101 protein-coding genes (1 of these 101 running past the window's edge) are annotated in these 113,361 nt (G+C 65.8%); 42 read left to right on the top strand and 59 right to left on the bottom strand.

The window, feature by feature from the left end:
* The 6 genes from ACVW1B_RS32270 to ACVW1B_RS32245 form a co-directional block, all read right to left on the bottom strand.
* Positions 1-1,420 carry the 5' portion of a sugar ABC transporter ATP-binding protein gene (locus ACVW1B_RS32270; protein ID WP_212054233.1) on the bottom strand. It extends 77 nt beyond the left edge of the window, so 1,420 of the gene's 1,497 nt are visible here — the first part of the coding sequence; the start codon lies at positions 1,418-1,420; its stop codon lies beyond the left edge, outside the window.
* Positions 1,417-2,514, bottom strand: a complete 1,098-nt coding sequence (locus ACVW1B_RS32265) for a hypothetical protein (RefSeq protein ID WP_456822720.1) — start codon at positions 2,512-2,514, stop codon at positions 1,417-1,419. Before ACVW1B_RS32265 ends, ACVW1B_RS32270 begins: the two co-directional genes overlap by 4 nt.
* On the bottom strand, positions 2,511-4,634 hold the full coding sequence (locus tag ACVW1B_RS32260; protein WP_253606279.1) for an ABC transporter permease: 2,124 nt from the start codon (positions 4,632-4,634) through the stop codon (positions 2,511-2,513). The genes ACVW1B_RS32265 and ACVW1B_RS32260 overlap by 4 nt, the downstream gene beginning before the upstream one ends.
* 76 nt (positions 4,635-4,710) lie before the next feature.
* Positions 4,711-5,727, bottom strand: coding sequence for a sugar ABC transporter substrate-binding protein (locus tag ACVW1B_RS32255; RefSeq protein ID WP_028340412.1), 1,017 nt, complete (start codon positions 5,725-5,727; stop codon positions 4,711-4,713).
* Between the two features lie 42 nt (positions 5,728-5,769).
* Complete coding sequence (locus ACVW1B_RS32250) at positions 5,770-6,741, bottom strand: ABC transporter permease (protein ID WP_253588656.1); 972 nt, start codon at positions 6,739-6,741, stop codon at positions 5,770-5,772.
* A gap of 19 nt (positions 6,742-6,760) precedes the next feature.
* A complete protein-coding gene (locus ACVW1B_RS32245; RefSeq protein WP_253609865.1) occupies positions 6,761-7,468 on the bottom strand; it encodes a TetR/AcrR family transcriptional regulator in 708 nt (235 codons plus the stop codon).
* A 392-nt stretch (positions 7,469-7,860) separates the two neighbouring features.
* Here ACVW1B_RS32245 and ACVW1B_RS32240 point away from each other — a divergent pair, with 392 nt between their 5' ends.
* Positions 7,861-8,037 carry an MJ0042-type zinc finger domain-containing protein gene (locus tag ACVW1B_RS32240; protein WP_253606281.1) on the top strand — a complete coding sequence of 59 codons (177 nt, stop codon included), beginning with the start codon at positions 7,861-7,863 and terminating at the stop codon, positions 8,035-8,037.
* A 67-nt stretch (positions 8,038-8,104) separates the two neighbouring features.
* On the opposite strand, the gene ACVW1B_RS32235 is transcribed toward ACVW1B_RS32240, so the two are convergent.
* The 5 genes from ACVW1B_RS32235 to ACVW1B_RS32215 all read right to left on the bottom strand — a co-directional run bounded on the left by ACVW1B_RS32235 (position 8,105) and on the right by ACVW1B_RS32215 (position 11,302).
* The gene (locus ACVW1B_RS32235) at positions 8,105-9,367 is read right to left on the bottom strand and encodes an MFS transporter (protein WP_253606283.1); all 1,263 of its coding nucleotides are present in this window, start codon (positions 9,365-9,367) and stop codon (positions 8,105-8,107) included.
* Entirely contained in the window at positions 9,364-9,693 is a 330-nt protein-coding gene (locus tag ACVW1B_RS32230; RefSeq protein ID WP_253588658.1) for a hypothetical protein, read from the bottom strand. Before ACVW1B_RS32230 ends, ACVW1B_RS32235 begins: the two co-directional genes overlap by 4 nt.
* Positions 9,680-10,282: an isochorismatase family protein gene (locus tag ACVW1B_RS32225; protein ID WP_253606285.1), complete on the bottom strand. Its 603-nt coding sequence runs from the start codon at positions 10,280-10,282 to the stop codon at positions 9,680-9,682. The genes ACVW1B_RS32230 and ACVW1B_RS32225 overlap by 14 nt, the downstream gene beginning before the upstream one ends.
* A 40-nt stretch (positions 10,283-10,322) precedes the next feature.
* Positions 10,323-10,775: a MarR family winged helix-turn-helix transcriptional regulator gene (locus tag ACVW1B_RS32220; protein WP_253606287.1), complete on the bottom strand. Its 453-nt coding sequence runs from the start codon at positions 10,773-10,775 to the stop codon at positions 10,323-10,325.
* 212 nt (positions 10,776-10,987) lie between these two features.
* Positions 10,988-11,302 carry a hypothetical protein gene (locus ACVW1B_RS32215; protein ID WP_225161524.1) on the bottom strand — a complete coding sequence of 105 codons (315 nt, stop codon included), beginning with the start codon at positions 11,300-11,302 and terminating at the stop codon, positions 10,988-10,990.
* A gap of 248 nt (positions 11,303-11,550) precedes the next feature.
* Here ACVW1B_RS32215 and ACVW1B_RS32210 point away from each other — a divergent pair, with 248 nt between their 5' ends.
* The 9 genes from ACVW1B_RS32210 (at position 11,551) to ACVW1B_RS32170 (ending at position 17,879) form a co-directional block, all read left to right on the top strand.
* Positions 11,551-12,621: a sensor histidine kinase gene (locus ACVW1B_RS32210; RefSeq protein ID WP_253606289.1), complete on the top strand. Its 1,071-nt coding sequence runs from the start codon at positions 11,551-11,553 to the stop codon at positions 12,619-12,621.
* A gap of 49 nt (positions 12,622-12,670) precedes the next feature.
* Positions 12,671-13,327, top strand: a complete 657-nt coding sequence (locus ACVW1B_RS32205) for a response regulator transcription factor (RefSeq protein ID WP_028335911.1) — start codon at positions 12,671-12,673, stop codon at positions 13,325-13,327.
* A gap of 160 nt (positions 13,328-13,487) precedes the next feature.
* The gene (locus ACVW1B_RS32200; protein ID WP_233442850.1) at positions 13,488-13,853 is read left to right on the top strand and encodes a hypothetical protein; all 366 of its coding nucleotides are present in this window, start codon (positions 13,488-13,490) and stop codon (positions 13,851-13,853) included.
* A gap of 1 nt (position 13,854) precedes the next feature.
* Positions 13,855-15,606, top strand: a complete 1,752-nt coding sequence (locus ACVW1B_RS32195; protein WP_253606291.1) for an OmpA family protein — start codon at positions 13,855-13,857, stop codon at positions 15,604-15,606.
* Positions 15,606-16,106 (top strand): GTP-binding protein, encoded by a 501-nt coding sequence (locus ACVW1B_RS32190; RefSeq protein WP_253606293.1) that lies wholly within the window; start codon positions 15,606-15,608, stop codon positions 16,104-16,106. Before ACVW1B_RS32195 ends, ACVW1B_RS32190 begins: the two co-directional genes overlap by 1 nt.
* 283 nt (positions 16,107-16,389) lie before the next feature.
* Positions 16,390-16,800, top strand: a complete 411-nt coding sequence (locus tag ACVW1B_RS32185) for a DUF3597 domain-containing protein (protein WP_253606295.1) — start codon at positions 16,390-16,392, stop codon at positions 16,798-16,800.
* A gap of 77 nt (positions 16,801-16,877) precedes the next feature.
* Entirely contained in the window at positions 16,878-17,162 is a 285-nt protein-coding gene (locus ACVW1B_RS32180; protein WP_253606297.1) for a hypothetical protein, read from the top strand.
* Positions 17,163-17,241: 79 nt separating this feature from the next.
* Positions 17,242-17,661: a large conductance mechanosensitive channel protein MscL gene (gene mscL, locus ACVW1B_RS32175; protein WP_057018930.1), complete on the top strand. Its 420-nt coding sequence runs from the start codon at positions 17,242-17,244 to the stop codon at positions 17,659-17,661.
* Positions 17,662-17,711: 50 nt separating this feature from the next.
* Positions 17,712-17,879, top strand: a complete 168-nt coding sequence (locus tag ACVW1B_RS32170; RefSeq protein WP_168857300.1) for a hypothetical protein — start codon at positions 17,712-17,714, stop codon at positions 17,877-17,879.
* 40 nt (positions 17,880-17,919) lie between these two features.
* Here ACVW1B_RS32170 and ACVW1B_RS32165 read toward each other — a convergent pair whose 3' ends face one another.
* Together ACVW1B_RS32165 and ACVW1B_RS32160 are read right to left on the bottom strand one after the other, a co-directional pair.
* Positions 17,920-18,738 (bottom strand): class I SAM-dependent methyltransferase, encoded by an 819-nt coding sequence (locus ACVW1B_RS32165; protein WP_253606299.1) that lies wholly within the window; start codon positions 18,736-18,738, stop codon positions 17,920-17,922.
* Complete coding sequence (locus ACVW1B_RS32160) at positions 18,725-19,189, bottom strand: Rrf2 family transcriptional regulator (RefSeq protein ID WP_253606301.1); 465 nt, start codon at positions 19,187-19,189, stop codon at positions 18,725-18,727. The genes ACVW1B_RS32165 and ACVW1B_RS32160 overlap by 14 nt, the downstream gene beginning before the upstream one ends.
* Positions 19,190-19,521: 332 nt before the next feature.
* On the opposite strand from ACVW1B_RS32160, the gene ACVW1B_RS32155 reads away from it, so the two are divergent.
* A complete protein-coding gene (locus tag ACVW1B_RS32155) occupies positions 19,522-21,612 on the top strand; it encodes a tetratricopeptide repeat protein (RefSeq protein ID WP_253609866.1) in 2,091 nt (696 codons plus the stop codon).
* Between the two features lie 7 nt (positions 21,613-21,619).
* Here the strand turns inward: ACVW1B_RS32155 and ACVW1B_RS32150 are convergent, their stop codons facing one another.
* Entirely contained in the window at positions 21,620-23,350 is a 1,731-nt protein-coding gene (locus tag ACVW1B_RS32150) for an ATP-dependent Clp protease adaptor ClpS (protein ID WP_253606307.1), read from the bottom strand.
* Positions 23,351-23,663: 313 nt separating this feature from the next.
* Here ACVW1B_RS32150 and ACVW1B_RS32145 point away from each other — a divergent pair, with 313 nt between their 5' ends.
* The 3 genes from ACVW1B_RS32145 (at position 23,664) to ACVW1B_RS32135 (ending at position 28,126) form a co-directional block, all read left to right on the top strand.
* Positions 23,664-26,006: a mechanosensitive ion channel family protein gene (locus ACVW1B_RS32145; RefSeq protein ID WP_253606309.1), complete on the top strand. Its 2,343-nt coding sequence runs from the start codon at positions 23,664-23,666 to the stop codon at positions 26,004-26,006.
* Between the two features lie 355 nt (positions 26,007-26,361).
* Positions 26,362-27,462, top strand: a complete 1,101-nt coding sequence (locus ACVW1B_RS32140) for an LLM class flavin-dependent oxidoreductase (RefSeq protein ID WP_456822719.1) — start codon at positions 26,362-26,364, stop codon at positions 27,460-27,462.
* A gap of 109 nt (positions 27,463-27,571) precedes the next feature.
* Positions 27,572-28,126 carry a flavin reductase family protein gene (locus ACVW1B_RS32135; RefSeq protein ID WP_016847112.1) on the top strand — a complete coding sequence of 185 codons (555 nt, stop codon included), beginning with the start codon at positions 27,572-27,574 and terminating at the stop codon, positions 28,124-28,126.
* Between the two features lie 104 nt (positions 28,127-28,230).
* Here the strand turns inward: ACVW1B_RS32135 and ACVW1B_RS32130 are convergent, their stop codons facing one another.
* The gene (locus tag ACVW1B_RS32130; protein WP_456822718.1) at positions 28,231-28,806 is read right to left on the bottom strand and encodes a LysR substrate-binding domain-containing protein; all 576 of its coding nucleotides are present in this window, start codon (positions 28,804-28,806) and stop codon (positions 28,231-28,233) included.
* A 6-nt stretch (positions 28,807-28,812) separates the two neighbouring features.
* Here ACVW1B_RS32130 and ACVW1B_RS32125 point away from each other — a divergent pair, with 6 nt between their 5' ends.
* A complete protein-coding gene (locus ACVW1B_RS32125) occupies positions 28,813-29,916 on the top strand; it encodes an IS4 family transposase (RefSeq protein ID WP_076824845.1) in 1,104 nt (367 codons plus the stop codon).
* Positions 29,917-30,075: 159 nt separating this feature from the next.
* Here ACVW1B_RS32125 and ACVW1B_RS32120 read toward each other — a convergent pair whose 3' ends face one another.
* The gene (locus tag ACVW1B_RS32120; RefSeq protein ID WP_456822717.1) at positions 30,076-30,468 is read right to left on the bottom strand and encodes a LysR family transcriptional regulator; all 393 of its coding nucleotides are present in this window, start codon (positions 30,466-30,468) and stop codon (positions 30,076-30,078) included.
* A gap of 73 nt (positions 30,469-30,541) precedes the next feature.
* On the opposite strand from ACVW1B_RS32120, the gene ACVW1B_RS32115 reads away from it, so the two are divergent.
* A complete protein-coding gene (locus ACVW1B_RS32115) occupies positions 30,542-31,315 on the top strand; it encodes an MBL fold metallo-hydrolase (RefSeq protein ID WP_253606314.1) in 774 nt (257 codons plus the stop codon).
* Positions 31,316-31,459: 144 nt separating this feature from the next.
* Here ACVW1B_RS32115 and ACVW1B_RS32110 read toward each other — a convergent pair whose 3' ends face one another.
* Entirely contained in the window at positions 31,460-31,936 is a 477-nt protein-coding gene (locus ACVW1B_RS32110) for a hypothetical protein (RefSeq protein WP_253606316.1), read from the bottom strand.
* A gap of 447 nt (positions 31,937-32,383) precedes the next feature.
* Between ACVW1B_RS32110 and ACVW1B_RS32105 the strand changes: the two genes are divergently transcribed.
* On the top strand, positions 32,384-33,139 hold the full coding sequence (locus tag ACVW1B_RS32105) for an SDR family oxidoreductase (RefSeq protein ID WP_253606318.1): 756 nt from the start codon (positions 32,384-32,386) through the stop codon (positions 33,137-33,139).
* A gap of 9 nt (positions 33,140-33,148) precedes the next feature.
* Here the strand turns inward: ACVW1B_RS32105 and ACVW1B_RS32100 are convergent, their stop codons facing one another.
* From ACVW1B_RS32100 to radC, 5 genes are all read right to left on the bottom strand, one after another.
* Positions 33,149-33,550 (bottom strand): hypothetical protein, encoded by a 402-nt coding sequence (locus ACVW1B_RS32100; RefSeq protein ID WP_253606320.1) that lies wholly within the window; start codon positions 33,548-33,550, stop codon positions 33,149-33,151.
* Positions 33,550-35,133, bottom strand: a complete 1,584-nt coding sequence (locus ACVW1B_RS32095; protein WP_253606322.1) for a tetratricopeptide repeat protein — start codon at positions 35,131-35,133, stop codon at positions 33,550-33,552. Before ACVW1B_RS32095 ends, ACVW1B_RS32100 begins: the two co-directional genes overlap by 1 nt.
* 82 nt (positions 35,134-35,215) lie before the next feature.
* A complete protein-coding gene (locus tag ACVW1B_RS32090; protein ID WP_456822716.1) occupies positions 35,216-37,081 on the bottom strand; it encodes a sigma-54-dependent Fis family transcriptional regulator in 1,866 nt (621 codons plus the stop codon).
* A gap of 301 nt (positions 37,082-37,382) precedes the next feature.
* Positions 37,383-39,506, bottom strand: a complete 2,124-nt coding sequence (gene glgX / locus ACVW1B_RS32085; RefSeq protein ID WP_253606326.1) for a glycogen debranching protein GlgX — start codon at positions 39,504-39,506, stop codon at positions 37,383-37,385.
* Between the two features lie 363 nt (positions 39,507-39,869).
* A complete protein-coding gene (gene radC / locus ACVW1B_RS32080; protein ID WP_253606328.1) occupies positions 39,870-40,583 on the bottom strand; it encodes a RadC family protein in 714 nt (237 codons plus the stop codon).
* 137 nt (positions 40,584-40,720) lie between these two features.
* Between radC and ACVW1B_RS32075 the strand changes: the two genes are divergently transcribed.
* Entirely contained in the window at positions 40,721-41,440 is a 720-nt protein-coding gene (locus tag ACVW1B_RS32075) for a DNA-3-methyladenine glycosylase I (protein ID WP_168858339.1), read from the top strand.
* A gap of 25 nt (positions 41,441-41,465) precedes the next feature.
* On the opposite strand, the gene map is transcribed toward ACVW1B_RS32075, so the two are convergent.
* Positions 41,466-42,290: a type I methionyl aminopeptidase gene (gene map / locus ACVW1B_RS32070; protein ID WP_028340441.1), complete on the bottom strand. Its 825-nt coding sequence runs from the start codon at positions 42,288-42,290 to the stop codon at positions 41,466-41,468.
* Positions 42,291-42,457: 167 nt separating this feature from the next.
* Positions 42,458-43,774: a mechanosensitive ion channel family protein gene (locus ACVW1B_RS32065; RefSeq protein WP_057019519.1), complete on the bottom strand. Its 1,317-nt coding sequence runs from the start codon at positions 43,772-43,774 to the stop codon at positions 42,458-42,460.
* 221 nt (positions 43,775-43,995) lie between these two features.
* Here ACVW1B_RS32065 and ACVW1B_RS32060 point away from each other — a divergent pair, with 221 nt between their 5' ends.
* Positions 43,996-45,789 (top strand): potassium/proton antiporter, encoded by a 1,794-nt coding sequence (locus ACVW1B_RS32060; protein WP_057019518.1) that lies wholly within the window; start codon positions 43,996-43,998, stop codon positions 45,787-45,789.
* Positions 45,790-45,798: 9 nt separating this feature from the next.
* Here ACVW1B_RS32060 and ACVW1B_RS32055 read toward each other — a convergent pair whose 3' ends face one another.
* The 6 genes from ACVW1B_RS32055 to mepA all read right to left on the bottom strand — a co-directional run bounded on the left by ACVW1B_RS32055 (position 45,799) and on the right by mepA (position 51,255).
* Positions 45,799-47,073 (bottom strand): hypothetical protein, encoded by a 1,275-nt coding sequence (locus ACVW1B_RS32055; RefSeq protein WP_253606330.1) that lies wholly within the window; start codon positions 47,071-47,073, stop codon positions 45,799-45,801.
* A 113-nt stretch (positions 47,074-47,186) separates the two neighbouring features.
* Positions 47,187-47,858 carry a molybdenum ABC transporter ATP-binding protein gene (modC, locus tag ACVW1B_RS32050; protein ID WP_253606332.1) on the bottom strand — a complete coding sequence of 224 codons (672 nt, stop codon included), beginning with the start codon at positions 47,856-47,858 and terminating at the stop codon, positions 47,187-47,189.
* Positions 47,859-47,961: 103 nt separating this feature from the next.
* Entirely contained in the window at positions 47,962-48,657 is a 696-nt protein-coding gene (gene modB / locus ACVW1B_RS32045) for a molybdate ABC transporter permease subunit (protein WP_057019516.1), read from the bottom strand.
* Positions 48,658-48,661: 4 nt separating this feature from the next.
* Complete coding sequence (gene modA, locus ACVW1B_RS32040) at positions 48,662-49,462, bottom strand: molybdate ABC transporter substrate-binding protein (RefSeq protein WP_253606334.1); 801 nt, start codon at positions 49,460-49,462, stop codon at positions 48,662-48,664.
* 190 nt (positions 49,463-49,652) lie between these two features.
* Positions 49,653-50,162, bottom strand: a complete 510-nt coding sequence (locus ACVW1B_RS32035; protein WP_253606336.1) for a hypothetical protein — start codon at positions 50,160-50,162, stop codon at positions 49,653-49,655.
* A 130-nt stretch (positions 50,163-50,292) separates the two neighbouring features.
* Positions 50,293-51,255 (bottom strand): penicillin-insensitive murein endopeptidase, encoded by a 963-nt coding sequence (mepA, locus tag ACVW1B_RS32030; protein ID WP_253606338.1) that lies wholly within the window; start codon positions 51,253-51,255, stop codon positions 50,293-50,295.
* Positions 51,256-51,450: 195 nt separating this feature from the next.
* Between mepA and ACVW1B_RS32025 the strand changes: the two genes are divergently transcribed.
* Positions 51,451-51,888, top strand: a complete 438-nt coding sequence (locus ACVW1B_RS32025) for a L,D-transpeptidase (RefSeq protein ID WP_253606340.1) — start codon at positions 51,451-51,453, stop codon at positions 51,886-51,888.
* 357 nt (positions 51,889-52,245) lie between these two features.
* Positions 52,246-54,444 (top strand): putative bifunctional diguanylate cyclase/phosphodiesterase, encoded by a 2,199-nt coding sequence (locus ACVW1B_RS32020; protein ID WP_375167046.1) that lies wholly within the window; start codon positions 52,246-52,248, stop codon positions 54,442-54,444.
* Positions 54,445-54,663: 219 nt separating this feature from the next.
* Here the strand turns inward: ACVW1B_RS32020 and ACVW1B_RS32015 are convergent, their stop codons facing one another.
* The 3 genes from ACVW1B_RS32015 to ACVW1B_RS32005 are packed head-to-tail and all read right to left on the bottom strand — an operon-like array spanning position 54,664 to position 56,545.
* Entirely contained in the window at positions 54,664-55,110 is a 447-nt protein-coding gene (locus tag ACVW1B_RS32015; protein WP_253606344.1) for a DUF1801 domain-containing protein, read from the bottom strand.
* A 35-nt stretch (positions 55,111-55,145) separates the two neighbouring features.
* The gene (locus tag ACVW1B_RS32010; RefSeq protein WP_253606346.1) at positions 55,146-55,928 is read right to left on the bottom strand and encodes a sulfite exporter TauE/SafE family protein; all 783 of its coding nucleotides are present in this window, start codon (positions 55,926-55,928) and stop codon (positions 55,146-55,148) included.
* A gap of 11 nt (positions 55,929-55,939) precedes the next feature.
* Positions 55,940-56,545 (bottom strand): TetR/AcrR family transcriptional regulator, encoded by a 606-nt coding sequence (locus tag ACVW1B_RS32005; protein WP_253606348.1) that lies wholly within the window; start codon positions 56,543-56,545, stop codon positions 55,940-55,942.
* Positions 56,546-56,654: 109 nt separating this feature from the next.
* Here ACVW1B_RS32005 and ACVW1B_RS32000 point away from each other — a divergent pair, with 109 nt between their 5' ends.
* Entirely contained in the window at positions 56,655-57,566 is a 912-nt protein-coding gene (locus ACVW1B_RS32000) for a sterol desaturase family protein (protein WP_253606351.1), read from the top strand.
* 21 nt (positions 57,567-57,587) lie between these two features.
* Here the strand turns inward: ACVW1B_RS32000 and ACVW1B_RS31995 are convergent, their stop codons facing one another.
* The 6 genes from ACVW1B_RS31995 to lepA form a co-directional block, all read right to left on the bottom strand.
* Positions 57,588-59,555, bottom strand: coding sequence for a methyl-accepting chemotaxis protein (locus ACVW1B_RS31995; RefSeq protein ID WP_310883147.1), 1,968 nt, complete (start codon positions 59,553-59,555; stop codon positions 57,588-57,590).
* A 179-nt stretch (positions 59,556-59,734) separates the two neighbouring features.
* A complete protein-coding gene (locus ACVW1B_RS31990; protein ID WP_253606354.1) occupies positions 59,735-60,652 on the bottom strand; it encodes an NADP-dependent oxidoreductase in 918 nt (305 codons plus the stop codon).
* 404 nt (positions 60,653-61,056) lie between these two features.
* Positions 61,057-62,229 (bottom strand): acyl-CoA dehydrogenase family protein, encoded by a 1,173-nt coding sequence (locus ACVW1B_RS31985; RefSeq protein WP_253606356.1) that lies wholly within the window; start codon positions 62,227-62,229, stop codon positions 61,057-61,059.
* Between the two features lie 157 nt (positions 62,230-62,386).
* Positions 62,387-63,613 carry an MFS transporter gene (locus ACVW1B_RS31980; RefSeq protein ID WP_253606357.1) on the bottom strand — a complete coding sequence of 409 codons (1,227 nt, stop codon included), beginning with the start codon at positions 63,611-63,613 and terminating at the stop codon, positions 62,387-62,389.
* Positions 63,614-63,866: 253 nt separating this feature from the next.
* On the bottom strand, positions 63,867-64,199 hold the full coding sequence (locus ACVW1B_RS31975; RefSeq protein WP_172648920.1) for a hypothetical protein: 333 nt from the start codon (positions 64,197-64,199) through the stop codon (positions 63,867-63,869).
* Between the two features lie 100 nt (positions 64,200-64,299).
* Positions 64,300-66,111, bottom strand: a complete 1,812-nt coding sequence (lepA, locus tag ACVW1B_RS31970; RefSeq protein ID WP_057019506.1) for a translation elongation factor 4 — start codon at positions 66,109-66,111, stop codon at positions 64,300-64,302.
* 277 nt (positions 66,112-66,388) lie between these two features.
* Between lepA and ACVW1B_RS31965 the strand changes: the two genes are divergently transcribed.
* Both ACVW1B_RS31965 and ACVW1B_RS31960 read left to right on the top strand, forming a co-directional pair.
* Positions 66,389-66,562 (top strand): M15 family metallopeptidase, encoded by a 174-nt coding sequence (locus ACVW1B_RS31965; RefSeq protein WP_253606359.1) that lies wholly within the window; start codon positions 66,389-66,391, stop codon positions 66,560-66,562.
* A gap of 108 nt (positions 66,563-66,670) precedes the next feature.
* Positions 66,671-68,284, top strand: coding sequence for a glycosyltransferase family 39 protein (locus ACVW1B_RS31960; RefSeq protein ID WP_253606360.1), 1,614 nt, complete (start codon positions 66,671-66,673; stop codon positions 68,282-68,284).
* Positions 68,285-68,445: 161 nt separating this feature from the next.
* On the opposite strand, the gene ACVW1B_RS31955 is transcribed toward ACVW1B_RS31960, so the two are convergent.
* The 5 genes from ACVW1B_RS31955 to ACVW1B_RS31935 form a co-directional block, all read right to left on the bottom strand.
* The gene (locus ACVW1B_RS31955) at positions 68,446-68,772 is read right to left on the bottom strand and encodes an HPr family phosphocarrier protein (protein ID WP_028335869.1); all 327 of its coding nucleotides are present in this window, start codon (positions 68,770-68,772) and stop codon (positions 68,446-68,448) included.
* Positions 68,769-69,170 carry a PTS sugar transporter subunit IIA gene (locus ACVW1B_RS31950; RefSeq protein WP_021076632.1) on the bottom strand — a complete coding sequence of 134 codons (402 nt, stop codon included), beginning with the start codon at positions 69,168-69,170 and terminating at the stop codon, positions 68,769-68,771. Before ACVW1B_RS31950 ends, ACVW1B_RS31955 begins: the two co-directional genes overlap by 4 nt.
* A 214-nt stretch (positions 69,171-69,384) precedes the next feature.
* Complete coding sequence (locus ACVW1B_RS31945) at positions 69,385-69,825, bottom strand: HPr kinase/phosphorylase (RefSeq protein ID WP_225163650.1); 441 nt, start codon at positions 69,823-69,825, stop codon at positions 69,385-69,387.
* Positions 69,822-71,630 (bottom strand): sensor histidine kinase, encoded by a 1,809-nt coding sequence (locus tag ACVW1B_RS31940; protein WP_309145006.1) that lies wholly within the window; start codon positions 71,628-71,630, stop codon positions 69,822-69,824. Before ACVW1B_RS31940 ends, ACVW1B_RS31945 begins: the two co-directional genes overlap by 4 nt.
* Before the next feature lie 111 nt (positions 71,631-71,741).
* Positions 71,742-72,443, bottom strand: a complete 702-nt coding sequence (locus tag ACVW1B_RS31935) for a response regulator transcription factor (protein WP_016843287.1) — start codon at positions 72,441-72,443, stop codon at positions 71,742-71,744.
* A 241-nt stretch (positions 72,444-72,684) separates the two neighbouring features.
* Between ACVW1B_RS31935 and ACVW1B_RS31930 the strand changes: the two genes are divergently transcribed.
* From ACVW1B_RS31930 to ACVW1B_RS31920, 3 genes are all read left to right on the top strand, one after another.
* The gene (locus ACVW1B_RS31930; protein ID WP_253606362.1) at positions 72,685-73,419 is read left to right on the top strand and encodes a HugZ family pyridoxamine 5'-phosphate oxidase; all 735 of its coding nucleotides are present in this window, start codon (positions 72,685-72,687) and stop codon (positions 73,417-73,419) included.
* 53 nt (positions 73,420-73,472) lie between these two features.
* A complete protein-coding gene (locus tag ACVW1B_RS31925) occupies positions 73,473-73,754 on the top strand; it encodes a hypothetical protein (protein ID WP_253606364.1) in 282 nt (93 codons plus the stop codon).
* Positions 73,755-74,310: 556 nt separating this feature from the next.
* Positions 74,311-75,927: a phosphoenolpyruvate carboxykinase gene (locus ACVW1B_RS31920; RefSeq protein WP_253606366.1), complete on the top strand. Its 1,617-nt coding sequence runs from the start codon at positions 74,311-74,313 to the stop codon at positions 75,925-75,927.
* Between the two features lie 342 nt (positions 75,928-76,269).
* Here the strand turns inward: ACVW1B_RS31920 and rocF are convergent, their stop codons facing one another.
* The 3 genes from rocF to ACVW1B_RS31905 all read right to left on the bottom strand — a co-directional run bounded on the left by rocF (position 76,270) and on the right by ACVW1B_RS31905 (position 80,826).
* On the bottom strand, positions 76,270-77,247 hold the full coding sequence (gene rocF / locus ACVW1B_RS31915) for an arginase (RefSeq protein WP_076831116.1): 978 nt from the start codon (positions 77,245-77,247) through the stop codon (positions 76,270-76,272).
* A 102-nt stretch (positions 77,248-77,349) separates the two neighbouring features.
* Positions 77,350-78,171 carry an acyl-CoA thioesterase gene (locus ACVW1B_RS31910; protein ID WP_253606368.1) on the bottom strand — a complete coding sequence of 274 codons (822 nt, stop codon included), beginning with the start codon at positions 78,169-78,171 and terminating at the stop codon, positions 77,350-77,352.
* A 135-nt stretch (positions 78,172-78,306) separates the two neighbouring features.
* Complete coding sequence (locus ACVW1B_RS31905) at positions 78,307-80,826, bottom strand: glycogen/starch/alpha-glucan phosphorylase (protein WP_375167128.1); 2,520 nt, start codon at positions 80,824-80,826, stop codon at positions 78,307-78,309.
* Between the two features lie 294 nt (positions 80,827-81,120).
* Here ACVW1B_RS31905 and ACVW1B_RS31900 point away from each other — a divergent pair, with 294 nt between their 5' ends.
* Positions 81,121-81,354 carry a hypothetical protein gene (locus tag ACVW1B_RS31900; protein ID WP_253606371.1) on the top strand — a complete coding sequence of 78 codons (234 nt, stop codon included), beginning with the start codon at positions 81,121-81,123 and terminating at the stop codon, positions 81,352-81,354.
* 299 nt (positions 81,355-81,653) lie between these two features.
* On the opposite strand, the gene ACVW1B_RS31895 is transcribed toward ACVW1B_RS31900, so the two are convergent.
* Positions 81,654-81,809 carry an RNA polymerase sigma factor region1.1 domain-containing protein gene (locus ACVW1B_RS31895; protein ID WP_253606372.1) on the bottom strand — a complete coding sequence of 52 codons (156 nt, stop codon included), beginning with the start codon at positions 81,807-81,809 and terminating at the stop codon, positions 81,654-81,656.
* Between the two features lie 193 nt (positions 81,810-82,002).
* On the opposite strand from ACVW1B_RS31895, the gene ACVW1B_RS31890 reads away from it, so the two are divergent.
* On the top strand, positions 82,003-82,434 hold the full coding sequence (locus ACVW1B_RS31890; RefSeq protein ID WP_016843277.1) for a hypothetical protein: 432 nt from the start codon (positions 82,003-82,005) through the stop codon (positions 82,432-82,434).
* A 107-nt stretch (positions 82,435-82,541) separates the two neighbouring features.
* On the opposite strand, the gene ACVW1B_RS31885 is transcribed toward ACVW1B_RS31890, so the two are convergent.
* On the bottom strand, positions 82,542-83,339 hold the full coding sequence (locus ACVW1B_RS31885) for a DUF2865 domain-containing protein (protein WP_456785535.1): 798 nt from the start codon (positions 83,337-83,339) through the stop codon (positions 82,542-82,544).
* A gap of 336 nt (positions 83,340-83,675) precedes the next feature.
* Positions 83,676-84,239 carry an orotate phosphoribosyltransferase gene (pyrE, locus tag ACVW1B_RS31880; RefSeq protein ID WP_057019495.1) on the bottom strand — a complete coding sequence of 188 codons (564 nt, stop codon included), beginning with the start codon at positions 84,237-84,239 and terminating at the stop codon, positions 83,676-83,678.
* Between the two features lie 214 nt (positions 84,240-84,453).
* Here pyrE and ACVW1B_RS31875 point away from each other — a divergent pair, with 214 nt between their 5' ends.
* Positions 84,454-85,080 (top strand): glutathione S-transferase family protein, encoded by a 627-nt coding sequence (locus ACVW1B_RS31875; RefSeq protein ID WP_253606373.1) that lies wholly within the window; start codon positions 84,454-84,456, stop codon positions 85,078-85,080.
* A 148-nt stretch (positions 85,081-85,228) separates the two neighbouring features.
* Here ACVW1B_RS31875 and ACVW1B_RS31870 read toward each other — a convergent pair whose 3' ends face one another.
* From ACVW1B_RS31870 to ACVW1B_RS31845, 6 genes are all read right to left on the bottom strand, one after another.
* A complete protein-coding gene (locus ACVW1B_RS31870; RefSeq protein WP_253606374.1) occupies positions 85,229-85,864 on the bottom strand; it encodes a LysE family translocator in 636 nt (211 codons plus the stop codon).
* A 299-nt stretch (positions 85,865-86,163) separates the two neighbouring features.
* Entirely contained in the window at positions 86,164-89,202 is a 3,039-nt protein-coding gene (gene polA / locus ACVW1B_RS31865; protein ID WP_253606375.1) for a DNA polymerase I, read from the bottom strand.
* Positions 89,203-89,435: 233 nt separating this feature from the next.
* Entirely contained in the window at positions 89,436-90,173 is a 738-nt protein-coding gene (locus ACVW1B_RS31860; protein ID WP_076831064.1) for a response regulator, read from the bottom strand.
* The gene (locus ACVW1B_RS31855) at positions 90,170-91,918 is read right to left on the bottom strand and encodes an ATP-binding response regulator (protein ID WP_092078609.1); all 1,749 of its coding nucleotides are present in this window, start codon (positions 91,916-91,918) and stop codon (positions 90,170-90,172) included. The genes ACVW1B_RS31860 and ACVW1B_RS31855 overlap by 4 nt, the downstream gene beginning before the upstream one ends.
* On the bottom strand, positions 91,888-93,954 hold the full coding sequence (locus ACVW1B_RS31850) for a sensor histidine kinase (RefSeq protein WP_253606376.1): 2,067 nt from the start codon (positions 93,952-93,954) through the stop codon (positions 91,888-91,890). Before ACVW1B_RS31850 ends, ACVW1B_RS31855 begins: the two co-directional genes overlap by 31 nt.
* A 34-nt stretch (positions 93,955-93,988) precedes the next feature.
* The gene (locus ACVW1B_RS31845) at positions 93,989-94,945 is read right to left on the bottom strand and encodes a TRAP transporter substrate-binding protein (protein ID WP_253606378.1); all 957 of its coding nucleotides are present in this window, start codon (positions 94,943-94,945) and stop codon (positions 93,989-93,991) included.
* A 216-nt stretch (positions 94,946-95,161) separates the two neighbouring features.
* Between ACVW1B_RS31845 and ugpB the strand changes: the two genes are divergently transcribed.
* The 10 genes from ugpB (at position 95,162) to ACVW1B_RS31795 (ending at position 106,321) form a co-directional block, all read left to right on the top strand.
* Positions 95,162-96,481, top strand: coding sequence for a sn-glycerol-3-phosphate ABC transporter substrate-binding protein UgpB (gene ugpB, locus ACVW1B_RS31840; protein ID WP_309145007.1), 1,320 nt, complete (start codon positions 95,162-95,164; stop codon positions 96,479-96,481).
* A gap of 163 nt (positions 96,482-96,644) precedes the next feature.
* A complete protein-coding gene (locus tag ACVW1B_RS31835; protein WP_253606379.1) occupies positions 96,645-97,595 on the top strand; it encodes an aminoglycoside phosphotransferase family protein in 951 nt (316 codons plus the stop codon).
* Between the two features lie 245 nt (positions 97,596-97,840).
* Positions 97,841-99,463 carry an ABC transporter substrate-binding protein gene (locus ACVW1B_RS31830; RefSeq protein WP_253606380.1) on the top strand — a complete coding sequence of 541 codons (1,623 nt, stop codon included), beginning with the start codon at positions 97,841-97,843 and terminating at the stop codon, positions 99,461-99,463.
* Between the two features lie 7 nt (positions 99,464-99,470).
* Positions 99,471-100,484 carry an ABC transporter permease gene (locus ACVW1B_RS31825; RefSeq protein WP_253606381.1) on the top strand — a complete coding sequence of 338 codons (1,014 nt, stop codon included), beginning with the start codon at positions 99,471-99,473 and terminating at the stop codon, positions 100,482-100,484.
* Between the two features lie 3 nt (positions 100,485-100,487).
* The gene (locus tag ACVW1B_RS31820; protein ID WP_253588692.1) at positions 100,488-101,387 is read left to right on the top strand and encodes an ABC transporter permease; all 900 of its coding nucleotides are present in this window, start codon (positions 100,488-100,490) and stop codon (positions 101,385-101,387) included.
* 300 nt (positions 101,388-101,687) lie between these two features.
* Positions 101,688-103,514 (top strand): dipeptide ABC transporter ATP-binding protein, encoded by a 1,827-nt coding sequence (locus tag ACVW1B_RS31815; RefSeq protein WP_253606382.1) that lies wholly within the window; start codon positions 101,688-101,690, stop codon positions 103,512-103,514.
* Between the two features lie 94 nt (positions 103,515-103,608).
* On the top strand, positions 103,609-103,788 hold the full coding sequence (locus tag ACVW1B_RS31810; RefSeq protein WP_018269566.1) for a DUF4089 domain-containing protein: 180 nt from the start codon (positions 103,609-103,611) through the stop codon (positions 103,786-103,788).
* Between the two features lie 8 nt (positions 103,789-103,796).
* A complete protein-coding gene (locus ACVW1B_RS31805; protein WP_253606383.1) occupies positions 103,797-105,194 on the top strand; it encodes an AtzE family amidohydrolase in 1,398 nt (465 codons plus the stop codon).
* A gap of 1 nt (position 105,195) precedes the next feature.
* Positions 105,196-105,588 carry an oxalurate catabolism protein HpxZ gene (gene hpxZ, locus ACVW1B_RS31800; protein WP_016845830.1) on the top strand — a complete coding sequence of 131 codons (393 nt, stop codon included), beginning with the start codon at positions 105,196-105,198 and terminating at the stop codon, positions 105,586-105,588.
* 13 nt (positions 105,589-105,601) lie between these two features.
* Positions 105,602-106,321, top strand: coding sequence for a GntR family transcriptional regulator (locus tag ACVW1B_RS31795; protein WP_225649401.1), 720 nt, complete (start codon positions 105,602-105,604; stop codon positions 106,319-106,321).
* A 165-nt stretch (positions 106,322-106,486) separates the two neighbouring features.
* Here the strand turns inward: ACVW1B_RS31795 and atzF are convergent, their stop codons facing one another.
* Together atzF and ACVW1B_RS31785 are read right to left on the bottom strand one after the other, a co-directional pair.
* Complete coding sequence (gene atzF, locus ACVW1B_RS31790) at positions 106,487-108,319, bottom strand: allophanate hydrolase (RefSeq protein ID WP_253609870.1); 1,833 nt, start codon at positions 108,317-108,319, stop codon at positions 106,487-106,489.
* Between the two features lie 194 nt (positions 108,320-108,513).
* A complete protein-coding gene (locus ACVW1B_RS31785) occupies positions 108,514-109,032 on the bottom strand; it encodes a MarR family winged helix-turn-helix transcriptional regulator (protein WP_253606384.1) in 519 nt (172 codons plus the stop codon).
* 183 nt (positions 109,033-109,215) lie between these two features.
* Between ACVW1B_RS31785 and ACVW1B_RS31780 the strand changes: the two genes are divergently transcribed.
* A complete protein-coding gene (locus ACVW1B_RS31780) occupies positions 109,216-111,081 on the top strand; it encodes a feruloyl-CoA synthase (RefSeq protein ID WP_375167047.1) in 1,866 nt (621 codons plus the stop codon).
* Positions 111,082-111,517: 436 nt separating this feature from the next.
* Here the strand turns inward: ACVW1B_RS31780 and ACVW1B_RS31775 are convergent, their stop codons facing one another.
* Positions 111,518-112,042 (bottom strand): MarR family winged helix-turn-helix transcriptional regulator, encoded by a 525-nt coding sequence (locus ACVW1B_RS31775; protein ID WP_076831045.1) that lies wholly within the window; start codon positions 112,040-112,042, stop codon positions 111,518-111,520.
* 82 nt (positions 112,043-112,124) lie between these two features.
* Between ACVW1B_RS31775 and ACVW1B_RS31770 the strand changes: the two genes are divergently transcribed.
* On the top strand, positions 112,125-113,327 hold the full coding sequence (locus tag ACVW1B_RS31770; RefSeq protein ID WP_456822715.1) for a cytochrome P450: 1,203 nt from the start codon (positions 112,125-112,127) through the stop codon (positions 113,325-113,327).
* Positions 113,328-113,361 lie beyond the last annotated feature (34 nt).

The raw sequence follows: 113,361 nt of genomic DNA, 5'->3' as shown, positions 1-113,361 counted from the left end.
GCGAGACCAGGATGCGGTCGGATAGCGCCATGATCTCGGGCAGATAGGACGAGATCACCACCACCGCCTTGCCTTCGTCGGCGAGCTGGTTGATCAGCTCGTGGATCTCGACGATGGCGCCGACGTCGACACCACGGGTCGGTTCGTCGAAGATGATCAGCTCGGGCTCCTGCACCAGCGATTTGGCGATCACCACCTTCTGCTGGTTGCCGCCTGACAGCTCGACCACCTTGGCCTCGTCGCCGATGGCGCGAACCTTCAAACGCTGGGTCCAGGTCTTGCCGACCGAATTGGTCTCGCGCCGCGACAACATCATGCGGCCCCCGGGAAACTTCGAAAGCAGGCCGAGATAGATGTTGCGGGCGATCGAGGCGGTTTCGAAGAAGCCCTCGACCTTGCGATCCTCGGTCACATAGGCGATGCCGGCCTTGACCGCCGGCGCCGGAACCCGGTAGCGCACCGGCTTGTCGTGCAGCATGATTTCGCCGCCGTGGAAGAAGTCGCGCTTCAACACGCCGGAGACGATCTTGAAGGTCTCGGTGCGGCCCGCGCCGACCAGGCCGAACACGCCGGTGATCTGCCCGGCGAACACCGACAGCGAATTGTTCTTCACCATCGGCGCCATCTTGAGGTTCTGCACCGTGAGCACGCGCGCGCCGGCCGGCCGGACGCTGGTCTTCCGCGCGCCATACAGCGTGTTGGAGAGGTCGCGCCCGACCATCGCCTGCACGATCGCCGCCCGGTCGAATTTCGCCGCGTCGTCGGTGATGACATGCTTGCCGTCGCGCAGCACGGTGATGCGGTCGGCGAGCAGTAGCGCCTCTTCCAGCGCGTGCGAGATGAAGATGATCGAGACGCCGCGCTTCTTGAGGTCACGGACCAGGTCGAAGAAGTATTTCTTCTCTTCCGGCGTCAGCGACGCGGTCGGCTCGTCGAAGATGATGACCTTGGCCTTGTGCAGAACCGCACGCGCGATCTCCACCATCTGCTTCTTGGCGGCGCCGAGCCCGCTCACGGTGGCGGTCGGCGTCACGTCGAAATTCAGCGATTGCAGGAACTGCTGGGCGGCGATGTAGATGCCGCGCAGCCGGTTGTAGAATTTCTCCTGCCCGAGGAACAGGTTTTGCGCGACCGTCATGGTCGGCACCAGGCTGTTCTCCTGGAACACCATGGCGATGCCGAGATTGCGCGCCTCCAGAGGCGTCCGCGGCGCGACCTCCGCGCCATCGACACTCATGCCGCCCGAGGTCAATGTCACGACGCCGGCCATCACCTTGGTCAGCGTCGACTTGCCGGCGCCGTTCTCGCCGACCAGCGCGTGAATCTCGCCGCGGCGCAGATCGAAATCGACGCCCTCGATGGCGGGCACGCCGGCGTAGAGCTTGGTGGCCTTGCGCAGGGACAACACGGTGTCGCTCATGAGCCTGTCTCCTCGGCGAGCCCGGCGAGGGGCAGTTTCAGCACGCGGCTCGGTCCCTTGGCGATCAGCACAAGATCGCCGCCCAGCTCGAGCGCGGCGACGACGCCGTGATTGACGCCGTCGACCCGGCTGTGCAGCGAATACAGCGGCTTGCCGTCCTCGCTCAGCCGGATGACGAGGCCATAGGAGCGCGGCGGCGCCCACGGCTTGATGACGCCCATCGTCTTGATGTGGGCGCCCTGCATCGGTTCCTTGAACGAGAACCCCGAGCGCAGCCGCGGCGTCACCCAATAGGCCGGGTCGATCTCGGCCATCATGCGGCGCCGGTAGGCCGGCTCGCGCAGCACGAACTCGATCAGCTGGGTGCGTGCGGTGAATGCGGTGAGCCAATAGCCGCCGCCCGCGGCCTTCGACAGCCGCGACGGATAGACGGGTAAATGGCCGAGCACGACCTGCAGCGGCCGTCCGTTCGAGACGAGGACGAGGCGATGCCGCCAGCTCTCGCTGACCAGCACGCCGTCGCCGCGTGCGCAGGCGCCGAAGGCGTAGCCGAGCTTCGAGGCCAGCGGCTGCGCCGATTTGTTCTTGGGGTCGAGCCGGAACACGCGGCCGCTCCGGTTGAGCTCCATCAGGTCGCGCGCCCAATCATCGATGCCGCAGGTCGCCGAGCCGTCGGTTGCGATCAGGGTGCCGTCGCCGGCCTGCGTCAGCGCGTTGATCGCGTTGAAGGCGGCGTCGTTGAACGTCACGCTCGGCTCGCCCGACGAGGGATCGGCGTAGAGCCGCACCTCGCGGCCGCCGAGCGCGACCGCGATGCCGCCGCCGGTGAGCGCGCAGAGCGCCGAAATCGGCTGCTCGAAGCTGCGCAGCTCGGCCGCGCCGCCGCCGTCGAGGCGCAGCAGGCGCCGGCCGTCGGCGACATAGAGGTTGCGGCCGTCGGTTGCGAGATCCTCTAGCGCCTCGCATTCCAGCAAGGTCGTCGCCGCCTCCAGTTTTTGATTCGGCTTGAGCGCGCCGTCGAACGACGGCACGGTGATGGTGGCCTCGCCACGGCCGAGAAAGCGGTTGGCGAATTCCCTGACGGCCGCGATCACGACAGCTTCCCCCAGCGCTTGTCATACTGCACGAAGTTCGGGTCGGCGTTCTCCAGCTTGTAGCGGCCGATCCGGTTGTTCATGATGCCGCCGAGATAGAGATAACCGCGATGCTCACGCATCGAGGTGATCATCGGATGGTTCTCGCCGCGCAGGTCCCAGAACGATTCGAGGATCTTGCCCTGCTCGTTGAACTTGACGACGCAGCCGGTGTTGATGTTCGGGAACAACCATTCATCGACCGGGACGCGCTTGGCCATGCGGCGGCGGAAGCCCGGCATCTTCCAGGCAAGGTCGAGCGAGGGACTGCGCATGCCGACCAGCGCCAGCCAGTAATTGCCGTCGGAGGCGAGATTGATGTTGTCGGGGTAACCCGGCAGATTGTCCATCACCACCTCGACCTGACCCTTCTTCGGCCCCGCGAACCACAGCCGCTTGATCGAGCAGCCGAAGGTCTCGGCAAACAGGATCGACTGGCCGTCGCTGGCGACGCAGATGCCGTTGGGGAATTTGAGGCCGCGCAGCGCCGTATGCGTGGCGCCGGTCTTGGTGTCGTAGCAGATGATGCGGCCGTTGCCGCGCGCCTCGAGGCCGTCGATCGGCCATTCGTCCATCTCGTAGCGCACGGTGGCTTCCGAGAAGAAGATCAGGCCGTCGTCGGTGATGTCGAGGTCGTCGGCCAGCCGCAGGCGGCTGTCGTCGTTCACCGAATGCATGCTGCGGTTGGTCTCGTCGGTCGCCTTCTCCACGGTGCCGTCGGGCGTGATGCGGTAAAGGCCCATGCCGCCGATGCAGACATAGAGATTGTCCTGCCGGTCGAACGCCATGCCGAGCGGCTGACCGCCGATATGGGCGAACACCTCCATCCGCTGATAATCGGGCGCATGGAAGCGGATGATGTCGCCGTGGCGCGAGCCGGCGTAGAGATTGTTGTTGCGATCGAGGATCACGTCCTCCGGCGCCTCGATGCGGCCGAGGCCGATCAGTTCGACGTCGCGCAGCTTGTCGTTCTGCTCGAACGGGCCGCCCTGGCCGATCTCGGTGGCCGGCGGCGGCGGCAGCGCATGATAGGTCGGCGCGACATAGACCTTGCTGATGATGCGGGTGCGGTTCTTCTGCCAGCGGATGTCGACCATCGCCGCAACCAGCAGGATGCCCGCCAGCGCCATGCGGTTGATGCCGCCACGCGCATTGAGCGTGGTCAGGCCGTTGGTGATCAAGAGCACGATCAGCACGCCGACCAGCGATTTTGCGACCGAGCCCTTGCCGCCGCCGAGCGTGATGCCGCCCAGCACGGTCGCGGTCAGCACGATCACCTCGAGGCCGACGCCGATATCGCCGCCGACGGTGCCGAGCCGGGCCGCGAAGAACAGCGCGGCGATGCTGGTCAGCACGCCGCTTGCGACATAGCAGAGCGCGATGGTGCGGCGGACCGGAATGCCGGAGTTGTAGGCGGAACGGCGCGAGCCGCCGATCGCGGTGATGTGCCAGCCCGGGCGCAGCCGTGTCATGAAGATATGGCCGAAGATCGCGATCGCGATGTAGACCAAGGCGACGCTTGGAATGCCGAACACGTCGCCACCGCCGATGAAATTCCAGGACGGGATGTCGGGGAAGGCCGCGGCGATCGAATTGGAATAGCGCTGGATCAAGAGATCGAACGCCGAGCGGTAGATGATCAGGGTGATCAGCGTGGTGATGAAGGCGCGTAGCCGCAAGTAGCCGATCAGGACGCCGTTGACGGCGCCGAGCAGTGCACCGCAGGCGAGGGTGGCGACCACTACCGCGGGAACCGGCCAGTTCAGCACGTCGAGCAGATAGAGCGCGCAGAAATCCGTCAGCGCGAAGATCGAGCCGACCGACAGATCGATGCCGCCGACAATGACGACCAGCGCCATGCCGAGGCCGATGAAGCCGATCTCGCCGGCCTGCCGCGCGGTGTCGGCAAGGCTCGACGGCGACAGGAAGTGATCGATGGAACGGCTGAGCGCGAAGCCGACGATCAAAAGCAGGATCACCGGTATTGCGGTCTCGGTCCAACGCTTGGACAGGATCTCGCCGAGGAGATGATCCGGCCAGTAGCGGTAACGCAGGCTCGTCAGGGTGTCGCGCATCGGCATTCCAGCAAGGCGTTCGATTTGGGAAGATCGACGTCCCGGGCGGGGCCGCCCGGGACGTCGAGCGGGAATGGTTCGACTATTTTTTCAGGTCACTGAGATTCCAGCACGCCGTCTGGCTGTCCGCGTTCTCCTTGGTGATCGGAATCAGCGTCGTGTATTCCGAACCCTTGATCGAGCCGGCCTTGGCGCCCGACGACAGCAGCCATTTGATCGTGCCGGCCATCTGCGCGGCCTGGGTCGGCACGTCGTAGCTCATGTTGAGATCGAACGCGCCGGACTTCACCAGTTCGCAGGCGCCCTTGCGCTCGCCGCCGCCGGAGGTCGCAACGAATACCTTGCCGGTCAGGCCGGCTTCCTTCACCGCGGCGGCGGTGCCGATGTCCATACCGTCCCAGAAGCCGACGATGCCGCAAAGATCAGGATTCTGCTTCAGCACCGTTTGGGTGATCGCCTTGGCCTTCGCGGCATCCCAGTCGGCCGCCTGGCTCGAGACCACCTTGATCTCCGGATGCTTGGCGAGCACGTTCTCGACGCCCTTGAGCGTGTAGGCGCTGGCGGCCGCCGAGAGCGCGCCCTGCACGATCGCGATCTTGTTCGACTTGCCCTGGCAGGCCTTCACCACGGCTTCGGTGTCGCGCTCGCCGATCTCGATCCAGTTGGCGCCGACAAAGGCCGACGAGCGATAGGCCGATCCCATGTTGATCTGGATGACGTAGATGCCTTCGTTCTCGGCGCGCTGCAGCAACTTGGCGTAGGTCTGCACGTCCGGATTGTGGATCACCATCACGGCGGGCTTCTCCGAGATCAGCGAGGTCACTGCCTGCGCGCCGGCATTGGTGTTCCAGTTGGGATCGCGGATCTCGAACTTCACGCCGAAGGGCTCGAGCTCCTTCTTCATGCCGGCGTACCAGCCTTCGGTGAGGTCGAAGTTCATGGCGACCGGAACGTAGGCCACCGTCTTGCCGGCGAGGGCTTCCCTGAACGGCTTCTGGAACGGCTCGTCCAGGCCCTGCTGGGCCAGAGCCGGGGCGGCGATGGCGGCAAGCCCAAGCGCCGCGGCGATCACCTTTGCAGTCCTGACAGCGTATTTCATTGCTTCCTCCTTGGTCGTGATTGAATGTTCTTGTGGCTTGGTTCAGATGTCGCCCTGCTGTGCCGTTTCTTCGTTGCGCGGATTCAGGAATGAATCCGTGATGACGGCGAGCAGCAGGACGACACCCTTGACGAGATTTTGTCCGGCGTAGGAAATGTCCATGATGGTCATGCCGTTCAGCATGGTGCCGATCAGCAGCGTGCCGATGATGACGTTGAGCACGCCGCCGCGGCCGCCCGACAGGCCGATGCCGCCGAGCACGACGACGAGGATGACGTCGTAGATCAGGGTCGAATTGAAGATGCGGGTCGGCATCGAGTTGACCGATGCCGCCATCACGAGGCCCGCGAAGCAGCCGATCAGCGCCGCGACGACGTATTGCAGCACGATGATCGGGCGCGAGGGGATGCCGGTGACGCGGGCGGCGTAGGGATTATCGCCGATCGCGTAGATATAGGCGCCCCAGCGCGTCTGGCGCAGCAGGAACGCGACCACGACGCAGGCGATCGCGAACATCACGATCGAGGTCGGAATGCCGAGGATGGTGCCTTGTCCGAGTCGCTCGAAGCCCTTCATGCCGTCGCTCCACTGCACGACGTCGAGCTGAAACAGCGCGGCCTGCCCGAGGCCGGCGAGCAGCAGGCCGGTCGCCAGCGTCGCAAACAGCGAAGGGACCTCGGCATAGGCGATCAGCCAGCCATTGACCAGGCCGAACGCGATCGTGAGCAGCACGGCCGTCACCAGCGCGGTCGGCAGCGAGTGGCCGTTCTGCACCATCTGCAGCACGAGCCCCGGCGGCACCGCGAGCGCTGCGATCAGGGAGATGTCGATGCCGCGCCCGATCACGACGATCGCCATCGCAAGCCCGAGGATGCCGAGCACCGCGACGTTCTGCAGCAGCGTCAGCATGTTCTCCGGCGTCAGGAAGCCGCGCAGGAAGATCGAGAACGCCAGGAACAGCACGGCAAAGACGGCGAAGACGATCTCCTGTTGATTGAACCGCAATCGCTTCATTGCCTCGTCCTTCCTGCGGCTATGGGTGCGCCGTCTGCCTGGATCTCGTGCGGGAGCCGGTCGCGACGCGGCCGGGCCGCGTCCTGGCTGCGACCGCAGCGTCGACGAATGCGCCGACGGTGTTGATGTAGGCCTCGATCGAGGTGCCGCGTCTGCGGTACTTGGCGCGTTTGACGTACCAGTCCTGCAGCAGCGGTTTGATCAGCGAGGCCGTCAGCGTGACCTGGTCGATCGCGAAGACACCGCTGGCGACGCCCTGCTTGAGGACGCCGGCGATGATCTTCTCGGTCATCACCTCCATCTCGATGGCGCGCTGGCGCTCCGCCGGAGGAAACGATTTCGCTTCCATGAAGCAGAACACGAACCAGGGCTGCATCGCCTCGCTCATCCGGACATGGGTCGCGATGATCCAGTGCAGATGCTTGCGCGCATCATGCTTCACGTCCGCGGGCGGCGAGTTCAGGACCTCCGCCACCGTTTCGGCGACCTCGCCGAGGATCATCGACAGCAGCGTCGGCTTGCTGTCGAAATACGTATAAAGGCCGCCCATGCTGAGGCCGGAGGCCTCCGCGAGCTGGCGCAGCGTGGTGGCGTGAAAGCCGTGCTTGTTGGAAAGCGTGAGCGTGGCGCCGATGATGCGCGTGAGATTCGGAACGGCGAGATGGGTTTTCTGGACCCGGATGGAATCCCGATGACGTTCGAGGATGCGTGCGCAAAGCACGTCCATCGCGAACGCATTCGCCGTCCCCGGTCGCTGACGCGCGAGACCCACGTTGCCTCCCTGGCTATGCTCCCGGACCATTTCATTTTGTTGCTGGTCCGGGCTGGGGCTTTACGCCCTTGCGTAATTCCTAGCCCACGAAATGGCGCCCGGAAAAGGGGGATGATGAAATTTTCTGAGAGAGCGCTCGCTCGTTTTTTGGTCCGCAGCCGTGTTGCCCGGCCTGGGCGCGTCGTCGTTCCGGCCATCGTCGGGAACTTTTCGCGCTGAAAGCACAGCACAAATTCCAGGTAGTCTGGTCGGCCAGCACGCCGGTTAGACGGGCGTCACATTCCGATGATGGGCGTGTGGGAAGCTCAAGAGCGCAACGGCTTGCTGATTCGATGCGAAAATCTCACGTGACGTGCCCCCATTGCCAGGCCGGCTATCGCCGGATCGAACTGACGTCGAAAGGCGGCGCCGCGGGTGAGTTTCGCTGCCTGGTGTGCGACCACATCATCGAGCTGATGGATGGTTCGACCGACGTCGCCTTTCGGCTGACCGTGCAGCCGGGCAAGACGTCCTACGCCTACTAGCGTTTTCGGTTCGCGTGAAGGACACGTCTCAAACACAGGGTAGCAGCGCCGGTCGGTGGCGCCATGCTCAACGCTGCTGCGGCAGGTTGACCTCGCTCCTTCGCGCCTCCTGGCTGCGGCGCTCGGCTTCGCCGCCCGATCGGGACAGCATGCCGATCGCCACGATCGCTGCGGCAAAGCCGGCGGCGGCGCCGACGCCGAGGGCCCAGCGCGGGCCGAGGTGATCGGCGACCCAGCCGACGATCGGTGCGCCGATCGGCGTGCCGCCGAGCGCAACGCCGAGCCGCAGCGCCATCACCCGTCCGCGCATCGCCGGCTCGGTCGAGAGCTGCATCAGCGCGTTCGAGGTGTTGGTGACGGTCAGCGCGGCGACGCCGATCACGACCAGCGCCGCGGCAAACAGCCAATAGCTCGGCGCCAATGCGGCGAGCGTGCAGCCCAGCCCGAAGATCGCGGCACCCAGCATCAGCGAGCCGAAGCGCGGCTCCTCGCGGCTCGCTGCCAGCAGCGCGCCCGACATCGTTCCGAGCGCCATTATCGACGACAGCAGGCCGAAGCCGCGCGCATCGGTGTGGAACACGCCAACCGCCATGGTGGAGATGAAGATCGGAAAGTTCAGTCCGAAGGTCCCGATCAGGAACAGCATGATCAGCGTCGCCCTGAGATCGGGCCGCGACCAGACATAGTGGAAGCCCTGCATCACGCTGCCCTTGGTGCGATGGGCGCGCGCGTTCGGGCGCAGCTCGGAGGTGCGCAGCAGGGTCAGCGAGGTCAGCACCGCCAGGAACGATGCGCCGTTGAACAGGAATGCCCAGCCGGTGCCGACGGAGGCGATAATCAGGCCGGCGACGGCGGGGCCGATCATGCGCGCGGCGTTGAACGAGGTCGAGTTCAGCGCGATCGCATTCGACAGATTGGTATCGCTGACCAGCTCGGCGACGAAGGTCTGCCGCACCGGGGCGTCGAGCGCCGCCGCGCAGCCGAACAGGAACGCGAAGGTGTAGACGTGCCAGAGCTGCACCAGCCCGGTGACGGTGAGAATGCCGAGGATGAGTGCGAGCGTACCCATCGTCGCCTGGGTCGCCATCAGCAGCTTGCGTTGGTTGAAATGATCGGCGGCAAAGCCGGTCCACGGCATCAATAATAGTTGTGGCCCGAATTGCAGCGCCATCACGATGCCGACGGCGGACGCGCTGTGATTTGTCAGCTGGGTGAGAACCAGCCAGTCCTGCGCCGCGCGCTGCAGCCAGGTGCCGATGTTGGATACCAGCGCGCCGGCCGCCCAGACCCGGTAGTTGAAGTTCGCGAGCGATCGAAATACGCGTCTCATGTTCTCTGAGGTTCATTCCCGCCGTGAAACCGCCCGAACCGCCGCGCCAGGAACAGGCCGATCAGAAGACCGCCGAGCCCGAGCGCTGCAACGTCGCTGGTGGTTCGCAAGCCAAAGTCGCCGACGCGGCAGACCAGAAGATATCCGACCGCGAGGTTGAAGAAGCCCCACACGATGTTGACGGTCGATGAGGACAGGCCTTCGCCGGGCGGTTTGGCGAACGGGCTCTGGAACGCTTCGCCCATCATGCCGGCGACGACGTGGGGGATCGCATTGGTGAGAAAGACGCCGCCGAAGAAATAGGCGACGAGATCAAGCCAGTTCATGCGCGTTGGTCCTTTCAACGAGATCGATGATCGCCTGCGTCGAGCCGGTTTCGCCAAGCCGCGGGAACACGTGCTCGATGCTGTATTCATGTGCGTGCGACCGCGCATCGGTCATGGCGTCGATTGCGAGCGTGACGTTGAAGCCCGCCTCATAGGCCTGTCTCGCCGTCGATTCGACGCCGCCCGCGGTGGCGACGCCGGCGATCACGACTTGCGTGACGCCGCGCGCTCTCAGCAGGCCTTCGAGGTCGGTGCTGGCAAATGCGCCTCGCGTTCGCTTGGTCACGACAATGTCGCCGGGCTGTCGGTCGAGCTCCGGAATGAGATCGGTCCATCCATCGGGAAGCGGGCCGCCAAATGGATTTCCAATTAGATTTCCATGGCGCGGCGCCTGCTCGGTTCGTCCCGGCGAGCTGCCGTCGACATTGACCAGCGCGACCGGCAGACCGTGCCGTCGGAACGCAGCGCCAAGCGCGGCGGCGCGAGCCACGATGTCGCCGATCGGGTGGGCGAAGGGCCAGCCCATGAGGCCGCTTTGTAGATCGATGACGATCAATGCGGTGATCGGATCGAGCGTCGTCAGGGCCATGGTCGTTACCTTTCTCGCAAGCTGTCGCAGTGCAGCCGGCTCAATCCTCGACCAGCCGCTTCAGCAAGCCGACGGCGGCGGCGAGTTCGTCCTGCTCCCGCGCCGACAGCCGCGCGGCGATGGTGCGCGACAGCCAGTCCTGCCGTGCGGCGCGGCCGGTGCGCAGCCGCTCGCGGCAGCTATCGGTGAGCGACATGATGGTCTGCCGGCCGTCGTCCGGATCCGGCACGCCGCGGACCAGGCCGGCGGCCTCGAGCGCCGATATCGCCGAACTCATCGACTGCGGACGCATGCCCTCTGATCGCGCCAGGCTGGACACGGTCGCGGGGCCGTCCTTTTCGAGGCGAAGCAGCACCGCGACCTGGGAGGGCGGGAGGTCCTCGCGCTGACCCTGCTCGCGAAGCCGCCGCTTCAGCGTTCCAATCAACAGGCGAAGATCTTCGGCCAGCGCGGATGTGCGCGCCGAGCCGGGACGGGCCGGTACATTGCTCATGCCGGATCGGATAGCATATATGAAGGTAAACTGTAAAGATTATCTTCGCAGTTTATCTGCATACGTGTCCTGCTGCAGCCAGCCGACTGGTCTGACGCTGCTCGCGGCCGGATCGGCGCGGCACGCGGGGCGTCCGCGCGTGTGACGCCGGCCTCAGCGCGGAATGAAATGGATGGTGAGGGCTTCGAGCGCCTCAGCGCAATGGCGCGCGCTTACTCGGGCGCAGCGTCGCTGCTTGCCGCGGCCTCGTACATCTCGCGCGCGCGCCTGGTCACGGCCGCATAGCGCGCCGTCGCGCTGAGGCTCATCAGGCCGGCGCGCACCAGTCCGAGAATGGCGCGTCGGGAGTGGAACGGTCCGGTCTTGCTCGCGGCATATCCGCGCGGATAGAGCTGCAGGCGACCGGCGAGCGCTTCCTGCAACGCCATCTTCTGGGTTGCGCTCAGGCGCCGGCGCCGCGCGGGCTTGCTTGCTTCCGCCAGCATGCGCAGCTCGATGCCCGACGGTTTCCGTGGTGCGCCCTTCATTGTCAGCTCACATTCCGGCCGACTGGCGCGACCTTTCGCGAGGCCCGGCGCCCGGCCGGCATCGCCATGGACGCCGGCATGTGGCACATCATGGCTTGCGCTGTTGCTCATTCGTGAGACAGAACCGCATTTCGAGCAGCCGCGGCATCTGACGAAGGTCAGGACCGGTTGTGACGAAAGTCATATTCGTTTGCGACCGCTGCCGGCTTACGCCAGAGTGGGCTGCTCGCTGAGCTGATGGGCAACGCATGATCGATCTGAGCGCGGATTTGCTTGCGGCCGCAGAAGCCGACGTCATCGGTCTCGCCGTCATCGGCGCCGATCGAAGCATGCAGCGGAAGATCGGCCGGCTGGTCGAGTGGCTTCCCGCAACCGGCGTCGATTGCTGCGAGTGTGTGTTGCTGGTCGGCATGGAAGCCGAGCTGGCGGCACTTGCCAGCGGCCAGCGGGACATGATCGCGCTGGCCGGTGTGCGTGGCGCGTCGCCTGACATCACGCAGCCGATGACGGCGGTCGTGCTGTGGAACGGCGCGGGGGCGCATTACTTCGTCATCGCCATGCCGGATTTTGCCGGCCGTCAGGTCGAAACGCTGCTCGGCAGCGAGCGCCGCGCCCGGCGCCTGATGGAGCAGCAGCTCGAGGCGGCGAGCGCGGAGGTGCGCTTTGCCTCGCTGGCGCGGACGCGGCTGCGGCTGGCGCGCGATCTGCACGATACGCTGGTGCACTCGATCGTGGCGCTGCTGACCCAGATCCGGCTGATCCGGCATTATTTGTCGGCCGATCCCGCCCGTGTGGCGGACAGCCTCGCGACCGCTGAAGATGCGGCCGCGAGCGGCCTGAACCGCGCCCGCGAAGCCATCGACCGCCTGCGCACGCCCGACGACCTGAAGCTTGATCCCGATGTCGAGGGGCTGCTCAGCGACTTCGCCGCGCGCAGCGGTGTCAGGGTGTCGATCCAGATCGACGAAGCGGCGCGCTCCGGCCTGCGCGATTGCGGCCTGACGGTTCAGCGTATCCTCAGCGAGGCACTGCGCAACGTTCAGACGCATGCGCAGGCGCGCCGCGTCTCCTTTCACGCCTTCGACGAGCCGGCCGCGGTCGGCCGCAAGCTGATTGTCGAGATCCGCGATGACGGCCGCGGCTTCGATCCCGCGATCCCGACTCCAGGACATTTCGGATTGATTGGCATGGCCGAATTTGCTGAACTTGTCGGCGGCAGCTGCACGGTGGAGAGCGCGCCCGGGCAGGGAACGCTGGTCCGGATCTCGCTCCCCGTGGCGGTGCCGCCGGCAGCGTCCGCCGGCGTGCTGGCCGATTGAATTCGTTGCCGCGCATGCAACGCGTTTTCGAGAGGATGACGGAAAGCCCGTGAGCAGAATTGAGAAGATACGGGTGCTGATCGCCGAGGATCAGACGCTGATCAGGGAAGGTATCGCGACGCTGCTCGCCCAGCAGAACGACGATTTCGAGATCCTTCCCGGCGCGGCCGATGGCGAGCAGGCCATCGAATTCGCGCGGCGCTATCGGCCGGACGTCATCCTGATGGATCTGCAGATGCCGCGGGTCGACGGCATCGCCGCGACCCAGCGGATTCTCCGTGAATTGCCGCAGACCCATATCGTGGTGCTGACGACGTTCGAGACCAACGACCTGATCTTCGAGGCGGTGAGCGCAGGCGCCAAGGCGTATCTCTTGAAGGACGCCAGGATGGAGGAGATCGCCTCGACCATCCGCGCGGTCATCAACGGCCAGTCCGGGCTTTCGCCCGGCGTCGCCGCGCGCATCCTCGATGAGTTCAAGCGGCTGCGCGGCCCGCGCGTCTCGGCGAAGCTGCCGGTTCGCGATGGGCTGACGGCGCGGGAGAATGAAATTCTTACGCTGATCGTCGAGGGCAAGAGCAACACCGAGATCGGCGAGCAGCTGCATTTGGCCGAAGGAACCGTGAAGAACTATGTCAGCACGATTCTGGAGAAATGCCAGGTCAAGAACCGTACAGAACTCGCAATAAAGGCAATAACTTACTAGAAATAATTGGCCGTGATCGCACAACCACGCGGTTGATCCGGCTGAGATTGCTCGCCTTTCTCTGGGCCGCGCCCGCAAAATTGGCTATAGGGTTGTTTCGGATTTGCTTTTTGACACCGCAGGTCCGGATTGCGCGGCTACGAGTAAGCGGGAAATGACCATGAAGGGTATCGAGCGCCAGACCAAAGGTACGGACGGACCGGCGGACGCTGCGGCGGCCGGCAACGGCGTGGATCCGGCGGCGCATGGCATGGCGGCGATCGATCAGGTTCGTGACCTGCTGTTCGGCGGCGCGCAACGTTCGCTCGAGACCAACCTCTCGGGTCTGCGCGAGGAGATGCAGGCATCGCTCAAGCAGATGCAGGCGGACTTCACTAACGAGCTCACCGCGCTTTCTGCGCGGCTCTCCGACCTCGAGCGGGATACCGAGCAGAAGCGGCTCGACTCGCTGAAGGATGTCGGCGCGGCGATCACCCAGCTCGGCTCGGTCATCAGCGGATTGGGATCCGGCCGCACGGGCAAATAGCATGGCAGCTGCTGCCGGCCAGAACCGCGAGATCGAGCAGCTCAAGACATTGCTGTTTCAGCCCGAGGCGACGCGCCTGACGTCGCTGGAGGCCGACCTCGACTCGCTGCAGCGCTATGTCGGCAACGCCGACCGCCTGGAGACGGCAACCGCGGGCATCCTGGTCGAGGCGCTGGAGCGCGCCGAGGTCAACCGGCCGCGCGAGCTCGCCAGCGCGATTGCGCCGGTCGTGGTCTCGGCGATCCGCAGCGAGATCAAGAACTCGCGCGAGCAGATGATCGAGGCGCTCTATCCGATCGTCGGCCGTCTGGTCAGCGCCGCGGTGGCAAATTCGTTCAGGGAGCTGGTTGCCTCGCTCGAGCAGCGCATCAATGCGTTGACCTCGGCGCAATTGTGGGTCGGCCGCGTCAAGTCGCTGGTGACGGGACGCCCGATCAGCGAATTCGTGCTCGCCGATCAGCCGCCGCAGATCAACCGGCTCCTGATCATCGAACGCGGCAATGGCCGCCTGATCGCGGACTGGAAGCGCGATGCGACCGCCGACGAACGCGCCGACCTGCTCAGCGCGATGGTCGCGGCGATCCTGGAATTCTCCGTGCAGGCGCTCGCCGGCGAAGGCAATCTGCAGACGCTCGATTTCGGCGGACGGCAGCTCGCGCTGCGCGCCTCGCCCCGCTTCATCCTGGCGGCGGAGTGCCTGGGACCGCTGCGGCCCGCCGACAACGCCAGGATCAACTCGTTGTTCTTCGATGCGATCGAGCGCATCGACCGCGGTGCGGATTGCGACGGGCCGATGCTGGCGTCGCTGGCAGCCGCGATCGAGACCGACGATACGCCACGGCGAATCGCGAGCCGGCGCGGCAAGGTGATCCTTTTCGCCTTGCTCGCGGCATTGGCCGCGCTGCTGCTCTGGCTTGCCGCGACATCGGTGACGCGCGGCCTGTTGGAGCGGCGGACCCAGGCGGCGCTGGAACAGCTCGCCGCAAAGCAGCCGTTGCTGGCCTCGTTCCCGCTGCGGCTCGACTTCGATCACGGCAGCCGAAGCGTGGCCGTTTCAGGCATCGAGCCGAGCCAGCTGGAAACCGCGCCGTTGATCGATGCGCTCGCCGCGGCCGCGGCACCGTACAAGATCGTCAACCACATCGGTCTGGTGTCCGCACCGGAACAAGTCGCGGCATCGCAGGCCGGCATCGCGGGCCTGCAGCAGAGCCTGACGCGCCTGCAGGCGAGCCTCGACCAGATGCGCGAGGCGATCGGTGCGCAGGCGAAGTCGGGCGACCAGAAATATGCCGCCCTGACCGAGCAATATGACAGGCTCGGCGAGCAGTATGCCAAATTGGCCGAGCAATATTCGAAGCTGCAAGCCGTCGCCGACGGTCCGGCGGCGCGGCTCGACCGCTTCATCGCCACCACCGCGATCTTCTTCGCGAACAATTCAGACGAAGTCCTCGACAACGACCAGGCCGAGCAGCAGCTGCGCGAACTCGCCGGACTAATGGCGAACAACGATCTCAGGCTGCGCATCGTCGGCTATGCCGATCAGAGCGGCACGGAAGGCACCAACCGGACGCTGGCGCGCAAGCGGGCCGAGCAGGTCCAGCGCAGGCTGACCGCGCTGGGGATCGATCCGTCGCGGCTGATTTTGGTTTCGCGCGCGGCGACGATGCCGATCACCGACCGGGTCGACGCCACCGTCGGCGGCAACCGCCGCGTGGCGTTCGAGACGGTCTATCGAGGCGAAGTGGCCCGCTGATGCTCACCGCGAAAGTCATGCTGCTCGGCGATATGGGGGTCGGCAAGACGTCGATCCTCTATCGGCTGATCTACAACCGGTTCGAGGGCCAGTACAAATCGACGCTGGGCGTCGAGATCCTGAGCCACGACGTGGCGTCGGCGGATGGCAGCGATCCGATGCGCCTCGTGCTGTGGGACACCGACGGCGATTTCGGCACGCAGATCTTCGACACGGTCTATGTCACCGGCGCATCCGCCGCCATCATCGTGTCCGACGTCACGCGGCCGCAGACGGTGACCCGCATGGTCGAACTGGTCCGCGGCTTCGAGGAGCGCTTCCCCGGCCGGCCCTACCGGGCGCTGCTGAACAAGATCGACTTGCCGGAAGCCGCGGGCAGCGCGGGCGCGATTGCCGGGCTTGCGAAGTCGAGCGTCAAGTCGGTCAGCGCCAAGACCGGCGTCGGCATTGCCGAGAGCTTTATCGAACTCGCCCAGACCATCCGCCGCCGCCAGCTCTAGTTAGCGACAACGCGCACACGTCTGTGTCAGCCGTCCCGACTTCTCGGGGCTGGCGAATCGGGCCGGGACGGCTGACTTCATCGCACGTGGGGCGTACGATGAAAGGCTCTCGCGCGGCCCGCAGAAAGCCGCACGCTTTCCCCGCCGACAGCACCACGCCGTCCCACACTCCGATAGTGACGATGGTCATCTTCCGCTCGGCCAATGGCCTGCCTATCGTCCGCCCCGTCACTGGAAACAGCCACGGGACGAACGGTGTCTCGGGCGCACGGAGCGAGAGATCATGAGCATTTTTGGCAGCATCATGGGGGCAATCTTCGGCCACGGCGCCCAGGCCAAAACCGCTGAGAGCACGACGACGGCCGCGCCCGGCGCAGCGCCATCGACATCGACATCGACGTCTGCATCTGCTGCGCCCGGCACGGCGGCGCCACAAACCGTCGACGTCGCCGCGATCGTCGACAAGGCGGCCGCGGCGACCGGCGAGAAGCTCGACTGGCGCAGCTCGATCGTCGACCTGATGAAGGCGCTCGGCCTCGACAGCAGTCTTGCGGCGCGCAAGGAGCTCGCGAAGGAGCTGCACTACACCGGCGATACCAGCAACACCGCCACCATGAATGTCTGGCTGCATCAGCAGGTGATGGCCAAGCTCGCCGCCAATGGCGGCAAGCTGCCGGACGACATCAAGACCTGACGTCCCGCCTCGAGCCGTGCGCGGCGCTCGCGCCCGCACGGCTCCGAACGATGTGTATTGCGTGAGGAGCAGTTGCGATGACCTCATCTCATCCTGCCATCCTGAACAGGCCGCGCGCTGGTGTGGTGCGGTCCGCCGTATTGGTCGGCGCGGCACTCGGATCCGTCGCGCTGGCGCTCGGCATCGATATCGCCATCGCCCGCGCGGATTATTCCGGCGACGAACCGCGGCCGGAAAATGCGAATGTGCAGCGCGCTACGCAGAACCCGCCGCCGGCGCGGGTCATCCTGCCGGCGCCGTGGGAGCAGGCCGCGCCTGCGCAGCCGGTCGCGGCACCCGCGAAGCCGGCCGATCGCAAATAATCCTTCGCCCCCCTTGGAGCGGTCGGCGACCCGGTCGCCGGGCCGTGCCACGGCATTCATTTGGAAAACAGGAGATCACATGCTGAAGGAATTCAGGGAATTCGCCATGAAGGGCAACGTCGTCGATCTCGCCGTCGGCGTGATCATCGGCGCGGCATTCGGCGCGATCGTCTCGTCGATGGTGGCCGATGTCATCATGCCGATCATCGGCGCGGTCAGCGGCGGGCTCGACTTCTCCAACTATTTCACCGCGCTGTCGAAATCGGTGACGGCGACCAACTTGGCCGATGCCAAGAAGCAGGGCGCCGTGCTGGCCTGGGGCAACTTCCTGACGCTGACGCTCAACTTCCTGATCGTCGCCTTCGTGCTGTTCATCGTGGTCCGCCTCATGAACCAGCTCAAGCGCGAAGCGCCCGCGGCGCCGGCCGAACCGCCGAAGCCGACCAAGGATCAGGAGCTGCTCACCGAGATCCGCGATCTCCTCAAGTCGCGCGCGTAGCAATCGCTGCGAATGCCACTGCGTACAGCCCCCAGCTCTGGAGCCTAGCCATGCCAGATCAGGTCAAGCTGCCCCGAAAATTGTCGCAAGAGCCCGGCGGTGCAGAGCCGCTACGGCCGAGCCACCGGCGGGTCATCGAGGAACTCGATCGCTGGGCCAACAGTCCCGGCCTGCAGCCGCCGAGCGATGAAGAAAAGCCGGACGACGACAAGCGCTAGACGGCCGTGACCTCGCATGGCCGGATCGCGGCCGTTTCGGTCAAGCCCGCCGGGCCGTCGCGATCAGCGCGGTCGACGGAATCGCGAAGCTGTCGCCGACCCGCCTGCGCTCGATCTCGGCGCGGAAGGCGCGCGCGACTGCGGCGCTCTGGTCTGTATCGAGCCCGCTCCAATGCGGCATGAACTCGAACAATTTGTCGACGTCACCGGGATTGGCGACATTGAGTTTGAAGTCGTGGGTGATCTCGGTGACGACAGGATCGGAGAAGCCGGCGGCGACGAGCGCAGCGGCGAGGCGGCCGGGGTCGGCGAGCTCGGCGAGGCCCGTGCAGGGCATCGGCGTGACATTGTCGGGATAGAGCCGCCGGATGATCTGCGAGAGCAAGAGATGCACGGCGGCACCGTCGGCGCTCTTCCAGACCGCAATCGCCGCCGATCCGCCCGGTCGCGTCACCCGTGCCATCTCGCACAGGCCGGCGCGCCAGTCCGGAAACAGCATCACGCCGAACACCGACACTGCCGCGTCGAAGGCGGCATCCGGCAGGTCGAGCGCCTGGCCGTCCATCTGGCGCGCCTCGATATTTGGAAGCCCATGCGCACGGACCCGTGCCACCATGCCGGCGGAAAAGTCGACCGCGGTGACGTCAGCGCCGGTGCGGGCGGCGGCAAGTGCCGCGGCGCCCGTGCCGGTGGCGACGTCGATCACCCTGGATGACGGGTCGATCGGAAGCGTTGCGACCGCGGCGTCGGCGAACAGCGTCGTGAACGGCTGCGACTGCGCCTCATAGGCGGCGACCATTTTGTCCCAGTGCGCGGGATCGTTGTACGGCAGAGGTTTCGCCTGCTCACTTGACTGCATGAATCTGGTCCTCGAGATTTTGTTTGTGTTTGGCGAGCCGGCGCTTGAAATCCTTCGCGAGCGCATCGAGCGTCACCGCGCCGAGCCGCTTCAGGAACAGCGCCTCGACCTCGCGAAACGTGTCTCCGAGCGCGTCGTTGACGGCCTGTTCGACCAGGCAGCCGGGATTTTCCGAGCGATGGCCCATCGCAACGATCGTGGGCGCGCCGACCGCGCGATAGATGTCCGCGAGCGTGATGTCGGCCGGATCGCGCGCCAGCGTCCAGCCGCCGCCATGGCCCTTCTCCGAATGCACCAGACCCTGCTCGCGCAGCCCCGCCATCACGCGGCGTACCACCACCGGGTTGGTGGCCATCGCCTGCGCAAGTTGCTCCGACGTCACCGGCTCGCCTGCCCCGATCATGTGGAGCAGGCCATGCAGGACACTGGACAGGCGGCTATCGCGGATCATGTAACGTCATATGTTACATGAAGCGGCGGCCGTCAAGGGGGCGATGGCGGGCTCCTGGTCGCCCTCCTACCTCCCCTTGAAAAGGGGAGGTAGCTTTGCTCGTCAGAGCAAAGCGGGTGGGGATCAGCTCGCTCCACTTGCAGCGTCGTCTGCGGCTGACCCCCATCCCGACCTTCCCCCTTTCAGGGGGAAGGAGAAGTGATCAAGGACCTGCACGTTGGCTTTGATTGTTTAACCGGGATTCGCGTGCCGGATTTCGCGGCGGCGCCCGTTTAATCCGCATCGGGGACTTTGGCAGGGGCGGTATCGTGGGCAGCGTGGCGGTCGATCGGATGTTGCGGGATGCGGTGGCGCATTATGGCGCGGGCCGCGCGGCGGAGGCCGGCACGCTGTGCGGCGACATCCTCACCGCCGATCCCGACCATGTTCCGGCGCTGCATCTGTCCGCCGTCATCGCTTTCGTGACCGATCGTGTCGCGGAAGGTGCTATGCTGCTGAACCGGGTCTTCAACCTCGATCCGGATCATGCACCGGCCTTCGCCACGCTCGGCGATGCGCTCGCCGTGAAGGGCGAGCACGAAGGCGCGGTGGCGGCGTTCGAGCGCGGCGTGACGCTGCGGCCGCAGGATGCCGGCCTGCACATCAAGCTCGGCGTCGCATTGTGCGATCTGTCGCGCTTCGATGAGGCCGAGACCGCGTTCCGCCGCGCGATCGCACTCGATGGCGGCCTGACGCGGGCGCGGTTCAACCTCGCCGTCGCGCTGGCCGGGCAGCAGCGGCCGGCCGAGGCGGAGCAGGCCTATCGCGAGGTGATCGCGCGCGATCCGGTCTACCGCGGCGTCTGGCTGAACCTCGGCAATGTGCTGAGCGATCAGAGAAGGCACGAAGCGGCCGCCACGGCCTATCGCCGCGGACTTGCCGCGGATCCCGACAATGCCGGACTGCATTGCGGCCTTGGCGCGGCGCTCTGTCGCCAGGGCTTGCTGGAGGACGCAATCCTGCACTACCGCCGCGCGATTGCACTCGATCCCGACAACATCGCGCCGCAGCGCCTGCTGGCGATGGTGCTGCACGAAGCGGGCGAGCGCGCGGAGGCCGTCCGCATCTATCGCCAGGTCTCGGCCCGCGACCCGTCCGATCACGTCATCCTCAACAATCTCGGCGCCTGCCTGTTCGAGCTCGGACAGCTCGACGACGCCATCGCCTGCGCCGAGCTCGCGCTGGCGCTGAAGCCGGACTACGCCGCCGCGCACACCAATCTCGGGATCATCTTCGAGGCGCAGAACCTGGTCGAGGCCGCGGTCGCCGCGCATCGGCGCGCCGTCGAGCTCGAGCCGCTCTATGCCAAGGGCCACGCCAACCTCGCGGTCGCGCTGCGCAATGCCGGCGAGATCGATGCGGCGCTGGTGGCCTCGCGCCGGGCGATTGCACTCGATCCCGAGCAGCCGCTCGCGCACTACAACCACGCGCATTTCCTCCTGATGAACGGCGAGTTCGAGGAGGGCTTCGAGGAGTATCAATGGCGCCGCAAGACCAAGATGCTCAGCGACGGCGATCCCGTGTTCGACGAGCCGGAATGGCAGGGCGAGCCGCTCGCCGGACGCACGCTGCTGCTGTTTGCCGAATATGGACTCGGCGACGCCATCAATTTCGTCCGCTACGTGCCGATGCTGGCGGGCAGGGGCGGCCGGATCATTCTGCAGGTGCAGCCGGCGCTGGTCGCGCTGCTGCGGCCGATGCTGCCTGATGTCGCGGTGTTCGCGCGCGGCGAGCCGCTGCCGCCGTTCGATCTGCAACTGCCGCTGCTCAGTCTGCCGCGGATCTTCCGCACCACCGTCGAGACCATTCCCGCACCGATATCCTATCTGCGGGCGGATGCCGGCAAGCTCGCGCGCTGGCGCGAGGCGCTCGCCGGCGTGACCGCGCTGAAGGTCGGCGTGGTCTGGGCCGGCAATCCCAAGCACAAGGGCGACCGCCAGCGCTCGCTGCCGGCGGACGCCGTGCTGCCGCGGCTGGTCACATCGGGCGTGCAGCTCTACGGTCTGCAGAAGGAGCCGCGGCCGGACGATGCGCCGGTGCTGCGGCGTCTTGGCGCAGGTATCGTCGACCTCGCGCCGACGCTCGGCGATTTCGCCGACACCGCGGCGGCCGTCTGCGCGCTCGATCTCGTCATCGCCGTCGACACATCGGTGGCGCATCTCGCCGGCGCGCTTGGCCGCCCGGTCTGGATGTTGTGTCCCTATGCGCTCGACTGGCGCTGGCTGCGCGATCGCGCCGACACACCCTGGTATCCGACCATGCGGCTGTTCCGCCAGGACAGACCGCAGGCCTGGGATCGCGCGCTGGCGCGCGTGACGGACGAACTCGCGCGGCTCGCCGGCGGCGAGCGCGAGTTGCTGTTGCCGGCACGTTTAGCGCGTTGACCGGCCATCACCCCGCACTCATCCCCTGCGCGCCGCCGAGCAGCTTCACGTTGAGCCGGCCGCCGTCGAACAGCATCTCGTTCAGCGCTGCGTCGATGTCGTCAGCAGTGACATCCCGGCCTCCCCCGCGGGCGATGCTGGCCTGAGCGATGCGGCGCATCAGCTCCTTGATGAATGCGGCGCTGACCCCGGCGGTGCGCTGCACCGCTGCGTCAACCACGGGCGGTTCGAGCGGCAGGCCCTTGCCGTACAGTCGGATCAGCTTGCCGCGCCCGGTCTCGTCGGGCACCGGCACCTCGATGGCCTGGTCGATGCGGCCGGGCCGGCCGGCCAGCGCGCCTTCCAGCTCCTCGGGCCGGTTGGTGGTCAGGACGAACAGGATGTCGCAGTCCTCCTTCAGGCCGTCCATCTCGTTGAGCAGCTTGTTGAGCAGCGATTCCTCGCACGGTCCGCCCATGTCCTCGCGGTCGCGTGCGATCAGGTCGACGTCCTCGATCACGACCATGGTCGGCTGCAGCAGTCGCGCGAGGCTCATATAGGCGCCGAGCAGGCCGACCTGCTCGGCGGTGATGATCAGTGTGGTGTGATCCGGCAGGTTGGTGGCGAGATAGCGAATGGTGTGGGTCTTGCCGGTTCCGGGCGGGCCGTAGAGCAGGATGCCCTTGCGGGTCGACTGCCCGAGCTTGCGCAACAGATCGCGGCTTTCGACGAAGTCGAGCACGTTGCGGTCGAGCAGCCGCAGCGTCCGGTCCGGCAGGATCACGTCATCGCGCGCGACCGTCGGCAGGCGATGCACGGTCACGCCGCGCGCGCGGCCGCGATAGTCGGCGGCATCCTCCAGCGACAGGATCTTGCCGCGATAGGATCGTGCCGCGTGCACGGCCGCTTCCAGCTCGGCAAAGGTCCGCTGCACCAAGGCGTTTCCGGCGACGCCTGCGGGCACCGCGAGCTCGATCCGCAAGCCCGGCTCGGTCTGATAATCACGATGGTAGCTGAGCAGCACCGCGTAGCGCAGCTCTCCGGTTTGGCATAGCCACAAGCCATTGGTCAGGCATTTCACCGACTCAGGCTCGCCAACGTCGACGTCGTGATACTGCGGCGGCGCGATCGGCGGCGCGTTGCGGCTGTTCTCCATCAGCGAGGCAATCGCGAGGGTCTCATAGCGGTGTTGCTCATGAATGCCGAAGAAATGGATCGGCACATCGAACAACTTGTCGATCGCGATCTGGACGTCCGCTCGCATGTGACCGGGAAATTGTCGCGACCGGGTCATGATCTGATTGCGCGGCGTCCCGGCAAAATGCCAATCGAGCGCCATGAAGGCATATCTGAACTCCTCGCTCGGTAGATTTTCTGAGCTTGCCCGCGCGGCGATCAGGCAGTTGCCGCACAGGCAGACTGTCCGGCGGATGAGAAACACGTCGGTGACGGGCTCCAGCGCGCCACAGAGATCGCACGGCCGGGCCGCGTCGGCGGCCGATGCGGTGATCAGCAATGGATGCCCGTTGTTGCGGATCAGCTGTTGGGCGGACTCCAGCAGTGCCTTGGCCACCGTCGCGGGATAGGGGCCGCATGCGAATCCGTTCTGGGCCTCGATTCGCGCAGTGACGGCAACAGCCTCTTTCCGGGACTTGCCGAATACCGTGCGCAGCAGGTTGCGCATGAATTCTATCGGTGTCTCGTCGTCATCATGGATGAAGAGCCTGACCGGGCCGTTCTCGGCAAAAACGTCGTGCATGAGACCCCCGAACGCAATTGGGAACAAAAGAACAAAATAAGAACATCACGGCGGCTACTGCGCGTCAAGCGAAAGATTCTGCGGTCTCATCCCTGACGTGTAGTGAGCCGATCGGCCGGGAACGCGCACTGGAAGTGTAAACGCGGCTCAACGCCTGTGACGATTGTGTTGCGGCAAATGCCAAGAGATGGCCGTCACAGCGGCAAACTTCCGACACACCATCGGGGCGAAAAGGAGTATCCGACATGGCGCGAGCGCGAGAGCAGATTCCTCCCAAGGGTTTGCGGTCGCGCAGTTATTTTATGAGGCCCTCGTGTCGCACAAACTTCGCCTTGCGCTGCTTCTCGTCTTCACCTTGTTCGTCTCTCCCGCGCTTGCGCAGCCGGCCGCCAAGCCGGCGCCGCCGCAACCCGTTACCGGTAACGCGCTGACGCCCGAGCAGGCGAAACGTGCGCTCGACACGCTGCAGGACGACAAGAAGCGCGGCGAGATCATCAACACGCTGCGCGCCATCGCCAATGTCTCGCCGCAGGCGGCCGCCGCGGAGCCGGCGCCGGAGCAGCATTCGCCGATCCCGCTCACTGCCGACAGCCTCGGCGCACAGCTGTTGCTGATGGTGTCCGAGCAGGTCGGCGAGATGTCGCGCGAGGTCGCCGACGTCGCGCGCACGCTGACGCATTTCCCGGCGTTCTACTACTGGTTCGTGCGTACCGCCAACGATCCGGTCGCCTATGGCCTCTTGATCGATATCGCCTGGAAGCTGGCGCTGGTGTTCGGCTGCGCGCTGGCCGCCGAATGGGTGGTGTTCCGCCTGATCAAGCGGCCGGTCGCGTTCCTGGAAGCGCGGCTGCCGCAGACCGCGCGCATGCCGGTGCAGACGCTCGCCATCGTCGATCCGCCGTCGTCGGTTGCCGACGTCACGCCGGCGCCCGAGTTGCAGCGGCGCCGGCTCAGCCTGGCGCGGGCCTGGCAGTCGCTGGTCCGGCTGCCCTTCGTGCTTGGGCGCCTTTTGCTCGAATTGCTGCCGGTCGTCGTGTTCGGCGGCATCGCCACCGCGCTGCTCGGCACCGAGATCGGCGATCAATCGACCACGCGGCTCGTGATCCTTGCCGTCGTCAACGCCTATGTGTTCTCGCGCGTCTTGATCTGCGCGGTGCGCGCGCTGGCAGGGCCGTTCGGCCTGTTCCGCGTCCGTGCCGAGACTGCGGCCTATATCGAGATCTGGGCCCGGCGCATCGTCGCCGTCGGCGTCTCCGGCATCGCCTTTGCCAATGTCGCGCTGCTGCTCGGGCTGCATCGCGCCGGCTATGCCGCGCTGATCCGGCTCGTGATGTTGGTCGTGCATCTGTTCGTCGTCGTCATCATCCTGCAGTGCCGCCGCCAGGTCGCCGACGCCATCCGCGCGCCGGCCGATCGCACCGGGCTTGCGGCGCGGACGCGCAACCGGCTCGCGGCGCTCTGGCATGTGCTGGCGATCGCGCTCGACCTCGCGCTGTGGGCAGTGTGGGCGCTCAACATCCGCAACGGCTATTCGCTGCTGCTGCAATATTTCGTCGGCACCGTCGCGGTGCTCCTGGTTACCCGCCTCGTCACCATGGTGGTGCTGAGCCTGATCGATCGCGGCTTCCGCATCAGCCCGGAGCTGATCCAGCGCTTCCCGGGGCTGGAGACGCGCGCCAACCGCTATCTGCCGCTGCTGCGCAAGGTGGTCACGGCAGTGATCGCCTTCATTGGCTTCGTCGCGCTGCTCGAGGTCTGGGGCGTCGATGCCATCGTCTGGTTCTATGGCGGCCAGATCGGAAGCCGCCTGATCTCGGCGCTGGTGACGATCGGCATTGCCGCGCTGGCCGCGGCCGTGATCTGGGAAGTCGCCAATGCGCTGATGGACCGGCAGATCGACACCCTGTCGCGCGACGGGCATTACGCCCGCGCCGCGCGCTTGCGCACCTTTCAGCCGATGCTGCGAACCGCGCTGTTCTGCATGATCGTCGCGGTGGTCGGCCTCACGGCGCTCAGCGAGATCGGCGTCAATGTCGCGCCGCTGCTGGCCGGCGCCGGCATCGTCGGCATCGCGATCGGCTTCGGTTCGCAGAAGCTGGTGCAGGATCTGATCACCGGGCTGTTCCTCCTGATCGAGAACACCGTGCAGGTCGGCGACAACGTCACGGTGTCGGGCCTCTCGGGCGTGGTCGAGAACGTCTCGATCCGCACCATGCGGCTGCGCGCCGGCGACGGTTCGGTGCACGTGGTGCCGTTCAGCGCGGTGACCACGATCACCAACTCCAGCCGCGGCGCCGGCAATGCCGCAGTCAGCGTCAACGTGTCCTACAAGGAGGACACCGACCGCGCCGGCGAGGTGCTGAAGGACATCGTCGCCCAGATGCGCCAGGAGACGGCGTATCGCGCATTCATTCGAGGCGACCTCGAATTGTGGGGCGTCGACAAGGTCGACGGCTCGGTCGTGACCATCGTCGGCCAGATCCGCTGCACCGATAGCGGCCGCTGGGCGGTGCAACGCGAGTTCAACCGCCGCATGAAACGGCGCTTCCAGGAGGAGGGCATCGAGATCGCCTCGATGGGCCAGACCATCCTGATGCAGCTTCCTCCACCCTCCGAGCCCGATACCAACGCCCAGCCGCGCCGCGCGGCGGGCTGATCCGGCGCTCCGCTTCACCTCGCCCCGCTTGCGGGGAGAGGTCGAATTCGAGCGAAGCTCGAATTCGGGTGAGGGGAAGTCTCCGCGAGAGTATCTGCTTCCGTGTGTGCGAAGGCAGCCCGAGCCAACCAGCGGGAATGCTTGCCGGCGCGTCTCACGATTGCGACACGTCTCGCGACGGTGAGACGCCGCCAGCCTTGCCAAGCCCGCTGACCGGCGCGCAGCCGGCCGAAATCCGGCCGTTCTCACCCATTCCCTGCGACTTCCTCCGCTGGCACAGCGCTTGCTGATCGTCATGCAATGCGCGGCAAGACGCATTGCACAACTGAACCCAACGCGAAGGAAGGAAACGCACATGGAGCTTGGCTACTTCACCATGCCCTCGCACCCGCCGGAGTGCGGATTGAAGGAGGGCCACGACTGGGACCTGCAGACGCTGCGCTGGCTCGACGAGCTCGGCTATCAGGAAGCCTGGATCGGCGAGCACCATACCGCACCCTGGGAGCCGCACCCGTCGCCTGATCTGCTGGTGGCGCAGGCGCTGCTGCAGACCAAGAATCTGCGCATCGGGCCCGGCGGCTTCCTGCTGCCGTATCATCATCCCGCCGAACTCGCGAACCGCGTTGCGATGCTCGATCATCTCTCGAACGGGCGCCTCAACTTCGGCGTCGCGGCCTCGGGCCTGCCCAGCGACTGGGCGATGTTCAACGTCGACGGCATGTCGGGCCAGAACCGCGACATGACCCGCGAGGCGCTCGAGATCATCCTGAAGATGTGGTCCGAGCCGGGACCCTGGACGCACAAGGGCAAGTACTGGACGGTGAGCAAGCCGGACACGATGTTCGACTTCCTCAAGCCGCACATCAAGCCGTTGCAAGGGCCGCACCCGCCGATCGGCGTCGCCGGCCTGTCGAAGAATTCGGACACCTTGAAGCTCGCCGGCGAGCGCGGCTTCATTCCGATGAGCCTCAACCTCAACCCGGCCTATGTCGGCAGCCACTGGGATTCGGTCGAGGCCGGCGCCGCCAAGACCGGCCGCAAGCCGAGCCGCAAGGACTGGCGGCTGGTGCGCGAGGTGTTCGTGGCGGATACCGATGAGGAGGCGTGGAAGCTGTCGACCGGCGACATGATGGGCCGGATGATGAGCGAGTACTTCCTGCCGCTGCTCGGCCATTTCGGCTTCAAGGACTATCTGAAGCACGCGCCCGACGTGCCCGACCGCGACGTCACTGTCGAATATTGCGCGCGCCGGAATTGGATCGTCGGCTCGCCCGCGACGGTCACCGAGAAGATCGAGAAGATCTACCGGGAGGTCGGCGGCTTCGGTGTCCTCTGTGTGTTCGGCTTCGACTACAAGCACAAACCGGAAGCCTGGCGGCACTCGCTGGACCTGCTCAAGAACGAGGTGATGCCGCGGCTCAAGCATCTCGGCGCCGAGTTCGAGAAGGCTGCATGACAGCTGCGCGGGGTGCGGGGCTTGCCTCGCACCCCGCCTCGCATATCTTGAACGAAGTGTTTTTACCGAAGCATGATCCGGAGGATCATGCTCAAACAGGGTTTGCGGCATGACGGTCGACGCACAGAGTTTCAAGCAGGCGATGCGCCATTGCGCGGGCGCCGTCGCGCTGGTGACGGTCGGCTCCGAGACCGGGCAGCGCACCGGCCTGACCGTAACCTCGGCCTGCTCGCTGTCGGACAATCCGCCCTCGGTGCTGGTCTGCGTTAACCGTAACGCCAGCGCGCATCAGCGCATCCGCGAGGAGCGCCATTTCGTCATCAACTTCCTGAACGAGGACCACGCGCTGCTGGCGCTGACCTTCTCCGGCCAGAAGGGCGTCAACGGCGACGACCGTTTTGCGTTTGGGCGCTGGACCACCGGCGCCACCGGCGCCCCGGTGCTGGAGGATGCCGTCGCGGCGTTCGACTGCGTGCTGGCGCAGGAGCTCGAGACCAAGACCCATTCGATCTTCATCGGCGAGGTCCAGCACGTCCGCGCCGCGACCACGGTCGACCCGCTGATCTATCTGCGCTCTGGCTTCCAGAGCGTGCGCAACATCCATGATCCGGTCGAACTCGGCGACCTCGACGCACGGCGTGTCAGCTGGAACGAGTTTTCGTAAGGCTTGCGCTTAAGGCCTTCCCCCGCATCTCTTGATGATCTGCGCGCCGGCCATCTCGCCTGACGGCAATTCGGTTGCCTGAGACCTGCTGCTCCGTAGCGAGCCTAATCCTCGAACAGCACGCGCTCATTGGCGAAGATGTCCGCGAGACGCCGGGCAACGGTGCCGACGAGAGGGTCATTTCGGTCGCGGCGCCGGGTGACGAGCCAAAGTTCGCGTGGCGGCGGGGCGTGCGCGAGTTTGCAGGCACACAGCTTCCGTTCGGCTCGGCCGATGAAATGCGGAAGCAGGGCTATGCCCGCGCCGGCCTGTGCGGCCGCGGCCTGCGCGGCCTGGTTGCTGGTCCGGAAGGACATGCGCGCATGGGGAAATTTCCGGAACAACCACAGCGCTTCGGGAAGATGGGCATTGGCCTCGTCGAAACCGACGAACACGGGCTCGTCGCCGGCGTCGATCCTGCGGCGGCAATCGGCGGTCGCGTAGAAGCCGGAACCCATCGACACGAGTCGCCTGGCGATGACATCCCCGTCCTCCGGACGGCCAAATCGCAGGGCGATGTCTGCCTCGCGCCTTTCGAGGCTGACGGTTCGAAAGTCGGTTGCCAGATCGATGTCGAGTCCCGGCTGCTGCCCATAGGCGCTAAAATAGGATTTGCGCCTTGGATTCGCTTGTGATTCCAAGATGGAATGGCACACGAATCGCTTGTGAACAAAGATTGGGCGCGCGTTGTCGCCCGACTTGGCGGAGCCGAGGCTCTGAACATTAGCGCGCGCAAGACGAAGGCGTTTGTCCGTCCGCGGGAGATCAGCAATGCGGTCGACTTGCTGCGCCTGATCTTGGCTTATTGCCTTGGTGAGAAAGGGCTGCGGTTGACGGCGGCATGGGCCACGTCGGTTGGGCTTGTCGATATCTCCAACGTGGCTCTGTTGTATCGCTTACGTCAGTGCGGAGATTGGCTGGCAATCTTGGTCGAGCAGGCGCTTGCCGCCGCGGCGCCGAAGGCGAGCCGCGGTCGTCTGATCCGTATTGTTGACGCCACGACGGTCCCCAAGGCTGGGACGAGCGGCAGGAACAAGAACGCAGTGTGGCGTATCCATAGCGCGTTCGATCTTCCGCAGGAGCGCTTTGGTCACTTCGAACTGACCGATCAGCGAGCGGGCGAGACGCTGGATCGGATACCGGCGGTTGCCGGTGAGATCCGTCTTGCCGATCGCGCCTATCTGCAACCGGAGCGCATGGCGCATCTCGTCGATGCCGATGCGGACTTCGTGATCCGGGCCGGCTGGAAGAGCGCGCGCTGGCTCGATGCCGAAGGTAATCTTGTTGACCTCACTGCCGAACTGCGCAACGCCTCGGCGCGTGGCCTGATCGATCGGCCGATTTGGATAAAGCGCAAGTCAGGTGCGCCGCCGCTCGCAGTGCGTCTGGTTGCCGCGAAGAAGCCGGCGCAAGCTGCTGCGGCTGCGCGACGCAAGGCGCGCCGGACTGCACAAAAGGGAGGTCATCAGCTCTCCAGGCAAACACTTGACGCCGCAGATTGGGTGATCCTGGTGACCTCACTCAGGCCAGAGGACTTCACGACTGCAGATATCCTCGCCCTCTATCGGCTGCGATGGCGCATTGAGCTCGGCTTCAAGCGGCTGAAAAGCCTGATTGGCCTGAAGGGACCTCCCGGAACCGACGAGCGGTCCGCCAGACCCCATATCCTCGCTCATCTGCTGATCATTCTATTGCTCGAGCCGCTCGTCGACGAACTCGAAGACTCTCCCCGCTTGGCCGACGCCGCCTGACCCACCCAGTGACGTGGCGTCTGCTGCGCCAGCTCGTAGCTTCGCTACGGCAAGCGATCATTCCACAGCCCGCAATCGCTCTACTCTGCAGAGCCAGTCACGCTCTCCGGCGACATCTACGCGAGCCACCCAGACATAAGCGCCACTATCAGACTATGATCAAACTATCTTAGCGCCTATGGGCTGCTGCCTGGACAGTCTGGCGAGGCGATGGACGAGGAAGTTCTGTGAGAGGCTCGGGGGCGCGTTGATGCGGACAAGCCCGGTCGGCGCGCCCGACGTCCCTCTGTGGCCAAGCCTTGCTGCCGCGGCCTCCATATCGTTGGCGGCATCGAGCATGCGCGCGCCTCTCCGGGTGAGGACGTAACCGTCGGGACGCCGTTCGACCAGCCGTTCGCCGATCGCGGTCTCCAGCGACTTCACGCGGCGGGCGACGGTAGCATGGTTCACCGAGAGTGCACGCGCGGCTCCCGACAGGCTGCCGTGGCGGGCAAGCGCGGCGAATAGCCGGACATCCTCCCAATCGATCGCTGTGCGATTTTGATCAGCCATTGAGAAAGAATAGCGAATTCCGCTCAGGACGGGGAGCTGGTTATTTGGGCTGACAATCGCGCGGGAGCAGTTCATGGCGGCACCGAATCTCACCTTGACCCTGGTCGGCGGTCCGACCGTGCTCATCGAGTACGACGGGTTTCGTCTGCTGACGGACCCCACCTTCGATCCTCCTGGCGAGTATCAGGGAGCGTACAGCCCGGTGCGGCACAGGAAGACGGATGGGCCGGCCCTTTCAGTCGAACGGATCGGCAAGCTCGACGCAGTCTTGCTCAGTCACGACCACCACTTCGACAATCTCGACAATGCCGGCCGCGCGCTTCTTCCGCACGCCGGCACAACCTACACGACGAATTCCGGCGCGCAGCGTCTCGGCGGGAACGCATTGGGCCTTGCTCCATTCGAGACCCGCGTCCTCGAGAGCGAACGCAAGAAGTTGTTTGTGACCGCCACGCCGGCCCGCCATGGACCCATCGGGGTCGATGCCGGCGACGTGGTTGGATTTGCGCTCGGCGCCGAGCAGCCGGGAGACCTGCTTTACGTCACCGGCGATACGCTTTGGTTCGAAGGCACCGCCGAGGTCGCGAGGCGGTTTTCGCCCAAGCTCGTCGTGCTGTTCACGGGCGCCGCGGAGCCCCGTGGCCGTTTCCATATGACGATGGGCAGCGAGGATGCGCTGGAAGCTGCGCATGCCTTTCCCGACGCAGCACTTGTCGCGGTCCACAACGAAGGTTGGGGCCATCTGCGCGAAAGCCAGGACCAGCTTTTGGACGTCTTCGCAAAGTTCAATCTGGCGGCCCGTCTGACCCGGCTTGAAAAGGGCAAACCGCTGCCACTGTCATGGTGAGCCGGCCGTGGCAGAGCCTGAACACGGCTTACCGCGGCGCCGCGTTTGATGGCGTGGGCCCGGCGCGGCCGTGCGACCGCTGGCCGAGCCAACGCTCATGTGAGGCGTCGCTGTCCTTGCCGTGGTCCCGCGGACGCTGCGCTGCTATGACCCCGGCGTTCTCACGACCAGTTTGATGTTCAGAAGATTGACCCCCTTGAAGGGGTTCGGCGCGCTTTCGATCGTTCCTGTGCCCGTCGCATTCGCATAGGCGCCCGTGCCCGAGAGGATCGTATATTCGCCGTTTGATTTTCCGTCCTTGATCGCGCCGGTGTAACGCGCGGTGATCGCGCCTTCCTCGAACGTGTAGGTGCTGTAACCGTAATAGGAGCCCGAGCCCTTCAGCATGTCTCCTGAATGGACGAACTCCTTCACCCCGATATGGCCATCACTGAAGATGGCGACACCAAAGAACTTGCCGGAAACGACCGTCTGCCCCTCGACGTTTGCTGCCTCGATGACCTTGACGTCGACAGGCTTGGTGACGAGCTTGAACTCGAGCACCTTCTCACCCGCTAACGCGGTCGACCCCGCAACGACGATTGCCGCGCTGGAAACGAAAAAGGTGATAAAATTCCGCATAGACTCCTCCTGCGTTTGCTGAAATCAAATCAAGGAGTGCACAGCGGGCTATACGTCATGCCCAGCATTGGCGTTGCAGCACGAAAGAGAGCCCGCGGTGATATCCCGGCAGCGGCCGAAGCTTTCGGTACCCCAGCACGCTGGCTGGAACGCACGCATTAGTCTACGTGACGGTAAGAGGTTCAGCAAGCGTAGCCACCAACGTCTCATGCTCGTCAGACGACGCATCGGATGACAGGTTCCGCGACATCAGAACAGCCGTGGCATGCTATAGTATGGTTGCGTGCGGGAGAGCGATCGAGGAGGTAGCGCCAACTCACCAATCCTTCTCCCCGCTGCCGTGGGCGACCGCGCGCGGCAACTATCGAAGTTGCTGCGGATCGACGTATCCATGACGATCCGGCAAGCATGTCTCAAGAAACCTCGTCACCGACAAGGAGTATCACCATGAAGATCGTTGTGATCGGCGGTACCGGACTGATCGGCTCAAGGACCGTTGCCATCCTGCGCCAGCGCGGCCATGAGGTCGTCGCCGCCTCGCCGAAGAACGGCATCAACGCCATCACCGGCGAGGGGCTGAACGAGGCGCTGGCCGGCGCGGCCGTCGTGATCGACCTCGCCAATTCGCCCTCGTTCGAGGACAAGGCGGTGATGGAATTCTTCGAGACCTCCGGCCGCAACCTGCTGGCGGCGGAGAAGCCGGCCGGCGTCAAGCACCATGTCGCGCTGTCGATCGTCGGCACTGACCGCACGCCCGAGAACGGCTACTTCCGCGCCAAGGTGGCGCAGGAGAAGCTGATCGAGGCGTCCGGGATTGCCTACACCATCGTCCGCGCGACCCAGTTCATGGAATTCGTCGGCGCGATCGCCGATGCGGGCGCAGTCGGAAACACCGTCAGGCTCTCGCCCGGCCTGTTCCAGCCGATCGCGGCGGAGGACGTGTCCGCGCTCGTCGCCGATATCGCGCTCGAGCCGCCGCGCAACGGCATCGTCGAGATCGCAGGTCCCGACCGCGCGCCGTTCAACGAGATCGTGGCGCGGTACCTGAAGGCAAAAGGCGACCCGCGCGAGGTGGTGAAAGACCCTGACGCGCTTTACTGGGGCGGCCGGGTCGAGCAGCACTCGCTGGTGCCGCTCGGCGAGGCGCGCCTCGGCCGCATCGATCTGAACGAATGGCTGCGCCGCGCGCGGCCGGCCGCCTGACGGTATCGGCTATTTGAGCCACACCAGCAGCGGGACGGGCGCGCGTCCTTCGCAGGACAGCGTGCCCTCGTAGTTGCGCGCCTTGCGGGCGCTGTAGGTGCAGGGCGCGCCGTCCAGCACCAGCTCGGCGGTGACCTGCGAATCCGCACTGATCTGCAGCCTGATCTCTCCGGCGCGTTCGTCCGGCCCGTCCTGCGTGCAGATGCCGACATGCTTCATCTTGAGCGGTCCGGAGAACTGCCTTAGCGCGCCCGGCGCGCTCTCGGTGAGATGTCCGGTCAGCTCCCATTCGCCGAGCACGCCGGCCTGGCCGAGGATCTCCATCGCACCGAGCGGCGGCGTATGGCAAAGCGATAGCGCAACGGCGCCGAGCAGCGCCGCTCCACCGTTGCGCCATGTCGCCCGTGGCATCACAGCTTGCTTCCGGTCGTCTGGCGCAATTCGATCAGCTCCGGCCGCGACAGATCGGCATCCGCGGTGAGCCGGGCAATCTGATCGGCGCATTCCCGGATCTTGGCCTGATCGCCGGCCGCCTTGGCGCTCTTGATCATGCCGAGATAAGTCGCCAGCCGGTTGGGCTCCTTCTTGAGCACGGCCTCATAGGCGGCGAGCGCCTCCCTGGCCATGCCGCGATCGAGCAGCATCGCCGCGTAGAGCTCGCGCGCCGGCGCCAGCGGTCCCGGCGTGACGGGATGCTTCTCGGTCTTGTCTTCCGCCTCCGCGGCGGCATTCATCGCGCTGAGCGCATCGTCGTATTTGCCTTCCGCGTACAGCACCCAGGCGCTCGCGATCTGCTGCTGGATGTCGACGATGTTGGACCAGTAGGCGTCCTTGGCGTCCTTCAACTTGTCGCGCAGCTCGATCAGCTTGGCGACATCGGCTTTGGCGGCGGCGGGGTCACCGGAGCGCGCGGCGCCGACCGCGCGGGCGAAATAGGTGATGGCATCCGCATAGGCGTATTTGGTGGGATGCACTTGAAGCGCGGCGGCACCCTTCCAGTCGCCGCGTTCGAAGACATAGCGGGCCTGGCTTGCCGCCACCGCGAAGGGGCCTGCGAACCGGTCGAGCTTGAACTGGAGCTTGCCGAGCTCGTCGATCACAGCACGTGCCTCCTTGTCCTGGCCGAGCTGGAGATAGGCATAGACCAGATAGTCCATCGCGTGCGCCTGGTCCTGCTGTTCGCCGTCTTGCTTGGCGATGCGCGCGGATTCCCTGTTCGAGGCGATCGACTCCTTCCAGTAGCCGACGCGCGTGAAGATGTGCGACGGCATGTGCTGGGCATGCGGCGCGTGTTCGGCGATCTTGGCATAGCGCATCGCCGCGGGGAGGCCCTTCGCCGCGAGCGCCGGGTAGTCGTAGAGATGGATCAGATAGTGGGCGATGCCGGGGTGCTCGGGCTGGCGCTTGAAGATCGGTTCGAGCAGCGCCGCGCCCTTCAGCTGGTTGGCATAGGTCTTGTCGGCCGGGGAGGCCGCGACGTTGAGCGTGATCGCATAGGCGATCTGCGCCTCGTCATCGTCGGCATAATGCGTCGCGACCTGCTCTTCGGCGGCGAGGAAACGCTGCACGCGGGTGCGGTGATCGACCTTGTCGTAGTCGACATACATCGCCGCGATCGCATCGATGTATTCGCGCTCGCGCGGGGTGCCGGCATTCAGCGCCTGGCCTTTTTTCGCAGCTTCAAGGCCGAGCGGAAGGTTTTCCGGCGGCGGCGGCGCGTGCGGATTGTAGAGATAGCTGAGCGCGATGCCCCAATAGGCGATGGCGCATTGCGGGTCGGCCTCCAGCACCTCCTCGAAGGTGCGTCGCGACGCGCTGTACCAGAACGAATGCTGATACAGCATGGCGCGATCGAACAGCTCCTGCGCTTCAGGCTTGCAGGATGTCACGAAATGGACTTTGCCCAATCGTTGCTCGGTAGAATCCGAGGCGGCAGGCTGCGAAATGGTCGCGGCAATGAGGCCAACGACCACAGCGAGGGGAAACCGTGTCATGGGACCCGCTCCGTGGCGTTGAAGGCGAAAGCAGTACGATATCACCTTTCCCGCACCGCCGGAACAGCGGGGGCGTTCCGATCTAGCTGTCCAGCGCGATCCCTAACGCCTTGATCTTCCGGTACAACGTCGCGCGGCTGAGCCCGAGCGCCCTGGCCGCGTCCGTCACTCTTCCGTCATTGGCGCGCAATGCATCGACGATCGCGGTGCGCTCGCTCGCGGTGTGATCGGCCTCCGCGCCGCGTGCGCTGAACGGCGGCAGATCGAGATCGGCCTCGGTGATGACGCCGTCCTCCGCGGTGGCGCCGGCGAGCCGCAGCACGTGGCGAAGCTGGCGCATGTTGCCGGGGAACGGATAGGCCATCAGCTGCGCCCAGGCGTCGGCTGCAATGCGGCAGTGCGGCGCTTCCTCGTCGGCGATCTGTGCGATGACGTCCTTGCGGTCGGCACGCTCGCGCAACGCGGGCAGGCGGATCTCCATGCCGCGCAGCCGGTAATACAGATCGGAGCGGAAGCTGCCGTCCTCAGCCATCCGCGCCAGGTCGCGGTGCGTGGCGCTGATCAGGCGGATGTCGACGGCGACGGGCTTCAGCGCGCCGAGTGGCCAGACCTCGCGGTTTTCCAGCACGCGCAGCAGCCTGGTTTGCAGCGAAAGCGGCATGTCGCCGATCTCGTCGAGGAACAACGTGCCGCCGCTGGCTTGTACGATCAGCCCCTTCGATCCCTCGCGCCGCGCGCCGGTGAAGGCGCCGGCCTCGTAGCCGAACAGCTCGGCATCGATCAGGCTCTCCGGCATCGCCGCGCAGTTCAGCGCGACGTAGTTGCGGCTGGCGCGATTGCTCGCCGCATGGATGGCGCGCGCGAACACGTCCTTGCCGGCGCCGGTCTCGCCATGCAGCAGGATCGGCAGATCGAGATTGCCGACCGTCATCAGCCGCTTCACGCCCTTGATCAGCACGGGATCGCGGCCCGCCAGCCGGTGCAGGCCGGAAAACTGTCCGGCCGGCTTCTCGCGCGGCGGTGTGGATGGTGGACGCGGCGAACGCGCCCGCACCGGCGGCGCCAGACGGCCGCGTCCCCACGGCGTGCCGTCGGCGCGACGCAGCGCGACCTGCTCGTCCGCGGCCCGCGTCGCGCGATCGTCGAGTTGAATGAGATGCGACAGGTCGATGCCGTCGTCGATCATCGCATCGGTCAGCCCGAACGCGGCGCGCGCGGTGCGGCAGGCGCCGACGACACGGCGATCGTCGTCATAGGCCAGCATGCCGTGCCCGTCGCCGGGCAGCATCGCGATCCAGGAGGCGCGGTAGCGCCGGCGGAAGAACGACTGCTCGATCCGCCGCGTCGCCTCCGTGGTGACGGCGAGCGCCAGCTCATGCGCGCTGCGGCCGAGGTCGCTGCGGCACGAGGTGATGTTGACGGCGCCGGCGAGCCGCCCGGCATGATCGAACAGCGGCGACACCGCGCAGGTGAACATGTGCCACTGCTCGCGGAAATGTTCGTCGCCATGCACCAGGATCGGCCGCTGCTCGGCGAGCGCGGTGCCAAGCCCGTTGGTGCCCTCGAACGTCTCGGCGAAGTTCGAGCCGGTGTAGATCTTCCACTCAAGGAACATCCGCGCGTAGTCGCCCCCGGGCAACCGGCTCACCAGCATGGTGGCGTTGGGATCGGCGAGATTGACGCAGTAGCCGGAGTCGTGGAGCACGCGGGCGAGGTCCTCGAGCTCGGGGATCGCGACCTGGATCAAATCCTCCATCGGCTCGGCGATGTGCCGGATCTCGGCCTCGGTCAGGGTCTGCGGCGGCCCGCGCCGGGCCGGATTGAGGTTGTGATTGACCAGGCAGCGCCGCCAGGACGCTGCGATCCGCGTCTCGGTGTCGACGCCGGCCACCTGGTTGGCCGCCGACAGAACACGGGCGACGTGATTTGAGGCCGAAAGATTGGCCATCCAGAGGTCTCCACCCCTAATTTTCCGCGAAGTCTGGCAGTCCGCGGCCGAATGTCAATTGGCCGACGGCGTCGCGGGACTCTTACCTCCCCTTGCAAAGGGGAGGTCGCTTTGCTCGTGAGAGCAAAGCGGGTGGGGATCTGCTCTCTCGGCTTGCAGCATCGCCTGCGGCTGACCCCCATCCCGACCTTCCCCCTTTCAGGGGGAAGGAGAAGGCGTAGCCCGGATGGAGCTCCGCGTAATCCGGGGCGGTCGTGCAACGGGCGAGGGCATTCCCGGATTTCGCTGCGCTGCATCCGGGCTACGGGGATGACTTCATCTCGCCGGTCGTGAGCAGCACGAACGAACGCCCCACTGCCCTGTACGTGCCGTCGAACGCAAACTGCGCGCCTGCCGGCTGTTCCGGCGCGTTGGTATCCAGCAGCAACGACCAGCGCGGTCCGGCTGACGTCCGCGGCAGCTTGAAGTCCACCTCGCCCTCAAAGCTGTTGAGGATAACGAGCACCGTGTCGTCCTCGCCCTCGCGCGCGATCGCGGTCTTGCGGGCGCGGCCGTCGAGCACGACGCCAAAGCATTTGATCCAGCCGGTGCTCCAGTCGGCCTGCGTCATCTCCACGCCTGTCGTGCTGATCCAGACCACGTCGCGGATCTCGAGTTGGGGATCGCGATCGCCGGAGAGGAAGCGGCTGCGGCGCAGGATCGGGTAGTCGCGCCGCAGCTTGATCATCCGCTTGGTGAAGGCGAGCAGCTTCCCGCCGTCGTCGGAAAAATTCCAGTCGAACCACGAGATGTCGTTGTCCTGGCAGTACGCATTGTTGTTGCCGCGCTGGGTGCGGCCGAACTCGTCGCCGCCGAGCAGCATCGGCGTGCCCTGCGAGGCCAGCAGCGTCGCCAGCATGTTGCGCTTCTGCCGTTCGCGCAAAGTGCGGATATCCGGATTGGCGGTCGGGCCCTCGGCGCCGCAATTCCAGGAGTGGTTGTCCGACGAGCCGTCATTGTTGTGCTCGCCGTTGGCCTCATTGTGCTTGTTGTTGTAGCTCGCCCAGTCGTTCAGCGTGAACCCGTCATGGGCGGTGATGAAGTTGACGCTGGCCCAGGTGCGGCGGCCCTCGCGGTTGAACACGTCGTGCGAGCCGAGCAGCCGCGGTGCCAGGCTGCCTGGCGCCGCCTCGCCGCGCCAGAAATCGCGCACAACGTTGCGGTATTTGTCGTTCCACTCCGCCCAGCCCGCCGGGAAGCCGCCGACCTGGTAGCCGCCGGGGCCGCAATCCCAGGGTTCGGCGATCAGCTTGACGGTCGCGAGCAGCGGGTCCTGGTTCATCGCCTTGAGGAAGCCGGACTGCTCGTCGAAGCCGTAGACCTCACGTGCCAGGATGGTGCCGAGATCGAAGCGGAAGCCGTCGACATGCATGTGGCCGGCCCAGTAGCGCAGGCTGTCCATCACCATCTGGATCACCCGCGGATGCGACAGGTTCACCGTGTTGCCGGTGCCGGTGTCGTTGATGTAGTAGCGCCGCTTGTCCGGCAGCAGGCGGTAATAGCTCGCATTGTCGATGCCCTTGAACGATAGCGTCGGGCCGCGCTCATTGCCTTCGGCGGTGTGGTTGTAGACGACGTCGAGAATGACTTCGAGGCCGGCGCCATGCAGCCGCGACACCATCTCCTTGAATTCGCGCAGGCTGTTCGGCACGTCGGCGGCGTAGCGCGGATCCGGCGCGAAGAAGCCGATGGTGTTGTAGCCCCAGTAATTGGTCAGGTGCTTGTCGAGCAGGTTGCTGTCGTTGATGAAGGAATGCACCGGCAGCAGCTCGACCGAGGTGATGCCGAGCGCCTTGAGATGGTCGATCGCAGCGTTCGAGCCGAAGCCGGCATAGGTGCCGCGCAAATGTTCGTCGATGCCCGGGTGCTGTTTGGTAAACCCCTTGACGTGGGTCTCGTAGACCACGGTCTCGTCCCAATGCACGTCCTGCCGCTGCGCCTCCTGGACCCAGTCGAAATTGGGATCGACCACCACGCATTTCGGCATGAACGGCGCGCTGTCGCGCTCGTCGAAGGTGAGGTCGTTGCCGCTCTCCATCTTGTAGCCGAACACCGCCGGATTCCAGGTCAGGCTGCCGGCATGGGCGCAGGCGTAGGGATCGAGCAGCAGCTTGTTCGGGTTGAAGCGGTGGCCGCCGTCCGGCTGGTAGGGACCGTAAACGCGATAGCCGTAGAACGTCCCCGGCTGCACGCCATTGATGAAGCCGTGAAACACCTGGTCGGTGTATTCGGGCAGCTCGAAGCGATGCGTCTCGCGCTCGCCGTCGAACAGGCACACCTCGACCTTGGTGGCGTTGGCGGAAAACACCGCGAAATTGGTGCCGTGGCCGCTCCAGTGGGCGCCCAGCGGATAGGGCAGCCCCTCCTCAATGACGTAATCGGACATCGGTCCCCCAAGGCCCCTGACAGGCCGTCAGATCAATCTGCAACAAACGCCGCCGCGCGGGAAACGTTGCATGGGCTAGTTTAGCGGCAGTTACGCTTGGTTCGTATGACGCGGGCGGAACGAGATGCAAGGCTCGGCAAGAGATGTCGCGAGAATGCGGTCGTATGACTCTCTGCCACAATCTCGATGTCGTCCCGGGCAAGCGCAGCGCGACCCGGGACCCATAACCACGAAAGCAAATTGGCTTGCAAAGCTGGAGCCACAGCGTGCTTCGACAACGCAACCCTGTGGTTATGGGTCCCGGCCCCGTGGGCAATTGCGCACTAGGCCGGGACGACAGCGGAGGGCTTGTTGAGTGCAATGCTAAATCAGCCGCATGCCCTTGAAGCTGGTATGCCCGTTCTTGCCGACGATGATGTGATCGTGCACGGCGATCCCGAGCGGCTTTGCGATGTCGACGATGGCTTTCGTCATCTGGATGTCGGCCTGCGACGGCGTCGGGTCGCCGGACGGATGGTTGTGCACCAGGATCAGCGCGGTGGCGGACAATTCCAGCGCGCGCTTGATCACCTCACGCGGATAGACCGGGGTGTGATCGACGGTGCCGGTCTGCTGCACCTCGTCGGCGATCAGCTGGTTGCGCTTGTCGAGGAACAGGAGGCGGAACTGCTCCTTGTCGGCGAACGCCATGCCGGTGCGGCAATAGTCGATGACGTCGTTCCAGGACGACAGCGCGATGTTGCGCCTGATCTCGCCCTTGGCGATCCGGCCGGCGGCGGCGGCGAGCAGCTTGATCTGGTTGATCGAGGCATCCTTGACGCCCTCGACCTCGCGCAGCCGCGCCACCGGCGCATGCACCACCTCGGCGAACGAGCCGAACTTCTTCAGCAGCGCCTTGGCCAACGGCTTGGTGTCGCGGCGCGGGATCGCGGCGAACAGCGCCATTTCCAATAGCTCGTAGTCGGTCAGCGCGCCGGGCCCGGCCGCATAGAAGCGCTCGCGCAGCCGTTCGCGATGGCCGTGATAATGCGGCGTCTCGTCGGCTTCGTCGTCGCTGGTATCGGGCTTGGTGGGCATCGGCCACAACCATGCCGTGCCGGCCGCATTTTGCAAGGGGCGATCCTGAAGGGCCGATGCCGCTCCGGTTTGCCACAATGCGACCGGCGAATTACCGTCGGCCGCAACGGTTCGAGAGCAAAGAGGGGGAGGGTCGCGTGACATCATTCAAGGTGATCCGCTCGCGCGCCGAGAAGCGCAAGGGCGGGCCGAAGGCGCTGGAGAAGCTGCTGCGGCCGCCGGCGGGCGCCAAGGCGCTGGCCAAGCTCGGTGACGACCGCGTGCTGGCCGAGATGACCAGGCGCGTGTTCTGCGCGGGCTTTGCCTGGAGCGTGATCGACGCCAAATGGCCGGGCTTCGAGGAGGCGTTCCTCGGCTTCCAGCCCGCCAAGCTCGCCTTCAAGCCCGACGAATTCTGGGAGAAGCTCGTCAGCGACGCCAGGATCGTGCGCAACGGCGCCAAGATCATGTCGGTGCGCGACAACGGCCGCTTCGTGCAGGAGATCGCGCGCGAGCACGGCAGCTTCGGCAAATTCCTTAGCGCCTGGCCGTCATCGGATGAGGTCGGACTGCTGGAGCTATTGGCCAAGCGCGGCAGCCGGCTCGGCGGCAACACCGGACAGATGCTGCTGCGCTTCCTCGGCTGGGACGGCTTCGTCACCTCGCGCGACGTCGTCGCCTGCCTGCGCGATGCCGGCCTCGATATCGCCGAGGAGGTCAAGTCGAAGCGCGATCTCGCCAAGGTGCAGGCGCAGTTCAACGCCTGGGCGGAGGAGACCGGACTGTCCTATCTGCATCTGTCGCGGATCTGCGCGATGTCGATCGGAGAGAACCACACGCCCGAGGAGATCATCGAGCGCACGCGCAGCGATTATTGACGAGGACGGTTACAGCTGAACCCGATTAGACCTGAACCCACGGCTTCTCGCCATGGCGTTCGGACAGCGTGAAGATCTCGACGCCGTCCGCGGTGACGCCGACCGAGTGCTCGAACTGCGCCGACAGCGAACGGTCGCGGGTCACCGCGGTCCAGCCGTCGGACAGGATCTTCACATGCGGCTTGCCGAGATTGATCATCGGCTCGATGGTGAAGAACATGCCGGGCTTCAAGGGCGCGCCTTCGCCGGGGCGGCCGATATGGATGATGTTCGGCTCGTCGTGGAACAGGCGGCCGAGGCCGTGGCCGCAGAAGTCGCGCACCACGCTCATGCCCTGCGGTTCGACAAAGCTCTGGATCGCATGGCCGATATCGCCGGTGGTGGCGCCGGGCTTCACCGCGGCGATGCCGCGCATCATCGCCTCATAGGTCACCTCGATCAGCCGCTCGGCCTTCCGCGCGATGGCGCCGATCGCATACATGCGGCTGGAGTCGCCGTACCAGCCGTCGACGATGAAGGTGACGTCGACATTGACGATGTCGCCTTCCTTCAGCGGCCGGTCGCCCGGCATGCCGTGGCAGACCACGTGATTGATCGAGGTGCAGGTCGAGTAGCGATAGCCGCGATACATCAGCGTCGCCGGATAGGCGCCGTGGTCGAAGGCGAACTTGCGGACGAACTCGTCGATGACGGAGGTCGGGATACCCGGCTTGACGATGTCGGTGAGCGCATCGAGGCATTTCGACACCAGGGCGCCCGCCTTGCGCATGCCGGCAAAGCCGCTCGGTCCGTGCAGCTTGATCTGACCGGTCTTGCGAAGCGAGGTGTCGGTGGCGTCGATATAGCTCATGGGCGGGCTGTTTCTGCGGGCAAGGGGCTGATTTCAGGCCCTAATTTAATGATCGGCGCGCCCGGCGCAAGCCAAGGTTGGGCATGGGGACATGTCCAAACGGCTTGATTTTCAGGCCATATCCGGAACAGCGGCCACCGCTGCGGCGAAAAGACCGCGCTCAAGCGCTAATTGGAGACCTCGACCACGCTCTCGACCGGCAGCGCGCCGCCGCGGATGCGGAGTTCCCGCACCGGGTAGGGCACCCGGATGCCCTCCTGCTTGAAGGCGTCCCACAGCGACAGCATGACGTCGCTCTTCACATTGTCCATGCCGTCGGGGTCGGCGATCCAGAAGGTCAGGGAGAATTTCATCCCGGCCTCGGCGAATTCGGTCAGGATGCAGTTCGGCGTCCGGCCCTTGGTGGCGCGCGGATGGGCCGCCGCGGTCGTGATCGCGAGCTTGCAGACCTGCCGCGGATTGGCGTCGTAATTGGTGGAGAAGGCGATCTTCACCAGCGTGTTCTTGTCGGTATAGGTCCAGTTGGTGACCTTCTGCGTCACCAGGTCCTCGTTCGGGATCAGGAACTCGCGGCCGTCGCCGGCGGCGACCGAGATGTAGCGGGTCTTCATCGCGCTGATCCGACCCGAATTGTCGCCGATCGTGACGAGGTCGCCGGGCTTGACCGATTTGTCGACCAACAGGATCAGGCCGCTGATGAAATTGGCGACGATCTTCTGCAGGCCGAGACCGATGCCGACGCCGGCCGCGCCGGTGAACACCGCGAGCGCGGAGAGGTTGATGCCGACCGCGCCGAGCGCGATCACGATCGCCGTCACCATCAATCCGATGCGGATGATCTTGACCAGCAGCACCTGGATCGACGGCGTCAGATCGGTGGCGCGGTTGATCCGGCTCTCGGCGAAATTGCCGGCGAGGTTGGTCAGCCACAGCGCCACGATCAGGAGCGCGCCGGCCTTGATCAGCAGCAGCGGCGAAAGGCGGAGGCCGCCGACCACGACCGCATATGCATCTAGCGTGTCGGCCGCCCAATCGAGCTGGCCGATGATGCTGAGGGCGGCGACCACCCAGGCCGCGATCGAGACTGTTTTCACGATGAAGGCGTTGTCGATCACCGAGGTGACGAGGCGGATCACCAGCCAGGCCAGCGCCAGCTTGGCGGAGACCGCGATCAGATAGCTGCGGCTCGGCCAGGTCGCGTGCCACATCACGATGCGGGAGATGATCATCAGGACCGCGAACACGGCGGTGGAAGCGCTCTTCACCATCACGCGGGCGAAGTGCCGGAGCGGCAGCGGCCAGCGCATCGCCAGCGACGACATGTCGACCCGCGCATGAATGGCGGTATCGGCGGCGTAGGCGAGGCCCGCGGCGGCGAGGATGATGCCGAATTGCAGATAGAACCAGGGCGAGGCGACCTCGGCGCCGACCGAGCGCGCCGCCATTTGGATCGATTCGAGGACGTCCTTCCAGTTCATGTCCATCGGCAAAATCTCAACTCGAAGCGCGGGTCAGCCAAATGTGATTCGAATGCGCAGGCAGAATCTCACAAAGGCGCGCACGCGACCATCGATACAACACAGTGTCGGGGCGACTTAGGGATGATGAGACCGGGCACATTGCCGCTTATGTCAGAAATCGGTTGGCGTCCCAGTGTGGCGACGATAAGGATGCAATTGCAAGTATTTGAGACCTCCGAAGGCGCATGGCATCCCTCGACTCCGTCAGTATAGCGATCCTGCTCGGTGCGGTGCTGGTGATGGCCGGCATCCTGTCGAGCCTGCTGGCCTTGCGGTTCGGCGCTCCCTTGCTGCTGGTGTTCTTGCTGGTCGGCATGCTGGCGGGCGATTCCGGCCCCGGCCGGCTGCAGTTCGACGACGTCCGCACCACCTATCTGGTCGGCTCGGTGGCGCTGGCGCTGATCCTGTTCGACGGCGGATTGAAGACGCGGTTTGCCAGCATCCGCACCGTGCTGGTGCCCTCGATGGTGCTGGCGACCGCCGGCGTGCTGTTGACCGCGCTGATCACAGCGCCGGTCGCCCGTTTCGTGCTCGACCTCAACTGGACCGAGTCATTGCTGGTCGGCGCCGTCGTGGCCTCGACCGACGCGGCTGCCGTGTTCCTGCTGGTGCACACCCAGGGTCTGCGGCTACGCCCACGCGTCGGCGCGACGCTGGAGGCGGAATCCGGCACCAACGATCCGTTCGCGATCTTCCTCACCTTGATGCTGGTCGAGTTCATCTCGATCGGCCAGAGCTCGGCCTCGCACATCGCGCTGGAGTTCATCCAGGAGGCGGTGTTCGGCGCCATCATCGGGGTGATCGGCGGCCGGCTGGTGGTGATCGCGCTGAACTATGTAGCGCTGCCGCAGGGCCTGCATGCGCCGTTCGTCACCACGGCGGCACTGGTGATCTTCGGCGGCTCGCAGATCGTGCATGCCTCGGGATTTCTCGCGGTGTATCTCGCCGGTATCATCATCGGCAACCGGCCGACCCGCGCGCATAATTCGGTGGTGACGTTCCTCGACGCCGCGACCTGGCTGGCGCAGATCGTGATGTTCGTGCTGCTCGGCCTCCTGGTCTCGCCGCATCGCCTGCTCTCCAGCGCCGGCGGCGCGGTACTGGTGGCGTTCGCGCTGATGCTGGTGGCGCGGCCGCTGGCGGTGCTGATCTGCCTCGCACCGTTCAAGTTCAACTGGCGGGAGAAGGTCTTCATCGCCTGGACCGGCCTGCGCGGCGCGGTCGCGATCTTCCTCGCCTCGATCCCGATGCTGGTCGGCCTGTCGAAGGCCTATCTCTATTTCGACGTCGCCTTCGTCGTCGTCATCATCTCGCTGCTGTTGCAGGGCTGGACACTGGCGCCGGCGGCGCGGCGGCTGCACGTCGCGCTGCCGCGCGCCGAACGCGGCCCGCGCCGCGTCGAGCTCGATTTGCCCGGCCAGCTCGAGCAGCAGCTGGTCGGCTATCCGGTGCGGCCGAAGAGCCTGTATTTCCGCCGCGGGCTGATCCCGTCCTGGTCGAAGCCGACGCTGGTGATCCGCGACGAGCGGATCCTGACGCCGACCGAGGCCGATCCGGTCGCGCCTGGCGACTACATCTACCTGCTGGCGCCGCCGGAGCGCGCCGAGGCGCTCGACCGCTTCTTCGTCGACATGGCGCCGTCGAGCGCGCCCGATCCGCATCTGCTCGGCGACTTCATGGTGTCGGCCGAGCATACGCTCGGCGAGCTCGCCGAGATCTACGGCGTCAAGGTCGACGAGCACCAGGCCAAGCTGACGCTCGCCGACTATTTCGACGTCAATCTCGACCGCGCGCCGAAGGAAGGGGCCGAACTGGCGCTCGACGAGATCGTGCTGGTGGCGCGCAGCATCAGCGGTGGCCGCGTTAACGTCGTCGGCCTGCGCCTGCCGGAGGAAGAGGAGAAGGTCGCGCCGCAAACGCGGATGCAGATCGTCAAGCGCAAGCTCGCCGATATCTGGGCGTCGGTGGCGGGGGTCTGAGCCGCGCCGTTACGTCTTGCGCAGGAAGTTCGAATCCGGCGCGAACTTCTTGATCATGTCGGACAGCCCGTCGTCGGCCGGCGGACCGGACGAGCCCTTGGACGCCGCGTCCGGCTTGGTCTCGCCCTTGATTCTCTGGCCGGAAATCTCGGCCAGCGCCGCGAGCAGCGTCTCGTCGAGATTGTCGGCCGCTGTCTTCGCAGGTGGTGTCGTCGTGGCGGGCGCAGCGGGAGCCGGCGGAGGTGGCGTCGGTGGGGTGGGCGCGACCGCGCGGATTTCGGCCTCGCGCCTCGCCGGCGACGCTGATTCCGGTGCCGGCTCGGACGCATCCTTGGATCCATCCTTGGACGCATCCTTGGGGGCGTCCGCCCGCCGGGCGGCGGCCTCGCTGACGGCGGCGATCAACGATGCTTCGAGAGCGGCGGGCGTGTCGGCCGGCATGGGCGGCGGTGTAGCTGGCATCGGCGGCGGTGTGACCGGTACCGGCGGCGAAGCGGCGGGCTTCGCGTCCCGGGTTGCGCGACCGAACAGCGGTTCCCGCGGGATCGCCGCCTGCGGCCGGCTGTCGGTGGCCTTGCCCGGCTCTTTGCCAGGCTCCTTGGCAGGCTTGAAGAGACCCGCGCGTTCGGCGGCCATCTTGGCGGAAGCCTCCTCGACCGTGGCGAGCAGGGACGCTTCGAGAGCGTTTGCGCGATTGCTTGGCGAAGCCGCCGGCTTGGCGGAAGGGATGATCACCTGCTTTGGCTGCGGCGGGGGCGGCAGCGGAGGCGGCCGAGATGCTTCGACTGGTGCGGGCGGCGGCGGGATCGGCTGACCATCCCCGGCGCGCGCGATGATGCCGTCGACAATCGCCGCCAGGCGGCCCTTGTCGGGTGCGGCCAGATAGCTCGCCGCCAGCTCGTCGACATATTGCGGGCCGTAATCGGCGAGCACATTGGCGATCTGGGCGAGGTCGGGATCGCTGTCGACAAGCCGGCGCCAGGCCTCCCGGTCGTAAGTCTCCCGGTCGTAAGCCGCGTCCCCCTTCTTGTCGGGCCAGGCCACCCGGCGCGGCTGACGCTGCCCGGTATCCTGGCCTGCGATCGGGTCGAGGGTCGGCGGCTGCAGCCCGTCGCTGAGGCGAGGCGGGGTAAATCCCGAGGCGCCGGCCGGCACGGCAGCATCGGCCGGACGCCGGCGCCGCTCGTCGACCTGCAGCGCGATCAGGCCGACGCCCATCAGCAGGAAGCCGAGCGCGGCCCACGAAATCGTGGCGCACAGCAGCCCGCCGATCAGCAGCAACACCCAGCCAGTCAGTCGCACAAATTCACCCTTCCCCATCCCCGATCGGACGTCCCCGACGCGGGCCTAGCAGACAAGATAGGCTATCTTATGCCGACTTTCGGAAAAACGGCCAGCTACCCGCCCGCCGTCAGCACCTTGACACCGCCGAACGCGGTCACCTGGCCGCGGCGCAGCATCACGATCTGGGTGGCGAGCTGGCGCAGCTCGGCCGCGTCGTGGCTGACATAGACCATCGGGACGCCGGCCTCGTCGCGCAGCCGGACCAGATAGGGCAGGATCTCGAGCTTGCGGCTTTCGTCGAGCGCCCCCAGCGGCTCGTCGAGCAGCAGCAGCCGCGGCTTGGACAGCAGCGCCCGGCCGAGCGCGACGCGCTGGCGCTCGCCGCCGGAGAGCTTTCCGGGACGGCGGTCGAGCAGGGCGCCGATGTCGAGCAGGTCGACGACGCGCCGGTGTTGGGCGGGATCTTCGGTGAGGCCGTTCATGCGGCGGCCGTAGTCGAGGTTCTGGCGGACATCGAGATGCGGAAACAGCCGCGCGTCCTGGAACACGTAACCGATGCGGCGGCGCCAGCTCGGGACGTGGATGCCGGTCGCGGTATCGTCGACGGTCTCGCCGTCGATCACGATGGTGCCGCGGTCGGGACGCAACAGTCCCGCGATGGTGTTGATCAGCGAGGTCTTGCCGGAGCCGGACGCGCCGAACAGGCCGGTGACGCGGCCCTCGCTGCTGAACGAGGCCGCAAGCGAGAACTCGCCGAGCTGCTTGGTGATGTCGACGCGCAGCATGGCTAAAGCGCGATGAGATTGAGTTGAATCGTCATCGCGCTTTAGCTCCTTGTTTGAGCATGACCTCTTCGGAAAACCGCTTCACACTTTTCCGGATCATGCTCTATTGCCCATGCAGGCGCGCGGTGGCGCGACGCGCGAACACTTCAGCCGCGACCAGTGCGCCGACCGCGAGCACGATCGAGATGATCACGAGCCGCGCGGCGGCGGGGTCGCCATCCGGCGTCTGGATCAGCGAATAGATCGCCGACGAAATGGTCTGGGTCTCGCCGGGAATGTTCGAGACGAAGGTGATGGTCGCGCCGAACTCGCCGATCGCCTTGGCAAAACCGAGTACCATGCCGGCCAGCACGCCGGGCAGCGCCAGCGGCAGCGTCACGGTTGCGAACACCCGCCAGGGCGCGGCGCCGAGTGTCTCGGCCGCCTGCTCGAGCCGGCGGTCGACCGCTTCGATCGAGAGACGGATCGGGCGCACCAGGAGCGGAAACGACATCACGCCGCAGGCGAGCGCCGCGCCGGTCCAGCGGAATGCGAACACGATGCCGAGATGGTCGGCCAGCCAGCCGCCGACCAGGCCGCGCTTGCCGAAGGTCAACAGCAGCAAATAGCCGGTGACGACGGGCGGCAGCACCAGCGGCAGATGCACGGCGGCATCGAGCAGCGACTTGCCCCAGAAATCGCGCCGCGCCAGCAGCCAGGCGAGCGCTACCCCGAACGGGGTCGCCACCAGTGTTGCGATAACGGCGACCCGCAGCGACAGCAGGATCGCCGTCCATTCGGTCGGCGAGATCTCGAACACGTGCTTAGGTCGTCGGGCTGATCAGGAACTTGAAGCCGTATTTCTCGAGGATCGTCTTCGCCGCGGACGAGCGCAGGAAGGCAAGGTACTCGGCGGTCTCCGGCTTCGCGGTCGTGGTCGCCGCGACCGGATAGATGATGGCCGGATGGGTGTCGGCCGGGAAGGTGCCGACGATCTTGACGCCCGGCTCGACCTTGGCGTCGGTCGAATAGACGATGCCGAGCACGGCTTCGCCGCGCGCCACCAGCGTCAGCGCCGCGCGCACGCTCTCGGCCATCGCGAATTTCGGCTCCGCCGCCTGCCAGGCGCCGAGCTTCTCCAGCGCGGCCTTGGCGTATTTGCCGACCGGCACCGCCTTGACGTCGCCGGTCGCGATCCTGCCGTCGCCGGCGAGCTTGGCGAGATCGAAGCCCGGGCCGATGTTGACGTTGTCGATCTTGGAATCCTTCGGCGCGATCAGCACGATCGAGTTGCCGAGCAGGTTCACCCGCGTCTGCTCATTGATGTTCTTCTGCTTGATCGCATAGTCCATCCAGTCGGTGTCGGCGGAGACGAACACGTCGGCCGGCGCGCCCTGCTCGATCTGTTTTGCCAATGCCGAACTCGCGGCATAGCTGGCGGTGATCTTGACGCCGGTCTTGGCGGTATAGGCCGCGTCGATATCGTCGAGCGCGTTCTTCATCGAGGCGGCGGCAAAGACGGTGAGCGTCTTGTCCTCCGCTCTCGCGGGCGAATGCAGCGCGCCGAGCAGGATGACGAAGGCGGTGAAAAGTCCGGCAGGTCGTGAAATTGAAAGTCGTGACATGGAAAGCGCTCCGTGCGGGTTCACGCGCGAACGGGCGCGCAAATCAGGCGTTGAGTGAGGTCTGGCCTGCGACGGACGGAAGCGCTGTTCCGCTGGTCCCCGACGGACTTACGGTCCTCAGGGATATCGCACTGCAAACATAGCAGGCTGGGGCTTACGGTAAAGGCGACCGTTTGTCTAACCGTTCGTCCTATTCATCCGCCGGCTGGATCGCGATCGACAGCGAGTTCTCTTTTGAGCCGCTGACTTGCAGCACGAAGGGGCTGGCGGCGAGGTCATATTTCACGGTCTTGCGGATACCGTCGCAATCGGTCGCGCCGCTGAACGCCTTGGGCTTCAGGAGATGCCCGTCCTGCACCAGGTCGACCCAGGCCCCGGCCGACAGGCTGACGGTATAGAGCCCGGCCTTCGGCGCGGCCTTGAAGCTGGTGAAGCCGGCGAAGGTGCCCTCCTTCGGCGCGCGCTCCGGCGGAGCCGGCAATTTGGCGTCGCCGGGGGCCACCAGCGCCAGCGTGATCGCGGTCGCCGGCAGCGCCGTCTGCTCGCTCCCTGATACGACCTTGGCGCGATCGGACGCGGTCAGCGCGGCGCGCGCACGGTCGATCGACCATTTGAACTTGTCACAGCCGCTCGGCTCCTCCGCCGCGACAGCGGAAGTCGAGACGAGCACGAGCGATGCGGCGAGGAGCGATTTGCGCATGTCTGGTCCATTCATGATGACGGATAAACAGATCAGCCGCCCCGATCCATCGCCCGAACGCGCTTACGGCGCGACGGCACGAGATCATATCGCAGTTCGAGCCGGCCGGCATAGCCGCCTGACGAAGATGTTATTGCCCTGGCAGCTGCTGTTTGGCGTCGGGGGCGTTCAGCACCGTCCTGCAGTCAGCCGGCATCTGCGCCAGCGTCATCGGCGGGCGGGGTTTCGGCGGCTTCGGCGGAGGCTTCGGATGCAGCACCGAATCCTTGAACCAGAAGGCGAGATCGGACGGCTTGCAGCCTTCGCCCTCCGCCTGCGCCTTCTGGCTCTCGCAGGTCGGGCTGCCGGACGGACATCGCATGCGAATGTGGAAGTGGTAGTCGTGGCCCCACCACGGCCGTATCTTCGACAGCCAGCCGCGATCGCCCGTGGCCTCGCGGCACAGCGCCTTCTTGATCGCGGGATTGACGAAGATGCGCTGCACCGCCGGCTCCCGCGCCGCGTCGCGGATAACGAGTACGTGGCCCGGCGTGAAGACGCGCGGATCGATGTCGAGCCGGTCGTCGCGCACCATCATCACCGCCGACATCTCCTCGCGGTCCTCGCGCGACAATTTGCGATCGGGCATCGGCGTCAACCAGATGTCGGCGTCGAGTCCGATCTGGTGGCTGGCATGACCGGAGAGCGCGGGGCCGCCGCGCGGCTGGCCGATATCGCCGACCAGGATGCCCGGCCAGCCGGCGTCCTTGTGCGCGTTGGCCGCAAGCCGCTTCAGCAGCGCGATCATGTTGGGGTGACCCCAGTAGCGGTTGCGCGACAGGCGCATCACCTGCCAGGTCTCGCCGTTGAGCGGCATCTGCGCGGCGCCGGCGAGACAACCCTTGGTGTAGCCGCCGATCGACCGGGTCGGCAACGCCGCCGGCAGCACCTTGCGCGCGAACAGCTGCTTCGCCCCGATCTTTGGATCGTTGGGGTTGGCGAGCGGCGGCAGCGGCTGTGGATTGAGCGAGCCCCTGTCCTGCGCCCGCGCGGAGATGGTGCAGGCGACGACGGCTAAGATCAGGAGTGGGAACAGACGCAGGCGGGGTGTCATTCGGATCACTCTGTCGGCGCAAGGCTAGCATGGATTCGGAGCAGGCGGACCGCGCTTTCATCCCATTCGCTTGATCGCCCACAGGGTGGATTAAGATTACCCGCGGCTTCCAGGCTCCGATGTGAGCCACGCCACTTTACAAGCGCACGTTGTGGGCGACATCATGTCCGCAATAATTTCAGGGTAGGCGTTATTGTGACAAGCGTATCGTGCGTACGGCTGGCGTTTGCCGCCACGATTGCCGCGCCGATTTTGGCGCTCTCGCCGGCGCGGGCCGACGTCGTCGTTCACATCGATAAATCGTCGCAGCGCATGGCGGTCAGCGTCGACGGCGCGAGACGCTACAACTGGCCGGTGTCGACCGGCCGCCGCGGCTATGGCACGCCGAGTGGAGTCTTTCGTCCGCAGATGCTGGCGCGCCGCTGGTACTCGAAGAAGTACTATAACTCGCCGATGCCGCACTCGATCTTCTTCCACCGCGGCTTTGCCATCCATGGAACATACGAACTCACGCGCCTTGGCGGGCCGGCCTCGCATGGCTGCGTGCGCCTGCATCCCTCGCACGCCGCAATGCTCTATGGGCTGGTCGAGCGCAACGGCCGCGGCGGCACGCGGATTGAGATCACCAACTAAGGTATGATCCGGCAAAAATGCGAAGGCTGAGGCGCACCGCGGATTAACCGCACGATAACCCTGCCGCACGCTGACAAACATTGGTGCGCTTGAAGCGTCTTCGGCGCATTCATTGTGCAATCGCGCGCCGGTTTACGCTTCCTTCACCAAGCGCCGGCGCTTCCATGCTGCGAATCTGTGCCGTGCGCCGCTGGCCCACCGGAAACGAACTCGCGCCCGGCGTGAATTCGCCTGCAAAGCAGGCATGCAAGGGCTTCTCAGGCAGCGCAGCTACTCGCCAAGAGATACCAATTTTTCAGAGACTTATCGCAGATATATCGCCGAACTGGAATGCGCGTGGGGCGTGCGATACCGATGATGCGGCCGAAGAAAAACACCAAGAAACCGAACCAGGCCAAACTGTCCCGTCCTCGGGGCCGTCGTCCCACACCGATGCCGAAAGTGTCGGGCAGATCGCGCCGCCCCGCGGTCGAGATCGGCGAACTGGTGCGCCAGCGCGCGCAGGCCGAGGCCGCGATCGCCGAGGCGCGCAAATCCAACGCGCGGCTGCGTGAGGCGATCGACATCCTGCCGCAGGGCATCGTGTTCCTGGATCCGGAAGGCCGCTACACACTCTGGAACAAGAAATACTCGGAAATCTACAAGCGCAGCTCCGACCTGTTCGAGCACGGCGCGCGCCTCGAAGACACCATCCGCATCGGTGTCGCGCGCGGCGACTATCCTGAGGCTGCCGGCCGCGAGGAAGAGTGGATCGCCGAACGGCTCAGGAAGATGTACCAGCCCGGCGAGCGGCACGAGCAGGTGCTGGCCGACGGCCGCGTGGTGTTGATCGAGGAGCGGCTGACCGCAGATGGCGGCATCGTCGGCCTGCGCGTCGACATCACTGAACTGAAGCAGCGCGAGGCGTCGTTCCGCCTGCTGTTCGACGGCAATCCGGTGCCGATGATCCTGTGCGCGCTCGACGGCGAGCGGATCCTCGCGGTCAACGACGCCGCGATCGCGCATTACGGCTATGTCCGCGCCGAATTCGAGCGGATGACGATCAGGAGCCTGCAGGCGTTCGATGCCGAGCTGCCTTGGGCGGCAGGCCGCAGCAGCGACGAGCAGGCGGCGCGGACCTGGAAGCATGTACGCGCCGACGGTACGCTGATCGACCTTGCGATCTATTCGCGCCAGCTGATGCATGGCGACCAGCCGGCGATGCTGCTCGCGCTGATGGACATCACGGAACGCAAGCGCGCCGAGGCGCGGCTCGCCTTTATGGCCCAGCACGACAGCCTGACCGGCCTGCCCAACCGCAATCTGCTGCGCCAGCAGATGGACGAGATGCTGCAGCACACCCGCCGCTCGACCGACAAGGTTGCGGTGCTGATGCTGGGTCTCGACAATTTCAAGGCGGTCAATGAGACGCTCGGTCACGCCATCGGCGACAAGCTGCTGCGCGCGGTCGCCAAGCGCCTGCGCTCGACGTTGCGCGAGGAAGACGCGCTGGCCCGTCTCAACTCCGATGAGTTCACCATCGTGCAGGGCGGCGTGATGCGGCCCGAGGACGCGGTGCTGCTGGCGCGGCGGATTTTGGACGCGATCGGCGAGCCCTATCTGCTCGAGGGGCATTCGGTGGTGATCGGCGCCAGCATCGGGATCGCGATGTCGCCCGGTGACGGCGAGGATTCCGAAAAGCTCCTGAAGAGCGCCGACATGGCCTTGTCGCGCGCCAAGAGCGAATTCCGCGGCACCTTCTCCTTCTTCGAGGCGGAGATGGACGCGCGTGCCCAGAGCCGCCGCAAGATCGAGATCGACCTGCGCGATGCGATCCAGAACGAAGGCCTGCGGCCCTATTACCAGCCGCTGGTCGATCTTGCGACCGGGCGCATCACCGGCTTCGAGGCGCTGGTGCGCTGGCCGCATCCGGAGCGCGGCATGATCTCGCCGGGCGAGTTCATCCCGGTGGCCGAGGAGACCGGGCTGATCAATCCGCTGGGCGCGCTGATGCTGCATCGCGCCTGCATGGACGCGGCGCAATGGCCGGATGACGTGCGTGTTGCGGTCAACCTGTCGCCGCTGCAATTCCGTACCGGCAACCTGCTGGCGCTGGTCACCGACGCGCTGCGGCAATCCGGCCTGCCGGCGCGGCGGCTCGAGCTCGAGATCACCGAGACGCTGCTGCTCGAGAAGAGCAGCCAGGTGCTGGCGACGCTGCATGCGCTCCGCGCGCTCGGGGTGCGGATGTCGATGGACGATTTCGGCACCGGCTATTCGAGCCTCAGCTATCTGCGCAGCTTTCCGTTCGACAAGATCAAGATCGACCAGTCGTTCGTGCGCGACCTCGGCGCGAACCCGGACGCGCAGGCGATCGTGCGTTCGATCGTCAGTCTCGGCATCGGGCTCGGCGTCACCATCACCGCCGAGGGCGTCGAGACCGAGGCGGAGTTGAGCCGCCTGCGCGCCGAGGGTTGCCACGAGGGCCAGGGCTTTCTGTTCAGCCGCGCCCGGCCGAACGCCGAGGTCATCAGACTCTTGAAGGCGCAGCGCGTCGCGACCGCGCTGGTGGCGTAGTGGAGCCTAGAGGCAGAGATGTTACCTCGATCGAGCGTCGGGCTCCCCTTACCTCGCCCCGCGTGCGGGGAGAGGTCGGAACGCATCGTTAGATGCGTTCCGGGTGAGGGGGATTCTCCGCGAACGCAGCTATTACCGAATGTGCGGAGACGGCCCCTCACCCCAACCCTCTCCCCGTAAGAACGGGGAGAGGGAGCGCACCGCCGTCGCCTTCACGCCCTACGATTCTTTCTTGTTGAGATGATAAGTCAGCGCCAGCGCCACGCAGTGGCGCAGCGCGGGCTCCGGCAGCTTGCCCGCGACATCGAGCAGGATGGCGCGGTTGCCGCTGTAGCTGAGCTCGGGATAGAGCTCGCGGAAGGTCTCGACCAGATTGGTCTGGCAGTGGAAGTAGACCGCGACCTGGTCGGCAGCCGGCTTCACCTGATCGATCCGGACCGTGCTGCCGCTGCCGGTCTCCGGCGTGAGGTAGCTCGGCTGGCCCCACTTCAATGTCTCTTCCAGCGCGCCGACGCCTTTGGTTGCCTTCGCGGTCTCGAAGATCAGCCGCCGCAGCGCCAGCAGCTTGGCTTTGACCGGGGCAGGGTACGCGTCGAACAGCGCAGCTGCCGGTTTGGTGTGCGGCCGTCGCGCCGCCTTGCTGGTCGATGTTGCCGGCTTGCGCATAATGGGCTCCGTGAGGAGGACGTACCTAGATCTATCTACCACAGCGCCTTGAAGGTCATATAGACCGCCATCAGCGAGACGAAGACGATCATCGCGCTGCGTAACCGCGCGCGGTCGATGCGGTTGGCGGCGCGGGCGCCGAGATCGGTGCCGGCCAGCAGGCCGACGATCACGCCCGCCAGCACCGGCCAGGACGCCAGCGAGCCCTCGCTCCAATAGATCCAGGCCGAGGGGATCGTGGTCGGGATCAGCGACATCACGAGGCTCGCCATCTGCGCCTGATGCTGCGGCACCCCGAGCACGGCGCTTAAGCCCACTACGGTCGCCAGTCCGCCGCCGATGCCGAGAAAGCCCGACGACAGGCCCGCCAGCAGCCCGACAATGAGCAGCGCCGGCCAGGATATTTCGCGCGCGGTGCCCTTGTCGTCGTGCTTCGCCTGGTCACGTCCGCCGCGCAGGATCAGCATCGCGTCGAGCACGACGAGATATGCCACGTAGGTCCAGCGCAGCGCGGACTCAACGACATGGTTGGCGGCGAGTGCGCCGGCCGCGCCGCCGGCGACGAAGCCGACTGTCAAGAGCGCGATCCAGCGCAACGGTGTGCGGTTGCCGCTCTGCCAATAGCGCCGGATCCCGGTGAGGCTGGTCGGCGGCACCTGCGCGACCAGCGAGATGCCTTGCGCGACGTGCTGCCCGGCGCCGAGCAGCAGCACCGAGAACACGACCAGTCCGCCGCCGGGGCTGACGCCGAGCAGCCCGGCGGTCAGACCGCCGGCGAGGCCCGTGCCGATGCCGGCGAGGAGGTCGTGGACGATCACCGCATCCCCCGTCAGCGCCTGGCGGCAAGGCCGGCAAGGAAGATGTCGAAGGCGTGCATCGCCTCCGCGGTCGAGACGGTTTCGCCCCACAGCCGTTGCAGCACGATGCCCTGGAACATCGCGACCATTGCCCGCGCCGCGCCGCGCGGCTGCACGCCGCGGTCGATCGCGCCGCTCTTCTGGCCGCGCCGCAGCAGGTCCACGATCAGGGCGATCGGCTGGCGAATTCCGCTCACCACCTGGTCGCGGACCACGTCGTCGCGCAGCGCCTCCGCCCAGAGCTGCAACGCGACGCGGCGGGCGCGCAGGCCTTCTTCCTTCTGCAGGTCGCCGAGAAAGCCGCGGGCGATCGAGCGCAGGCTCTGCAACACGTCGTCCGGTGGACCCTCAAGCGCCAGCAGCGCGCTGTCGCGGCCATGGCGGCTTTCGCCGATCGCCTGGATCAGCTCCTCCTTGCCCGTGAAATGCCCGTAGATGCAGCCGGCGCTGAGCCCGGACTGCTTGATCACGTCCTGGATCGTGGTCTGGTGAAATCCCTGGCGGGCAAAGCAGATCTCCGCGGCCTGCAAAATCTCCTCGCGGCGGATCGCGAGCGTTTCGGGTTTCACCTTCGGCATTGTCGGGTCCTTGACAGGTCGCGGCCGGCCGATGCGGCGGGCTTGACGATCATTCGCCGTCACTATAAAGAACGGATATTCGTTTTGTAAAGAGGGGAGGGCTGTCGGCATGATCGGCTTTGCAAAGCTTCTGTGGCATCCGGGCGCGGCTGAGATGGCTCATGTCGAGCTGCCGTCGACCGGCGCGCGCATCGCGTTCCTGCTCGCGTCGTTCGCGATCGTGCTGCTGTTCGAGGCCGCGTTTCCGCTGTTCAGCTATGGCCGCAGTGACCGGCTGCGCAATATCGGCCGCAACGCCGCCATCACCTTGATCTTCGTCGGCGTGAACCTTTTGCTCAGCCCGCTGTCGCCGCTGGCCGCGCAATGGACGCTGGATGCGAAATTCGGCCTGTCGCACTGGCTCGGCCTGTCACCTCTGAACCAGCTCCTGCTCGGCATCATCGGGCTCGACCTGTTCGCCTATTTCGCCCACGTCTCCATGCACAAGCTCGGCTGGATGTGGCGCTTCCACCGCATGCACCATGCCGACCGCTTCGTCGACGTCACCACGGCCTTCCGCGAGCATCCCGGCGAGACGCTGTGGCGGATCGGCTGGCACATCGCCGGCGTGGTCGTGTTCGGAACGCCGGCCTGGGTGCTGGTCAGCTATCTGACGCTGTCGGCGCTGAACGCCCAGTTCGAGCACGCCAATATCCGCCTGCCCAAGCGGCTCGACCGCTGGCTGCGGCTCGTCTTCGTGACGCCGAACATGCACAAGATGCATCATTCGCGTCATCAGCCGGAGACCGACAGCAATTATTCGAACCTGCTCTCGATCTGGGACCGGCTCGGCGGCACCTATAATCGTGGTCCGCGCTTCGCGGAGCTGCGCTACGGTCTCGATGGCTTCGATGATCCCGAGAAGCAGTCGCTGCGCGGATTGCTGAAGATGCCGTTCATGCGCGATTGGGGGCGGGTCGACGCTCGGCCGGACGACAAGTCCGACCGGTCCGCTCCGCCGCCCGTGCTGCCCTGGCCATGACTTGAAGCCCGGCGCCGCCGCTCAGGCGGCGTTGCGCAGTCCGGCGAGGAAGGTGTCGACGCTGTGCGACAGCGCGGCGGCGTGATCGCCGAGCTGGCCGGACGTATCCAGCACATTGCCGGTGAGGGCCCGCGACTGGCCGGCGGCCTCGCTCGCCCCCGCGATATTGGCGGAGACCTCGACGGTCCCGGTGGACGCCTGCTGCACGCTGCGGGCAATCTCCCGCGTCGCCGAGTCCTGCTGCTCGACGGCGGCCGCGATCGCGGTGGCGATACCCGAGATCTCGCGGATGGTGCCGCTGATGTCGCCGATCGCGCTGACGCAGTTGCCGGTGGCGGACTGGATCGCGCCGACCTGGCCAGCGATCTCCTCGGTTGCCTTCGCGGTCTGGCTCGCCAGGTCCTTCACCTCGGCAGCGACCACGGCAAAGCCGCGGCCGGCCTCGCCGGCGCGTGCGGCCTCGATGGTGGCGTTGAGGGCCAGCAGATTGGTTTGGCTCGCGATCGCGCTGATCAGGCGCAGCACGTCGCCGATCTTCTCTGCCGATGCGGCGAGGCTCGTCACCATCTCGGTGGTCTCCATGGCCTTGGTCACGGCGCTGTCGGCGACGCGGCTGGAATGGGTGACCTGGCGGCCGATCTCGGTGATCGAGGACGCCAGCTCCTCGGTTGCGGCTGCGACCGCATTGACGCTGGCGGATGCTTCCTCGGACGCGGCGGCTGCCGCCGAGGTCCGTTCGGAGGCGCCGTTGACGCTGGCGGTGATCTCGCCCGCGACGCGCTGCATGTCGCCCGAGGACCGCGCGACGGCGGCGACCATGCCCTTGACGTCGGCTTCGAAACGATCGGCCATCTGCCGCTGCAAGGCCTGCTTGTCGGCCTCCGCCTTCACCTTGTCGGCCTCCTGCGCCTCGCGCAGCGAGGAGGTTTCGACCATGCTGCGGCGGAACACATCGACCGCCTTCGCCATCGTGCCGAGCTCGTCGCGGCGCTCGCTGCCGGGTATGGTGACGCTGGTGTCGCCGCTGGACAGGCGGTTCATGACCGCGGTGATCGCGGTGAGCGGCCGCGACAGGCCACGGCCGAGCAGGAACGCGAGCAGCACGGCGGCGGCCATGATCGCGATCACGCCGAGGATCAGATTGCGCTGCGCGCTCGCGGCGGCGGCTTCATAGTCGCTGGTGTCCTTGACGATCTCGAGCACGGCGACCGGTTCGCCGGCGTAGTTCTTGATCTGGCCGAGATAGAGCTCGACCGCATGGCCGTCGAGAACGGCGTCGCGCAGCAGGGCCGCACCGTTCATCACACGCTTGAGCTCGTCCTGGGTCGCGACCACGGTGTCGCCGAAGGTCGAGGACAGCCGCTTGAAGCTCTGGCCGTCGAAGGAGTGCACCGCGAGGTCGATGCCGAAGCGCTTCTTGGCGCGGTCGACGAATTCCTTGCCGAAGGCGGCGCCGACGTCGACATTGGCCAGCGTCTTGCCCTCGTGCATGATCGGGGTCATGCCGAAGATCGAAAGCGCTTCGCGGCCGGGCTCGACGCCGACGATCGGCTTGCCGGTCCTGTTCGATTCCACCACCGTGGTGCGCCGCGTCGAGGCGTCGTCGCCGAATACCTTCGGCGCGTGGACCCGGTAGAAGCCAGTTGCCGGGGGCTGCCAGAACGAGATCAGCGGGATGCCCTGCGCCTTCATCGCTGCCCAGGAGGCGCCGAGCAGCCTTCCGAGGCCGTCGCGGTCGCCCTTGGCGATAGCATCTTCGACCGGCGGCAGGGCGGCGATGACAGCCGAGACCGCAAGCGCGGCGCGCCCCTCGTAGTCGATCGCCGCAATCACGCTGTCATATTGCAGCTTGAGCTGCTGATCGAGCGCGAGCCGCGTCAGCGCCCGCTGCTGGCTGATGGAGAAGCCGCCGAGGATGGCGCAGGCGACCGCGACAGTCAGCGAAATCGCCAGAATCAGGCGGGCGGCAATCGATCGAAGCGTGAACATGGGACCAGCGAAACTCCAGGCATTAGCGCCGTCCGCAAAGTCGCAGAAAAAGCTTAACAACCGGATGTTGCGCCGCCGGTATTCGTGCCGCGACCATGGCCGCCGGTGCTACTTTCGTACTGTTCAACGTCTGGCCTGACAGGGCCGGCCGGCTGCGCGCATCAATAGGCATGTGTCACTCAGGGGCGAACGCGGATGATCGTACTCCCTTTGCGTCGACCGGTCGGATTCAAGGCAGCGACGGCCTCGTCGAGAGTCGTGACGTTGCCGATGTTCGTCCGCAGGCGTCCGTCCCGCACCCGCTGGACGATCTCAGTCAGTTGGGAACGATCGGACTCGACGACGAAGTCGACCGCCAGGCCGTCGGAGGGTCGCGCCTCGGCCGGCCCAACGATCGTCACCAGCGTTCCTCCGCCTCGAATCAGTTTTGCCGACCGCTTCTGGATTTCACCGCCAATGACGTCGAACACCAGATCGACTTTGCCGACGTCCTCAAGGGCGTCGTTGTCGAGATCGACGAACTCCTGCGCGCCGAAGTCGAGCACAGTCTGACGGTCGGCGGACCGCCCGGAGCCGATCACATACGCGCCGGCCTCTCGCGCGAGTTGCGTCACCATCGACCCGACTGCGCCGGCCGCGCCGTGTGCGAGGACGCTCTGCCCCGCCTGGAGGCGGCCGTGCTGAAATAGTCCTTGCCATGCCGTCAGGCCCGAGACCGGAAGGCTTGCACCCATTGTGAAGTCGACGTCGCCCGGTAGCGGCGCGAGGTTGCGCGCCTCGATCGCCACATACTCGGCCAGCGTGCCGTCGCGATACCAGTCCGCTAGACCGAACACCCGCTGTCCCACCGATAGCCCTGTAGTGCCATATCCGAGAGCGGTGACCACTCCGGCCAGCTCGTGCCCCGGGATCGACGGTGTTCGGTCACGATCGAGGCGATCGGTCCAGGTCGAGGGCCACGCCAGCTCAGTCGGGACAAATCTCGACGCATAAACCTGAACGACGACGTCGTTTATCGCTGCCTGCGGCTCGGGCCTGTCCACCAGCTTCATCCCGGCCGTTCCCGCGGCTTGGTCCGTTACAACGATGGCCTTCATGGGAATACTCCTTGTCTCTTGGTGGAACTGCTGCAGAGCGCGCGGACGCGCCGACTATCCAAGAACTGCCAAGGCAGTTCGGTCGCTTAGTACGAACGAATAGATGCGCCGCGCCTGCTCATAAAACAGCACCAAGATTGCGAATTTTGGCTGTACCAAGCGCGACGGCTGCCCTCTGCGAGCTCAATGCGTTACCGCACCGCTGAAAAATCCGGGCAGTCGACAGAATCCATTTTGCACAGTCGGGGACAGAATTCAGATTGCGAGGGCCGCCAGTCGTCATGCCCACTGTTGGCCCAAAGCCGACATGCCATGATTACCCGGCGATGTCGTGTTTTAGGGAGCAGAGCCGACACAGCGGACTTATGAGTACGCGTCCTGGCTCAATCTGACGTCTTCGCGCTTCAGCGCGTCGTCGGCGGAGCGCCGAGATTGCCTGCCAAAATCGCCTTGCCGGCATCCTCGTACTGGGTGTCGCGGGCCTGGATCTGCTGCGCGATCGCGTGCATGTCGCGAAACCGCCGCTCGAACGGGTTCTTGGCGAACACCGCGGTTGCCCCCGCCATGTGATAGGCGATGTCGACCACCGCGGCCGACTGGTGGATGGTCCAGGTCGAGGCGATGCGGATCGCGACGCGATGCGCCTCGGTGATCGGATCGCCGCGGACGAGATCGCTCCAGACGTCGCGGGCCGTCGTGTACAGATAGGCGCGCGCGGCGCGCAGGCTCGCCTCGGTGCGGCCGATCTGGCCCTGCACGGCGTTGTTGTCGCGCATCGCCTTGAGGCCTTGCGGGGTCTTGCCGCGGGCAAGCTCGGTCGCTGCGTCCAGCATGGCGCGCGCGACACCGAGCGAGGTGGCGGCAAAGCCCATGCTGAACACCATGTTGGTGGAGAGCTTGTAGAGCGGCCCCGGCTCGCGGCACGCGGCGGGATCGTCGCGCAGCGCGGCGAACTGCTCCGGAATGAAGAGGTTGTCGACCGAGTAGGAATCGGTGCCGGTGCCTTTCAGACCGATCACGTCCCAGACGTCATACATTGTCGCTGACGACATCGGGAACAGGATGGTGCGGATCTCCGGCGAACCGTCGGCCTTCTTGCGCGGTGAGCCGTCGGCCTCGACGACGCGGACATGGGCGCCGAGCCAACTCGCCTGCCGCGAGCCCGAGGCGAAATCCCAGCGCGCGCTGGCGCGATAGCCTCCGGGCTCCGCACGGACCTCATGGGCGATCGCGCCCCAGGCCAGGATGCCGGGCGCGGTGTTGAAGATCTCGTGGGCCGCGTCGGGCTCGAGATAGGCCGCGGTCATGGCGCAGACGCTGCACTGGCCGAGGCACCAGGCGGTCGATGCATCGGCCTTGGCGATCTCCTCCTGCATCTGCATGAAGGCGTCCAGTGTCGCCTCGGCGCCGCCAAAACGCTTCGGCAGCAGCGCGCGATACAGCCCGTTCTCGACCAGTGCCGCGGTGACGGATGGCGTCAGTCGCCGTGTCCGTTCGATCTCGTCGGCTTCACTCGTGATCAGCGGCGCCAGCGCGCGCGCCCGCTCGACAAGGTCGAATCCCTGCGGCTTGTTCATGCGTGTCCTCGGCGCCTTCTGTCATTCTTGTTGGGCAGGCCGGGCGATGGTGGCTCATCCGGCAGGAGAGGGCAAGGGAAGGCAAGGCGGGACGGCGCCGATGCAGATCAGCTATCCATCGGCTGTGTGTGCGAGAGTGCGACGAACGCATCCGCGCTCAGGCGGCGGCGCGGCCGAGATCGAGCGACGGCTGGCGCTTGGTGGAAAAGCTCAGCGCCACGGCCACCGCTGCAAGGCCGATCGCAAAGGAACCGGCGTGCAGCCACGTATAGCCGTGGAACGTGTCGAACACGTAACCGCCGGCCCACGGCCCGAGCGCCATGCCGAGGCTCGCGAAGGCCGACACCGCGCCGAACACCGTGCCCATGATGCGCGCGCCGAAGAACTCGCGCACCAGCACGGCGTAGAGCGGCATCACCCCGCCATAGGCGAGCCCGAACACGACAGACAGCGCGTAGAACTCGCCGAGCTGCGCCACCGCGAGATAGGTCGCGATCGACAGCGCCTGCACCAGGAGGCCGCCGACCAGCACCGGCTTGGCGCCGAGCCGGTCGGCGAGCACGCCGAGCAGCAGCCGGCCGCCGAGCCCGGAGAAGCCGGCGAGGCTGTAGACCGTGACCGCGGTGAGCGGCGCGATGCCGCACACCATGGCGTAGGACACCATGTGGAAGATCGGGCCCGAATGCGCCGCGCAGCAGGCGAAATGCGCCAGCGCCAGCGTGATGAATTGCGGCGTACGCAGCGCCTGCGCCGCGGTCCATTCGGTTTGCGGCGCGTTCGCGGCGGTCGGGATTGCGACGTCCGTTCCCTGCGGCGCCGGGCGCACCAGGAACGACGCGGGGATCAACAGCGCCCATGCGGCGATGCCGATCACGAGCATCGCGAAGCGCCAGTCATAGGCCGTGATCAGCCAGCTTGCCGACGGCGCGACGGTCAACGGCGACACGCCCATGCCGGCCGACACCAGCGCGACCGCGAGGCTGCGATGCTTGTCGATCCAGGCGCTGGCGAGCGCCATCATCGGCGCATAGAAGCTGCCGGCCGCGATTCCGATCAGCACGCCAAAGCAGAGCTGGAATTGCCACAGGCTTTGCGCCTGGCTCGCCGTCACTAAGCCAAGCCCTAGCAACAGGCTGCCCGCCAGCACCACGATGCGGGTACCGAAGCGGTCGGACAGCGCGCCCCAGGCGAACGCCGCAAAACCCATGCAGAGGAAATCCAGCGTCGCCGCCGCCGAGATGCCGGCGCGCGACCAGCCCATCGCATCCGAGATCGGCTGCAGGAACACCGCGAGCGACAGCATGGTGCCGAAGCCGACGCAGGTCATCAGCGCGCCCGCGCCGACGACGACCCAGCCATAATCCAACCGAGCGGCCTTGCTCATGCGTTTCCCCGGCGCTGTTGTTTGTTGTGGTGCGCGCAGGGAGGATGCTGGCCTATCTGAGGTCCAGGGGCAACATGACGGGCAACATGCCTCTCATTCCGGGATCAGCGGATTGGGCCTTGCATGCGCAAGATGTCGCAGCGACGCGCAGCTAGAGCCTTTTCCGTTCCGATAGAATCCGAACGGGGCTCTAGATTCTTGCTTTGACGCGTTTTCTTCACGCGAACCGGGAGCCACTTCGCTCGAAAACGCTCTAGCCGCACTGCCAGGCGCGTCCGATCGGCGTCCAGGTCCAGCACGGGCCAAAACTGCCGCCATTGTAGCGGCCGCGGTAGAATCCGGGGCGGCCGAAATAGTACCAGTCCCCGCCATACCAATATTGCGGCGAATAGTCCGGGTAGCCGCGGGCGGCGCCGCGCGGGCCGAACACCGGAATGGTTTGGTTCGGCGGCTGCCGGTAGCCGGGCAGGAAGCCATAGCCATGCCAGCGCGTGCTGCCGTGCCGCTTCTTCGAGGAGGCGGCGGAGCTCAGGTCCGGCTGCAGCAGTGCGAGGATGACGATAAGGAGGGACAGGATGCGCAACATGATCGCAGTCTAGTCGGAGCGCGATGCAGTGGCGATTCAAATCATGGTGCGTTTTGTTGCTGGGACAAGAATGGGCAACAGTCGCGCCGCTAGCGCCGCCTCAGCTGTCCACCTTGAGCGCGGCGATGAAGGCTTCCTGCGGGATGTCGACCTTGCCGAACTGCCGCATCTTCTTCTTGCCTTCCTTCTGCTTCTCCAGAAGCTTGCGCTTGCGCGTAATGTCGCCGCCGTAGCACTTCGCGGTGACGTCCTTGCGCAGCGCGCGGACGGTTTCGCGCGCGATCACCTTGCCGCCGATCGCCGCCTGGATCGGGATCTGGAACATGTGCGGCGGAATCAGCTCCTTCATCTTCTCGACCATGGCGCGGCCGCGGCCTTCGGCGCGGGTGCGATGCACCAGCATCGACAGCGCGTCGACCGGCTCGGCGTTGACCAGGATCTGCATCTTGACCAGATCGGCCGGCTTGTAGTCGGTCAGATGATAGTCGAACGAGGCGTAGCCCTTGGAGACCGACTTCAGGCGATCGTAGAAGTCGAACACCACTTCGTTGAGCGGCAGGTCGTATTTCACCATCGCGCGGGAGCCGACATAAGTGAGCTCCTTCTGCGAGCCGCGGCGGTCCTGGCACAGCTTCAAGACGCTGCCGAGATATTCGTCGGGCGTGAGGATCGTCGCCTCGATCCACGGCTCCTCGATCTCGGCGATCTTGACCACGTCGGGCATGTCGACCGGGTTGTGGATCTCGAGCTCGGTGCCGTCGGTCAGCTTCATCTTGTAGATCACGCTCGGCGCGGTCGCGATCAGATTGAGGTCGAATTCGCGCGACAGCCGCTCCTGGATGATTTCCAGATGCAGCAGGCCGAGGAAACCGCAGCGGAAGCCGAAGCCGAGCGCGGCGGAGGTTTCCATCTCGTAGGAGAAGCTTGCGTCGTTGAGCCGCAGCTTGCCCATCGCCGCGCGGAGCGTTTCGAAGTCGTTGGCATCGACCGGGAACAGGCCGCAGAACACGACCGGAATCGCCGGCTTGAAGCCCGGCAGCATCTCGCTGATCGGCTTCTTGTCATCGGTGATGGTGTCGCCGACGCGGGTGTCGGCGACTTCCTTGATCGCCGCGGTGATGAAGCCGATCTCGCCGGGGCCGAGCTCCTCGACCTGCTCCATCTTCGGCGTGAAGAAGCCGACGCGTTCGATGTCGTAGGCGGCGCCGGTGCCCATCATGCGGATGCGGCTCCCCTTCTTCATCACGCCGTCGACGACGCGGATCAAGACGACCACGCCGAGATAGACGTCGTACCAGCTGTCGACCAGCAGCGCCTTCAGGGTCGCGTCGCGGTCGCCCTTCGGCGGCGGCAGGCGGGTGACGATTGCTTCCAGCACGTCGGGCACGCCGACGCCGGTCTTGGCCGAGATCATCACCGCGTCGGACGCATCGATACCGATCACGTCCTCGATCTGCTGCTTGACCTTCTCGGGCTCGGCTGCCGGCAGGTCGACCTTGTTGAGGACCGGCACGATCTCGTGATTGTTGTCGAGCGCCTGATAGACATTGGCGAGCGTCTGCGCCTCGACGCCCTGGCTGGCGTCGACCACGAGCAGGGAACCCTCGCAGGCCGCCAGCGACCGCGAGACCTCGTAGGCGAAGTCGACATGGCCGGGCGTGTCCATCAGGTTGAAGATGTAATCCTTGCCGTCCTTGGCGCGGTAGTTCAGCCGGACGGTCTGCGCCTTGATGGTGATGCCGCGCTCGCGCTCGATATCCATCGAATCGAGCACCTGCTCCTTGCCCGCCATTTCACGATCCGACAGGCCGCCGGTCATCTGGATCAGGCGGTCAGCAAGGGTCGATTTGCCATGGTCGATATGGGCGACGATGGAGAAGTTGCGGATGTTCGAAATCGGGGCAGTTGTCATGGGCGCGGGATAGCATCCGCACCCCCGCGCGGGCAACCAAATTGCGGTATTTTGCAGCGGTGTGACGGCGAATCACGGCGCCGTTTCCGGCTGGGTTGCCGTGACCGATTTCCGGGCATGTTCCTGCCAGGTCCGGCAGCTCGAAAATCGTCGTTCGCGTTGCCGACACCTGGCGGATGAGCATGCACGGCTACGCCGCCGCCATCGACCTCAACCTGAAAGTTCGGGATGACCGGCTGTGGGCCGGCAAGGCAAGACCATCCCTTACGAGAACCGGATGCCGCGCGAGATCGTCGATATCTTCGAGCGTCACGGCTTCATCTGGGGCGGCAAATGGTATCACTGCGATACCATCCATTTCGAGCACCGGCCGGACTTCCCCGAAAGTGAATCCGCTGGCTGGAGGCGTTCTCACGCCAAGCTGATTTCACTGGCCACAAAAACGCGCTAAAGCGCGTTGAAATGCGGATGAGCACTCATCGCGCTTCCGCTTCCATTCGGGCATGATCCTTCCGGGAAACCGCTTTCCACTCTTCCGGGCATGCCTCAGGCACAGGCCATGTCGACCGCCTCCACGCTCCCCGCCGCCCGGCGCACCACCCGCAAGCTGACGATCCGGCGGATCGCCGCCTGGATCGCCTCGCGCGCCACCGATCCCAGCACCAGCCTGTGGTTCGTGATCGGCTTTGCGCTGGTTCATGCGGTGCTGTGGACGCTGATCCTGGTCAAGCTCAAGGCCGCACAGGACATCCATATGGATGTTGCGGAAGCCTATGCCTGGGGCCAGCGCTTCCTGCTTGGCTATGGCAAGCATCCGCCGCTGTCGGGCTGGATCGCCGGGGTCTGGTTCAGGATTTTTCCCGTCACCAACTGGTCGACCTATGCGCTTGCGATGACGACGGTCAGCTTCGCGCTGGTGGTGTGCTGGCTGATCGCGCTGCGCGTCGTCGATCGCCGCCGCGCGTTCTTCATGGTGGTGATGCTCGCGCTCTACCCGATCTTCAATTTCAAGGGCTTCAAATACAATGCCGATCTCGCGCAGCTGGTGCCGCTGCCGCTGCTGGTGCTGGCCTATCTGAACGCGTTCGAGAAGCGCAGCTTCAAATCGGGTCTCTGGCTCGGCTTTGCCGGCATGCTGGCGCTGATGACCAAGTACTGGGTGGTGACGATGATCGGGGCCGTCGGGCTGGCCGCGCTGATCCATCCGCAACGGACGCAATTCCTGCGCTCGCTGGCGCCATGGGTTGCGATCGGCACGATGGCGGTGGCGATGATCCCGCATCTGGTGTGGCTGGAGGAGGTGGACTTCGTGCCGTTCACCTATGCCGGTGACGTCTACGCACTGTCGAGCCGCGCACTCAATGTCCAGCTCGTGATCGGCTATGTCGTGCACAATGTCGGGCTGCTCGCGATTCCCGTCGTGCTGGGCCTTGTGGCGCTGCTGCTGGGCTCGGTGCCGTGGCGGCCGTCGGACGTGCTGGCGCGGATCTGGTCGCGCGGACCCAATCCCGCCGTCAACCTTCCGCAGGCGCTCAACGTCTGGATCATCCAGCTGATCGTCGCGATCGGGCCGCCGCTCGGCGCGCTGGCGTTCACCGTCTATATCAAGACCGATTGGGGCATCCCGCTGTTCTTCCTGGTGCCGCTTGCGCTGGTCGCGATTCCCTCGCTTCGCTTCCCGCGCATGGCGCTGTTCTCGATCACCGCGATCTGGTTCGTGGCCACGATCGTCACGCTGATCGCCGCGCCCAGCATCGCCACGCAGGAGATCGCGTCCAACCATATCGGCGGCTCGACCTACGCCGCGCGCTCCGAGCTCGCGCGCGAACTCACCCAGACCTGGCAGGACAGATTCCATTCACGCTGGGCCGTGGTCGTCGCGCGGTCCGATATCGGCGAGCCGATGACGTTCTACAGTCCGGATCATCCGGCATCGCTGGTGCCGGGCGAAGCCTGGTCGTCGGGGCTGACGTCGCTCGACGAAGCCAAGCGTCTCGGCTTCATCGGCGTCTGCGACACCACCGATCCGGTGTTCCTGAAGCCCTGCGAGGCGTGGATGGCGGAGCACGCCAAGGACGCCGAGCCGCTGGTGATGACCACCATGCGCTTCTTCAACGGCCATCCCGGTCCGTCGACGGTGTGGAAGGTCTATCTGGTGCCGCCGGCGAAGTAGCTGTCGCTCCCTCGCCCCGCGCTTGCGGGGAGAGGGTTGGGGTGAGGGGCTCTCGCCGCGATGGCGATCTATCGATAGACCTGTACCCAATCACCCGGATCGCATCGTTCGATGCGATCCGACCTCTCCCCGCAAGCGGGGCGAGGTGAGAGGTGACTGCCTTACGTGCCTTCCTCGTTGAACTTGCTGGCGACGAGCTCGGCGATGGCGTCGAGCGCCTGCTGCGCTTCGTCGCCCTTTGCTGAGACCACGACCGTGGTGCCTGGCCCGGCGGCGAGCATCATCAAGCCCATGATCGAGGTGCCGCCGACGGTCTCGGTGCCGCGGGTGACCCAGATCTCGGCGTTGAATCGCTCGACCAGCTGGACGAACTTGGCCGATGCCCGCGCATGCAGGCCGCGCTTGTTGACGATCAGGAGTTCACGGGAAATGGCGCCCGCTGGCACGCCCGGGCCGACCTGATTTCCGCCCGGGGCCTCGTCGCTCATTTGCCTGCGAGAACGCGGCTGGCGATGGTGACGTATTTGCGGCCGGCTTCCTGGGCCATCGCGATCGCGTCGGGCAGCGAACGCTCCTCGCGAACCTTGGCAAGCTTGACCAGCATGGGAAGGTTGATGCCTGCGAGCACTTCCACCTTCGGGCGGCTCATGCAGGAGATCGCAAGGTTGGACGGTGTGCCGCCAAACATGTCGGTGAGGATCGCAACGCCGTCGCCGCTATCGACGCGGTTCACCGCCTCGATGATGTCGCTTCGACAGAGATCGGAATCGTCCTCGGCCCCGATCGTAATCGCTTCAATTTGTTTCTGCGGACCCATGACGTGTTCGAGCGCCGCTCTGAACTCGTCGGCAAGGCGCCCATGGGTCACCAGCACTAGACCAATCATCGGAAACTCCTCGCGGGCGCCCTTTGGTGCACCGCACGAACGCGCCACTTTGACCATCCAGAGGCCCTGCGCAAGAGGGCATCTTGGCTAGTCTCCCGGTTCCTGGCGGTAGAGAGGGGAGGCTGCGCCGGCAAAATCCGACGCGATAGTGGATGTGATATGGTTACCAATTCCCTTCCCACAATTGGCCGCAAGATTACGGGAACATGAACTTTCAGGTTGTCGTCAGCGCGGCGACAACCAGCGGCAGGGGTTGGAAGCCAGTGCCGACGGGAATTCGCGGTAACAAAACACCATTAAGGCGAATCGTGAGCGTCTCCGGCGGCGGCAGCCGCTCGGCGTCGTCAGCGGCGAGGTCGACGATCAAGCCGACCACGGCTTCACTTGCGAACGGACAATGGCGGATTCCGAGGCCTCGGATCTCGATCAGGCCAGCCAATTGCTGGACCGGACGAACCCACAATTGTTCGCCGGCTGTGTCGAGATGGACACGGTCATCCCCCACCAAAATGGCCGGCGGAAGCGCTCCGGTGCGCCCGGCGAGAATCAGGTCGAAGGCGAGACGCGACTTGCCGGCGCCCGACGGGCCGCGGATCAGCACCGCACGCTCGCCGACCAGAACGGCGGATGCGTGCACGCTTGAATTGTCGCTCATAGTGTCGGCAGCCTGACCACGAAGCGTGCGCCGGCGATGGTGGGTTTGCCGTCTGCGTCCGCAGGGCCAGCGCGGTTCTCAGCCCAGATGCGTCCGCCATGTGCTTCGATGATCTGCTTGGAGATCGAAAGCCCAAGGCCGGAGTTCTGGCCAAACCCCTGATGCGGCCGGTCGGTGTAGAAGCGCTCGAAGATCCGCTCCAGCGCGTCCTCGCCGATGCCGGGCCCGTCATCGTCGACCACGATCTCGACCTCGCCGCGGCTGCGGCGGCAGACGATGCGCACCTTGTCGCCCGGCTTGGAGAATGATTGCGCGTTCGACAGCAGGTTCGAGATCACCTGGCCGAGCCGTGAATCATGGCCGGGCACCGACAGCGTATCGGTCGGTCCGCGGCCCTCGAAGCGGGCTTCGACGGCGACGTCGTGGCCGAGCCTGGTCTCGTTGGCGACGCCGGTCAGCGTCGTCAGCAGCCGCCGCAGATCGACCGGCGCCATGTCCTGGCGCTGCAATTCGGCATCGAGCCGGCTGGCGTCGGAGATGTCGGAGATCAGGCGGTCGAGCCGCCTGACGTCATGCTCGATCACGGCGAGCAGCCGCGCGCGGCTGTTGTCGTTGCGCGCCAAAGGCAGCGTCTCGACCGCGGAGCGCAGCGAGGTCAGCGGATTCTTCAGCTCATGGGCGACGTCGGCGGCGAACATCTCGATCGCCTCGATGCGGCTGTACAGCGCGTTGGTCATGTCGCGCAGCGCGCCGGAGAGATGGCCGATCTCGTCGCGGCGCCCGGTGAAGTCGGGAATCTCGACGCGGGTCTGGATGCGGTGACGGACGCGCTCGGCGCCGTCGGCGAGCCGCCGCACCGGGCCCGCGATCGTGCTCGCCAGCAACAGCGACAGCATGATCATGACGGCGGAGGCGACGCCGCCGATCTTGAGGATGGCGAGGCGCTCGGACATCACCAGCTGGTCGATGTCGTCGCCCTGGGTGGTCAGCATCAACGCGCCGCGCACGGCGCGGAAATGCTGCACCGGGACGGCAACCGACACGATGATCGCGCCGCGCTCGGTGACGCGCACGGCGCTGCCCTTCATGCCCTCGAGCGATTGCGCGACTTCGGAATAACCCTTGCCGCCTTCGGGACCGAGTTCGCGATAGATCGGCAGGTCGCCGCGGTTGAGCCAGGTCTTGATTGTCGCCTTGGTCTTCTCGTAGAGCGACGGCTTCTCCGACGGCGGCGGCAGCTCCATGCGCAGCACGTCGCCGCGCGCGAACAGATTGCGGCTGTCGAGGATCAGGCCGCCATCGCGGTCGAAGATGCGGGCCCGCGTCTTGGTCGGCGCGATCAGGCGGCGCAGGACCGGCGCGACCCGCTCGGGATTGATCGGGAAATCCGCCGATTCATCCGGCTGGCCATAACTTTCGCCGGGCTTGAGGTCGAGCAGCCGATCGGGATCGATCGTGACGGTATTGCCTTCGACGGTGGCCGAGGCCGCGATCGCCTCCGAGATGATCTCGGCATAGACCAGGAGGCTCTGGGTGCGGGCCTCGATCAGGCCGGCACGGAATTGCGAGAGATAGAGGATGCTGGCGACCAGCGCGACGAGGCCGGCAAGGTTGAGCGAGACGATGCGGCGCGTCAGGCTCGAGAACGACAGCGCGAAGAAGAACTGACCGGCGCGGCGCAGCCAGCCGAGCGGACGGCGCCAGCCCTTGTCCTGCGCGACGTCTTCGGCAACGGCGTCCTGATCGAGGAGCTGTGACGCGTCCTCGGTATTCAGGCCTTGCTCGAGCTGCGTTCGATCAAGCACTGGCAAAGCTGCCGGTTGGTATGGATGTCGTCCCGCGAAGCAATCGTTCGCCCGAGCTTACCCCAGCCGTGCGGAGCCTGTCAGTTAACAAGCCCGCCCGGGAAGCGCAGATCAGGCTTCCTTGAAGCGATAGCCGACGCCGTACAGCGTCTCGATCATCTCGAAGTCGTCGTCGACCACCTTGAACTTCTTGCGCAGCCGCTTGATGTGGCTGTCGATGGTGCGGTCGTCGACATAGACCTGGTCGTCATAGGCCGCGTCCATCAGCGCATTGCGGCTCTTCACGACGCCGGGGCGGGTGGCGAGCGCCTGCAGGATCAGGAATTCGGTCACGGTGAGGGTCACCGGCTCGTTCTTCCAGGTGCAGGTGTGGCGCTCCGGATCCATCCGCAGCAGGCCGCGGTCCAGCGCGCGGGCGTCCGGCTCCTTCGGCGCGGCGGTCGGATCCTTCGGCTGACCGCGGCGGAGTACGGCCTTGACCCGTTCGACCAGCAGGCGCTGCGAGAACGGCTTGCGGATGAAATCGTCGGCGCCCATTTTCAGGCCGAACAATTCGTCGATCTCCTCATCCTTCGAGGTGAGGAAGATCACCGGCAGGTCGGACTTCTGGCGCAGCCGGCGCAGCGTTTCCATGCCGTCCATGCGCGGCATCTTGATATCGAGGATCGCGAGATCGGGCGGCGACGTGCGAAACCCATCCAGCGCCGACGCACCGTCCGTGTAGGTCATGATGCGATAGCCTTCGGCTTCGAGCGCGATCGAAACCGAAGTGAGAATGTTGCGGTCGTCGTCGACCAGGGCGATTGTGGGCATGTGCTGCTTTCACAATGAGAGTGGCTTAGACGGCGGGCACTCTGGCGACGCGCCGTAGAATTGGGCTTCGAACGCGGTCAACGAGCAATGCAAGCTGGGCTGAAGTGTGACCGAGTTCCGCAAAAATCCGCTTCTGCGACCCACGCGATGGGTCCCCATATAGCACCCTTAGACCATGAGAAAAGGCCCTTTTTTCATAGGGAACCCGCCCGATTCGTCCATAAAATGACCCGATAGGCCCATGCAACCGACCGCCGACTTCGATCCTGCCCACCTTGCCCGCTCGCTGCTCCGCCGCAGCCGCCAGGGCGCCCTCGCCACGTTGATGGCCGGCACCGGCGATCCCTATTGCTCGCTGGTCAATCTGGCCAGCCATCCCGACGGCTCGCCGATCCTGCTGATTTCCCGGCTGGCGCTGCATACCAAGAACATCCTGGCCGACAGCCGGGTGTCGCTGATGCTGGACGAGCGCGCCGAGGGCGATCCGCTGGAGGGCGCCCGGATCATGCTGGCGGGCAAGGCGGAAGAGGTCGGGGAGGCCGGGCGGGAGCTCGTCCGAAGGCGCTATCTCGCTGCCCATCCGTCAGCGGAAGCCTTTGTGGAATTTAAGGATTTCTCGTTCTTTCGGATCAAGCCAAGCGGTGCCCATCTGGTCGCCGGGTTCGGCCGCATCGTGGACCTCAAACCCGCGCAATTCCTGACCGATCTCGGCGGAGCCGAGGCGCTGCTCGAAGCCGAGCCCGGCGCGGTGGCGCATATGAACGGGGATCACCGTGAGGCCATGAATCTTTACGCGACGCGGTTGCTCGGTGCGGAAAGTGCCGAATGGCTCTGCACCGGCTGCGATCCGGATGGCATGGACATGCAGGCCGGCCGCGACACGCTGCGGCTGGATTTCCCTGAGCGCGTCACCACCGGCACCGAGCTGCGCAAGATGCTGGTGCGGCTCGCCGGCGAGGCGCGCGCCAACGGATAGCAAGGATAGGAGAAAGACCTGTCCGCACGGCGGCGCTGCGGCCGTGGCGAGGCATGGTGTCGCATGGCTGCGGCGGCGCGATTGCGCGGTCCGGATTTGACAGCGCGATCATTTCGCACGGGCGTGTCGTGTCATCGCCCGTTGGCTCGATCTGCATGCAAGAATGTCTGGCGCGGCTGCATCCGAAAATCAGCCGGATCGCGATGTCGACCGCGATGACGCGCGCGTGCGACCACGCTGATTGCGTTATCATCGATCGCGGGGTCATCGATCGCGGGGTCAGCGATCGCCTCGCCGCCGAACGCTACGCGTTGCGGAACGTTCACCGCAGTTGAGCGTTGTACCAATCGGGCTTCGACGAAGGCGTGTTGAGCGCAATCGAAACTGCTCATCAGCAGCTTCTCACTTGCAGCTCAATGCCGATCAGGTGGTGCCGCGTGCAACACGATGGTCATGCTCGGCTCTGCAGCGCTGCGTCAACGCGCGGCGGCTCATCTCAACGATACATCCTCAGCGCGAAATGCATACCCGGCATTCTCCGCGCCGTCCGCCTCGATCGGCGAACGCGCCGCCCGCCGGCTGGCACTTTTTGTGCATCGCAAAGCTCCGTGCGCGGCGGGAAAGGCGATGAAACGTCGCCCGACTGCCGGCAAAACAACGAGAAAACGAAAGCAAGACGAAAGGGTTTCGCGCTGCGGTATTTGCGCCAGATGATGGGCCTGCCTTGGAATCAGCCAAAAGCCGTTCGATTGGCTTGGCAAGCTTGGCGATCCCCACTATTAGGTCGCCGGACCGAAGCCGAGAGGCTATATTCTGATCACGGTCACCGCGGCGGGGCGCGATTGGCGACATTCGCGCGAACAAGGATACGCGGGTTCGAGGAGGTTCTTCGTGCAAGAGACGGGCGTACATAACGGTGCCTTCGGCGCCGACAAATTCGGCTTAAAAAATCTCAAGGGCGTGCATTGGAATTATGGCGCACCTCAGCTTTACGAGCATTCGCTGCGTAACGGCGAAGCGGTGCTGTCGGCCGATGGCGCGCTTTGCGCGGACACCGGTGTGTTCACCGGGCGCAGTCCGAAGGACAAGTTCACGGTCCGCGACGATCTCACCGACAAGAACATGTGGTGGGCCGGCAACCAGTCGATCACCTCGGAGCAGTTCGCCACGCTCCATGCCGACTTCCTCAAGCATGCCGAAGGCATGACGCTGTTCGCGCAGGATCTTTACGGCGGCGCCGATCCGAAGCATCGCGTCAAGACCCGCGTCTTCACCGAGCTTGCCTGGCACTCGCTGTTCATCCGCACGCTGCTCATTCGTCCCGAAACATCTGAGCTCGCGAGCTTCGTGCCCGAACTGACGATCATCGACCTGCCGAGCTTCCGCGCCGATCCGAAGCGCCACGGCTGCAAGTCGGAGAACGTCGTCGCGATCGATTTCGCCCGCAAGATCGTCCTGATCGGCGGCTCGCAATATGCCGGCGAGATGAAGAAGAGCGTGTTCACCACGCTGAACTATTACCTGCCCGAGAAGGGCGTGATGCCGATGCACTGCTCGGCCAATGTCGGCTCCGACGGCGACACCGCGATCTTCTTCGGCCTGTCCGGCACCGGCAAGACCACGCTCTCGGCCGATCCCAAGCGCACGCTGATCGGCGATGACGAGCATGGCTGGAGCGAGGACGGCGTCTTCAATTTCGAAGGCGGCTGCTACGCCAAGTGCATCAAGCTGTCGGGCGAAGCCGAGCCGGAAATCTACGCCGCCAGCAAGCGCTTCGGCGCGGTGCTGGAAAACGTCGTGCTCGGCGCCAATGATCGCGTGCCCGATTTCGACGACGGCTCGAAGACCGAGAACACTCGCTCGGCCTATCCGCTCGATTTCATCCCGAACGCTTCGCGCACCGGCTGCGCGCCGCATCCGAAGAACGTCGTAATGCTCGCGGCCGACGCCTTCGGCGTGATGCCGCCGATCGCCAAGCTGACGCCAGCGCAGGCGATGTATCACTTCCTGTCCGGCTACACCGCGAAGGTCGCAGGCACCGAGCGCGGCCTCGGCAACGAGCCGCAGCCGGAATTCTCCACCTGCTTCGGTTCGCCGTTCCTGCCGCGCGATCCGTCGGTCTACGGCAACATGCTGCGCGAGCTGATCGCCAAGCACAATGTCGATTGCTGGCTGGTCAACACCGGCTGGACCGGCGGCAAGTACGGCACCGGCCGCCGCATGCCGATCAAGGTGACCCGCGCGCTGCTCACCGCGGCGCTGAACGGCTCGCTCCGCAACGCCGACTTCCGCACCGACAAGTATTTCGGCTTCGCGGTGCCGACCTCGCTGCCCGGCGTCGAGCCGCACATCCTCGATCCGATCAAGACCTGGGCCGACAAGGTCGAGTTCGACAAGACCGCGCGGGCGCTGGTCGGCATGTTCCAGAAGAACTTCGCCAAGTTCGAAGCGCAGGTCGACGCCGAAGTCCGCGCCGCCGCGCCGGAAGTGAAGCTGGCGGCGGAGTAAGCCGCGCAAGCGATACGCGATTTGAAAAGGCGGCCACGAGGGCCGCCTTTTTGTTTTGATGTCTGGCGAGCGCGCGCGACTGCTAATTCCGTCACCCTGAGGAGCGCATCGCGCGCGTCTCGAAACGTCGACGGCCACGGCCGGGCCGTGCATCCTTCGAGGCTCGCTCCGCTCGCACCTCAGGATGACGGGACGGGGCGGAGCGCGCACTTTTCGATCCGTCACCCTGAGGAGGCCGCGCAGCGGCCGTCTCGAAGGGTCGACGGCCCGCCTGCGGCCGTCCATCCTTCGAGACGCGCTTCGCGCTCCTCAGGATGACGGGTTAGAGTAGAGCACGCTCCACTACTCCCCCATCTCCGGCAGCACCGCGTTGCTCGGCGTCTGCCGGTCGGTGATCTGCAGGCCGAACAGGCTGCCGATCAATTCGACCGCGACGCGCGCGGTGCGGCCGCGCTCGTCGAGGAAGGGATTGAGCTCGACGATGTCGAGCGAGCGCACCAGCCCGGAATCGTGCAGCAGCTCCATGATGAGATGGGCTTCCCGATAGGTCGCGCCGCCGGGCACCGTGGTGCCGACGCCGGGCGCCACCGCCGGATCGAGGAAGTCGACATCGAACGAGACATGCAGCACGCCGTTCTTCGCCCTGACGCGTTCGATGACGCGGCGCGTGAGCACGGCGACGCCGAACTCGTCGATCTGGCGCATGTCCGCGATCGACACATTACGCTGCCGCAGCAGCTTGCGCTCCAGCGGATCGACCGAGCGCGTGCCGATCAGGTCGAGCTGATCGGGCGGGATCGAGGCGCGCGGCAGTCCGCCGAGCAGATCGTCGAGACCGGGCTCGCCGCACAGGAACGCGGCCGACATGCCGTGCATGTTGCCGGTGATGGTGGTGGCCGGCGTGTTGTAGTCAGCATGCGCGTCGACCCACAACGCAAACAGCGGCCGGCCCTTTTCCTGCCAGTAGCGCGCGACGCCGTTGATCGACCCCATCGACAGCGAGTGATCGCCGCCCATGAAGATCGGGATCGCGCCGGAATGCGCCAGCCAATAGGCGCGCTCGGAGAGCGCGCGGGTCCAGGTCTTCACCTCGTCATAGAACCTGGTGTTGGCCGGCACCGGGCCGTCGGCGACCACGGCGGGGATCGCAAGGTTGCCGTGATCATCGACCTGGAAGTCGAGCTGCTCGAGCAGGCGCGCGATGCCCGCGGTGCGCAGCGCATCCGGTCCCATCAGCGGGCCGGCCTGCGATGCACCGATCTCGATGGGAACGCCAAGCAGGGCGATGCGCGAGGGCTTTGAAGTGTCGGCTTCGGACATGCAGCAGTGCTCCCAAAGGTGTGGAACAGAAGCGACGTGCCAATGTTCCCTCAACCCTTGAAATAGGCAATGCGGTCGTAACAGACCAATGTGGATATTTGGCTACGCCTTGAAATAAGCGATCTGCGTCGTGGTCGCGAGCAGCCGGCCGGACGGCGACCACAATTCGCCGTGCTGGTCGCCGTAGCTCTTGTGGAAGATCTTGGCGTCCGCGGTGGCGAGCACGCGGGTGGTATCCTCCGCATCCAGGTCGGCCGCGTCGGCGTGGAAATAGGTCGTCAGCGACACGGTGCCGAACGGCACCAGCTCGTGCCTTGCGTGGAAGACGCGGCCGAAGAACGCGTCCGACATCGACATCAGCGACAGCGCATCGAGCTTGCGCGGCACACGGTCGGCGATCCAGAGCTTTGAATACGGGCTCGACGGCTGTTTTGCGCCGCCGCCGCCGGCGAACTTCGGCTCGCCCTCGGCGAAACGGAAATCGTACTGGTTGGCCCAGGTCATCTTGAGCTTCGGAAAGGACCGCAGCTCGTCGAACGGCACGGCGCCCGGAAACCCGGCCGGTTGGTGCGACCAGGACGGGCGGCGCTCGGCGAACACGGCGGTTGCCAGCGTCGCGACCTCGCCGCCGCCCTGCGTCATCTCGACCGACCAGTGCTGGCTCGAGCGGTTGGCCTTGACCAGGCGGACATCGAGGTCGAACGCGCCCTCGGCGACCGGCGCGCAGTAGTTGACCGTCAGCGCCAGCGGATCGCCCGCGCGCTGCGGGTGCTGCATCAGCGCGCGCAGGATGGTCGCGGCGGTGCAGCCGCCGAACGGGCCGACGAACGCCCAGTAATCCGGGCTGGTCCGTCCCTGCCAGCGGCTGTCGCCGGCGGTCACGGCGGTTGCTTCATCGAAAAGGTGCGGGGTCTTGGTGAGCATGCAGATCTTTCAATATCGACTGGCGCTTCCGTATCGCCACACGCAATGACGAGCAATGACGTTCGTCATGCAATATCGCGAGCAATTGCGCTGATTTCAATGACGTCGGGCGTAATCGATTTCCGCGTCCCGGGATTATCCCTTCGCCTCGCGCTGGTTGCCGAGCTGCGGCGAGGCGCCCGGATGCACCGGCACGTGCCAGATGTCCTCGGCATATTCGCGGATGGTGCGGTCGGAGGAGAACCAGGCCATACGCGCGACGTTGAGGATCGAGGCGCGGGTCCAGGCCGGCGCCACCATCCAGCGGGCGTCGATGCCGCGCTGCGCGTCGTAGTAGGAATCGAAATCGGCCGAGACCATGTAGTGGTCGAGGTAGCGCAGCGCGTGCCCGATCGAGGCGAAGCGTGCGGGATCGCCGGGCGAGAACTCGCCGCTCTCGATGGCGCGGATCGCGCGCTCCAGCCGTGGCGATTTGCGGATCGCGTCGCTGGCGTCCAATCCCTGCTTGCGGCGGACCATGACGTCGCCGGCCTCGAGGCCGAAGATCGCGATGTTCTCCTCGCCGACATTGTCGCGGATCTCGATATTGGCGCCGTCGAGCGTGCCGATCGTCAGTGCGCCGTTCAGCGCGAGCTTCATGTTGCCGGTGCCGGAGGCCTCCATGCCGGCGGTCGAGATCTGCTCGGAGAGATCGGCGGCCGGAATGATCACCTCGGCGAGGCTGACATTGTAGTCGGCGAGAAAGGCGACCTTCAGCCTGCCGCGGAGCGAAGCGTCGTTGTTGACGACCTCGGCGACGTCGTTGATCAGCTTGATGATCAGCTTGGCGTAGCGGTAGCTCGCCGCCGCCTTGCCGGCGAAGATTTTCACGCGCGGCACCCAGTCGCGCCGCGGATCGTCCTTCATCGCGTGATACAGCGCGATCGTCTCCAGGATGTTGAGCAGCTGCCGCTTGTATTCGTGGATGCGCTTGATCTGCACGTCGAACAGCGCCGAGGGATCGACCTGGATGCCGTTGCGCTCGCGGATCAACCGCGCCAGCGCCAGCTTGTTGTGATGCTTGACGTCGCGGAAGCGCTTCTGGAATTCCAGGTCGCTCGAATGGGTCTCGAGGCGCTCGAGCAGCGAGAAGTCGTCGAGCACGGCCTCGCCGCAGGTTTCGCGCAGCAGCGCGGTCAGCCGCGGGTTGGCCAGCATCAGCCAGCGGCGGAAGGTGATGCCGTTGGTCTTGTTGGTGATGCGTGACGGATAGAGATGATGCAGGTCGTGGAACACGGTCTCCTTCATCAGGTCGGAATGCATCGCGGAGACGCCGTTGATGCGGTGCGAGCCGACGAAGGCGAGCTGGCCCATCCGCACGCGGCGGCCGCTGCGCTCGTCGATCAGCGAGACCGAGGCGCGATATTCGATGTCGCCGGGGAAGCGTTCCTCGGCGAGCGCGAGATGGGCCACATTGATGCGGTAGATGATCTCGAGATGCCGCGGCAGCAGCCGCTCGAACAGTTCGACCGGCCAGGTCTCGAGCGCCTCCGGCAGCAGCGTGTGGTTGGTGTAGGACAGGGTCGCGACCGTGATCTTCCAGGCCTCGTCCCAGCGGAAATTGTGCAGGTCGACCAGGATGCGCATCAACTCGGTGACCGCAAGGCTCGGATGGGTATCGTTGAGCTGCACGGCCGCCTTCTGCGCAAGGTTGCGCAGGCCGCCGTCGGAGGCGAGATGCCGCTTGACGAGATCCTGCAACGAGGCCGAGACGAAGAAATATTCCTGGCGCAGCCGGAGCTCGCGGCCTGCCGCGCTCTCGTCGTTCGGATAGAGGAATTTGCAGATTGCTTCCGCGCGCGCCTGCTCGGCGCTGGCCGAGACGTAGTCGCCGGTGTTGAAGACGTCGAGCTCGAGCGGATCGGGTGCATGCGCCGACCACAGGCGAAGCGCGTTGACGTGCTGGCCGCGCCAGCCGACGATCGGCGTGTCGTAGGCCATGGCCTCGACGGTTTCCGCCGGGTGCCAGGTGGCGCGGTCGCGGCCGCGGTCGTCGACATGCTCGACATTGCCGCCGAAGTGGACGTTGTAGACCACCTCCGGCCGCTGGAATTCCCAGGGGTTGCCGAAGGCGAGCCACTCGTCGGGATATTCCTGCTGCCAGCCATGGTTCATGATCTGGCGGAACAGACCGAAATCGTAGCGGATGCCGTAGCCGGTCGCGGGGATCGCCAGCGTCGCCATGCTCTCCATGAAGCAGGCCGCAAGCCGGCCGAGGCCGCCATTGCCGAGCGCCGCATCCGGCTCGCATTTGCGCAGGTCCGAGAGATCGACGCCGAGGTCGCCGAGCGCCGCCTCGAACAGCGGCAGCAGTCCCATATTGTTCAGCGCGTCGGTGAACAGGCGGCCGATCAGGAACTCGAGCGAGAGATAGTAGACGCGCTTGGCGCCGGCGTCGTAGCTCTGCTTCTCGGCCGTCAGCCAGTGGTGCACGATGCGGTCGCGCAGCGCCAGCGCCGCGGCCTTGTACCAGTCGCGCCTGGTCGCAACGGTGGCGTCCTTGCCGATTGCAAGCCGGAGCTTGGCCAGGATCGCGCTCTTGATCTCGGTCAGCGCCAGCTCGTCGATCGGCTGGTTCAATGCCGGGTAGTTTGTCTGTTCCTGCAACGCGCCCAATCCCTGCCGTTCAAACCGGAACACGACGCGACGACCCGCATCATGTCCTCATCTCATTGGTCGAGCATGGTTCCCCCGGAAATCCCGGTTCCGCGGCCTTCCGATCACGCTCCAGCGCAATGATACCCGCCTTGCATGGCAATCGAAACCGTCAGGGACGATGCCATACACAGCGCTGCCGTGATTTTATGCAAGGACCGGGCCGCTTCGGGAACCTTCCGGACCAGCGGTCATGGGTGCTACGATGGCGCTGCAGAAGCCGGGATTTCGCGAAAATTGACCGGAGGATGCGTGATGAGACTCTTGATCGAGATCGCGGCCGCGGCGTTGCTCGTGGTGTGCATCACGGCGACCAGCGCAGCCGATGCGGCGGGCAAACCGGGCCGCAGCGCCGACGGCCTGAGTTGCGGCTTCAGCGTGGCGCAGAACGCATCGGCCGCCGCGCGCTGTGCCGCCATCAAGCGGCAATGCGGCGGCAAGTTCTTCGCGAATGCCTGCGGCGACAAGCTGCTCTCGGCGATGAATTGAGCAGCCGCGCAACGCGCTTTCACGCTCGATCGGGACACCGTGGTGATACGGATTTCCAAGCCTTAACGGAGCCTTTACAAACACAGCTGTCGCCCGTGGGGCGGGCACGTTTTTCAGCTCCGACGCATTTCATTCCGAAGCCATTTTCAACGGGCCGCTGACCTGGTCAGCGGCCCGAATTGCTTTTGGGGGGCTGTGTGTCAGCTTTCTCATGAGGCGAGGGCAGTCACCGCAATTCGTCGCCCCGGCGAAGGCCGGGGCCCGCAACGCTTCTGCAGCTTCTCACTGCTCTAGATGGGTCAAGATTGGTCGTTCTCGATGAGGTTTATTCCCTCGTCGCTCAGAGCCTCCATGACCGCCTCGACGTCTTCGGGCGTTGTCGTCGTTTGCGGCAGCAGGTCGTTGAATTGGTCGAATGTGATGGCTCCCGTCGAGCGGCCAAGCTCTACTGCCATCCGGATCGCATCTCGTAGTCTCATTCCTCAGCTCTCCAAAATTGGTGCCCCTACCAATTGGCGAAAGTCTCCACGTCTTCGGATCAGGCGCGGAACGAATTAAGAACACTTTAGCAAGTCTTTGATATATCGTTGTGATTCGGCGGCTGCGCCGACACAATATCTATGGTCTTTCAGTCTCTGCGAGGACTACATGTCCACCATCGCCTTCGATCAATTCGCCCTGACCCGGATTGCCGATTTCGCGCGGTCGCTGTCGCGGCTGCACCAGGCCTCGCGCCGCCAGCCGATCGACGACGACCAGCTCGATCGCGAGTTCAACGCGGTCTGCATGTCGATCTGGGGCTACACCACGGATGATTTCAGCGACGAACTGTTCTCGGACGAGGATCACGCCTGGCTCGATTCGCTCGATGAAGCGCATGCGCGGATCTTCGCCGGCGAGCAGGGTTATGATCTCGTCGACGACCACGGCATGCTGACGGACTGGTGGGGCTATTGCTGGATGATCCTCGCCGAGAAGCGCGGCATCCTCAATCCGGAGAACCGCGCGGCCGCTCGGGCCGCGATCGAGGAGAAATACATGGCCGCGCCGAACGTGATCGGCGTGATCGTGGCGCGCTGATAGTTGTCGCGATGTCATTCCGGGGCGATGCGAAGCATCGAACCCGGAATCTCGAGATTCCGGGTCTGGTGCTTACGCACCATCCCGGAATGACGGGCTGACGCCCGTCAGTTCACTTCGGCGCGCCTTGCCGGCTTTGCGGCGTTGCCTTTCGGCGCAACAGACGACGGCGGCGACGGCGCGACATCGCTTCTGGTTTCCGGCAGTGGTGCGTCGCCCGCGATCTCGGCGCTGACGGGGGCGACCTTCATTTCGCCGAGCCGCGCGCGGACCGCCGAAGTCAGTCCGGGATAGGAGGCGACCGGCGTGAAGTCGAACGACTGCTCGTTGCCGACGCGGATGCCGGTGTAGGCGACGAGGCCGTCGGTGGTCGCGATCACGTCGCCGGCGCGCAGCGAGGCATCGAGCGCGAGGTCGACCGGCGCGAGCCCCGCCGGGTCGCGGCCGTTGCAGGTGCAGTCGGCGCGCAACGCCTTGCGATAGGCGAAGGCGTTCTCGCTGTCGGCGTAGCGTTCGCCGGCGGTCGATGCGGCGCTGTCGATATGGCTGCCGTAATAGACCTTGGTCGCGCTCGCCGGACAGAAGGCCTGGCAAAGCTGCGCCGGCGTGGCGTTGCCGCGCATCGTCAGCGGAAAATATTTGCCGTCGCAGCTGCGCACGCAATACGCCGGTCCGGAACCGGCCACGCGCGGCGCCGAGATGGGGGCGGACGGCTGCCGTTCAGCCTGCTGGTTGAGGCCGAACGGGTCGGCGAAGAAATTGGCTTGCGGCGGCGCCTGCCGGCTCTGCTGCTTCTGGGAACCGCCGAAGAAGAAGTCGAACAGCCCTTCGGCCGACACAGGCGCGGGCACCACCAGGATGGAACCCGCAAAGGCCGCGGCGGCAAGCATCACGCGGCGCCGCATGCGCCGATCACTCAACTCTGTACGCAACGCCAACTCCACCCGACGCGCCACGCCGCGGCGACAAGCTGCCCCGGCGGCTTCACCTTAAGGCGTGATGGTAAACGAGCGATTGATTGAGCGTGACTGCGTCACAGGAAAGCGAATCTCGCTTACCTCGCCCCGCTTGCGGGGAGAGGCATAGGCCGCCTTCGGCGGCCGTCCTCAAGAACGCCGAAGCAAGGCTTCGGCTATGTCGCATCGTAAGATGCGATCCGGGTGAGGGGGTCCAGGTCTCTCGACAATTGCAAGCGCGGAGAGAGGCCCCGGTAAGAACGGGGCGAGGGAGAAGAGAGACCGTCAGTCCTTCAGGAACTCGCCCGCCTTGTACAGCGCGCGGAATTGGAGCCCGGCTTCGGCGAACGTCTCGGTGGCGCCTTCCTCGCGGTCGACCATGGTGAAGACCAGGGCGATCTCGCCGCCGGCCTCGCGCACGGCTTCCACCGCCTTCAGCGCCGAGCCGCCCGTCGTGGTGACGTCCTCGACGATGACGATGCGCTTGCCCGCAAGGCTCTCGCCCTTCGCCAGCCCTTCGACGGACAGCTTCGCGCCGTGCTCCTTCGGCTTCTTGCGCACGAAGAACGCCGCGATCGGGTGGCCCTTCAGCCAGGACAGTTGCGCGATGGCGCCGGCGAGCGGCACCGCGCCCATCTCGAGCCCGCCGACGAAATCAAGCTTGTCGTCCTTCAGCGCTTCATAGGTGAGCTCGGCGAGCAGCGCCGCGCCCTCGGGATCGAGCATCGTCGGCTTCAGGTTGAAATAGAAGTCGCTCTTGCGGCCCGACGCCAGCGTGATCTCGCCGCGGCCGAACGAGCGCTTGCGGATGATCTCGGCGAGGCGGGCGCGGGAGGCTGATTTGGACAAAGACTTTTTCCCTTGAGGGTTTGAGGCGGGCGGCAATCTATCCACGCTTACCGGCACATTCCAGCGTGGAAATCGGGCCGTCAACAGTGCCCAAGCCGCGATTTCCGCGGGCGTGCTTTCCGCAAAGCGCGGTTGTGCGGCCGTTCCGTTCCCCGTAAGCAGGCGCCAAACACTCGGCCGAACACTTGCCCAAACACTTGCACGGGAAACGGAAATGACCATCGAGCTGCACACCTGGAACACCCCCAACGGCCGCAAGATCTCGGTGGCGCTGGAGGAAATGGGGCTGCCCTACCAGGTGATCCCGGTGAACATCAGCAAGGGCGAGCAGATGGCGCCCGCCTTCCTCGCGATCAGTCCGAACAACAAGATCCCCGCGATCGTCGATCCGGATGGGCCGGGCGGCAAGCCGGTCAGCATTTTCGAGTCCGGCGCGATCCTGCTCTATCTCGGCGAGAAGACCGGCAAGTTCCTGCCGAAGCCGCTCTCCGAGCGAATCCCGGTCTATGAGTGGCTGATGTGGCAGATGGGCGGCTTCGGCCCGATGCCGGGCCAGGTGCACCATTTCATCGCGCTGGAGAACGAGCAGGACCGCGCCTACGGCCTGAAGCGCTACATGGGCGAGACGCGGCGGCTCTACGGCGTGCTCGACCGCCGGCTTCAGGGGCGCGAATTCGTCGCCGGCGATCTCTCGGTCGCCGATTTCGCCATCCTCGGCTGGGCCTGGCGCCATCCGCGCCACAAGGTCGAGCTATCAGACTTCCCCAACGTCAAGCGCTGGTACGAGACGCTGATGGCTCGCCCGGCGACGAAGCGGGGCATGGAGGCGAAGCTGGATTGATCTTCTCCCTCGCCCCGCCCTTGCGGGGAGAGGGGTGGGGTGAGGGGCTATCTCCCCGATAACGGTGGGAATTGAATTTGCGGATGCGCCCCTCACCCGGCGCTACGCGCCGACCTCTCCCCGCAAGAGCGGGGCGAGGTGAAGAAAGCTAGGCCCGCCGCGCCTCGAGCGCCATCTTCATCGCCAGCCCTGCGAGCACCGTGCCCATCAGCCAGCGCTGCACCAGGAGCCAGGTCGGGCGAGTGCCGAGAAACACCGCGATCGAGCCGGCGGCGAGCGCGATCATCGCGTTGACGCTGACGCTGATCACGATCTGGATCGAGCCGAGCGCGAGTGACTGCGTCAGCACGCTGCCGCCGGCGGGATCGATGAACTGCGGCAGCAGCGCCAGATAAAGCATCGCGATCTTCGGGTTCAGCAGATTGGTGACGAAGCCCATCGCGAACAGCTTGCGCGGGCCGTCGACCTTCAGCGCCTTGACCTGGAACGGCGAGCGGCCGCCGGGCTTCAATGCCTGCCACGCCAGCCAGAGCAGATAGCCCGAGCCGGCAAAGCGCAGCGCGTCATCGGCGTAGGGAATCGCAAACAGCAATGCGGTGATGCCGAATGCCGCGCACAGCATGTAGAACACGAAGCCGAGCGCCACGCCGCCGAGCGAGACGATGCCCGCCGCGGGCCCCTGCGTGATCGAGCGCGAGATCAGGTAGATCATGTTCGGCCCCGGCGTCAGCACCATGCCAAGGCAGATGAGCGCAAAGCCGAGCAAAGCGGATGTGTGGGGCATGACGGGTCTCGCGAGGGATGCGCACGCTTCTAGCGTGCCGTCCGCCGCGCGGCCATCGCGGAATTGCTCTCGGAGCAATGTGGCGGGGCGGTGGTGCGCTCCCTCGCCCCGCTCTCTTGTCCGCCGAAGCCCGCCTTCGGGCGAAGGCGGATGCGGGGTCGAGACGAGCGAAGCTCGCTCTGAGAGGGTTGGGGGTGAGGGGTTCTCTCAACGTGCAAGGACCGAGGTGAGACCTGTCCCCCCTCACTCGGATCGCAAGAGCGATCCGACCTCTCCCCGCAAGCGGGGCGAGGCGGATTCTAATGCGCCTCGTCCCAATTGTTCGCGGCGCGGGCGTCGACCTGCAGCGGCAGCGACAGGATCACCGCCGGGAAAGGCGCGTCCTGCATCACCTTCTGCACCACCGGCAGCGTCGCCGCGACCTCGTCGTCGGGCACCTCGAAGATCAGTTCGTCATGCACCTGGAGCAGCATCTGCGCCGAGAGTTTTTTCTCGGTGAGCGCGTCCTCGACGCGGATCATGGCGCGGCGGATGATGTCGGCCGCGGTGCCCTGCAGCCGCGCATTGATCGCGGCGCGCTCGTTGAAGGCGCGCACCGAGGCGTTGGAGGCCTTGATGTCGGGGTAGTAGCACTTGCGCCCGAACAGCGTCGTCACATAGCCGTTGCGGCGGCAGAAATCCTTGGTCTCGTCCATATAGGCGCGGATGCCCGGGAAGCGCTCGAAGTATTTCTTGATGTAGGCCGAGGCCTCCTCGCGCGCGATGCCGAGCTGGTTGGCGAGGCCGAACGCCGAGATGCCGTAGATGATGCCGAAATTGATCGCCTTGGCGCGGCGGCGCACCTCGCTCGGCATATCCTTGATCGGCACGCCGAACATTTCGGAAGCGGTCATGGCGTGAATGTCGAGCCCGTCGCGGAAGGCCTGGCGCAGCACCGGCACGTCGGCGATCTCGGCGAGCAGCCGCAACTCGATCTGGGAATAGTCGGCCGACACCAGCTTGTGGCCCGGCGTCGCGATGAACGCGCGGCGGATCTTGCGGCCGTCCTCGGTACGAACAGGGATGTTCTGCAGGTTCGGCTCGTTCGACGACAGCCGGCCCGTGGTGGTCGCGGCCAGCGCGTAGGTGGTGTGGACGCGATGGGTCTGCGGATTGACATAGGTCGGCAGCGCGTCGGTGTAGGTCGATTTCAGCTTCGAGACCTGGCGCCACTCCAGGATCTTCTTCGGGAATTCGTGGCCTTGCTCGGCGAGCTCGTCGAGCACCTGCGCGGTGGTCGACCACGCGCCGGTCTTGGTCTTGCTGCCGCCGGGCAATCCCATCTTGCCGAAGATGATGTCGCCGATCTGCTTCGGGCTGCCGACATTGACCGGCTCGCCGGCGATCTCCTGGATCTCGGCCTCGACGCGCGCAGCGGTCTGGGCGAAATCGCCCGACAGCCGCGACAGCACCTGGCGATCGATCGAGATGCCGCGGCGCTCCATCCGCGCCAGCACCGAGACCAGCGGCCGCTCCAGCGTCTCGTACACCGTCGTCATCCGCTCGGCGACGAGACGCGGCTTCAGCACCCGCCACAGCCGCAGGATCACGTCGGCACTTTCGGCCGCATATTCGCTGGCCTTGTCGATCGTGACCTGATCGAAGGTCAGCTTGCCCTTGCCGCTGCCGACGAGGCCGCCGTAATTGACGACGGCGTGGCCGAACCAGCGCTCGGCGAGCGCCTCCAGCGCATGCGAGCCGCGGCCGGCATCGAGCGCGTAGCTCATGAGCTGCGCATCGTCGATGTTGCGCAGGGTGATTCCGTGCTGCGCCAGCATCACCGAGGTGAACTTGACGTTGAAGCCGACCTTCTGGATTCCAACGGACTCCAGCAGCGGCCTCAGCGCCGCCAGCGCCTCGGCGGTCTTGATCTGGCCCGGTGCGAGGCCGGCATCGAACAGGCCCGCGCCGCCGCCGGCCTGCCGGTGGCCGAGCGGGACGTAACACGCATCATTTGGCGCCAGCGCCAGCGCAAGGCCCGCGAGCTCGCCCTGCATCGGGTCGATCGATTCCGACATCGCCTCGATCGCGACATAGCCGGTGTCGGGCACGCGGGCGATGAAGGCGTGGAGCTGATCGAGGCTGCCGATTGCCTGATACGCCTTGCGGTCGAAGCCAATTTTCCGGATCGCCTCGCCGCGGGCCTCGGCCAGCGCTGCCGGCGTGCCCTTGCGGTTCGAATTCTTGTCGTCGCGCGCGCCGGTCGGCTTGGCTTTCGGCAGCGGCGCCGCGGCCGATGTCGGATCGTCTCCGGGCACAGGCGTCACATCCGACGGCGGCAATGGCGAGAACACGCTCGCGCCGCTCTTGTTGCCGGGATCGGCATCGACATTGGCCGGGTCGATCTGCGCGTAGTCGGCGACGCGCCGGGTGAGGGTGGTGAACTCCATCGCCTTGAGGAAGGCGATCAGCCGGCGCGAGTCGGGCTCGTTCACGGCGAGGTCGTCGAGCGGCACTTCGAGCTCGACCTTGTCGTCGAGCAGCACGAGCTGGCGCGAGATCCGCGCCTTCTCGGCGTTCTCGAGCAGCGCCTCGCGCCGCTTCGGCTGCTTGATCTCGCCGGCACGGAACAGCAGCTGATCGAGATCGCCATATTCGATGATCAGCTGCGCGGCGGTCTTGACGCCGATGCCGGGCACGCCGGGCACGTTGTCGGTGGAGTCGCCGGCCAGCGCCTGCACCTCGACCACCTTCTCCGGCGGCACGCCGAATTTCTCGATCACCTCGTCGCGGCCGATGCGGCGATCCTTCATCGTGTCGTACATCACGACCTTGTCGTTGACGAGTTGCATCAGATCCTTGTCCGATGACACGATCGTCGTGGTCGCGCCGCGCTCGCTGGCGAGCCGCGCATAGGTCGCGATCAGATCATCGGCCTCGAAGCCGACCTGCTCGAGGCAGGGCAGTTCGAAGGCGCGCACCGCCTCGCGGATCAGCGCGAATTGCGGGATCAAATCGTCGGGCGCCGGCGGCCGGTGAGCCTTGTAGTCGGGGTAGAGCTTGTTGCGGAACGTGATCTCCGACTTGTCGAACACGATCGCCAGATGCGTCGGCCGGTTGTCCTCGGGCATGTCGCGGAGCAGCTTCCACAGCATGTTGCAGAAGCCGAGCACGGCGTTGACCTGCAGCCCGTCGGATTTGCGGTTCAGCGGCGGCAGCGCGTGGTAGGCGCGGAAGATGTAGGACGAGCCGTCGACCAGGAAGACATGGTCGCCCTTCGCCGTGGCCTTGGCGGCGACGGGCTTGGGGTCGGTCTTCGATGCGGGCTTGGCGGGGGCTTTGGAGGCTGTTTTCGGCATGGCCGAAACTTAGGGATTTTTGCGCGGATTGACAGCCTTTGCTGTGTGGATTCTGGGTGTGTCGCACAGCCAAATCGATAAATTCGAGGATGATGCAGGGCGTAGTCCCGTCATCCTGAGGTGCGAGCGCAGCGAGCCTCGAAGGATCGACGGCCACCAGCCGGGCCGTGCATCCTTCGAGACGCCGCTGCGCGGCTCCTCAGGATGACGGGAATAGCGCCGGGACGACGACGTTACGCCTTGTCGCCGGTCGGCGAGAACAGATAGCCGCCGCCGCGGATGGTGCGGATCACCGACGGCTTGGTCGGGTCGAATTCGATCTTGCGGCGGATGCGCATGATGCGCAGGTCGACGGCGCGGTCGAAGGCCTCCGCGTCGCGCGCATTGGCGAGTTCCAGCAGCCGCTCGCGCGACAGCACCCGCTTCGGGTTGGCCGCGAACACCTTCAGGAGGCCGAATTCGGAGGCCGTCAGCGGATGCTCGTTGCCCTCGTCGTCGCGTAGCGCCTGGGCCTCGAGATCGAGCCATTTGGTGCCGAACCGAACCAGCTGCTCCTTTTCGGCCTTCGCGTTCGCCGGTTCCGGCGCCGCCGCTTTCGCCGGCCCGCTCCGCCGCAGCACCGAGCGGATGCGTGCCATCAGCTCGCGCAATTCGCAGGGCTTGGCCACGTAGTCGTCGGCGCCGAGCTCCAGCCCGACCACCCGGTCGATCGGGCTGGCAGTAGCTGTCAGCATGATGACGGGGACGTTGATCTTGCTCTTGAGGTCGCGAATGATCGACAGCCCGTCTTCCTCGGGCATGTTGAGGTCCAGCACCACGAGATCGGGCGTGCAGCCCTCGATCTCCTTGCGCAGGCTCTTGCCGCCATCGCACAGCGTCACGCCGAAGCCGTGCATCTTGAGGTAATCGCCGACCATTTCGCGGGCCGGCGCCTCATCGTCCACGATGAAGATATGCGGGTTCTGGCTCATGATGTCTCTGTTGCCGGCAGTGTAACCGTAAAGGTCGACCCCTGTCCGGGGCCCGGGCTCTGCGCGGTCACATGGCCGCCATGCATGTCGATGATGCGCTTGACAATGGAAAGGCCGAGCCCGGTCGAGCTTTCGCCCGCGGTCGGCTTGGCCGACAGCCGCTGGAACCGGCCGAACAGCCGGCCGAGATCCTCGGGGCTGAGGCCGGGGCCCTGGTCGGCAATCCGGATCACGGTGTCGTCGCCCTCATGGCTGACCGTGACCGTGATCTTGCCGCCGATCGGCGAGTACTTGATGGCGTTGCTGACGAGGTTGTCGATCGCCTCGCGAATCCGGTCAGCGTCGCACATCGTGACGAATTGCTGCGGCCCCGAGACCGAGATGCTCTGCTGCTTGTTGACGGCCGAAGGCAAATTCGCCTCGGTGACCTCGTTGACCAGGGCCGCGACGTCGACCGGCTCGCGGCGGATGGTGATGTCGAAGGCGTCGGCCATCGCGTCCGAGATCAGATGGTCGACCATCGAGGTCAGCCGCTTGGTCGCGTCCCTGATGTGCTCGACCTGCGACGTGACGTTTTCCTTCGGCGAGCCGGCGCCGATCAGTTCGGTCAGCATCTCGGTGCGTCCGAGGATCACGCCGAGCGGGTTCTTCAGATCGTGAGCGACGGTGCCGAGGATTTCGTTCTTGAAGCCGTTGGCGCGCTGCAGCCGCAGCCATTGCGCCGAGAGCCGCCGGTTGGCCTGCATCAGCGCGCGGGTGCGCTGCGCGACGCGGTCCTCGAGCTGGGTGTTGGCCTCGTGCAGCTGCTGGTAGAGGATCACATTGTCGAACGCGATCGACAGCCGGCTCGAGAAGATCTCGACCAGCGCACGGTCGGTGTCGGAGAGCTGGCGCTCGGCCTGCAGCAGCACCACGACCTCGCGGCCGCTGCCGGTGCGCGAATAGAGCACGCTGCGGTGGTCGGCGAACTCGTTCTTGCGGCGCTGGAATGCTTCCTCCACCATGTGCCGCAGGTCCGGATCGAGCGCCTTCGACGAGGTGGTGCCGATGAAGCGGCTGTAGCAGCCCGAGCAGGCCAGCACCGAGAAATCGGCAGCCGCCGAATTGCCGTCGTCGCGCAGCACCAGAATGCCGGCGCAGTCGACGTTGAGCAGCGAGGCGAGCTGGGTCAGCACGCCCTCGGCCAGCCGCTGCATCGACTTGAAATCGTACAGCGTCGAGGCCGCGTCGATGATGATCTCGAGCCCGCGCCGTGTCTGCACCATGCGCTCGAGCTGCTGGTAGCTGCGCAGCGCGGCCGTCAGCGACGTGAACAGCTTGTCGGCGGTGAGCTCGGTCTTCGCCTTGTAGTCGTTGATGTCGTATTGCACGATGACGCGCCGTTCCGGCGCCTGGCCGGGCTGGCCGGTGCGCAGGATGATGCGCACGGTCTCGTTCTTGATCTCGTTGCGGATGAACTCGACGAGCTCGAGGCCGGCGACGTCGGTCTCCATGATGACGTCGAGCAGCACGGCTGCGATGTCGGGGTTGTCCCGCATCAGCGTGCGGCCTTCGGCCGCAGAGTAGGCCGAGAGGATCTCCAGCGTCGAACCGTTCAGGTTGTAGTCGCTCAGCGCGAAGCGGGTGCCTTCATGGACGGCGTGATCGTCGTCGATAACGGCGATCTTCCATTTGCGGGCCGACGAGTCCTCCTGGGGGCTCTCGGTATCGTCGATCAGTTGGAGGACATCGTCCTGTTCGGCCATTGACTGGTTCCGTCGGCTGCTGCGTCAGCGATCGTGGGCTCGCCCTTGGCAGCCCCCTTGGCGATCCTGGGCATGATAATGCGAAAAGTGGTGCCTTGTCCTACCCTTGACTCCAGCATCATGCGTCCACCGAGCTGCTGGGTGACGAGGTTATAGACGATGTGGAGGCCAAGGCCCGTACCACCTTCGTTGCGGCGCGTCGTAAAGAACGGGTCGAACGCCTGCCGCTGCACGTCCGGCGTCATGCCAGCCCCGTCGTCTGCGAAGATGATCTCCACATCGTCAGCGCCGCGCCCGCGCGCCGAGATGGTGATGGTGCCGGAGCGGCCATCGGCAAAGGCATGATTGACGGCGTTGAGGAAAAGATTGGTTAAGATCTGCCCATAGGCGCCGGGATAGCCGTCGATCAAGAGCCCCTCGGGCACATCGACCGAGAGCGCGATCGCGGCCTTCTTCAGCACCGGCCGCAGGCTCGCCACGATCTGGTCGGTGGATTCGCTCAAGGCGAACTGGCGGCGTTCGGCATGCGAGCGGTCGACGGCAACCTGCTTGAACGACTGGATCAGCTCGCCGGCGCGCGTCAGGTTCGAGACCAGTTGCTGCGATGCGTCACGCGAGGCGCGGACGAACTCGTCGAGCTTGGAGCGGCGCAGCGGCTCGGTCTTCAAATCGTTCTCGAACATCTCGCTGCGGCGGGCAAAGCTCGACGCCACCGTCAGGCTGATGCCGATCGGATTGTTGACTTCGTGGGCGACGCCGGCAACGAGGCCGCCGAGCGCGGCGAGGCGTTCGGCATCGATCAGGTTCTGCTGCGCGGTGTTGAGCTCGAGCAGCGCGCTTTCGGCCTCCTCCTTGGCGGTGCGCAGCTCGTCCTCGGTCTTGCGCTTGGCGATCGCGTTTTCGCGGAACACTTCGACCGCGCGCGCCATGGCGCCGACCTCGTCCTTGGCCGACGTGCCCTGCACCGGCCGGTCGAGGTCACCCGAGGTGATGGTGCGCATCGCGGCCATGATCTGCGCCAGCGGCAGCCGGATCGACAGCGCGATCATGACGCCGGCCGACATGATGACGCCGAGGAAGATCACGGCAATCGACAGCACCCGGCGCGAGATCGAGGTCAGCGTCTTGTCGAACGTCTCCTGCGCCTTCTGCTCGCGCTGGCGCATCTTCACCGAGAGATCGTCGATCGCGCCGATCGCATCGGCCTGGCTGGCGTCGATCGAGTTGCGCAGCAGATCGGTGCGGTTGGTGAGCTGCTCGCTGAGCTTGCCGAGCCCGTCGCGCAGCTCGGCGGTCTTGACCTTGAGCCGCGCCAGCGCCATGCGCTGCAGATCGTTCTCGGCCAGATCGGTCATGACCGGAATCGTCCGCTCGATCGTATCGATGTTGCGGCGGGCTTCCTCGGCCGACGAGGAGGCAAGCGAGAGGTAGTAGGCGTTGGCGGCGACCAGCAGCGAGGTGAACGCCTCGCGCGACTTGCCGAGCGCGGGCCAGATCAGCGCATCGCGATGGCCGGTCGCGCCCTCGATGATCGAATAGAGCCCGGCCATGTCCTTGGTCGGCGACAGCACCTGCTCGTCATAGGTCTTGGCGATCCTGGTCTGCACGGTGCGCAGTTCGCCGAAGCCGTCGAGGAAACGGCTGGTGACCCGCTCCAGCTGCTCGACCGAGCCTGACAGCATCGGGTCGGTCGAGGCCCGGTTGGTCAGCGTGCCGAGCACGGCCTCGCGGAGCAGCAGGATTTCCGCGAACAGGTCCGGGCTCGGCTGATTGATGTAGCGATGGATCAGGTTCTGCAGACGGCTGGTCTCGCTTTCGAGCTTGGCCAGGATCTTGTCGGATTCCCGCACCTGGCGGACATCCTCCCAGGCCGAGCCGAGCACCTTCGAGCCGTTCCAGATCAGCACCGCCAGCACGATCACGACCGCCGAGTTGAGCAGGGCGATCGAAAGGATGCGCCAGCGGATCGGGACCGCACGCAGCAACTGGACGATGCGGAAACGGCCCTGCGGCCCGAAGGCCGCCCGCCGTCTCACAGTCCCGTCCTGCTCTGGTGCGTCCAAGATCCGGTTACTCCATGTTGCGGATGCGTTCGATCAGCGCTGATATCGCAGGATCGCGCTCGGCCCTGGCGTAGATGCCGGCCATTGCGGCTTCGAGCGGCTTGCGGTCGATGTCGGTCACGATCTTGACGCCGGCCAGCTCCGCCTGCTTGCGCGAACGCTCCTCGAGCTCGCGCCATCTCTCGCGCATGTAGGCGCTGGAGCGTTGCGCGGCCTCGCGGAAGATCGCCTGCTCCTCCGGCGAGAGGCTGGCCCAGGCCCTTTGCGACATCAGCAGCACGTCCGGACTGAAAGTGTGCCGGGTCAGCGTGTAGTAGCCGGCATATTTGTAGTGACCGGTGGTGACGAAGGACGCCCAGTTGTTCTCGGCGCCGTCGATCAGCCCGGTGGCGAATCCGGTCAGCACCTGGCCGTAGGGCATCTGGACCGGCTGGGCGCCGAGCGCGCGCACCATGTCCGACATCCGTTCGGATTGCTGCACGCGCACCCGCAGTCCCTTGAGGTCGTCGAGCGAACGCACCGGGCGCACGCTGTTATAGATCGAGCGGGCGCCGGAATCGTAGAAGGCCAGCCCGACGAAGCCGTGATCCCCGAGACTGTTCAGGATCTCGCTGCCGATCGGTCCATCCAGCACGGTTTGCAGGTGTTCGGGCGATCGAAACAGGAACGGCATTGCCAGCACGTTGACCGACGGCACCATTGTCCCGATCAGCGCGACATTGGTCCGGTTCAAATCGATGGCGCCGGCCCGGGTCTGCTCCAGCGTCTCCTTCTCCTCACCGAGCTGGCGGGAATGGAAGACCACGATGCGGTGCCGGCCGGCGGTGCGTTCAGCGATCAGGCGGTCCATGTAATTCAGCGCCTGGACGGTCGGATAGTCCTCATTCTGGGTATCGGCGGTCCGAAATTCGCGCGCGAAAGCGCTCGCCGGGACCGCTGCCCATGACAGCGCGACGGCAAGCATCGTTATCCGCGAAAGGCCGGCGCGGCGGTACACAGGCTACTATTCCCCTTGTGAATTGTGTCCTGAGCGGGAAGAAAAGGTTCAACGCATTTTTAGCAGAATGGCGCTGGTTCGCCATCGGCCAAACGTTAAATCCGCGGTGCAACCTGCGGTGTCGGTTGAATCTGCGGTTGTAGCGCCTTATGAGGGCGTGTTGGCATCCGGGAACGGCTCGTCGTGAAGTTCGCTTTGAAGCTCCTGTACCTCGTCGTCGCGGCTCTTCTGCTTGTGTCGCCGGCGCGGGCGGCCACCGAGATCATGTGGTGGCACGCGATGTCGGGCGAGCTCGGCAAGCAGCTCGAGAAGCTTGCCGCCGATTTCAACGCCTCGCAATCCGACTACCGGATCGTGCCCGCCTACAAGGGCAACTATACCGAGACCGTCACCGCGGCGATCTTCGCCTTCCGATCGCGCAGCCAGCCGGCGATCGTTCAGGTCAACGAGATCGCGACCGCAACCATGATGGCGGCCCGCGGCGCGATTTATCCGGTGTTCGAGCTGATGCGCGATCAGTCCGAGGCGTTCGCGCCGTCGGCCTATCTGCCCGCGGTGGCCGGCTACTATGCCGATGTCGACGGCAACATGCTGTCGTTCCCGTTCAATGCCTCGACGCCGATCCTCTACTACAATAAGGATATGTTCCGGTCCGCCGGGCTCGATCCGAGTGTGCCGCCGAGGACTTGGCCGGAGCTCGGCGTCGCGGCCAAGCGGCTGCGCGCGGCGGGCGCGATGTGCGGCCTGACCACGTCGTGGCCGTCCTGGATCAATGTCGAGAATTTCTCCGCCTTCCACAATCTGCCGATCGCGACCAAGGCCAACGGGTTTTCCGGGCTCGACGCCCAGCTGATCTTCAACAATCCGCTGGTGGTTCGCCACATCGCGCAGCTCGCGCAGTGGCAGGCCGACAAGACCTTCGACTACAGCGGCCGCGGGCAGGCGGCCGAGCCGCGCTTCCAGAAAGGGGAGTGCGGCATCTTCATCGGCTCGTCGGGCACGCGCGCCGACATCAAGGCCAATTCCAAATTCGAGGTCGGCTACGGCATGATGCCGTACGAACCCGACGTGCAGGGCGCGCCGCAGAACTCGATCATCGGCGGCGCGACGCTGTGGGTGCTGCGCGACCGGCCGCGCGCCGAATATGCCGGCGTGGCGAAGTTCTTCGCCTATCTGTCGCGGCCGGAGGTGCAGGCCACCTGGCACCAGAACACGGGCTACCTGCCGATCACCCGCGCCGCATTCGATCTGACTCGCGCGCAGGGTTTCTACGATCGCAATCCCGGCGCCTCGATCTCGATCGAGGAGGTGACGCTGAAGCCGCCGACCGACAATTCGAAGGGCATCCGCCTCGGCTCGTTCGTCCTGATCCGCGACGTGATCGAGGAGGAGCTCGAGCAGGTGTTCGCCGGCAAGCGATCGGCGCAAGCCGCGATGGACAACGCCGTCGAGCGCGGCAACCGCCTCTTGCGCCAGTTCGAGCGCGCCAATCCGGATAGGTGAGGGGCATCCAAGCTGCTCAAACTGTTTCTCCGTCATCCTGAGGAGCCGCGAAGCGGCGTCTCGAAGGATCGACGGCCACCAGTCGGGCCGATTCATCCTTCGAGGCTCGCTCCGCTCGCACCTCAGGATGACGGGGATAGATTCCGCTAAGAGATTCCTTGAAATGATATCCCTTCCTCTCCTCACCGACTACGACAGCTACCGTGCCTGGCGCAGCGACACGTCGCGCTGGCTGCCGGTCGCGCGCGATATTGCTGATGGCCACGGGCTGTCGTGCGTCGCGCCGCATGTGTTCTCGACCGGCACCAATCTGGTTGTCGGGCTGGACGATGGCCTGATCCTCAAACTCTTCCCGCCGTTTCTGCGCCCGCAATTCGTGTCCGAGCGCGGCGCGCTTGCCGAGTTGCGCGGACGGCTCGGCATTCCGATTCCCGATCTTGTCGTGCAGGGCGAGCGTGACGGCTGGCCCTATCTCGTCATCACCCGCCTGTCCGGCACCGTCGGCTCGGAAGTGTGGCCATCGCTGTCGGAAGCCGAGCGCGAGCGCGTGCTCGCCGAGATCGGGGCCGTGATCGCCGAGGTGCAGCGCGTGCCGCCCGGCAGCCTGCGCGCGATCGAGCCGCACTGGGAGGCCTTCATGCGCGGGCAGATCGCGCAGTGCCGGGCGCGGCATGAGCGGCTCGGCCTGCCGGCGAAATTGCTCGCCTCGCTCGATGATCTGCTGCGTGACGCCACTGAGTTGATCCCGATGAACGCGCCGCCGGTGATCCTGACCGGCGAATACATCCCGGAGAACTTTCTGCTCGGGCGCCGGGCCGACGGCTGGCACGTCGCCGGCCTGTTCGACTTCGGCGACGTCCGGACCGGATGGGGCGAGTACGACCTGCTCGGCCCCAGCGCCTTCATGGCCGCCGGGCATCCGCGCCGGGTGCGCAGCCTGTTCGATGGTTTCGGCATCTCGCGCACTGATGTGACGTTCACCCTGAAGCGGCGGCTGATGGCACTCTTGATGCTGCACTCTGCCAGCGATCCGCTCCGGCACATCTGCATCGAAGGCTGGCCGGACCGGGTCGACGACTTCGTGCAATTACAGGAACTGATCTGGCCGGATTAGCGCTCTTCAGCGCGCGACATCCATTGCGGCCACAAAGCGAGCAGGAGTCATTTTCTGCTCATCTATTGAGCATATAGCCCGTCTTTGTATGCAATTGGCGATCTGAGAGCTTGCCCGACCGGGATACCGGTCGACGTTTTACCTTGCTCCGGCAAGGCATTAGCAGGACATAAGTTTCATTAAGGGTTGGCACAATCCTTGCGATCTGAGTTCCAAGGCCGTTTCCCAAGGCGTTGGAGCATCACATGAAGCGTCGCGATTTCCTCAAATCGGTGTCTGGACTGGCGGCGGGGGCGCTGGCGCCGACCGCGCCCGCGATCTGGTCGCCGGCCAAGGCCGACGCGCGCTCCGAGACGCTGCTGATCGTCTCCGAAGGCGGCCCCAACAATCTCGATATCCACGGCGTCGGCACCAACGTGCCGGGCTACGAGGTGTCGTGGAATTGCTACGACCGCCTGATCAGCCACGAGATGAAGAGCGGTCCGGGCGGCGTGCCCTATTACAACCGCGACAAGTTCAAGCCCGAGCTCGCCGAGGACTTCAACATCGGCGACATGTCGGTCACCTTCAAGCTGCGCAAGAACGCCAAATTCCATGACGGCACGCCGGTGACGGCGAAGGACGTCAAATGGTCGCTCGACCGTGCGGTCAGCGTCGGCGGCTTTCCGACCTTCCAGATGAGCGCGGGCTCGCTGACCAAGCCCGAGCAGTTCGTGGTCGTCGACGACACCACGGTGCGCGTCGACTTCCTGAAGAAGGACAAGCTGACGATCCCCGACCTCGCTGTGATCGTGCCCTGCGTCGTCAATTCCGAGCTCGTGAAGAAGAACGCCAGCGAGAAGGATCCGTGGGGCCTCGAATTCACCAAGCAGCAGACCGCGGGCTCCGGCGCCTACAAGGTGACCAAGTGGACCGCCGGCACCGAAGTCGTCATGGAGCGCAACGACGAGTGGGTCTGCGGTCCGATGCCGAAGATCAAGCGCGTGATCTGGCGCATGGTGCCGCAGGCCGGCAACCGTCGCGCGCTGCTCGAGCGCGGCGACGCCGACATCTCCTATGAGCTGCCGTTCAAGGACTTCCAGGAGATGAAGGCGAACGGCAAGCTCAGCGTGGTCTCGCTGCCGTTCTCCAACGGCATCCAGTATATCGGCATGAACGTGACCAAGCCGCCGTTCGATAATCCCAAGGTACGGCAGGCGATGGCCTACGCGATGCCGTATCAGAAGATCATGGATGCGGTGCTGTTCGGTCTCGCCAACCCGATGTTCGGCGCGGCAAAGGACAAGCCGACCGAGGTCGCCTGGCCGCAGCCGACCAAGTATTTCACCGACATGGAGAAGGCCAAGGCGCTGCTCACTGAAGCCGGCTACGCCAACGGTTTCGAGACCACGATCTCGTTCGACCTGAATTTCGCAGGTGTCAACGAGCCGCTTTGCGTGCTGGTGCAGGAGAGTCTGGCGCAGCTCGGCATCAAGACCACGATCAACAAGGTGCCCGGCGCCAATTGGCGCACCGAGCTCACCAAGAAGGAAATGCCGCTGTTCACCAACGTGTTCTCGGGCTGGCTCGATTACCCCGAGTACTTCTTCTACTGGTGCTATCACGGCAACAATTCGATCTTCAACACGATGAGCTACAAATCGCCCGAGATGGACAAGCTCATCGACGGCGCACGCATTGCCGCCGCGAATGGTGACACCGCGGCCTACGACGCCGACGTCAAGGGTTTCGTCGATCTCGCCTTCGCCGACATCCCGCGCATCCCGCTCTATCAGCCCTTCGTCAACGTCGCGATGCAGAAGAACGTGACGGGCTACCAATACTGGTTCCACCGCCGCCTCGACTATCGCGCGATGGCGAAGGGGTGAGGCGCTGATGCTTGCGATGATCGGCAAGCGGCTGCTGTTCGCGATCCCGTCGCTGATCGGGGTCGTGATCGTGACGTTCCTGCTGACGCGCGCGCTGCCGGGCGATCCCGCGACGTATTTTGCTGGCCCCGCGGCCACCAAGGAGGCGGTCGACCAGATCCGCAAGAAGCTTGGTTTCGACAAGCCGCTGATCGAGCAGTTCGTCCGCTACACCAACGATCTCGCCCACGGCGATCTCGGCACATCGCTGACCACGGGCCAGCCGGTGGCGGCCGAGCTGCGCAACCGCCTGCCGGCGTCGGCCGAGCTCACTCTGCTCGGCCTTGTCGTCTCCATCGTGATCGCGATCCCGCTCGGCGTGCTGGCGGCGACGCGGCCGGGCTCCTGGATCGACCATCTCTGCCGCGTCACCACCACGGCCGGCGTGTCTCTGCCGGTGTTCTTCACCGGGCTCGTGCTGGTCTATCTGTTCTATTTCCGGCTCGGCTGGTCGCCGGCGCCGCTCGGCCGGCTCGACGTGTTCGCTAGCGCGCCGCCGACGGTCACGGGCTTCTATCTCATCGACACGCTGATCGCGCGGGACTTCGAGGCGTTTCGTTCTGCGCTCAGCCAATTGATCCTGCCGGCGGTGACGCTCGCGATCTTCTCGCTGGCGCCGATCGCGCGGATGACGCGCGCCTCGATGCTGGCGGTGCTGGCGTCCGACTTCGTCCGTACCGCGCGCGCCAGCGGCTTGTCGCCCGGCAAGGTGATCGTCACTTACGCCTTCCGCAACGCGATGCTGCCGGTCATCACCACGCTCAGCATGGTGTTCTCGTTCCTGTTGGGCGCCAATGTGCTGGTGGAAAAGGTGTTCGCCTGGCCCGGCATCGGCTCCTACGCGGTCGAGGCGCTGATCGCATCCGACTTCGCGCCGGTGCAGGGCTTCGTGCTGACCATGGCGGTCATGTACGTGCTGCTCAATCTGGTGATCGACATCCTCTACGGCGTGATCGATCCCCGCGTCAGGCTGGAGGGCTAGAGCATGAGCACCGTAGCTCCAACCGTCGAACCCGCAGGACCCGCCCGCACGTCGGGGCTTGCCGCTGCTTTTGAGCAGACCCGCTACGTCTTGAGCGAAAACAAGGTCACCGGCTTTGCCTTCGCGCTGCTGGTCCTGATCCTGTTTGCCGCGCTGTTCGGGCCCTACGTGGTGCCGTACGACCCGCTCGCCTCCGACACCGCGGCTGCATTGAAGCCGCCGTCGGCCGCGCACTGGTTCGGCACCGATCAGCTCGGCCGCGACATCTTCAGCCGCGTCATCGTCGCGACGCGGCTCGACACCTTCATCGCGGTCGCCTCCGTCGTGCTGGTGTTCCTGATGGGCGGGCTGGCCGGCATCGCCGCCGGCTATTTCGGCGGCTGGACCGACCGCATCGTCGGCCGCATCGCCGACACCATCATGGCGTTTCCGCTGTTCGTGCTGGCGATGGGCATCGTCGCGGCGCTCGGCAACACCGTGCAGAACATCATCATCGCGACCGCGATCGTGAACTTCCCGCTCTATGCCCGCGTCGCACGCGCAGAAGCAAACGTCCGCCGCAATGCCGGCTTCGTGCAGGCGGCGCGGCTGTCCGGCAACGGCGAGTACCGCATTCTGCTCGGGCACATCCTGCCCAACATCATGCCGATCATGATCGTGCAGATGTCGCTGACCATGGGCTATGCGATCCTCAACGCCGCGGGCCTGTCCTTCATCGGGCTCGGCGTCCGGCCGCCGACCGCGGAGTGGGGCATCATGGTCGCCGAGGGCGCAGGCTTCATGGTGTCGGGCGAGTGGTGGATCGCGCTGTTCCCGGGCCTGGCGCTGATGATCGCGGTGTTCTGCTTCAACCTGCTCGGCGACGGCCTGCGCGACATCGTCGACCCGCAGCGGAGGACGTGATGATGTGGACCTGGCTAACGCATGCGCGCTTTCTTCGCCTCTCCCCGCGTGCGGGGAGAGGCCGGGCCGCGTTAGCGGACCGGGTGAGGGGGGCTCTCCGCGCACTCCTCAGCCAGTTGTACGTGCCGATAGATGCCCCTCACCCCAACCCTCTCCCCGCAAGAGCGGGGCGAGGGGGCGCACTGGACAGGCGGAGAACATGATGCCTGTCCCGGTCCGGTGCCGTGCTACCGCTCCGCTCCTTTGCATGGGGTTGTTTTGCGGATTTTTGGATGACGCACCCTGTGAGGAGAGGTGCGCATGACCGCCCAGCCGCTGCTCGACGTCAGCGACCTCACGGTCGAGTTCACCACCCGCCGCGGCATCGTCAAGGCGGTGCAGCACGTCAACATATCGGTCGGCAAGGGTGAGACTGTCGGCATCGTCGGCGAGTCCGGCTCCGGCAAGTCGGTAACCTCCTATGCCGTGATGCGCATCCTCGATCGCGCCGGCCGGATCGCCGAGGGCTCGGTGATGTTCTCCGGCATCGACGTCAAGTCTGCCTCGGAGAGCCAGATGCGCGATCTGCGCGGCCGCGAAGTCTCGATGATCTTCCAGAATCCGCGCGCGGCGCTCAATCCGATCCGCAAGGTCGGGCACCAGATCGAGGACGTGCTGCGCCAGCATGTGCAGCAGGCGCAGGTCACTGATCGCGGCGAGAAGGCGATCGAGGCGCTGGAGCAGGTCAAGATCGCGCGCGCACGCGAGCGCTATCATGCCTATCCGTTCGAGCTGTCCGGCGGCATGTGCCAGCGCGTCGTCATCGCGCTGGCGCTGGCCTGCAATCCGCAGCTTCTGATCGCCGACGAGCCGACCACCGGGCTCGACGTCACCACCCAGAAGGCAGTGATGGACCTGATCGTCGAGCTGACCCGGCGCCGGGCGATGTCGACGATCCTGATCACGCATGATCTCGGCCTCGCCGCCGCCTATTGCGACCGCGTCGTGGTGATGGAGAAGGGCCGCGTGGTCGAGACCGCCGTCTCGGCCGACATTTTCGCCGCGCCCCGGCATGCCTACACCCGGAAGCTGATGCGCGCGACGCCGCGGCTCGGGGTGTCGCTCCGGGATCTGTTGCCGGAGGAGGATTCGCTTGCCTCTCCCCGCGTGCGGGGAGAGGCCGACACGCTCGGGAGCGCACTCGCGCGCCAGAGCGTGGCGGGTGAGGGGGACTCTCCACGGGCCGTGCCTGCGGATGCGGCCCCTCACCCCGACCCTCTCCCCGTAAAGAACGGGGAGAGGGGGCGGATGGAGCCCCTCCTATCAGTCGAAAAGCTCGTCAAGGAATACCCGCGCCAGGGCGCGGGCGGGATGCTGGCAAAGTTGTTCGGGCGCAAGCCGCCGGTCGAGGAGGACATCTTCCGCGCGGTCGACGGCATCAGTTTCTCGATCGACCATGGCGAGAGCGTCGGGCTGGTCGGCGAATCCGGCTGCGGCAAGTCGACGACGTCGATGATGGTGATGCGGCTGCTGGACCAGACCTCCGGCCGCATCATGTTCGATGGCCAGGACATCGGCGGCATCGCGCCGCAGTCCTTCGCGCGGCTGCCTCGGCGTAGCCAGATCCAGATGGTGTTCCAGGATCCGACCGACAGCCTCAATCCGCGCTTCACCGCGGCGCGCGCCATCGCGGATCCGATCATGCAGCTCGGCGACATCCGCGGGCGCGACGCGCTCCGCACCCGCTGCGAGGAGCTCGCGCGGCTGGTCGGCCTGCCGGTCAATCTGTTGGACCGCTTCCCGCACCAGCTCTCCGGCGGCCAGAAGGCCCGCGTCGGCATCGCACGCGCCATCGCGCTGCACCCGAAGCTCGTCATCCTCGACGAGCCGACCGCGGCACTTGATGTCTCGGTGCAGGCGGTGGTGCTCAATTTGCTGCAGGACCTCAAGCAGTCGATGGGCATGAGCTATTTGTTCGTGTCGCACGACCTCAATGTCGTGCGCCTGCTGTGCGATCGCGTCATCGTGATGCGCGCCGGTCGCATCGTGGAGCAGGGCACATCCGAACACGTCTTGGGCAATCCGCAGGATGCCTATACAAGGGAGCTGCTGACGGCGATCCCGCATCCGCCGCTGCCGGTGTCTTGACGCATGATCCGGAAAAGTGGGGGCCGGTTTTCCTCGCGACAAACGCGGAATGCGTTTGCGCGGAGATCATGCGCAAAATCGTTATTGGAGCGAAATGACCGATCATCTCGACGACTATATGAACGCCGTCGCCCGCGCGATGGCGTTGCCGCTGGAGGACGCCTGGCGTCCGGCGGTGCGCGCCAATCTCGACGTCTCGCTGCGGCTGGCGCGGCTGGTCGATGACTTCCCGCTGCCGGACGACGTCGTGTCGGCCGCCGTCTATTCGACTTGAGATCAGCGATGTCCGAAACTCCCGCTTCCATGTCGGCCGCCGAGATCGCGCAGGCGGTATCGAGCCGCAAGATCACGGCTCTTGCCGCGACCGAGGCTGCGCTGGCGCGGATCGCAGCGCATGACAAGGTCCTCAATGCCTTCACCGACGTCACCGCCGATCGCGCGCGTGCCGGGGCCAGCGCGGTCGATGCCGCGATCGCCGCCGGTCAACCGGTCGGCCCGCTCGCCGGCGTCCCCTTCGCGGTCAAGAACCTCTTCGACGTGCAGGGTCTTCCGACCCGCGCCGGCTCGAAGATCAACCGCGACCTGCCGCCGTCGTCGCGCGACGCGACGCTGATCGAGCGGATGGAGGCGGCTGGTGCGGTGCTGGTCGGCGCGCTCAACATGGGCGAATACGCCTACGACTTCACCGGCGAGAATGTGCATGACGGCCCGTCGCGCAACCCGCATGATCCGGCGCGGATGACCGGCGGCTCCTCCGGCGGCTCGGGCAGCGCCGTCGGCGGCGCGCTGGTGCCGATCGCGCTCGGCTCCGATACCAACGGCTCGATCCGCGTGCCGTCGTCGTTCTGCGGCACGTTCGGCCTGAAACCGACCTACGGCCGGCTGTCGCGCGCGCGGTCCTATCCGTTCGTCGCCAGCCTCGATCATCTCGGCCCGCTGGCGCGCAGCGCGAAGGACCTCGCGCTCGCCTACGACGCCATGCAGGGGCCTGATGCCGATGATCCGGCCTGCATTGTGCAGTCGGTCGAGCCGACCGTGCCGTTGCTTGCCAACGATATTGGCGGGCTGCGGGTTGCGATCGCCGGCGGCTATTTCCAGCAGAATCTGTTTCCGGAGGCGGCAGAGGCGGTCGCGCGTGTCGCGAAGGCACTCGGTGCCGCGCGGACCGTGGAGCTTCCCGAAGCGGCGCGCGCTCGCGCCGCGGCCTACATCATCACCACCACCGAGGGTGCCGCGCTGCATCTCGATCGCCTGCGCAAGCGTCCCAACGATTTCGATCCGGCGGTGCGCGACCGTCTCATTGCGGGCGCGATGATCCCGGCGGTCTATGTCGACAAGGCGCAGAAATTCCGCCGCTGGTATCGCGCCAGGGTGCTGGAGCTGTTCCAGTCGGTCGACGTGATCCTGGCGCCGGCGACGCCGTGCACCGCGCCGAAGATCGGTCAGGCCAGTTTCACGCTCGACGGCGTCGAGCTTCCGGTGCGCGCCAATATCGGCATCCACACCCAGCCGATCTCCTTCATCGGCCTGCCGGTGGTCGCCGTGCCGGTGCCGCTTGAACCGATGCCGATCGGCGTGCAGATCATCGCGGCGCCCTGGCGCGAGGACGTCGCGCTGCGGGTCGCCTACGCGCTGGAACAGAGGGGCGTTGCGGCCGCGCCGGCGCCGAGAGGGCTCTGATATGGATATCGATCTTCCCGACGTCGTCGCCGAGGTCACCGCGCAGTTCCAGCGATATGAGAAGGCGCTGGTCTCGAACGACGTCGCGGTGCTCGACGAGCTGTTCCGCGACGACCGCCGCACGCTGCGTTACGGCATTGGCGAGAACCTTTATGGCTATGCCGAGATCATGGCGTTTCGCGCAGGACGCTCGCCGGTCGGGCTGATGCGCAAGATCGAGCGGACCGTGATCACGACCTATGGCCGCGACACCGCGATCGCCTCGACGCTGTTCTACCGGGACAGCGCACCGGGTAGAGTGGGGCGGCAGATGCAGACGTGGATTCGCTTTCCCGAGGGCTGGAGAATCGTCGCGGCCCATGTCAGCGTCATCGATGAACCCAAAGGTGCTTGAAGGGCGATCGAGGATGAGCCTGGACGATCTGCCGCAGGACGCAGAATCCGAGATGACGGTGCGCCGCATCGATCGGCCGTCGTCGCTGGTCGACAAGGTCACCCGCGCCGAGGAATTGCGGCTGCAGCTTGCCGACGAGATCGTGCGCGGCACGCTGCCGCCGGGGGCCGGGCTCGATGAAACCGACCTTGCGCGGCGCTTCAACGTCTCGCGCACCCCGGTGCGCGAAGCGCTGCGGCAGCTTGCCGCCAGCGGCCTGATCGATGCCCGCGCGCATCGCGGCGCCGTGGTGGCGCGGCCCTCGCTTGAACGGCTCACCGGCATGTTCGAGGCGATGGCCGAGCTGGAAGCGATCTGCGCCGGCCTTGCCGCCGAGCGGATGACGGCGGCGGAGCGCCATGCGCTGGAAGCGATCCACGAGGAATTGCGGGTGCTGAGCTATACCGGCAATCCCGAGCGGTTCCACGAGGTCAATGAGCGCTTCCACAACGCGATCTATGCCGGCTCGCAGAACGCCTACATCGCCGAGATCACGCTGGCGACGCGGGTGCGCGTGCAGCCGTTCCGCCGCGCCCAGTTCCGCAACCTCGGCCGTCTGGCAAAGTCCCACGCCGAGCACGACCGCGTCGTCGTCGCCATCATGCGCGGCGACAAGACAGGCGCCGCCGCGGCGATGCGTGCCCATATCGAGCAGGTGCGCGGGGAATACGAGACCTACGCGGTGTCGGTGTAGCTTCTCCTTAGCTCTCCCCGCTTGCGGGGCGAGGTCGGATTGCATCGCAGACGCAATCCGGGTGAGGGGGTACAGGTCTCTCGATAGTCCTCCGCGCGGAGAGATGCCCCTCACCCCCACCCTCTCCCCGCGAGAGCGGGGCGAGGGAGCGCACTTCCGCTGCGGCTAGGCTTTCGCCCTCTCCGCCATGAATGCGCGCCAGCCGCCATAGGCGGAAATGTCCTTCGCGCCGTTGATCGCGGCGGGTTCGACGATGAAGCCCTTCGCCTGCCGTCCGTCGGCGAGCCTGATCGTGCCGATCGACAGCGGCGGCGGAATCGCGGCGACGAACTTTCCGAATGCTGCCGGTGACATCGCCCACAGTTCGAGCTTGATCGCATGGCCCGCACCGGCCTCGATGCGCAGCATGCCGGGCTTGGGCGGCGTGGTGTCGAGTGCGTAGAGCTTGTAATCCGGCCCGGTGACCGCCTCTTCCAGCAGGCGCGCATCGAGCGTCGTCAGCTCGTGGTTCAGTGCCATGCCGGAGAGATGTGCGCCGACCACCGCGATGGTGATGTCGTCGGAGCCGGCCTGCGTCGGTATGGCGGTGAGCGGCGGCTGCGGAAGTGAATTGGCGCCGAGGGTAAGTTCGGAGTCGGCATGGAAGACACGGCCGATGCCGGCAAGCTCGGCGTCGCGGCCGGCGGGGGCGAGCAGCGTGATGCCGAACGGCGCGCCGTCGGGCCGCATCGCTGCCGGCAGCGCCAGGCCGCACATGTCGAGCAGGTTGACGAAATTGGTGTAGGTGCCGAGCCGCGAGTTCAGCTCGATCGGATTGGCGAGCACGTCAGCGGTGGAATAGACGGTCGGGGCGGTCGGCAACACGATGGCATCGAGTTGCGCAAGGCTGCGCTCTGCAATGCGGCGCAGCGCCTCGAGGCGGTACAGCGCAGAAAAAGTATCGGCGGCAGTCGGACGCGATCCGCCGACGGTGATCTCGCGCGTTACCGGATGGACCGCCTCGGGCGACGACGCGAGCAGGTCGCGGATGACGAGATAGCGTTCCGCCACCCACGGACCCTCATAAAGCAACCGCGCGGTCTCGAAGAACGGCGCGAGGTCGAACGCGACGAGATCGGCGCCAAGCGCCTGCCAGCGCTTGCACGCCTCGCCATAGGCCTTCTCGGCCTCGTGATCGCCGAAGAATTTCAGCTGGCCGGTTTGGGGAATGCCGAGCCTCAGCTTGGCCGGAAAGCTTGCCAGTGGGGCCAGCGGCCGGTCGCCGCGCGAGTACGGATCGGCGTCATCCGGCCCGGACATGACGGCGAGCGCCGCCAGCGCGTCGTCGACGGTGAGCGAGAAGATCGAGACGCAGTCGAGCGTCCGGCACGCCGGCACGACGCCGGTGGTCGAGATCAGCCCGAGGCTCGGCTTGAGCCCGACGATGTTGTTGAGCATCGCCGGCACGCGGCCGCTGCCCGCGGTATCGGTGCCGAGCGCAAGCGGCACCAGGCCCGCTGAGACCGCGACCGCGGAGCCCGAGCTCGATCCGCCCGGCACCAGATCGCCGCGCACCGGGTTCTTGGGAATGCCGTAGGGCGAGCGCACGCCGACCAGACCGGTGGCGAACTGGTCGAGATTGGTCTTGCCGATGATGATGGCGCCGGCCGCGCGAAGCTTGGCGACCGCCGTGGAATCCTGCGCCGGCAGATACGAGAACGCCGGGCAGGCGGCGGTGGTCGGCAGGCCCTTGACGTCGATATTGTCCTTGACCGCGACCGGCAGGCCGTAGAGCGGCAACGTCGGATCGGCGAGCCGCCCGGCCTCGGCAAGCGCATCCTTCTCGTCGCGCAGGCTGATGAAGATGGCGGGGTCGTTGTGCTCGCGGATGCGCTGGTAGCTGCGCGCCACGGTTTGGGCCGGCGTCATGGTCCCGGCGCGGTGCGCGGCGACGATCGCGGCGACAGTTTCAGTCACGTGCTTGGCCTCATCTCGTGAGCGGGAGGCGTCGGATGCCATCCGCAAGGGAATTGCAGCCTGGTCGAAGCAAGCAATGTGCCATTGTGTACAATTCACCCGCGTCCGTCGCGCGGCGGATTATTGCACAATATCAGTTGCTTGAAATGCTCGTCGGGAGCGGACGTAGGCTCGCTCGAGAGAGCATCTGCCCAATTTAGAGGCAGCTCTGGTCAAGCCGAAATCTCGTCGCGAGGTCAGGTGAAGCAGGCGAGGATCTGCAGCAGCTGTTTGCGATTTTCCTTGCCGATCTTCTCCGCGACATGCCGCTCATGCTCGGCGGCGAGCCGCTTGAACTGCGCCAGCGCGGTCTTGCCGCGCGCGGTCAGATGCAGCGCATGGGAGCGGCGGTCGGTCGCGGAGGGGACGCGGCTGACGAATTCGCGGTCTTCCAGGCTGTCGAGCAGATGCACCAGCCGCGCGCGCTCGATCCCGAGCCGCTTTGCCACCGCCATCTGGCTGAGGCCAGGATTGGCCCCGATCACGGTCATCACCGAATACTGGGTTGGACGGATATCGACCGTCGCCAGCGTCTTGATGAAGTCCTGAAAGATCCAGAGCTGGAAGCGCCGCACCGCATAGCCGGCGTGACCGACCAGCGCGTCGAGGCCGATGTCGTCGCCGGCCGCCCCGCCATTTGCTCCATGCGACCGGGCGCGGCGGATTGCCGCTGCCGTTCCTGCCGCCTTGCGCGATGTCTTTTGCTGGCCTGCCATGAGCCCAGGCTAGCGTGCCCAAGGCGAGAGGGAAAGATTGTTGTTGACGACAACAATTGATGTCCGCAACATTATGACCAAAGAGCCCGGCCGGGACCGCGGCGCCGCACCATGTTGCGGCGCGATCCCGATAAGACACGGGTGACAAGACTTGGGTGACAAGACTTGGGCGAGGAGGAAACCATGACGATGGCCGCCGCCGGCGGAGACAATCCGGGCAGCCTGTTCGCGACGCCCGCGATCGTTGCGGTCAGCCGCAACGACGGCAGCATCCTGGTCCGCTCCACCACGCCGCTGAAGCAGGGCGCCCGCTGTGTCGGCGACTGGCTGGAGCATTGGGCGCGGCAGGCGCCGGATCGCATCTTTCTCGGCGAGCGCGCCAATGCCGATGCGCCCTGGAGCACCGTCAGCTATCGCGACGCGCTCGGCATCGTGCGGCGGGCCGCATCGTGGGTGCTAGCGCAAGGGCTGAGCACGGAACGTCCGCTCGTCATCCTCTCCGACAACGGCATCGATCACGCGTTGTTCGCGCTCGCCGCGCAGCATGTCGGCGTGCCCTCGGCCGCGATCTCGCCGGCCTATTCCTTGATGTCGAAAGACTTCGACAAGCTGAAGAGCATGATCGAGCTGCTCGACCCCGGCGCGATCTACGTAGCAAGCACAAGGCCGTTCGCGGCGGCGCTTGCCGCAATCAAGCCGCTGCATCGCGCAACCATCGTCAGCGGCAATCCGGACGACGCCGACGCATTGTCGTTCCGTACCGTCGCTGCCACGCCGGAAGCGCCCGGGGTCGCCAAGGCGTTCGCGGCGGTGACGGCGGACACGATCGCAAAATTCCTGTTCACCTCGGGCTCGACGGGCACGCCGAAGGCCGTGATCAACACCCAGCGCATGCTGACCTCGAGCCAGCAGGCCAAGGCGCAGACCTGGACGTTCCTGGAGCAAGCGGGCGAGGAACTGGTGATCCTGGACTGGCTGCCGTGGAGCCACACGTTCGGCGCCAACCACAACTTCAACCTGGTGCTGCGCAACGGCGGCACGCTCTATATCGACGGCGGCAAGCCGGCGCCCGGGCTGTTCGCGACCTCGCTGGCCAACCTGCGCAGCGTGGTGCCGACGGTCTATTTCAACGTGCCGCGCGGCTTCGACATGCTGATCGCGGCGCTGCGCACCGACGACGAACTGCGCAGAAAATTCTTCGAGGGCACCAAATTCGCCTTCTATGCCGGCGCGGCGCTGCCGCAGAATCTGTGGGACGCGTTGGAGGAATTGTCGCTGCGGACGGTCGGTCGCCGGCTGCCGATGGTGTCGGCCTGGGGCTCGACCGAGACCTCGCCGCTGGCGACCGATTGCCACTTCCTGGCCAAACGCTCCGGCAATATCGGCGTGCCGATCCCCGGCACCGAGCTCAAGCTGGTGCCGTCGGGCGACAAGCTGGAGGTGCGCGTGCGCGGGCCCAACGTCACGCCGGGCTACTGGAAGGCGCCCGAGCTGACCGCTGAGGCCTTCGATGCCGAGGGTTTTTACAAGATCGGCGACGCCGTCACCTTCGCCGATGCCGCACGGCCCGATCTCGGCCTGTTCTTCGACGGCCGCGTGGCGGAGGATTTCAAGCTCAATTCCGGCACCTGGGTCAGCGTCGGCACCTTGCGCGTCGCCGGCATCGCGGCGCTGGCGCCGCTCGCGCAGGACATCGTCGTCACCGGCCACGGCCGCGACGAGGTGCGCTTCCTGGTGTTTCCGAACCTCGCCGCCTGCCGTTCGTTGGCAGGGCTGCCCGAGAGCACCGATGCGCGGGAGGTGATCGGCCATCCGGCGGTCCGTTCCGCGATCGGGCGGGGGCTGGCGACGCTGAAGGCGCAAGGCGGCCATTCCTCCGGCCATGCCACCCGCGCGCTGCTGCTGGCCGAGCCTGCCTCGGTCGACGGCGGGGAGATCACCGACAAGGGCTACATCAACCAGCGCGCCGTGCTGACGCGCCGCGCCGCAGCAGTGGCGGTATTGGAGGACGATGCGTCGGGTGAGGCGATCGTCTGCGCGGGCTTGTGAGCGATTTGTGCTTCTGACGCGCGAGCAGCGCGCCGCGTACACTGCCGTCGTCCCTGCGGAAGCATGGACCCATATTCCGCTGCCGATATTGTGAACAAAGTTCGTCGTTCCGCCGACATGCGATAATCAGCATTTGTGGTTATGGGTCCCGGCTCGGAGGCCGGGACGACACCGCGTTTGTGGCACGGATCATCCAAGTTTCAGCCGTCCAACCCGCCAGGTCCCCGCTGCTTCCACTTGCCGCGCTGCACGCGGTTGCCTTTTTAGTTGCCAGAGCAACTAAGCTGTGCGAGTTTCCGGACCCATAGGGACAGGGCCGGTCAACGGCCACGCGTTTGGGAGGAGAATGTTGCGCAGCACGGCGCCAACGGCACGCATGGACAATCGGGCGAAGACCGTGGGGGCGCAGCGCGCCGCCCGTGGTCCCGCCGCGCCGTCAGGTCGTGCTTTGCCCGGTGACGGCGCCGAGATTCTCGTGCAGCCGGCGCAGCAGCTCGATCAGCACCTCGCGCTCGTCCTTTTTCAGGCACGCCAGCAGCCGCCGCTCGCGCTCCAGCGCCGCGACGATGACCTTGTCGTGGACGGCGCGGCCGCGCGCGGTCAGCGTGATCGAATGGGTACGGCCGTCATCGGGTGCGGTACGGATGGTCAGCAGGCCGCGCTTCTGCAATGCCGCGAGGTTGCGGCTGACCGGCCCCTTGTCGAAGCCGATCACCTGGCAGATCCGGGAGGCGGGAATCCCCGGCTCGATCGCCAGTTGCGAGATAATCCGCCACTCGGTGACGTTGACGCCGAAATTCTTCTGGTAAAACGCGGTGGCGCTGTTCGACAGCTTGTTGCCGATGAAGGTGATGAACGCCGGCACATAGCGATCAAGGTCCAGCAGCGGGCCGTCACTGGCGTCTGCGGGATCGGCCGGTCTCGGCCGGCGGGGCTTTCGGGGGAGGGGCTGGCTGCTCATCTCTCAAATCATCGCTGCGAAACTGTCCGGGAGCAATAGATATGCGGCCCGTGTTGACAAGATCAAACCTCGGGAGGTCCCGATGACTGCAACAGAAGCTGCGTCCGTCCCGCATCTCGACGTCGATCCGTTCGCGCTCGAGTTCTTCGCCGATCCATTCCCGACCCATGAGCGGCTGCGCGAGGCCGGGCCGGTGGTCTATCTCGACAAGTGGAATGTCTATGGCGTGGCGCGCTACGCCGAGGTCCATGCGGTGCTGAACGACCCCGCGACCTTCTGCTCCAGCCGCGGCGTCGGCCTCAGCGACTTTTCCAAGGAGAAGCCGTGGCGGCCGGCGAGCCTGATCCTGGAGGCCGACCCGCCCGCCCATACCCGGACCCGCGCCGTGCTGAGCACGGTGTTGTCGGCGACCGTGATGAAGCAGCTTCGCGGGCAATTTGCCGCCGCCGCGGAGGCCCGTCTCGACGCGCTGCTGGAGAAGCGCAGGTTCGACGCGATCACGGACCTTGCGGAAGCCTATCCGTTGTCGATCTTCCCGGATGCGCTCGGCCTGAGGCCGGAGGGCCGCGAGCATCTGCTGCCCTACGCCAGTCTGGTGTTCAATGCCTTCGGCCCGCCGAACGAGCTCCGCAAGGAGGCGATCGAGCGCTCGGCGCCGCATCAGGCCTATGTTGCCGAGCAATGCCAGCGCGACAATCTCACCCCGGGCGGCATCGGCGCCTGCATTCACGCCCATGTCGATACCGGCGCCATTACCGCGACCGAAGCGCCGCTGCTGGTGCGCTCGCTGCTGTCGGCCGGTCTCGACACGACCGTCAACGGCATCGGCGCCGCCGTCTACTGCCTCGCCCGCTTCCCCGACCAGTTCCAGAGGTTGCGCGGCGATCCGACGCTGGCGCGCAACGCCTTCGAGGAAGCCGTGCGGTTCGAAAGTCCGGTCCAGACTTTCTTCCGCACCACGACGCGCGACGTCGGGCTCAGTGGGGCCAGCATTCCTGAAGGCGAGAAGGTGCTGATGTTCCTGGCTGCGGCCAATCGTGATCCGCGCCGCTGGGAGCAGCCCGACAGCTACGACATCACCCGTCGTACGTCGGGCCACGTCGGCTACGGTTCGGGCATCCATATGTGTGTCGGCCAGCTCGTCGCCCGTCTCGAAGGCGAGGTGATGATGGCGGCGCTGGCGCGTCGTGTCGCCAGGATCGACATCACCGGCGAGCCGAAGCGCCTTTTCAACAACACGCTGCGCGGGCTCAGCAGCCTGCCGGTCGAGATCACGCCGGCCTGACGAAACATCGGAGCTGGCTGAGGAGCGAGGCAAG

It is taken from the genome of Bradyrhizobium sp. USDA 4502, assembly GCF_054063355.1.
The sequence above is the reverse complement of the archived record's forward strand: the minus strand, read 5'-3'. Positions and strand labels throughout refer to the sequence as shown.

Coding starts and splice junctions, on each gene's coding strand:
- ACVW1B_RS32260 (WP_253606279.1), bottom strand. CDS start 4,634: ATGCCGATGCGCGACACCCTGACGAGCCTGCGTTACCGCTACTGGCCG.
- ACVW1B_RS32255 (WP_028340412.1), bottom strand. CDS start 5,727: ATGAAATACGCTGTCAGGACTGCAAAGGTGATCGCCGCGGCGCTTGGG.
- ACVW1B_RS32250 (WP_253588656.1), bottom strand. CDS start 6,741: ATGAAGCGATTGCGGTTCAATCAACAGGAGATCGTCTTCGCCGTCTTT.
- ACVW1B_RS32245 (WP_253609865.1), bottom strand. CDS start 7,468: ATGGACGTGCTTTGCGCACGCATCCTCGAACGTCATCGGGATTCCATC.
- ACVW1B_RS32235 (WP_253606283.1), bottom strand. CDS start 9,367: ATGAGACGCGTATTTCGATCGCTCGCGAACTTCAACTACCGGGTCTGG.
- ACVW1B_RS32230 (WP_253588658.1), bottom strand. CDS start 9,693: ATGAACTGGCTTGATCTCGTCGCCTATTTCTTCGGCGGCGTCTTTCTC.
- ACVW1B_RS32225 (WP_253606285.1), bottom strand. CDS start 10,282: ATGGCCCTGACGACGCTCGATCCGATCACCGCATTGATCGTCATCGAT.
- ACVW1B_RS32220 (WP_253606287.1), bottom strand. CDS start 10,775: ATGAGCAATGTACCGGCCCGTCCCGGCTCGGCGCGCACATCCGCGCTG.
- ACVW1B_RS32215 (WP_225161524.1), bottom strand. CDS start 11,302: ATGAAGGGCGCACCACGGAAACCGTCGGGCATCGAGCTGCGCATGCTG.
- ACVW1B_RS32210 (WP_253606289.1), top strand. CDS start 11,551: ATGATCGATCTGAGCGCGGATTTGCTTGCGGCCGCAGAAGCCGACGTC.
- ACVW1B_RS32200 (WP_233442850.1), top strand. CDS start 13,488: ATGAAGGGTATCGAGCGCCAGACCAAAGGTACGGACGGACCGGCGGAC.
- ACVW1B_RS32195 (WP_253606291.1), top strand. CDS start 13,855: ATGGCAGCTGCTGCCGGCCAGAACCGCGAGATCGAGCAGCTCAAGACA.
- ACVW1B_RS32190 (WP_253606293.1), top strand. CDS start 15,606: ATGCTCACCGCGAAAGTCATGCTGCTCGGCGATATGGGGGTCGGCAAG.
- ACVW1B_RS32185 (WP_253606295.1), top strand. CDS start 16,390: ATGAGCATTTTTGGCAGCATCATGGGGGCAATCTTCGGCCACGGCGCC.
- ACVW1B_RS32180 (WP_253606297.1), top strand. CDS start 16,878: ATGACCTCATCTCATCCTGCCATCCTGAACAGGCCGCGCGCTGGTGTG.
- mscL (WP_057018930.1), top strand. CDS start 17,242: ATGCTGAAGGAATTCAGGGAATTCGCCATGAAGGGCAACGTCGTCGAT.
- ACVW1B_RS32170 (WP_168857300.1), top strand. CDS start 17,712: ATGCCAGATCAGGTCAAGCTGCCCCGAAAATTGTCGCAAGAGCCCGGC.
- ACVW1B_RS32165 (WP_253606299.1), bottom strand. CDS start 18,738: ATGCAGTCAAGTGAGCAGGCGAAACCTCTGCCGTACAACGATCCCGCG.
- ACVW1B_RS32160 (WP_253606301.1), bottom strand. CDS start 19,189: ATGATCCGCGATAGCCGCCTGTCCAGTGTCCTGCATGGCCTGCTCCAC.
- ACVW1B_RS32155 (WP_253609866.1), top strand. CDS start 19,522: ATGTTGCGGGATGCGGTGGCGCATTATGGCGCGGGCCGCGCGGCGGAG.
- ACVW1B_RS32150 (WP_253606307.1), bottom strand. CDS start 23,350: ATGCACGACGTTTTTGCCGAGAACGGCCCGGTCAGGCTCTTCATCCAT.
- ACVW1B_RS32140 (WP_456822719.1), top strand. CDS start 26,362: ATGGAGCTTGGCTACTTCACCATGCCCTCGCACCCGCCGGAGTGCGGA.
- ACVW1B_RS32135 (WP_016847112.1), top strand. CDS start 27,572: ATGACGGTCGACGCACAGAGTTTCAAGCAGGCGATGCGCCATTGCGCG.
- ACVW1B_RS32125 (WP_076824845.1), top strand. CDS start 28,813: ATGGCACACGAATCGCTTGTGAACAAAGATTGGGCGCGCGTTGTCGCC.
- ACVW1B_RS32120 (WP_456822717.1), bottom strand. CDS start 30,468: ATGGCTGATCAAAATCGCACAGCGATCGATTGGGAGGATGTCCGGCTA.
- ACVW1B_RS32115 (WP_253606314.1), top strand. CDS start 30,542: ATGGCGGCACCGAATCTCACCTTGACCCTGGTCGGCGGTCCGACCGTG.
- ACVW1B_RS32110 (WP_253606316.1), bottom strand. CDS start 31,936: ATGCGGAATTTTATCACCTTTTTCGTTTCCAGCGCGGCAATCGTCGTT.
- ACVW1B_RS32105 (WP_253606318.1), top strand. CDS start 32,384: ATGAAGATCGTTGTGATCGGCGGTACCGGACTGATCGGCTCAAGGACC.
- ACVW1B_RS32100 (WP_253606320.1), bottom strand. CDS start 33,550: ATGCCACGGGCGACATGGCGCAACGGTGGAGCGGCGCTGCTCGGCGCC.
- ACVW1B_RS32095 (WP_253606322.1), bottom strand. CDS start 35,133: ATGACACGGTTTCCCCTCGCTGTGGTCGTTGGCCTCATTGCCGCGACC.
- ACVW1B_RS32090 (WP_456822716.1), bottom strand. CDS start 37,081: ATGGCCAATCTTTCGGCCTCAAATCACGTCGCCCGTGTTCTGTCGGCG.
- glgX (WP_253606326.1), bottom strand. CDS start 39,506: ATGTCCGATTACGTCATTGAGGAGGGGCTGCCCTATCCGCTGGGCGCC.
- radC (WP_253606328.1), bottom strand. CDS start 40,583: ATGCCCACCAAGCCCGATACCAGCGACGACGAAGCCGACGAGACGCCG.
- map (WP_028340441.1), bottom strand. CDS start 42,290: ATGAGCTATATCGACGCCACCGACACCTCGCTTCGCAAGACCGGTCAG.
- ACVW1B_RS32065 (WP_057019519.1), bottom strand. CDS start 43,774: ATGGACATGAACTGGAAGGACGTCCTCGAATCGATCCAAATGGCGGCG.
- ACVW1B_RS32060 (WP_057019518.1), top strand. CDS start 43,996: ATGGCATCCCTCGACTCCGTCAGTATAGCGATCCTGCTCGGTGCGGTG.
- modC (WP_253606332.1), bottom strand. CDS start 47,858: ATGCTGCGCGTCGACATCACCAAGCAGCTCGGCGAGTTCTCGCTTGCG.
- modA (WP_253606334.1), bottom strand. CDS start 49,462: ATGTCACGACTTTCAATTTCACGACCTGCCGGACTTTTCACCGCCTTC.
- ACVW1B_RS32035 (WP_253606336.1), bottom strand. CDS start 50,162: ATGCGCAAATCGCTCCTCGCCGCATCGCTCGTGCTCGTCTCGACTTCC.
- mepA (WP_253606338.1), bottom strand. CDS start 51,255: ATGACACCCCGCCTGCGTCTGTTCCCACTCCTGATCTTAGCCGTCGTC.
- ACVW1B_RS32020 (WP_375167046.1), top strand. CDS start 52,246: ATGCGGCCGAAGAAAAACACCAAGAAACCGAACCAGGCCAAACTGTCC.
- ACVW1B_RS32015 (WP_253606344.1), bottom strand. CDS start 55,110: ATGCGCAAGCCGGCAACATCGACCAGCAAGGCGGCGCGACGGCCGCAC.
- ACVW1B_RS32005 (WP_253606348.1), bottom strand. CDS start 56,545: ATGCCGAAGGTGAAACCCGAAACGCTCGCGATCCGCCGCGAGGAGATT.
- ACVW1B_RS32000 (WP_253606351.1), top strand. CDS start 56,655: ATGATCGGCTTTGCAAAGCTTCTGTGGCATCCGGGCGCGGCTGAGATG.
- ACVW1B_RS31995 (WP_310883147.1), bottom strand. CDS start 59,555: ATGTTCACGCTTCGATCGATTGCCGCCCGCCTGATTCTGGCGATTTCG.
- ACVW1B_RS31990 (WP_253606354.1), bottom strand. CDS start 60,652: ATGAAGGCCATCGTTGTAACGGACCAAGCCGCGGGAACGGCCGGGATG.
- ACVW1B_RS31985 (WP_253606356.1), bottom strand. CDS start 62,229: ATGAACAAGCCGCAGGGATTCGACCTTGTCGAGCGGGCGCGCGCGCTG.
- ACVW1B_RS31980 (WP_253606357.1), bottom strand. CDS start 63,613: ATGAGCAAGGCCGCTCGGTTGGATTATGGCTGGGTCGTCGTCGGCGCG.
- ACVW1B_RS31975 (WP_172648920.1), bottom strand. CDS start 64,199: ATGTTGCGCATCCTGTCCCTCCTTATCGTCATCCTCGCACTGCTGCAG.
- lepA (WP_057019506.1), bottom strand. CDS start 66,111: ATGACAACTGCCCCGATTTCGAACATCCGCAACTTCTCCATCGTCGCC.
- ACVW1B_RS31965 (WP_253606359.1), top strand. CDS start 66,389: ATGCCGCGCGAGATCGTCGATATCTTCGAGCGTCACGGCTTCATCTGG.
- ACVW1B_RS31960 (WP_253606360.1), top strand. CDS start 66,671: ATGTCGACCGCCTCCACGCTCCCCGCCGCCCGGCGCACCACCCGCAAG.
- ACVW1B_RS31955 (WP_028335869.1), bottom strand. CDS start 68,772: ATGAGCGACGAGGCCCCGGGCGGAAATCAGGTCGGCCCGGGCGTGCCA.
- ACVW1B_RS31950 (WP_021076632.1), bottom strand. CDS start 69,170: ATGATTGGTCTAGTGCTGGTGACCCATGGGCGCCTTGCCGACGAGTTC.
- ACVW1B_RS31945 (WP_225163650.1), bottom strand. CDS start 69,825: ATGAGCGACAATTCAAGCGTGCACGCATCCGCCGTTCTGGTCGGCGAG.
- ACVW1B_RS31935 (WP_016843287.1), bottom strand. CDS start 72,443: ATGCCCACAATCGCCCTGGTCGACGACGACCGCAACATTCTCACTTCG.
- ACVW1B_RS31930 (WP_253606362.1), top strand. CDS start 72,685: ATGCAACCGACCGCCGACTTCGATCCTGCCCACCTTGCCCGCTCGCTG.
- ACVW1B_RS31925 (WP_253606364.1), top strand. CDS start 73,473: ATGGTGTCGCATGGCTGCGGCGGCGCGATTGCGCGGTCCGGATTTGAC.
- rocF (WP_076831116.1), bottom strand. CDS start 77,247: ATGTCCGAAGCCGACACTTCAAAGCCCTCGCGCATCGCCCTGCTTGGC.
- ACVW1B_RS31910 (WP_253606368.1), bottom strand. CDS start 78,171: ATGCTCACCAAGACCCCGCACCTTTTCGATGAAGCAACCGCCGTGACC.
- ACVW1B_RS31900 (WP_253606371.1), top strand. CDS start 81,121: ATGAGACTCTTGATCGAGATCGCGGCCGCGGCGTTGCTCGTGGTGTGC.
- ACVW1B_RS31895 (WP_253606372.1), bottom strand. CDS start 81,809: ATGGCAGTAGAGCTTGGCCGCTCGACGGGAGCCATCACATTCGACCAA.
- ACVW1B_RS31890 (WP_016843277.1), top strand. CDS start 82,003: ATGTCCACCATCGCCTTCGATCAATTCGCCCTGACCCGGATTGCCGAT.
- ACVW1B_RS31885 (WP_456785535.1), bottom strand. CDS start 83,339: ATGCGGCGCCGCGTGATGCTTGCCGCCGCGGCCTTTGCGGGTTCCATC.
- ACVW1B_RS31875 (WP_253606373.1), top strand. CDS start 84,454: ATGACCATCGAGCTGCACACCTGGAACACCCCCAACGGCCGCAAGATC.
- ACVW1B_RS31870 (WP_253606374.1), bottom strand. CDS start 85,864: ATGCCCCACACATCCGCTTTGCTCGGCTTTGCGCTCATCTGCCTTGGC.
- polA (WP_253606375.1), bottom strand. CDS start 89,202: ATGCCGAAAACAGCCTCCAAAGCCCCCGCCAAGCCCGCATCGAAGACC.
- ACVW1B_RS31860 (WP_076831064.1), bottom strand. CDS start 90,173: ATGAGCCAGAACCCGCATATCTTCATCGTGGACGATGAGGCGCCGGCC.
- ACVW1B_RS31855 (WP_092078609.1), bottom strand. CDS start 91,918: ATGGCCGAACAGGACGATGTCCTCCAACTGATCGACGATACCGAGAGC.
- ACVW1B_RS31845 (WP_253606378.1), bottom strand. CDS start 94,945: ATGCTTGCCGTCGCGCTGTCATGGGCAGCGGTCCCGGCGAGCGCTTTC.
- ACVW1B_RS31835 (WP_253606379.1), top strand. CDS start 96,645: ATGATATCCCTTCCTCTCCTCACCGACTACGACAGCTACCGTGCCTGG.
- ACVW1B_RS31830 (WP_253606380.1), top strand. CDS start 97,841: ATGAAGCGTCGCGATTTCCTCAAATCGGTGTCTGGACTGGCGGCGGGG.
- ACVW1B_RS31825 (WP_253606381.1), top strand. CDS start 99,471: ATGCTTGCGATGATCGGCAAGCGGCTGCTGTTCGCGATCCCGTCGCTG.
- ACVW1B_RS31820 (WP_253588692.1), top strand. CDS start 100,488: ATGAGCACCGTAGCTCCAACCGTCGAACCCGCAGGACCCGCCCGCACG.
- ACVW1B_RS31815 (WP_253606382.1), top strand. CDS start 101,688: ATGACCGCCCAGCCGCTGCTCGACGTCAGCGACCTCACGGTCGAGTTC.
- ACVW1B_RS31810 (WP_018269566.1), top strand. CDS start 103,609: ATGACCGATCATCTCGACGACTATATGAACGCCGTCGCCCGCGCGATG.
- ACVW1B_RS31805 (WP_253606383.1), top strand. CDS start 103,797: ATGTCCGAAACTCCCGCTTCCATGTCGGCCGCCGAGATCGCGCAGGCG.
- hpxZ (WP_016845830.1), top strand. CDS start 105,196: ATGGATATCGATCTTCCCGACGTCGTCGCCGAGGTCACCGCGCAGTTC.
- ACVW1B_RS31795 (WP_225649401.1), top strand. CDS start 105,602: ATGAGCCTGGACGATCTGCCGCAGGACGCAGAATCCGAGATGACGGTG.
- atzF (WP_253609870.1), bottom strand. CDS start 108,319: ATGGCATCCGACGCCTCCCGCTCACGAGATGAGGCCAAGCACGTGACT.
- ACVW1B_RS31785 (WP_253606384.1), bottom strand. CDS start 109,032: ATGGCAGGCCAGCAAAAGACATCGCGCAAGGCGGCAGGAACGGCAGCG.
- ACVW1B_RS31780 (WP_375167047.1), top strand. CDS start 109,216: ATGACGATGGCCGCCGCCGGCGGAGACAATCCGGGCAGCCTGTTCGCG.
- ACVW1B_RS31775 (WP_076831045.1), bottom strand. CDS start 112,042: ATGAGCAGCCAGCCCCTCCCCCGAAAGCCCCGCCGGCCGAGACCGGCC.
- ACVW1B_RS31770 (WP_456822715.1), top strand. CDS start 112,125: ATGACTGCAACAGAAGCTGCGTCCGTCCCGCATCTCGACGTCGATCCG.